Annotated in this window: 98 protein-coding genes and 6 tRNA genes (2 of these 104 only partly in view); 76 read left to right on the forward strand and 28 right to left on the reverse strand. The window is 69.6% G+C overall.

Annotation, left to right across the window (positions count from 1 at the left end; translation table 11 throughout):
• Positions 1-1,729, reverse strand: the 5' portion of a protein-coding gene (locus VZL07_RS30080; protein ID WP_426751349.1) for a diguanylate cyclase. The gene continues 206 nt to the left of window position 1, outside the view; 1,729 of the gene's 1,935 nt are visible here — the first part of the coding sequence; its start codon is at positions 1,727-1,729; the stop codon falls past the left edge of the window.
• Between the two features lie 178 nt (positions 1,730-1,907).
• Here VZL07_RS30080 and pgeF point away from each other — a divergent pair, with 178 nt between their 5' ends.
• The 8 genes from pgeF to VZL07_RS30120 all read left to right on the forward strand — a co-directional run bounded on the left by pgeF (position 1,908) and on the right by VZL07_RS30120 (position 10,713).
• On the forward strand, positions 1,908-2,669 hold the full coding sequence (gene pgeF / locus VZL07_RS30085) for a peptidoglycan editing factor PgeF (RefSeq protein ID WP_426751351.1): 762 nt from the start codon (positions 1,908-1,910) through the stop codon (positions 2,667-2,669).
• An 84-nt stretch (positions 2,670-2,753) separates the two neighbouring features.
• The gene (locus VZL07_RS30090) at positions 2,754-3,617 is read left to right on the forward strand and encodes a tetratricopeptide repeat protein (RefSeq protein WP_426751353.1); all 864 of its coding nucleotides are present in this window, start codon (positions 2,754-2,756) and stop codon (positions 3,615-3,617) included.
• A gap of 26 nt (positions 3,618-3,643) precedes the next feature.
• Positions 3,644-4,858, forward strand: a complete 1,215-nt coding sequence (locus VZL07_RS30095; protein WP_426751355.1) for a LysM peptidoglycan-binding domain-containing protein — start codon at positions 3,644-3,646, stop codon at positions 4,856-4,858.
• A gap of 138 nt (positions 4,859-4,996) precedes the next feature.
• The gene (locus VZL07_RS30100) at positions 4,997-6,118 is read left to right on the forward strand and encodes a DNA-processing protein DprA (RefSeq protein ID WP_426751357.1); all 1,122 of its coding nucleotides are present in this window, start codon (positions 4,997-4,999) and stop codon (positions 6,116-6,118) included.
• An 11-nt stretch (positions 6,119-6,129) separates the two neighbouring features.
• On the forward strand, positions 6,130-8,688 hold the full coding sequence (gene topA, locus VZL07_RS30105) for a type I DNA topoisomerase (RefSeq protein ID WP_426751359.1): 2,559 nt from the start codon (positions 6,130-6,132) through the stop codon (positions 8,686-8,688).
• A 161-nt stretch (positions 8,689-8,849) separates the two neighbouring features.
• Positions 8,850-9,587, forward strand: coding sequence for a MotA/TolQ/ExbB proton channel family protein (locus tag VZL07_RS30110; protein WP_426751361.1), 738 nt, complete (start codon positions 8,850-8,852; stop codon positions 9,585-9,587).
• A 19-nt stretch (positions 9,588-9,606) separates the two neighbouring features.
• Complete coding sequence (locus tag VZL07_RS30115; protein WP_426751363.1) at positions 9,607-10,128, forward strand: ExbD/TolR family protein; 522 nt, start codon at positions 9,607-9,609, stop codon at positions 10,126-10,128.
• 3 nt (positions 10,129-10,131) lie between these two features.
• Positions 10,132-10,713: an ExbD/TolR family protein gene (locus VZL07_RS30120; protein ID WP_426751365.1), complete on the forward strand. Its 582-nt coding sequence runs from the start codon at positions 10,132-10,134 to the stop codon at positions 10,711-10,713.
• 43 nt (positions 10,714-10,756) lie between these two features.
• On the opposite strand, the gene VZL07_RS30125 is transcribed toward VZL07_RS30120, so the two are convergent.
• Positions 10,757-11,149, reverse strand: a complete 393-nt coding sequence (locus VZL07_RS30125) for a TraR/DksA family transcriptional regulator (RefSeq protein ID WP_426751367.1) — start codon at positions 11,147-11,149, stop codon at positions 10,757-10,759.
• A 272-nt stretch (positions 11,150-11,421) separates the two neighbouring features.
• Between VZL07_RS30125 and trmFO the strand changes: the two genes are divergently transcribed.
• The 12 genes from trmFO (at position 11,422) to VZL07_RS30185 (ending at position 27,483) form a co-directional block, all read left to right on the forward strand.
• The gene (trmFO, locus tag VZL07_RS30130; RefSeq protein WP_426751369.1) at positions 11,422-12,795 is read left to right on the forward strand and encodes a methylenetetrahydrofolate--tRNA-(uracil(54)-C(5))-methyltransferase (FADH(2)-oxidizing) TrmFO; all 1,374 of its coding nucleotides are present in this window, start codon (positions 11,422-11,424) and stop codon (positions 12,793-12,795) included.
• A complete protein-coding gene (locus tag VZL07_RS30135; RefSeq protein WP_426751371.1) occupies positions 12,792-14,432 on the forward strand; it encodes a gliding motility protein in 1,641 nt (546 codons plus the stop codon). The genes trmFO and VZL07_RS30135 overlap by 4 nt, the downstream gene beginning before the upstream one ends.
• A 60-nt stretch (positions 14,433-14,492) precedes the next feature.
• A complete protein-coding gene (locus VZL07_RS30140; protein WP_426751373.1) occupies positions 14,493-16,757 on the forward strand; it encodes a kinesin in 2,265 nt (754 codons plus the stop codon).
• Between the two features lie 50 nt (positions 16,758-16,807).
• Positions 16,808-17,710 carry a tyrosine recombinase XerC gene (locus VZL07_RS30145; RefSeq protein ID WP_426751375.1) on the forward strand — a complete coding sequence of 301 codons (903 nt, stop codon included), beginning with the start codon at positions 16,808-16,810 and terminating at the stop codon, positions 17,708-17,710.
• Between the two features lie 201 nt (positions 17,711-17,911).
• A protein-coding gene (locus VZL07_RS30150) for an IS3 family transposase (RefSeq protein ID WP_426751377.1) occupies positions 17,912-19,041 on the forward strand; the annotation gives its coding sequence in 2 pieces (ribosomal slippage) (positions 17,912-18,194 and positions 18,194-19,041; 1,131 coding nt in all).
• 506 nt (positions 19,042-19,547) lie between these two features.
• A complete protein-coding gene (locus tag VZL07_RS30155; protein WP_426751379.1) occupies positions 19,548-19,817 on the forward strand; it encodes a hypothetical protein in 270 nt (89 codons plus the stop codon).
• A gap of 181 nt (positions 19,818-19,998) precedes the next feature.
• Entirely contained in the window at positions 19,999-20,526 is a 528-nt protein-coding gene (hslV, locus tag VZL07_RS30160; RefSeq protein WP_426751381.1) for an ATP-dependent protease subunit HslV, read from the forward strand.
• Between the two features lie 12 nt (positions 20,527-20,538).
• A complete protein-coding gene (hslU, locus tag VZL07_RS30165; RefSeq protein WP_426751382.1) occupies positions 20,539-21,933 on the forward strand; it encodes an ATP-dependent protease ATPase subunit HslU in 1,395 nt (464 codons plus the stop codon).
• Positions 21,934-21,970: 37 nt separating this feature from the next.
• Positions 21,971-23,215: an aspartate aminotransferase family protein gene (locus VZL07_RS30170; RefSeq protein ID WP_426751384.1), complete on the forward strand. Its 1,245-nt coding sequence runs from the start codon at positions 21,971-21,973 to the stop codon at positions 23,213-23,215.
• A gap of 110 nt (positions 23,216-23,325) precedes the next feature.
• Positions 23,326-24,738, forward strand: a complete 1,413-nt coding sequence (locus tag VZL07_RS30175; protein ID WP_426751386.1) for a DnaJ domain-containing protein — start codon at positions 23,326-23,328, stop codon at positions 24,736-24,738.
• A gap of 18 nt (positions 24,739-24,756) precedes the next feature.
• Complete coding sequence (gene dnaK / locus VZL07_RS30180) at positions 24,757-26,598, forward strand: molecular chaperone DnaK (protein WP_426751388.1); 1,842 nt, start codon at positions 24,757-24,759, stop codon at positions 26,596-26,598.
• Positions 26,599-27,483, forward strand: a complete 885-nt coding sequence (locus VZL07_RS30185) for a hypothetical protein (protein WP_426751390.1) — start codon at positions 26,599-26,601, stop codon at positions 27,481-27,483.
• Positions 27,484-27,486: 3 nt separating this feature from the next.
• On the opposite strand, the gene VZL07_RS30190 is transcribed toward VZL07_RS30185, so the two are convergent.
• From VZL07_RS30190 to VZL07_RS30210, 5 genes are read right to left on the reverse strand one after another with little or no spacing between them, the layout of a single operon-like run.
• Positions 27,487-27,966 carry an FAS1-like dehydratase domain-containing protein gene (locus tag VZL07_RS30190; RefSeq protein WP_426751392.1) on the reverse strand — a complete coding sequence of 160 codons (480 nt, stop codon included), beginning with the start codon at positions 27,964-27,966 and terminating at the stop codon, positions 27,487-27,489.
• A gap of 5 nt (positions 27,967-27,971) precedes the next feature.
• Positions 27,972-28,367, reverse strand: coding sequence for a MaoC family dehydratase (locus tag VZL07_RS30195; protein ID WP_426751394.1), 396 nt, complete (start codon positions 28,365-28,367; stop codon positions 27,972-27,974).
• Between the two features lie 38 nt (positions 28,368-28,405).
• A complete protein-coding gene (locus VZL07_RS30200; RefSeq protein WP_426751396.1) occupies positions 28,406-29,548 on the reverse strand; it encodes an SDR family oxidoreductase in 1,143 nt (380 codons plus the stop codon).
• A 23-nt stretch (positions 29,549-29,571) separates the two neighbouring features.
• Positions 29,572-30,168 carry a dephospho-CoA kinase gene (coaE, locus tag VZL07_RS30205; protein WP_426751398.1) on the reverse strand — a complete coding sequence of 199 codons (597 nt, stop codon included), beginning with the start codon at positions 30,166-30,168 and terminating at the stop codon, positions 29,572-29,574.
• A 10-nt stretch (positions 30,169-30,178) separates the two neighbouring features.
• Positions 30,179-30,646, reverse strand: coding sequence for a hypothetical protein (locus VZL07_RS30210; RefSeq protein WP_426751400.1), 468 nt, complete (start codon positions 30,644-30,646; stop codon positions 30,179-30,181).
• Between the two features lie 166 nt (positions 30,647-30,812).
• Here VZL07_RS30210 and VZL07_RS30215 point away from each other — a divergent pair, with 166 nt between their 5' ends.
• The 6 genes from VZL07_RS30215 (at position 30,813) to VZL07_RS30240 (ending at position 37,009) form a co-directional block, all read left to right on the forward strand.
• Positions 30,813-31,259: a cytochrome c3 family protein gene (locus VZL07_RS30215; RefSeq protein ID WP_426751402.1), complete on the forward strand. Its 447-nt coding sequence runs from the start codon at positions 30,813-30,815 to the stop codon at positions 31,257-31,259.
• A 4-nt stretch (positions 31,260-31,263) separates the two neighbouring features.
• Positions 31,264-31,884 carry a ribosome biogenesis GTP-binding protein YihA/YsxC gene (yihA, locus tag VZL07_RS30220; protein ID WP_426751404.1) on the forward strand — a complete coding sequence of 207 codons (621 nt, stop codon included), beginning with the start codon at positions 31,264-31,266 and terminating at the stop codon, positions 31,882-31,884.
• Between the two features lie 90 nt (positions 31,885-31,974).
• Positions 31,975-33,642 carry a DUF6178 family protein gene (locus tag VZL07_RS30225; RefSeq protein WP_426751406.1) on the forward strand — a complete coding sequence of 556 codons (1,668 nt, stop codon included), beginning with the start codon at positions 31,975-31,977 and terminating at the stop codon, positions 33,640-33,642.
• Positions 33,643-33,792: 150 nt separating this feature from the next.
• Positions 33,793-35,079 (forward strand): spore coat polysaccharide polymerase ExoJ, encoded by a 1,287-nt coding sequence (exoJ, locus tag VZL07_RS30230; protein WP_426751408.1) that lies wholly within the window; start codon positions 33,793-33,795, stop codon positions 35,077-35,079.
• Positions 35,069-36,223 carry a spore coat polysaccharide biosynthesis glycosyltransferase ExoK gene (exoK, locus tag VZL07_RS30235; RefSeq protein ID WP_426751410.1) on the forward strand — a complete coding sequence of 385 codons (1,155 nt, stop codon included), beginning with the start codon at positions 35,069-35,071 and terminating at the stop codon, positions 36,221-36,223. Before exoJ ends, exoK begins: the two co-directional genes overlap by 11 nt.
• 99 nt (positions 36,224-36,322) lie before the next feature.
• The gene (locus VZL07_RS30240) at positions 36,323-37,009 is read left to right on the forward strand and encodes a DUF4097 family beta strand repeat-containing protein (RefSeq protein ID WP_426751411.1); all 687 of its coding nucleotides are present in this window, start codon (positions 36,323-36,325) and stop codon (positions 37,007-37,009) included.
• A 99-nt stretch (positions 37,010-37,108) separates the two neighbouring features.
• Here VZL07_RS30240 and VZL07_RS30245 read toward each other — a convergent pair whose 3' ends face one another.
• Genes VZL07_RS30245 through VZL07_RS30260 form a run of 4 tightly spaced genes read right to left on the reverse strand, consistent with a single transcriptional unit; the run spans position 37,109 to position 40,837 of the window.
• Positions 37,109-38,218: a quinone-dependent dihydroorotate dehydrogenase gene (locus tag VZL07_RS30245; RefSeq protein WP_426751413.1), complete on the reverse strand. Its 1,110-nt coding sequence runs from the start codon at positions 38,216-38,218 to the stop codon at positions 37,109-37,111.
• Positions 38,219-38,226: 8 nt separating this feature from the next.
• Positions 38,227-39,222, reverse strand: a complete 996-nt coding sequence (locus tag VZL07_RS30250) for an adenosine deaminase (RefSeq protein WP_426751414.1) — start codon at positions 39,220-39,222, stop codon at positions 38,227-38,229.
• Between the two features lie 37 nt (positions 39,223-39,259).
• Complete coding sequence (locus VZL07_RS30255; protein WP_426751416.1) at positions 39,260-39,976, reverse strand: Smr/MutS family protein; 717 nt, start codon at positions 39,974-39,976, stop codon at positions 39,260-39,262.
• A 51-nt stretch (positions 39,977-40,027) separates the two neighbouring features.
• Positions 40,028-40,837 (reverse strand): TerB family tellurite resistance protein, encoded by an 810-nt coding sequence (locus VZL07_RS30260; RefSeq protein WP_426751417.1) that lies wholly within the window; start codon positions 40,835-40,837, stop codon positions 40,028-40,030.
• Positions 40,838-40,893: 56 nt separating this feature from the next.
• On the opposite strand from VZL07_RS30260, the gene folD reads away from it, so the two are divergent.
• Positions 40,894-41,742 carry a bifunctional methylenetetrahydrofolate dehydrogenase/methenyltetrahydrofolate cyclohydrolase FolD gene (gene folD / locus VZL07_RS30265; protein ID WP_426751418.1) on the forward strand — a complete coding sequence of 283 codons (849 nt, stop codon included), beginning with the start codon at positions 40,894-40,896 and terminating at the stop codon, positions 41,740-41,742.
• Positions 41,743-41,753: 11 nt separating this feature from the next.
• On the opposite strand, the gene VZL07_RS30270 is transcribed toward folD, so the two are convergent.
• Positions 41,754-42,563 (reverse strand): class I SAM-dependent methyltransferase, encoded by an 810-nt coding sequence (locus VZL07_RS30270; protein WP_426751419.1) that lies wholly within the window; start codon positions 42,561-42,563, stop codon positions 41,754-41,756.
• 189 nt (positions 42,564-42,752) lie between these two features.
• On the opposite strand from VZL07_RS30270, the gene VZL07_RS30275 reads away from it, so the two are divergent.
• A complete protein-coding gene (locus VZL07_RS30275; RefSeq protein WP_426751420.1) occupies positions 42,753-43,703 on the forward strand; it encodes an ADP-ribosylglycohydrolase family protein in 951 nt (316 codons plus the stop codon).
• A 270-nt stretch (positions 43,704-43,973) separates the two neighbouring features.
• Positions 43,974-45,497: a sensor histidine kinase gene (locus tag VZL07_RS30280; protein ID WP_426751421.1), complete on the forward strand. Its 1,524-nt coding sequence runs from the start codon at positions 43,974-43,976 to the stop codon at positions 45,495-45,497.
• On the opposite strand, the gene VZL07_RS30285 is transcribed toward VZL07_RS30280, so the two are convergent.
• From VZL07_RS30285 to metF, 3 genes are all read right to left on the reverse strand, one after another.
• A complete protein-coding gene (locus tag VZL07_RS30285) occupies positions 45,494-46,105 on the reverse strand; it encodes a DUF2378 family protein (protein ID WP_426751422.1) in 612 nt (203 codons plus the stop codon). The two genes, VZL07_RS30280 and VZL07_RS30285, sit on opposite strands and share 4 nt — an antisense overlap.
• A gap of 257 nt (positions 46,106-46,362) precedes the next feature.
• Entirely contained in the window at positions 46,363-46,785 is a 423-nt protein-coding gene (locus tag VZL07_RS30290) for a hypothetical protein (RefSeq protein ID WP_426751423.1), read from the reverse strand.
• A complete protein-coding gene (gene metF, locus VZL07_RS30295) occupies positions 46,782-47,654 on the reverse strand; it encodes a methylenetetrahydrofolate reductase [NAD(P)H] (protein ID WP_426751424.1) in 873 nt (290 codons plus the stop codon). Before metF ends, VZL07_RS30290 begins: the two co-directional genes overlap by 4 nt.
• Positions 47,655-47,749: 95 nt before the next feature.
• Here metF and gcvT point away from each other — a divergent pair, with 95 nt between their 5' ends.
• The 3 genes from gcvT to gcvP all read left to right on the forward strand — a co-directional run bounded on the left by gcvT (position 47,750) and on the right by gcvP (position 52,243).
• Positions 47,750-48,832 (forward strand): glycine cleavage system aminomethyltransferase GcvT, encoded by a 1,083-nt coding sequence (gene gcvT / locus VZL07_RS30300; protein WP_426751425.1) that lies wholly within the window; start codon positions 47,750-47,752, stop codon positions 48,830-48,832.
• A gap of 30 nt (positions 48,833-48,862) precedes the next feature.
• On the forward strand, positions 48,863-49,252 hold the full coding sequence (gene gcvH / locus VZL07_RS30305; protein ID WP_426751426.1) for a glycine cleavage system protein GcvH: 390 nt from the start codon (positions 48,863-48,865) through the stop codon (positions 49,250-49,252).
• 78 nt (positions 49,253-49,330) lie between these two features.
• Positions 49,331-52,243: an aminomethyl-transferring glycine dehydrogenase gene (gcvP, locus tag VZL07_RS30310; RefSeq protein ID WP_426751427.1), complete on the forward strand. Its 2,913-nt coding sequence runs from the start codon at positions 49,331-49,333 to the stop codon at positions 52,241-52,243.
• A gap of 65 nt (positions 52,244-52,308) precedes the next feature.
• Here gcvP and VZL07_RS30315 read toward each other — a convergent pair whose 3' ends face one another.
• The 3 genes from VZL07_RS30315 to VZL07_RS30325 form a co-directional block, all read right to left on the reverse strand.
• Entirely contained in the window at positions 52,309-53,220 is a 912-nt protein-coding gene (locus VZL07_RS30315) for a cation diffusion facilitator family transporter (RefSeq protein WP_426751428.1), read from the reverse strand.
• Between the two features lie 82 nt (positions 53,221-53,302).
• Positions 53,303-54,550 (reverse strand): TonB family protein, encoded by a 1,248-nt coding sequence (locus VZL07_RS30320; RefSeq protein ID WP_426751429.1) that lies wholly within the window; start codon positions 54,548-54,550, stop codon positions 53,303-53,305.
• A gap of 119 nt (positions 54,551-54,669) precedes the next feature.
• Complete coding sequence (locus VZL07_RS30325) at positions 54,670-56,727, reverse strand: SpoIID/LytB domain-containing protein (protein WP_426751430.1); 2,058 nt, start codon at positions 56,725-56,727, stop codon at positions 54,670-54,672.
• A gap of 97 nt (positions 56,728-56,824) precedes the next feature.
• On the opposite strand from VZL07_RS30325, the gene VZL07_RS30330 reads away from it, so the two are divergent.
• Positions 56,825-58,513: a right-handed parallel beta-helix repeat-containing protein gene (locus VZL07_RS30330; RefSeq protein ID WP_426751431.1), complete on the forward strand. Its 1,689-nt coding sequence runs from the start codon at positions 56,825-56,827 to the stop codon at positions 58,511-58,513.
• Between the two features lie 73 nt (positions 58,514-58,586).
• Here the strand turns inward: VZL07_RS30330 and VZL07_RS30335 are convergent.
• Positions 58,587-58,658, reverse strand: a tRNA-Cys gene (locus tag VZL07_RS30335).
• A 154-nt stretch (positions 58,659-58,812) separates the two neighbouring features.
• Between VZL07_RS30335 and VZL07_RS30340 the strand changes: the two genes are divergently transcribed.
• The 4 genes from VZL07_RS30340 to fdxA all read left to right on the forward strand — a co-directional run bounded on the left by VZL07_RS30340 (position 58,813) and on the right by fdxA (position 62,057).
• A complete protein-coding gene (locus tag VZL07_RS30340) occupies positions 58,813-59,964 on the forward strand; it encodes an acyl-CoA dehydrogenase family protein (protein WP_426751432.1) in 1,152 nt (383 codons plus the stop codon).
• 117 nt (positions 59,965-60,081) lie between these two features.
• Positions 60,082-60,435, forward strand: a complete 354-nt coding sequence (locus VZL07_RS30345; RefSeq protein WP_426751433.1) for a rhodanese-like domain-containing protein — start codon at positions 60,082-60,084, stop codon at positions 60,433-60,435.
• 86 nt (positions 60,436-60,521) lie between these two features.
• Entirely contained in the window at positions 60,522-61,610 is a 1,089-nt protein-coding gene (gene asd, locus VZL07_RS30350) for an aspartate-semialdehyde dehydrogenase (protein ID WP_426751434.1), read from the forward strand.
• 111 nt (positions 61,611-61,721) lie between these two features.
• Positions 61,722-62,057 (forward strand): ferredoxin FdxA, encoded by a 336-nt coding sequence (gene fdxA / locus VZL07_RS30355; protein ID WP_426751435.1) that lies wholly within the window; start codon positions 61,722-61,724, stop codon positions 62,055-62,057.
• Between the two features lie 69 nt (positions 62,058-62,126).
• On the opposite strand, the gene VZL07_RS30360 is transcribed toward fdxA, so the two are convergent.
• Together VZL07_RS30360 and VZL07_RS30365 are read right to left on the reverse strand one after the other, a co-directional pair.
• On the reverse strand, positions 62,127-62,915 hold the full coding sequence (locus VZL07_RS30360; RefSeq protein ID WP_426751436.1) for a hypothetical protein: 789 nt from the start codon (positions 62,913-62,915) through the stop codon (positions 62,127-62,129).
• A gap of 118 nt (positions 62,916-63,033) precedes the next feature.
• Entirely contained in the window at positions 63,034-64,083 is a 1,050-nt protein-coding gene (locus tag VZL07_RS30365; protein WP_426751437.1) for a hypothetical protein, read from the reverse strand.
• A gap of 115 nt (positions 64,084-64,198) precedes the next feature.
• Between VZL07_RS30365 and VZL07_RS30370 the strand changes: the two genes are divergently transcribed.
• Positions 64,199-64,675 (forward strand): GNAT family N-acetyltransferase, encoded by a 477-nt coding sequence (locus VZL07_RS30370; RefSeq protein WP_426751438.1) that lies wholly within the window; start codon positions 64,199-64,201, stop codon positions 64,673-64,675.
• Between the two features lie 6 nt (positions 64,676-64,681).
• On the opposite strand, the gene hrpB is transcribed toward VZL07_RS30370, so the two are convergent.
• From hrpB to VZL07_RS30390, 4 genes are all read right to left on the reverse strand, one after another.
• Entirely contained in the window at positions 64,682-67,246 is a 2,565-nt protein-coding gene (gene hrpB / locus VZL07_RS30375) for an ATP-dependent helicase HrpB (protein WP_426751439.1), read from the reverse strand.
• A 13-nt stretch (positions 67,247-67,259) separates the two neighbouring features.
• Positions 67,260-69,035, reverse strand: coding sequence for a hypothetical protein (locus VZL07_RS30380; protein WP_426751440.1), 1,776 nt, complete (start codon positions 69,033-69,035; stop codon positions 67,260-67,262).
• A 72-nt stretch (positions 69,036-69,107) separates the two neighbouring features.
• Positions 69,108-69,812 (reverse strand): HAD family hydrolase, encoded by a 705-nt coding sequence (locus tag VZL07_RS30385; protein ID WP_426751441.1) that lies wholly within the window; start codon positions 69,810-69,812, stop codon positions 69,108-69,110.
• Positions 69,813-69,865: 53 nt separating this feature from the next.
• Entirely contained in the window at positions 69,866-70,516 is a 651-nt protein-coding gene (locus tag VZL07_RS30390) for a HEAT repeat domain-containing protein (protein ID WP_426751442.1), read from the reverse strand.
• Between the two features lie 90 nt (positions 70,517-70,606).
• Between VZL07_RS30390 and VZL07_RS30395 the strand changes: the two genes are divergently transcribed.
• From VZL07_RS30395 to VZL07_RS30535, 29 genes are all read left to right on the forward strand, one after another.
• Positions 70,607-70,999 carry a hypothetical protein gene (locus VZL07_RS30395; RefSeq protein ID WP_426751443.1) on the forward strand — a complete coding sequence of 131 codons (393 nt, stop codon included), beginning with the start codon at positions 70,607-70,609 and terminating at the stop codon, positions 70,997-70,999.
• A 230-nt stretch (positions 71,000-71,229) separates the two neighbouring features.
• Positions 71,230-72,489: an adventurous gliding motility lipoprotein CglB gene (gene cglB / locus VZL07_RS30400; protein WP_426751444.1), complete on the forward strand. Its 1,260-nt coding sequence runs from the start codon at positions 71,230-71,232 to the stop codon at positions 72,487-72,489.
• Positions 72,490-72,570: 81 nt separating this feature from the next.
• Positions 72,571-73,572, forward strand: a complete 1,002-nt coding sequence (locus VZL07_RS30405) for an ATP-grasp domain-containing protein (RefSeq protein ID WP_426751445.1) — start codon at positions 72,571-72,573, stop codon at positions 73,570-73,572.
• 63 nt (positions 73,573-73,635) lie between these two features.
• On the forward strand, positions 73,636-74,085 hold the full coding sequence (locus VZL07_RS30410) for a hypothetical protein (protein WP_426751446.1): 450 nt from the start codon (positions 73,636-73,638) through the stop codon (positions 74,083-74,085).
• A 6-nt stretch (positions 74,086-74,091) separates the two neighbouring features.
• Complete coding sequence (rlmB, locus tag VZL07_RS30415) at positions 74,092-74,937, forward strand: 23S rRNA (guanosine(2251)-2'-O)-methyltransferase RlmB (protein ID WP_426751447.1); 846 nt, start codon at positions 74,092-74,094, stop codon at positions 74,935-74,937.
• A gap of 132 nt (positions 74,938-75,069) precedes the next feature.
• Positions 75,070-75,142, forward strand: a tRNA-Thr gene (locus VZL07_RS30420).
• Between the two features lie 56 nt (positions 75,143-75,198).
• Positions 75,199-75,282 (forward strand) — tRNA-Tyr (locus VZL07_RS30425).
• A gap of 9 nt (positions 75,283-75,291) precedes the next feature.
• Positions 75,292-75,367: transfer RNA gene (locus VZL07_RS30430), tRNA-Gly, on the forward strand.
• Positions 75,368-75,392: 25 nt separating this feature from the next.
• Positions 75,393-75,468, forward strand: a tRNA-Thr gene (locus tag VZL07_RS30435).
• 19 nt (positions 75,469-75,487) lie between these two features.
• Positions 75,488-76,678, forward strand: a complete 1,191-nt coding sequence (tuf, locus tag VZL07_RS30440) for an elongation factor Tu (protein WP_426751448.1) — start codon at positions 75,488-75,490, stop codon at positions 76,676-76,678.
• Between the two features lie 99 nt (positions 76,679-76,777).
• Entirely contained in the window at positions 76,778-76,942 is a 165-nt protein-coding gene (rpmG, locus tag VZL07_RS30445; RefSeq protein WP_426751449.1) for a 50S ribosomal protein L33, read from the forward strand.
• A gap of 23 nt (positions 76,943-76,965) precedes the next feature.
• Positions 76,966-77,041, forward strand: a tRNA-Trp gene (locus tag VZL07_RS30450).
• A gap of 100 nt (positions 77,042-77,141) precedes the next feature.
• Complete coding sequence (gene secE / locus VZL07_RS30455; RefSeq protein WP_426751450.1) at positions 77,142-77,585, forward strand: preprotein translocase subunit SecE; 444 nt, start codon at positions 77,142-77,144, stop codon at positions 77,583-77,585.
• A complete protein-coding gene (gene nusG, locus VZL07_RS30460) occupies positions 77,585-78,127 on the forward strand; it encodes a transcription termination/antitermination protein NusG (protein ID WP_426751451.1) in 543 nt (180 codons plus the stop codon). Before secE ends, nusG begins: the two co-directional genes overlap by 1 nt.
• Positions 78,128-78,270: 143 nt before the next feature.
• Positions 78,271-78,717, forward strand: coding sequence for a 50S ribosomal protein L11 (gene rplK, locus VZL07_RS30465; RefSeq protein ID WP_013939640.1), 447 nt, complete (start codon positions 78,271-78,273; stop codon positions 78,715-78,717).
• Positions 78,718-78,752: 35 nt separating this feature from the next.
• A complete protein-coding gene (rplA, locus tag VZL07_RS30470) occupies positions 78,753-79,466 on the forward strand; it encodes a 50S ribosomal protein L1 (protein ID WP_426751452.1) in 714 nt (237 codons plus the stop codon).
• Between the two features lie 393 nt (positions 79,467-79,859).
• Positions 79,860-80,381, forward strand: coding sequence for a 50S ribosomal protein L10 (gene rplJ, locus VZL07_RS30475; protein ID WP_426751453.1), 522 nt, complete (start codon positions 79,860-79,862; stop codon positions 80,379-80,381).
• Positions 80,382-80,483: 102 nt separating this feature from the next.
• Complete coding sequence (gene rplL / locus VZL07_RS30480; RefSeq protein ID WP_426751454.1) at positions 80,484-80,855, forward strand: 50S ribosomal protein L7/L12; 372 nt, start codon at positions 80,484-80,486, stop codon at positions 80,853-80,855.
• 177 nt (positions 80,856-81,032) lie between these two features.
• Positions 81,033-85,259, forward strand: coding sequence for a DNA-directed RNA polymerase subunit beta (rpoB, locus tag VZL07_RS30485; RefSeq protein ID WP_426751455.1), 4,227 nt, complete (start codon positions 81,033-81,035; stop codon positions 85,257-85,259).
• Positions 85,260-85,395: 136 nt separating this feature from the next.
• Positions 85,396-89,610 (forward strand): DNA-directed RNA polymerase subunit beta', encoded by a 4,215-nt coding sequence (rpoC, locus tag VZL07_RS30490; protein WP_426751456.1) that lies wholly within the window; start codon positions 85,396-85,398, stop codon positions 89,608-89,610.
• A gap of 210 nt (positions 89,611-89,820) precedes the next feature.
• Positions 89,821-90,351, forward strand: coding sequence for a hypothetical protein (locus tag VZL07_RS30495; protein ID WP_426751457.1), 531 nt, complete (start codon positions 89,821-89,823; stop codon positions 90,349-90,351).
• 171 nt (positions 90,352-90,522) lie between these two features.
• Complete coding sequence (locus tag VZL07_RS30500; RefSeq protein WP_426751458.1) at positions 90,523-90,873, forward strand: phasin family protein; 351 nt, start codon at positions 90,523-90,525, stop codon at positions 90,871-90,873.
• Entirely contained in the window at positions 90,870-91,610 is a 741-nt protein-coding gene (locus tag VZL07_RS30505) for a lytic transglycosylase domain-containing protein (protein ID WP_426751459.1), read from the forward strand. Before VZL07_RS30500 ends, VZL07_RS30505 begins: the two co-directional genes overlap by 4 nt.
• A 128-nt stretch (positions 91,611-91,738) precedes the next feature.
• Positions 91,739-92,437, forward strand: a complete 699-nt coding sequence (locus VZL07_RS30510; protein WP_426751460.1) for a hypothetical protein — start codon at positions 91,739-91,741, stop codon at positions 92,435-92,437.
• A gap of 32 nt (positions 92,438-92,469) precedes the next feature.
• The gene (locus VZL07_RS30515; protein WP_426751461.1) at positions 92,470-92,937 is read left to right on the forward strand and encodes a social motility and stimulation tgl protein; all 468 of its coding nucleotides are present in this window, start codon (positions 92,470-92,472) and stop codon (positions 92,935-92,937) included.
• A 42-nt stretch (positions 92,938-92,979) separates the two neighbouring features.
• A complete protein-coding gene (gene tgl, locus VZL07_RS30520) occupies positions 92,980-93,741 on the forward strand; it encodes a social motility TPR repeat lipoprotein Tgl (RefSeq protein WP_426751462.1) in 762 nt (253 codons plus the stop codon).
• Between the two features lie 22 nt (positions 93,742-93,763).
• Positions 93,764-94,150 (forward strand): helix-turn-helix domain-containing protein, encoded by a 387-nt coding sequence (locus tag VZL07_RS30525; protein ID WP_426751463.1) that lies wholly within the window; start codon positions 93,764-93,766, stop codon positions 94,148-94,150.
• 12 nt (positions 94,151-94,162) lie between these two features.
• The gene (recO, locus tag VZL07_RS30530; RefSeq protein WP_426751464.1) at positions 94,163-94,897 is read left to right on the forward strand and encodes a DNA repair protein RecO; all 735 of its coding nucleotides are present in this window, start codon (positions 94,163-94,165) and stop codon (positions 94,895-94,897) included.
• A 23-nt stretch (positions 94,898-94,920) separates the two neighbouring features.
• Positions 94,921-95,913, forward strand: coding sequence for a carbohydrate kinase family protein (locus VZL07_RS30535; RefSeq protein WP_426751465.1), 993 nt, complete (start codon positions 94,921-94,923; stop codon positions 95,911-95,913).
• An 80-nt stretch (positions 95,914-95,993) separates the two neighbouring features.
• Here the strand turns inward: VZL07_RS30535 and VZL07_RS30540 are convergent, their stop codons facing one another.
• The gene (locus VZL07_RS30540; RefSeq protein WP_426751466.1) at positions 95,994-96,482 is read right to left on the reverse strand and encodes a GyrI-like domain-containing protein; all 489 of its coding nucleotides are present in this window, start codon (positions 96,480-96,482) and stop codon (positions 95,994-95,996) included.
• 55 nt (positions 96,483-96,537) lie between these two features.
• Here VZL07_RS30540 and VZL07_RS30545 point away from each other — a divergent pair, with 55 nt between their 5' ends.
• The 5 genes from VZL07_RS30545 (at position 96,538) to VZL07_RS30565 (ending at position 106,171) form a co-directional block, all read left to right on the forward strand.
• Positions 96,538-97,341, forward strand: a complete 804-nt coding sequence (locus VZL07_RS30545) for a MerR family transcriptional regulator (RefSeq protein ID WP_426751467.1) — start codon at positions 96,538-96,540, stop codon at positions 97,339-97,341.
• Positions 97,342-97,356: 15 nt separating this feature from the next.
• Positions 97,357-99,213, forward strand: coding sequence for an OPT family oligopeptide transporter (locus tag VZL07_RS30550; protein WP_426751468.1), 1,857 nt, complete (start codon positions 97,357-97,359; stop codon positions 99,211-99,213).
• A gap of 15 nt (positions 99,214-99,228) precedes the next feature.
• Positions 99,229-103,065: a protein kinase domain-containing protein gene (locus tag VZL07_RS30555; protein WP_426751469.1), complete on the forward strand. Its 3,837-nt coding sequence runs from the start codon at positions 99,229-99,231 to the stop codon at positions 103,063-103,065.
• A 161-nt stretch (positions 103,066-103,226) separates the two neighbouring features.
• Positions 103,227-104,786, forward strand: coding sequence for a hypothetical protein (locus tag VZL07_RS30560; RefSeq protein WP_426751470.1), 1,560 nt, complete (start codon positions 103,227-103,229; stop codon positions 104,784-104,786).
• 5 nt (positions 104,787-104,791) lie between these two features.
• Positions 104,792-106,171, forward strand: a complete 1,380-nt coding sequence (locus VZL07_RS30565; RefSeq protein WP_426751471.1) for a serine/threonine-protein kinase — start codon at positions 104,792-104,794, stop codon at positions 106,169-106,171.
• 3 nt (positions 106,172-106,174) lie between these two features.
• Here the strand turns inward: VZL07_RS30565 and VZL07_RS30570 are convergent, their stop codons facing one another.
• Entirely contained in the window at positions 106,175-107,593 is a 1,419-nt protein-coding gene (locus VZL07_RS30570) for a sigma 54-interacting transcriptional regulator (RefSeq protein WP_426751472.1), read from the reverse strand.
• Positions 107,594-107,863: 270 nt separating this feature from the next.
• Between VZL07_RS30570 and VZL07_RS30575 the strand changes: the two genes are divergently transcribed.
• The gene (locus VZL07_RS30575) at positions 107,864-108,259 is read left to right on the forward strand and encodes an MmcQ/YjbR family DNA-binding protein (protein ID WP_426751473.1); all 396 of its coding nucleotides are present in this window, start codon (positions 107,864-107,866) and stop codon (positions 108,257-108,259) included.
• Positions 108,260-108,380: 121 nt separating this feature from the next.
• Positions 108,381-109,580 carry a cyclic nucleotide-binding domain-containing protein gene (locus VZL07_RS30580; protein WP_426751474.1) on the forward strand — a complete coding sequence of 400 codons (1,200 nt, stop codon included), beginning with the start codon at positions 108,381-108,383 and terminating at the stop codon, positions 109,578-109,580.
• A gap of 45 nt (positions 109,581-109,625) precedes the next feature.
• Here VZL07_RS30580 and VZL07_RS30585 read toward each other — a convergent pair whose 3' ends face one another.
• A complete protein-coding gene (locus tag VZL07_RS30585) occupies positions 109,626-110,798 on the reverse strand; it encodes a PAS domain-containing sensor histidine kinase (protein WP_426751475.1) in 1,173 nt (390 codons plus the stop codon).
• A 211-nt stretch (positions 110,799-111,009) separates the two neighbouring features.
• Between VZL07_RS30585 and VZL07_RS30590 the strand changes: the two genes are divergently transcribed.
• Together VZL07_RS30590 and glyQ are read left to right on the forward strand one after the other, a co-directional pair.
• The gene (locus VZL07_RS30590) at positions 111,010-113,349 is read left to right on the forward strand and encodes a protein kinase domain-containing protein (RefSeq protein WP_426757408.1); all 2,340 of its coding nucleotides are present in this window, start codon (positions 111,010-111,012) and stop codon (positions 113,347-113,349) included.
• A 47-nt stretch (positions 113,350-113,396) separates the two neighbouring features.
• Positions 113,397-114,104: the 5' portion of a glycine--tRNA ligase subunit alpha gene (gene glyQ, locus VZL07_RS30595; protein ID WP_426751476.1), read on the forward strand. 285 nt of this gene lie beyond the right edge of the window; 708 of the gene's 993 nt are visible here — the first part of the coding sequence; it begins with the start codon at positions 113,397-113,399; its stop codon lies off the right edge, out of view.

Raw genomic sequence — 114,104 nt, forward strand, 5'->3', positions numbered from 1 at the left:
GGAAGTGCGACACGCCGATGGACACCGTGATGTGGTTGCCGGGCAGTCCCGGCTGGGCCAGCGCCACCGACTCCGCCACCGCGCGGCGCAGCTTCTCGGCGACCTCCATCGCCTCCGCCTTGGTCGTCTGGGGCAGCAGCAGCACGAACTCCTCGCCACCGTAGCGGGCGAGCGTGTCCACCTTGCGCACGCGCAGCCGCAGCACGTCGCAGACGCGGCGCAGGGCCTCATCGCCCATGCGGTGTCCGGCCAGGTCGTTGATGCGCTTGAAGTGGTCCACGTCCACCATGAGCAGCGCCAGCGGCGTGCCGAAGCGCTGCGCCCGCGCCAGCTCCAGCTCCATGCGCTGGAAGAGGTGGCGCCGGTTGGGCACGCCGGTGAGCGGGTCCGTCATGGTGAGCTTCACCGTCTCCGCGTGCAGCCGGGCGTTCTTCACCGCCGTGGCCACCACGTCCGCCACCGCGGTGAGCAGCTCGATTTCCTCCGCGGAGAAGCTGGCCACCTCCGGGCGCTGGAAGTTCATCACGCCCAGCAGCGTCTCCATGTGCACCATGGGCGCCGCCAGCAGCGCGCCGGTGTTCAGCCCGCCCTTCACCAGGTCCGGCTTGGCGAACACGCTGGAGCGGTCCGACGTGTCCGGCAGGTACACCGACTTGCGCGTCTCCGCCGCGCGCCCGCAGGCGCCCTCGCCCAGGGCGAAGGTGAGCCCCTCGGCGCCCCGTCCCTCGGGCCACGCGTGCTTGATTTCCAGCTGGCCCTCCGGGTTCATCAACATGATGGAGAACTCGGGGATGCGCAGGCGCTCCGTCACCAGGCGGGTGACGGCGTCCAGCAGCTCGTCCAGCTCCAGGGTGGCGTTGAGGGAGCGGGCCACGTCGAAGAGCAGGGACAGCTCCTTGAGGCGGTCCTCCAGCTCGTCCTTGAGGGCCAGCTTCTCCTTCACCAGCTCCAGGTCGCGGTGGGTGTCGATCTCCTCCGCCTTCATGGAGGTGAGCCGCGCCAGCATCTGGTTGAAGGCCGCGCCAAGCTGCGCCAGCTCGTCCGAGCCCCGCGCGTCCGCGCGCACCAGCAGGTCGCCCGCCTCCGCACGGCGCATGGCCGCGCTCAGCTTGCGCAGGGGCCGGGTGAGGACGAAGTGCAGCGCCAGCCCGGTGATGAGGGCCAGCACCACCACGAACAGGCCCATGGAGCCGAGCGCGGCGCCGAACACGGTCGACAGCTGCTGGTGCAGCGCCGGCTCCGCCACGCGCAATTGGAGGATGCTCGCCCCCGGGACGTCCCCGCTGGTGTGACAGCCCGCGCACTCGGGGCCGCCGAGGGGACGAATCACCTCCGTCATCTGCGCCACCGAACGCGCGCGCTCGGGGCCGGGCGCCGTCAGCCGCGCGGCCTCCGGGTGTCGCGTGTCTTCTTCACCGGGCCGGCGGGACCAGAGGATGCGCCCGTCCGGCGTCAGCACCCGCACGTCCTCCACCGAGCGGAACAGCCGAGTGTCCGAGCGGATGACCTCCGTCACGGCGCCGTGGGCCGGGGAGCCTCGCGCCTGCGGGAGGGTGAAGGTGGACGCGACGAATTCCGCGAGCGCCAGGGACTCCACCTGCGTCGCGTCCTGGACCGCGACCCGCGCCTCACGCCAGAAGTGGCCGACACCCAGCAGCGCCAGGAGCAACCCGGGCAGGGCGATGCTCCAAAGCAGCTTGCGGCCAACGGTGTCGGGACCCAGGGGCATGCGTTTGCTCGCAGCTCTCGAGCGCGGGGGTTCGTACTTGTTTCACGGAGTTCGGCAGGTCCGTGAATTGTCAGTTGGCTAACGCGACCTGTCAAACGCTGCGCTGAAATCATTCTACGATTGCACTGCTGCTGGATCACCTCCTGGTGCGTCAGCGAGGTGGATTCCTGGAGATTCCATGTCGACCGAGTTTCTCACGTCCGCGCTGTTGCCCGTGCCACACGGCTTCACCACCCGCGCTGGTGGCTGTTCGGAAGGGCCCTACGCCTCCCTCAACCTGGGCTTCTCCGTGGGCGATGAGCGGGCGCGCGTCGAGGAGAACCATCGGCGTCTGGCGGAGGCCGCCGGCGCGGCGCTCGGGGCGCTGAGCCGCGTGTCCCAGGTGCATGGTGACCGGGTGGTGGAGGCGCGGGGAGGGGAGGGGGCCACGGGGCTGCGCCCGACAGAGGGCGAGGCGGACGGCCTGTGGACGCAGACGCCGGAGCACTGGGTGGCGGTGGGCACGGCGGACTGCGTGCCGGTGCTGCTGGTGGACCCGGGTGGCCGCCGGGTGGCCGCGGTGCACTCCGGCTGGCGGGGCACGGACGCGGACATCAGCGCGCGCGCCGTGGAGCTGCTGGTGGCGCGCGGCGCCCGGCCGGAGCGGCTGCTCGCCGCGGTGGGGCCGGCGATCCAGGCCTGTTGCTATGAGGTGTCGGACGAGCTGGGGCAGCGCTTTCGCACGCGCTTCGGGCCGGAGGTGGTGGCGGCGGCTGGAGGCAAGGTGCACCTGGACCTGCCTCGGGCGGTGCGCCAGTCGCTGGAGCGCGCGGGGCTGAAGCCGGCGCACATCGACGTGCTACAGGCTTGTACGGCGTGTGAGCCCGTGCGCTTCTTCTCCCACCGGCGCGATGCGGGGCGCACGGGGCGGCACCTCAATTACGTGGTACACCGCTTCTAGCCCGCCGGTGTGGGGGGCCGATTTCTTGACGCTCTCCGACGGGCCTTCCTATCCTCGGGGAGACCCCTCTGCTGAAAAAGGCCCGTGCCCGCGCGCTCCGTCATCCTCCGCCTGCTCGCCGCCGCGCCCCTGTGCGCGCTGAGCGCCTGTGCCACCACCGCTCCGGCGGAGGCGGAGGTGAGCGCGTTGCGGTCCGAGCTGCGCACGCTGCGCGCCTCGCAGGAACGGCTGATGGAGCGGGTGGCTCGCCTGGAGGCGCATGACACCGTGGCGCGCGCGGCGAGCGCGAGCGACGGCGCCGCCGCGAAGCCCGTCCCGGTGAAGGTGGAGCCCGCCCCCGGGAATGCGCTGAGCGCCATGCCGGAGCTGTCGGTGGTGAAGCTCAAGCCGCGCCACGAGCCCGCGCCGAAGCTGCCCACCGCCGTGGCCGTGGTGGAGCCGGACGACGAGCAGATGGAGATGTTCATCAGCCCCGTGGCCGAGGAGCCCGCCGCCTCGCCGAGCGCCGCCGGAGCCGCCACCATGGTCGCGTCCAACGACGACGCGGACGCGCAGGCGCAGCAGGACCCCGACCTGCTGGAGCTGGAGTTCGAAAAGGGCGTGTCGATGCTCCGCACCGGCAACGTGGAGGGCGGGGTGGAGCGGCTGAAGCGCTTCGCCGAGGAGAACCCGCGCCACCCGCGCGCGGACAACGCGCTGTACTTCAGCGGGCTGGGGCAGATCGGCCTCAACGAGTTCAAGCAGGCCGCCAGCACCTTCGAGCGGCTCATCGACAGCTATCCCGCCGGGGACGCCATGCTGGACGGCATGCTCCGGCTCGCCGAGTGCCGGATGCGGCTCAACCAGGCCGCGGATGCCAAGGTGCTCTACACCCGCGTCGTCACCCAGTTCCCGGGGACGGCGGCTGCTACCCAGGCGGAACAGCGGCTCGCCGCGCTCCCCCAGTGAAGCTTCTTTTGAAAGGACGTCTCGCGATGCGCTCCCGGATCCTCACCTCGCTGATGTTGAGCCTCGCCGTCGCGCCGGCCGCGCATGCCCAGGCGGAGAACGAGGAGGAGCAGGACACCCAGGACACCGGCGGCGAGATGGACAGCGCCGAGGTGATGGACGAGGCGCCCGAGGCCCCGCAGCAGACCTCCGTGGCCATTCCGCCAGGCGCGCCGCGGGGCCGCGAGAGCGCGCCGGGCGAGGTCCACTCCGTCGAGTCGGGTGACACGCTCTGGGACCTGTCCCAGCGCTACCTGGGCAGCCCCTGGTACTGGCCCAAGGTCTGGTCCTACAACCCGGAGATCGCCAACCCGCACTGGATCTACCCCGGCAACCAGGTCCGCTTCTTCCCCGCCGGCGAGGAGGTCCCCACGCAGGTGACGGAGATGGTGGTCGACGAGGGCGACGTCACGGCCCCCATGGAGATGACCTCCAATGACCGGGTCACCGTGACGGGCAAGATTGGCTTCGACGTGGCCAGCTCCGTCCCCGTGAGGACGCAGGGCTTCGTCACCCAGCGCGAGCTGGACGAGGCCGGCCGCATCGAGGGCTCTCCCTCCAACGCGGTGATGCTGTCCTTCCCGGACAACGTCTACGTGCGCTTCAAGCGGCGGGGCGACGTGAAGGTGGGTGACCGCTACGTCGTCTTCCACACGACCCAGGCGGTCAAGCACCCGGTGACGGGGCGGGCGCTGGGCTACCTCACCGACTTCGTGGGCACCCTGCGCGTGCAGCGCGTGGGCGACGGCGTCGTCACCGCGCAGATCATGGACACGTGGGACGGCATCGAGCGCGGCGACCTGGTGGGCCCCATGGGTGAGCGCCTCACCGAGCGCGTGGCGCCGAGACCGAACACGAAGCAGGTGGACGGCACCGTCATCACCGCTCTGGTGCCGTACCTGACCGTGCTGGGTGAGAACAACAGCATCGTCGTGGACAGGGGCAGCGCGGACGGCGTGGAGCTGGGCAACACCTTCGAGATCCTCCGCAAGGGCGACCCGTCCCGCCACGTGCTGGGCCACGACGTGCGCAAGCCGTCCAAGGAGGAGCAGGCCTTCCCCTGGCGGAGCATCGGCTCCTGCATGGTGACCGAGGTCAAGGAGCGCACGTCCAACTGCCTCCTGACGCGCTCCCTGGAGGAGCTGGTTCCTGGCGACCGCGCTCACATGGCGGTGTCCTCGTCGCCCACCGCCAGCCGCTGAGCGGCGGCAGGAAAAGTGCATCCGGCCCCCCACACGGAGGGGCTGAGTGCTTGACCGGTGGCGGTCCGGTGTTTATGTGTCGCGCCCCTCCCAGCGGCCCCACCTTCTATATAGGTGGGTATCGAGCGGGGGACGGGTATGGCGGACGCTGAGACGGACAGCCTCACGGCGGAGCAGCAGGCATGCCTGGCGCTCTGGGCCGTTCCCGGCCTGGGGCCGAGGACGCTGGCCGCCTTGCGCGCGTTCGCGGACGGAAGCCTCGCCCCGCTCGTCGCGGCTCCGGTGCGAGACTGGGTGTCCCAGGCGCCGGTTTCCTCACAGGTGCGGCGCCGGCTGGCCTCCGTGGAGCGCCTGGCGCCGGTGGCCTGGCGGGTCCTGGAGGCCTGCCGGAGGTCGGGCATGGGCGTGGCCTTCGCGGGCCAGCGGGCCTATCCGGAGCGGCTGGCGGAGGTGCTGGACGCGCCGCCGCTGCTGTTCTACCGGGGCGAGCCGGGCCTTCCCCGGCGGCGGCTGGCCATGGTGGGCAGCCGGCATCCGGACCAGGGCTTCCTGCCGTTCGCGCGGCGGTTCGCCCGGCAGGTGGCGGAGGCCGGGGTGGGGGTGGTGTCGGGCGCGGCGGCGGGGGTGGATCAGGCCTGCCATTGGGGCGCATTGGAAGTGAAGGGGGAGACGTGGGCCTTCCTGGGCTCGGCGCTGGATGCGCTCGACGTGGCGCAAGCCCGCCTGCTTCCTCATTTCCTGGACAGAGGGGGCATGTTCTTCAGCGAATTGCCGCCCGGTGTTCGGGCAAGCACCACGACGTTTCCGCGCCGCAACCGGCTCATCTCCGGGGCATCTGACGCGGTCCTGGTGCTGAGGGCGGGGGAGCGGTCGGGCAGCATCTACACGGCGAAGGCAGGGCGGGCGCAGGGGCGGCCGGTGTTCGCGATGCCGGGCGACCTGCGGCAGGAGGCGGCGGCCGGCTGCAATACGCTGCTGCGCAACGGGGAGGCGGCGGCGTGCCTGCGCCCGGAGGATCTGTGGCGGGTGTTGAAGGTGGATCCGCGCACGGCGGTTCCTCCCGGAGAGCGGGGCTCGTGGGAGGCGCTTTCGGCGGAAGCGAAGGGGACCTTCGCGATGTTGGACCGGGTTCCCCGCAGCTTCGATGAGGTGCTGATCGGCAGCACCCTGTCACCGGCCGCGCTCGTCAGCGCGCTGGTGGAGCTGGAGTTGACGGGGCTGGTCATCCAGCACCCGGGAAGGCTGTACGAGAGAATCTAGGTAGGAGAGTCATGGCCACGCGGACGAAGAAGAAGGTGGAAGAGACTGAGGCGGCCGAGGTGAAGGCGCCCGTCAAGAAGGCCGCCGCCAAGAAGAAGCCTGCGGCCAAGAAGAAGACCGCCGCCAAGAAGACGGCGGCCCGTCGTCGCACCAAGAAGGGCGACGAGGACGAGCTCCCCACCGTGGAAGCCGACGCGGAGGAGGAGGCCACGCCGCGCGGCAAGGGGCCGCACTACCTGGTCGTCGTGGAGTCTCCCGCCAAGGCGAAGACCATCAAGAAGTACCTGGGCTCCGGCTACACCGTGAAGGCGTCCGTGGGCCACGTGAAGGACCTGCCCAAGAGCAAGATGGGCGTCGACGTGGAGCACGACTTCCAGCCCGAGTACACGGTCATCAAGGGCAAGGAGAAGGTCCTCAACGAGCTCAAGAAGATGGCCCGGTCGGCCGACCGCGTCTTCCTGGCCACGGACCCCGACCGCGAGGGCGAGGCCATTGCGTGGCACATCAAGGAGGAGCTCGCGCACCCCGACGCGCTCCGGGTGACCTTCAACGAAATCACCAAGAAGGCCATCCAGGAGGCCATCGCGCAGCCGCGCGAGCTCAACCAGGACAACTACGACTCGCAGCAGACGCGCCGCATCCTCGACCGGCTGGTGGGGTATCAAATCTCCCCGCTGCTCTGGAAGAAGGTGCGCCGTGGCCTGTCCGCCGGCCGCGTTCAGTCCGTGGCGGTGCGGCTCATCGTGGAGCGCGAGGACGAAATCAAGGCCTTCGTCCCCGAGGAGTACTGGACGCTGGACGCGCTGCTGGAGGGGCCCTCCGGTCCGCCGCCGTTCAAGGCCAAGCTGTCCAAGGTGGACGGCAAGAAGGTGGAGCTGAAGGACCGCGCCGTCACCGAAGGCCTGGTCGCCGAGCTGCAGACGGCCAGCTTCGTGGTGGCCAAGGTGGACCGTCGCGAGCGCCGCCGCAACGCGCCCGCGCCCTTCATCACCTCCAAGCTCCAGCAGGAGGCGGCCAACCGGCTGTCCTTCACCGCGAAGAAGACGATGACGCTGGCGCAGCGCCTCTACGAAGGCGTGCCGCTGGGTGACGAGGGCCAGACGGCGCTCATCACGTACATGCGTACGGACTCCACGCGTCTGTCCGACGACGCGGTGAAGCAGGTGCGCGAGTTCATCGACGGCAAGTACGGCAAGGACTACCTGCCCGACGAGCCCATGGTGTACCGCAGCAAGAAGAGCGCCCAGGACGCGCACGAGGCCATCCGGCCCACGTCCCTGGAGTACCCGCCGGAGCGGGTGAAGCCCTTCTTCGAGGCCATGGGCGAGGAGGACATGTACCGCCTCTACGAGCTCATCTGGAACCGCTTCGTGGCGTGTCAGATGAAGCCCGCCGTCTATGACCAGACCAGCGCGGACATCTCCGCGGGCCGGGCCACCTTCCGGGCCTCCGGCAGCACGCTGAAGTTCCCCGGCTACCTGGCGGTGTACGGCGCCGGCCTGACGCCGGAGGAAGAGGCGGAGAAGGAGAAGGCCAAGGCCGCCGGTGACGAGAACGCCGAGGGCGCCGACGCGGTGGGCGAGCTGCCGGTGCTGAACGACGGCGACGCGCTCAACCTCCAGAAGCTGCTCCACGAGCAGCACTTCACCCAGCCGCCCCCGCGCTTCAGCGAGGCCACGCTGGTGAAGGAGCTGGAAGAGCGCGGCATCGGCCGCCCGTCCACCTACGCCGCCATTCTCTCCACCATCCAGGACAAGAAGTACGTGGAGAAGCTGGAGGGCCGCTTCCGGCCCACGGACCTGGGGAACATGACCAACGAGATGCTGGTCAAGCACTTCCCCCAGGAGCTGGACGTCACCTTCACGGCGACCATGGAGGAGAAGCTCGACCAGATCTCCGAGGGCGGCGCCAACTGGAAGGCGGTGCTGCACGACTTCTACGGGCCCTTCAAGGAGACGCTCGAGAAGGCCGAAGCGGAGATGCGCGACGTCAAGCGGGAGGAGATCAAGACGGACATCCCCTGCGAGAAGTGCGGCAACCTCTTCGTCATCAAGTTCGGGAAGATGGGGCACTTCCTCGCGTGCTCGAACTACCCGGACTGCAAGAACACGAAGGACTTCAAGCGCGACGCCGAGGGCAAGATCGTCATGGTGGAGGAGGAGACCACCGACGAGGTCTGCGAGAAGTGCGGCAAGCCCATGGTCATCAAGCGGGGCCGCTTCGGCCGCTTCCTGGCCTGCTCCGGCTACCCGGACTGCAAGACGTCCAAGCCCATCTCCATCGGCGTGGCCTGCCCGGAGTGCAAGGAGGGCTACCTGACGGAGCGGCGCAGCGGCCGCGGCAAGATCTTCTTCGGCTGCAACCGCTACCCGGATTGCAAGTTCGCCGCCTGGGACCGGCCGCTGGCCGAGCCGTGCCCCACCTGCGCCTCGCCCTACCTGCTCCAGAAGTTCTCCAAGCGGGACGGCCCGTACGTGGCGTGCCCCAACAAGGAGTGCGACTACCGGCGCGAAATCACCGAGCAGCCGGCGGGCCCGGGTGGGTCACCGGAAGCCTCCTCGGCTGCTTGAAAGCCCAATAGTTACGTGGGCATGGCCCGTCCGTGGCTTGACAGCCTCGGCGGGCCCGCCCTAGAAGTCCAGGCTGCTCCCTCCCCGGGGAACGTCGAGCGGGTGCCCGCGTCCGGACGGGCGCGCCCCGGGGGGCGGGCGTCGAAAGGACTCTGGGCGCAATGATTCCCTCGGTAAGCGAGCTGCTGCTGGACGTGACCTTCGCGGCCACGGAAGGCGGCAAGATGGGCGTCACGGACTCCGTCATCAAGTTCTTCAAGGATGGCGGGCCGTTCATGTTCGTGAACCTGTTCTGGCTGGCGTGCTCGCTGGCGGTGGCGCTGGAGCGGGTGGTGACGCTCGTGTTCCGCTACAACCTCAACGCGCCGCCCTTCATGGAGCAGATCGCGAAGCTGGTGCGTAGCGGCAACCTGGACCGGGCCGTGAAGGTGTGCGGCATGGCGCCCAACGCGCCGCTGGCCAAGGTGGTGCGCGCGGGCCTGGTGAACGCCAACCGGGGCGAGATCGAGGTCGCCAAGGCGGTGGAAGAGGCCATCGTCGAGCACAGCCCGCACGTGTCCAAGCGCATCCCCTGGCTGTGGTCCCTGGCGAACATCGCCACGCTGGTGGGGCTGGTGGGCACCATCTTCGGCCTCATCGGCACCTTCCAGGCGCTGGGCAACGTGCCGGCGGAGCAGAAGCAGGTGCTGCTGTCGGACGGCATCTCCAAGGCGATGAACAACACCGCCTTCGCGCTCTCCATCGCCGTCATCTGCATCATCTTCCACCTGTTCCTCACGTCGTACGCGAAGAGCATGGTGGAGGGGCTGGAGCTGAACGCGCTCAAGCTGGAGAACCTGCTGTCGCGCCGGGGGACGGTGGACCCGGGCACCACGGAGCTCGAGGCGCGCGCGTCGTAGTGCGCGGGGGCACGGGGCCATGGCGTTCTACTACTCCCGGCGCAAGCTGAAGGTCCGCGAGGAAGAGGAGTCGGGCGAGCTGAACATCGTCCCGTACCTCGACATCCTCATGAACCTCATCATCTTCATGCTGCTGTCCATCACCGGGCTGGCGACGTTCGGCATCATCAACGTCAACGCCCCCGCCTATGGCGGCCCGACGGCGGGCATGACGCAGGAGAACCCGGACGACGCGCCCAAGCTGACGCTGTCCGTGCTCATCTCCAAGAAGGGGCACTTCGTCAGCAGTGAGAACGCCATCCTCGGCGAGGCGGGCGCGCCCACCATCCCGGTGAAGGCGGATGGGACGCACGACTTCGGCGCGCTCAACGCGAAGATGGTGGAGATCAAGTCCGCGTTCCCCCAGGAGACGAAGGTCATCGTGGGCGCGGACCCGGATGTCCCCTACGAGACGCTGACGCAGACGCTGGACGCCATCCGCGAGACGCAGGGCCGCGAGCGCCGGCTGCTGTTCCCGGACGTCACCCTGGGAGCCATCTGAGCCATGGCCGAGCCGACGACATCCGCCCTGGACACGCCCGACGCGGAGGCCGTGGCGCGGCTGAGCTACCGCCGGGCCCTGGCGCGCAAGAAGCGCAAGGAGCGCGAGGCCGCGGGCGAAATCAAGGAGCTGAACATCACCGCGATGATGGACATGATGACCATCCTCCTGGTGTTCCTGCTCAAGTCCTTCGCCTCGTCGTCCGCCTCGGTGACGGCGTCCGAGGACGTGCGGCCGCCGGTGTCCTCCACGCGCGCCACGCCCCGCGACACGGTGGCCGTCACCATCACCCCCAAGAATGTCCTGGTGGGGGAGCGGGAGGTGCTCCGGCTGCAGAACGGCCAGTTCCCGGCCGATCAGCTCCAGGGCCGGCTGGTGCTGCCGCTGGATGCCCAGCTGAAGAAGGAAGTGGAGAAGTTGAAGTACATCGCCGCGCGCAACCCGGCTGCGCCCTTCAGTGGGGAGCTGTCCGTCATCGCGGACAAGAAGATTCCCTACGACATGCTCCTCACGGTGCTCTACACGGCGGGGCAGAACGAGCTGGAGAACTACCGCTTCGTGGTGCTGAAGAAGGACGGCGAGTAGCGCGCTCCCGGGGCGGCACCGGGAGCGCGTCCCCGGTGCGTCCCTAGAGGGACGGGCTGGCCATGGGGCCGCCGCGCGTCTCGTGCTCGTGGATGCTGGCGTCCTCCTCGCAGCGGATGGCGAAGGGCAGGGCCTCCAGGCGCTCGATGGGAATCTCGAAGCCGCAGTCCACGCACTCGCCGAAGACGCCCATGTCCATGCGGCGCAGCGCGGCGTCGATGAGCATGATTTCGCGCCGCTGCGACTCCAGGAGGCTGGAGAGGGTGTAGTCGGCCAGCTCGGACTGGGCGTTCTCCTCGTACTCCGGGTCCCGCTCCTGGTTCTTCAGGGCGGTGAGCTCGCGGTGGGCACCTTCGTTGGCGCTGAGGATCTCCCGGCGGCGGCGCTGCAGGAGTTCGCGGATCCGGTTCAGGTCCTGGTCTCGGCGGGTGGCCATGGCTTGGGTACTCCCAGACTTCGAGTTCATTGGCGCTCGCCCGGATGCAGGCCGCCCCCGGGCGACGAACGCGAGAAACGTAGGGGTGCAATTCAGGTAGGGAAACCGCGCCTTCCAGCCGGTGTCGCAGGTGGGCTGGTGGGCAGCCGGGCGGGCATGGCGCCGGGCCGCCTCCGTTGCGCGCGCCACGGCCGAATCGACGCTGGGACAGGGCGTGTCAGTCCTGCTAACAGAGATGGGACGGCCCCCTGGCGCGGGCCGGGAGGATGCGGATGGCGGATCAGAAGCAGCGGGTGACGGTGATTGGCGGAGGCCTGGCGGGAACCGAGTGCGCCTACCAGCTCGCCCGCCGTGGGGTGCCGGTGGTGCTGCGGGAGATGAAGCCCCAAAAGCGCTCGCCGGCGCACAAGTCGGACACGCTGGCGGAGCTGGTGTGCAGCAACTCGCTGCGCTCGGACAACCCGGAGAGCGCCATTGGCCTGCTGCACGCGGAGCTGCGCGCGCTGGGCTCGCTGGTGCTGAGCGCCGCGGACGCGAACCGCGTGCCCGCGGGTGACGCGCTGGCGGTGGAGCGGGAGCGCTTCTCCGCCGCGATCACGGAGTCCCTGCTGCGCCAGCCCGGCGTGGAGCTGGTGGCCGGCGAGGTGGAGCACCTGCCCGAGGACGGGCCGGTGGTGATTGCCACGGGGCCGCTCACCTCGGACGCGCTGACGCGGGAGCTGGAGCGGTACGTGGGCGCCAAGCTCTACTTCTACGACGCCATCGCGCCCATCGTGTCGGCGGACTCCATCGACATGGACATCGCGTTCCGCCAGAGCCGCTACGGCAAGGGCGGCGGGGACGACTACCTCAACCTGCCGCTGACGAAGGAGGAGTACTACCGCTTCATCGCCGAGGTGAAGGCGGGCCAGAAGGTGGTTCCGCACGCATTCGAGGAACCCAAGTACTTCGAAGGGTGTCTGCCCATCGAGGTGATGGCTGAACGCGGCGACGACACCCTGGCCTACGGGCCCATGAAGCCGGTGGGGCTGAGAGACCCTCGCACGGGGCAGGAGCCCTACGCGGTGGTGCAACTGCGCATGGAGGACGCGGGGGGCACGTCGTGGAACATGGTGGGCTTCCAGACGCGGCTGACCTGGGGTGAACAGAAGCGCATCTTCACCACCTGCATCCCCGGACTTCAGCAGGCGGAATTCCTCCGGATGGGGCAGATCCACCGCAACACCTTCATCGACTCGCCCCGGCTGCTGTCGAAGGACCTGTCGCTGAAGACGGAGCCCCGGCTCTACTTCGCGGGCCAGGTCTCCGGCGTGGAGGGCTACGTGGAGAGCGCGGCATGTGGATACCTGGTGGCGCTGGCGCTGCATGCGCGACTGACGGGGGCGGAGTGGGTGCCGCCGCCGGCCACCACGGCGATGGGCGCGCTGCTGCGGCACGTGACGGGTGAAGCGCACCCGCCGGACTACCCGCACCAGCCCTCCAACATCATCTTCGGCATCTTCCCGCCGCTGACCGGGCGGATGAAGAAGTCGGAGAAGCGCGCGGCGTATTCGGCGCGGGCGAAGCAGGACCTGGCGGCATGGCTGCCGCACGCGGGCGTCCCGGGAGCGGGCGCCCCCGAGCACGTGGAGCAGAGGAGCGCATGATGCGGATGCGGCAGGGGCGGCTTTGGACCGCGGGCCTGGTGGCCTCGCTGATGGTGGCGGGCGCGGGCTGCAAGCAGGGGGAGAATGGCGGCTCGGAGGCGCCAGGGGTGCGCCGCACCAAGGCCGCCGCGGCGGAGAAGCCGCCACCGCCCGGAGCCCCTGGCGCGGGGCAGGGCACGCTGCTGGCCGCGGGCCGGGTGACGGACCTGCGGGTGACGCCGGATGGCCGCTTCGCCACGTATATCCGCAACGGCGAGAAGCCCCGCCTGGACGGCATCCCGCCGCAGATGGTGCTGGGCGAGCTGTTCGTGGTGCCGGTGACGGGCGGCGAGCCGCGCAAGCTGGGGGAGGGCGTGACGAACGTGCCCGGCGGGCAGCTCACGGCGCCGGGCTCCAGGTACGTGCTGTTCCTGACGGGCTACAACCCGGCGTCCCAGTCGGGCGCACTGAACGTGGCCTCGCTGGAGGACCCCAAGGCGGAGCCGGTGGTGCTGGGCACGGCGGTCAGCTACATGCTGCCCAGCCCGGACGGGACGAAGCTGGCCTACGTGGACGGCGGCAAGCTGAAGCTGGGCGCGCTGCCGTCGGGCCCCTTCACCGACGTGGCGGCGGAGGTCAGCACGGCCCAGTTCACCCCGGACGGGAAGACGCTGCTCTTCAAGCGCCGGCTGTCCGCGGCGGGTGGGCTGGCGGCGGTGTCGGTGGAGAAGCCGGACGCCGCGCCGCTCAAGCTGGCCGACCAGGTGGGGGACTACGAAATCTCGCCGGACGGCCAGCGCGTGGCGTTCCAGGTGCGCAGCGAGGCGGTGCGCGGGCTGTATGACCTGTACCTGGCGGAGCTGCCGGAGCTGAAGGCGAAGCGGCTGGCGGTGGCGTCGGGGGTGTTCGCCTTCTCGCCCGACGGCAAGTGGCTGGCGCGCACGGAGAACGGGAAGCCGAACGTACCGGGTGACCTGCACCTGGGCCCGGCGTCGGGTGGCGCGGGGCGCAAGCTGGGCGTGCAGGTGGAGAAGGTGGCCTTCTCGCCGGACTCGCAGGCGGTGGGCTTCCTGGAGAAGTACGACTCGACGGCGAACGCGGGGCTGATGTCGGTGGCGTCGCTGCCGGATGGGACGGCGAAGCAGGTGGGCGGCCGCGTCCCCAACTTCGTCTGGGGCGCGGATGGGCGCTACGTGGCGTTCCTCTCGCGCTTCCTCAAGCCCGCGTACTCGGTGGACCTGATGCTCTACGCCCTGGGCGAGGAGAAGGCGTCCAAGGTGCAGCAGGGCGTCTTCGGCTATGGCTTCGCGCCCGGGAACGGGCAGATGGTGTTCCGCTCCAACTGCATCCGCAACGGGCGCTCGTGTGACTTCATGGCCATGGACCTGCCCCGGCAGGCGGACCCGCGGACGTGGCTGCAGGGCATCTTCAGCTACAAGTTCTCCTCGGACGGCCAGCGGGTCCTGGTGACGTATGCCCGCATGGACTCGGACACCTACGACGTGGCGGTGTACGACGTGAAGACACAGGCGCGGAAGACGCTGGACCAGGGGGTCCAGGTTCCGGTGTCCTTCGGTGGCGAAAATGACTCGCTCGCCGTGTACGCGATTACCCAGGGGCCCAAGGCGGGCGTCTACAGCGTCCCCGCAACGCCGTAGTTTTTCGAGTGTTGGGGATCGTGCGATTCGTCGGGCGGTGTGCTTACTTCCTCCGCTCGTATGGCTTCGCTCATCTATCGCCGCTATGGCGGCTCGCTCCAGGTGGACATTCCCTCCTTCGACGTGCTCGTGGAGGCGGTCCGCATCCCTGAAACGCAGTGGATTGCCACGGCGTGCCCGCTCGAGGGCCTGAACTGTGACTCTCGGCTGCTGACGCTCATGGACTCGGACGGCAATGGCCGCATCCGGGTCGCCGAGGTCCGCAGCGCGGTCGCCTGGGCCGCCCGGCAGCTCAAGGACCGGCGCGGTGCGGATGCGTCGAGTGACGTGCTGGAGCTGGATGCGCTGAGTGAGGAGGCCCGGCCCCTGCGCGCCGCGGCGGAGCGCATCCTCCAGACGCTCAAGGCCACCGACACGGGGAAGATCTCCCTGGCGCAGGTGCGCGAGAGCGAGAAGGCCCTCCGGGAGTCCGGGCAGAACGGTGATGGCATCGTCGCGCCCGTGCACCTGCCCGAGCCCCTGCGGCCCCTGGCCCAGGAGCTGATGGCCGCGTTCCCCGCGCTGACGAACCGGGCGGGGTTGGCGGGGGTGGACTCGTCGCTGGTGAAGCGCTTCCGCGAGGAGCGGGCGGCGCTGCTGGCGCACCAGGAGAAGAAGGGCGCGGCCTTCGTCTGGGGCGATGCGAGCCTGGACACGGCGAAGCGCGTGCGCGAGGTGGCGCCGCTGCTGGACGCGTACTTCGTGCAGTGTCGGCTGGTGGCCGCGCAACCAGAGGCGGCGGCGAGCCTGCGCCTGCGCGCGGAGCGGGTGGAAGGGGCGCTGGGCGATGTGGCGGCGCTGGGGAAGGCGGCGGGAGACCTGCCCATCGCGCCGCCCGATGCGTCGGGCGTGCTGGAGTGGTCGCGCCTGCTGCGCGGCCCGGCCTACGAGGCGCTGGAGGCGTTCCGGAAGGACGTCGCCACGCCGTTGACGGGGGACTCGCAGCGGCTGACGGACTCGGCGTGGCGTGAGCTGGTCGCGAAGGCGGACGGCGTGCTGGCGTGGCAGGCGCAGCATGACGCGAGCCCGGTGCGCAAGCTAATGGAGACGCTGCCGTCGGTGGCGGACGCGGACCTGGACGCCCTCGACGCCGCGAGCGCGGCGGACCTCGCGCTCAAGCCGACGCTGGACGCCATCGTCGAGCTGGAGCGGCTGGTGCTGTACCAGCGGTGGTTGCTGCAGTTCGCCAACAACTTCATCAGCATGCCCAGCCTCTACATGCCGAAGCGGACGGCGCTGGTGGAGAAGGGGACGCTCATCCTGGCCGGGCGCAAGTACACGCTGTCGGTGCTGGTGACGAACCGGGCCGCGCACTCCGCGCTCACGTCGCTGGGCACGACGTGCATCCTCTACGTCCAGGTGGCGCCGAAGGACGGCTCGCCCGGGTACGAGGTGGCGGTGCCGGTGACGAGCGGCCGGAGCACGGAGCTCTCGGTGGGCAAGCGGGGCGTCTTCTACGACGTGGACGGCGTCGAGAGCGACGCCATCGTGACGCACGTGATTCGCCAGCCGGTGTCGCTGTGGGAGGCCATGACGATGCCCTTCGCGCGCATCGGTGCCTTCATCACCTCGAAGGTGGAGGGCCTGGCGGCGACAGGCGAGAAGACCTTCGATTCGACGCTGGAGCAGGGCTACACGCACGCGACGAACGCGCCGCCGGTGGCGCCTCCTCCGAAAGCGGGGGCTGCTCCGGCCGCGGCGGCACCCGCGGGGGGCGGGGTCGCGGGCATCGTGGCGGCGGGAGGCGTCGCGGCGGCGGCGCTGGGGTCTTCCTTCGCGTTCATCATGACGCAGGTGAAGTCGCTGACGCTGGTGGACCTCATCTCCGCGGCGACAATGATCGCCATCGTGGTGATGGCGCCCGCGGGGCTCCTGGGCTGGCTGAAGCTGCGCAAGCGCAACCTGGCGCAGCTCCTGGAAGGCTCGGGCTGGGCGCTGAATGACCGGCTGATGCTGACGCCCGAGCTGTCCTCGCTGGTGACGCGCCGGCCGAAGCTGCCGGCGAATGCCCGGGTGGACCGCCTGGACATGGTGCGCTCGGCGCTGGCCCGCCAGCAGGAGCACGACGAGGAGGAAGGCACGTCGGGCTGGACGAAGCTCGCCGTGACGCTGGCGGTGATTTTCGTGCTGCTCTGGCAGGTCCGGATTCCGCTGCTGACCTGGTTCTGCCACGCGGGCTGGCTGTCCGAGGACACCTGCCTGGCGTTGCTGCCGTCCCAGGCCGAGCCGGCTCCGGCGGCCCCCGCGGCTGCGGCGCCCGCCGCGGCACCGGCCAAGGCGCCGTAGGGTCACCGCGAATCTTGCCAGGAAACCTGCGGCCCGTAGGCTCGTCCCCGATGACGAGCCTGTCGCCGCTGCTGGAGAAGTTCCGCGCCCACCTGGAGGACGAGAAGGGCTCGTCCCCCCACACGGTGCGCAACTACCTCATCGACCTGGTGGACTTCGAAAAGTACCTGGTGGAGCGGATGAAGCTGTCGCTCCTCTCGGGGACGCACGCGGCGATTCGCGGCTACCTGGGCACGCTGAGCACGGACCATGCACCGTCGAGCCGGGCTCGGCGGCTGGCGAGCATCAAGTCGTTCTACAAGTATCTCGTGCGGCAGAAGCTCTTGCCCGCCAGCCCCGCGAAGCTGGTGAAGAGCCCGAAGCTGCCGAAGTCGTTGCCCAAGGTGCTGCCGGTGGAGGAGGTCTTCGCCATCCTGGACATGCCCGACGTGAAGACGGTGCTCGGGCTGCGGGACAAGGCGATCCTGGAGCTGCTCTACGGCGGGGGCCTGCGTATCAGCGAGCTGTGCGGCCTGGACCTGCTGGACATCGACCGGAGCGGGCGCATCGTCCGGGTGATGGGCAAGGGGAGCAAGGAGCGGCTCGTTCCGGTGAACGCGCAGTCCATCCGCGCGCTGGAGGCGTATCTGGCACGGCGGGGCGAACTGCTGGCCACGATTCGACCAGGGCAGGCGCCGGAGGCGATGTTCCTCAACTTCCGGGGCGGGCGCCTGACACCGAGGAGCATCGCGCGGCACCTGGATACGTATGTGCTGAAGTGCGCGCTGACGCGGAAGGTGAGCCCGCACGCCATGCGTCACTCCTTCGCCACGCACCTGCTGGGCGGTGGGGCGGACATCCGCAGCATCCAGGAGCTGCTGGGCCATTCGAGCTTGTCCACCACGCAGCGGTATACGCAGGTGACGTGGGAGCAGCTGCAGCAGGTCTATGACTCCGCGCATCCGCGGGCGTGAGTGCAGGAATCCACGTGTTGGATTCGTTGTGAGAGGGGCGGAATGGCTCTGGCTTCTGTGTTCGATCTTCTCGAGGATGTACGCAAACGCCCCTCGCTGGTTTTCAGGTACGATGAGTCACAGAGACGGTGAAGTGGACCCCGTTTTTTGGACCACCCCCATCTTTGCGTTTTGAGCCGACTCCCACGTAGGAGAACGGCCATGAAGCAGAGGAACAAGAAGCGGTTCGACCCGGAGTTCAAGGCGCGCGTAGCGCTGGAGGCGCTGCAGGAGAAGGAGAGCCTGGCGCAGCTGGGGCGCCGGCACGGGGTGCACCCGGTGCTGGTGGGCCAGTGGAAGAAGCAGCTGCTGGAGAAGGCGGCCACGGCCTTCACCACCGAGGCCGCGGGGCGGGACGCCGAGAAGGTGCAGGACGAACTGCTGCGGAAAATCGGCGAGCTGACGGTGGAGCGCGATTTTTTAGCGCGCGGGCTGCAGCGCTCCCGCTGAGCGAGAGGCGAGCGATGGTGCAGCCCGGACTCGACACGCTCTCGGTGCGCAAGCAGTGCGACCTGCTCCAGGTCTCGCGCTCGGGGCTCTACTACCAGCCCATCGAAGTGAACGCCGAGGAGCTCCAGCTCATGCGCCGCATCGACGAGCTGTACCTGGCGCGGCCCTTCTACGGCAGCCGCCGCATGACGGTGGTGCTCCAGCACGAGGGGCACGAGGTGAACCGCAAGCGCGTGCAGCGGCTCATGCGCCTCATGGGCCTGGAGGGGATGGCACCTGGGCCGCATACCAGCCGGCCCCACCCGGAGCATCCCGTCTACCCGTACCTGCTTCGAGGGCTGGCTATCGTGAAGCCGAACCAAGCCTGGGCGGCCGACATCACGTACGTGCCGCTGGCGTACGGGTGGGCGTACCTGGTGGCCATCATGGACTGGTTCAGCCGGGCGGTGCTGGCCTGGCGCGTGTCCAACACGCTCTCGACGGACTTCTGCATCGAGGCTCTCGAAGAGGCCCTGCGCCACCATGGACCTCCCAGCATCTTCAACACCGACCAGGGGGCGCAGTTCACGGACAAGGACTGGCTCGCGGTGCTCAAGGGGCAGCAGGTGCGCATCAGCATGGACGGCAAGGGCCGGTGCGTGGACAACATCTTCGTCGAGCGGCTCTGGCGCAGCCTCAAGTACGAGGAGGTCTATCTCAACGCCTACGCCGACGTGCGCCAGGCCTGGGCGGGCGTGGGCCGCTGGCTGCGCTTCTACAACCTCGAGCGCCCGCACCAGGCGCTCGGGTACCGCACGCCCATGCATGTCTACCGCACCGGCCTCATCGAGCACGCGGCGTGACTCCACAGGCCTCCACAGCTATCCACAGGTTACGAGTCTCCCCCCGCGCCCCCCTCGACACGACCACGACGACGACGTATCAACACACTCTCACCGTCGGCTCAGGCGCAAAGATGGATTGCCCCAAAGTGGTCCAGCCGATGGGGTCCACCTCACGGCTTCAGCTTCCGAGTCTGGAAGACATGCTGTTTGGGTACGAACGTGCGCTTCATGCTCATGGAACCCGCGAGCCTGTTGAGAGGTTTAATCTTGAGTTTGCCCTATATCTCTCCAGGACGAGAGAATGGCTTGGTGAATTGGGTCCCGTTGCTGCGATTTTAGGTAAAACCCAGAGCGAACAAGAAACATGGGATGTGTATTGGGAATTGGTTGATGAGTTTCGCGAGTCGTTATCGTCCGACTCGAAGTGAGAGATGAAGGGCCGAGCGGGGCCGAATGTGCATTGCGGTAACTGACTTGAGCTTCGTGATGGGGATTGCAGAGGGGGTGTTGTGTCGGCTTCGCTCATGTCCATCGCCAACGTGCTGGCCTGGGGCTTTCTGGGGCTCGGGTTGTTGAGTGACGCGTGGACCGTCCTCCTGTTCTGGAGCACGAGACATCAGCCGCGGATGGCCTCGGGCGTGCCAGTGCTCGCCCTGATTTTCTACCTTCTGTTCTGTTCAATCCGCTCCTTTCTGTCGCTGGACTGCTTCGTCCCCCTTCTCGCGGGATTGTTCATTGTTCATGGGCTGGTGCAGTGGGCGCTGCCAGCGGTGCTGATGCGCCGTCAGCCGTGACGTGGCCCCTGGATGACGGTCAACCGCGCGCCTCGGCTCCTCCTTGTTCACGAGGCGCAGGGAAGAAACGGGCGCGGCGACCGTGACGCGCCACCCCGCCGCGCACGAAACGGTACGGGAGCAGACAGGCAGTCACTGTTCCTTGGAATCGCCGGGCCCGGCTTGTTAAACCCGGGGTCCTATGTTCCACGGCACCACCATTCTCTGCGTGCGGCGCGACGGGAAGGTCGCCATCGCCAGCGACGGCCAGGTCTCCCTCGAGAAGACCGTGATGAAGAACACGGCGAAGAAGGTCCGCCGCCTGGGTGAAGGCCAGGTGCTCGCCGGCTTCGCTGGCAGCACCGCGGACGCCTTCACGCTCTTCGAGCGCTTCGAGGCCAAGCTGAAGGAGCACCAGAAGAACATGGCCCGCGCCTGTGTGGAGCTGGGCAAGGACTGGCGCACCGACCGCTTCCTCCGTCGGCTGGAAGCGCTCCTCATCGTCGCCGACAAGGAGAAGACCTTCATCCTCTCCGGCGCGGGCGACGTCATCGAGCCCGACTACGGCATCGCCGCCGTGGGCAGCGGTGGCCCCTACGCCTTCGCCGCCGCGCGCGCCCTCCTGGCCCATACCCAGCTCTCCGCGCGAGAGGTGGTCCACCAGGCGCTCTCCATCGCGGGCGAAATCGACATCTACACCAACGCCAACATCTCCATCGAAGAGCTCTAGGAGACACACCCCGTGGCCGAATCGCGCAAGTTGTCCGCCTTCACGCCTCGCGAGGTCGTCAGCGAGCTGGACCGCTACATCGTCGGGCAGAACGCCGCCAAGCGCGCCGTCGCCATTGCCCTGCGCAACCGGTGGCGCCGCCAGCAGGTGACCGATGACCTGCGCGACGAAATCCACCCGAAGAACATCATCATGATTGGCCCCACCGGCGTGGGGAAGACGGAGATTGCCCGCCGGCTCGCGAAGCTGGCCCAGGCGCCCTTCGTCAAGGTGGAGGCCTCCAAGTTCACCGAGGTCGGTTACGTCGGCCGCGACGTCGAGTCCATGATCCGCGACCTCGTCGAGGCCGCCATCGCCCTGGTCCGCGAGGAGGAGACGGAGAAGGTCGGCCCCCGCGCCGAGGAGCTGGCCGAGGACCGGCTGATGGAGCTGATGCAGAGCGGCTCGAAGCCGCCCCCCTCGGCGCCGCCGTTCGGCTTCGCCCCTCCGCCGCCGCCCCCGGCCCAGCGCATGAGCGACAGCGCGCGGGAGAAGCTCCGCGCCCAGCTCCGCGCCGGCACCCTGGACGACGTGGAGGTGGAGGTGGAGACCGCCGACTCCGCGCCCACGTTCATGCGCGGCTTCTCCGGCCAGGGCATGGAGGAGATTGGCGTCAACCTCCAGGACCTCTTCAAGAACATGCCGGGCATGAACAAGACGCGCCGCCGCCGCGTGCGCGTGCCCGAGGCGCTCCAGCTGCTGCGCAAGGAAGAGGCCGCCAAGCTGGTGGACCCCGATCGCGTCCAGCGCGAGGCCGTGGCCCGCGCCGAGACGAGCGGCATCATCTTCATCGACGAAATCGACAAGATCGCCAGCCGTGAAGGCGGGAAGGGCGGCGGTGGCCCGGATGTCTCCCGGGAAGGCGTCCAGCGGGACATCCTCCCCATCGTCGAGGGCTCGTCCGTCAACACCAAGTACGGCGTGGTGAAGACGGACCACATGCTCTTCATCGCCGCCGGCGCGTTCCACGTCTCCAAGCCCAGCGACCTCATCCCGGAGCTCCAGGGCCGCTTCCCCATCCGCGTGGAGCTGGAGCCCCTCACGGGCGACGACCTGATGCGGATCCTCCGGGAACCGAAGAATTCACTCCTGCGACAGTACACGGCGCTGCTCGGCACCGAAGGTGTGCGGCTCTCCTTCACCGACGACGCGGTGACGGAGCTGGCGCGCATCGCCCAGCAAGCCAACGAGCGCACGGCCAACATCGGCGCCCGCCGGCTCCACACCATCCTGGAGCGACTGCTGGACGAGGTGTCCTTCTCGGCGAGTGAGATGGGGCCCCGGGATTTCCAGGTGGACGCTGCTTACGTACGCGAGCGCCTGGCCGCCATCGTCCAGGACGAGGACCTGTCGCGCTACATCCTCTAGCGCGCTATATGCGGAGGGGCACAGCACCGCACGAAGGATGGCTGCCTTGTCGCAATCCGAGTTGTCTCCCTCCGCATCGTCCGACGCTTCCACCGACGCCCTCGTCCAGAAGGCGAAGCGCCACCTGCTGCAGAACTACAAGCAGCCGCCCTTCGTGCTGGCGCGTGGACAGGGCACGCGAGTCTGGGACACGGAGGGTCGCGAGTACCTGGACCTGATTGGCGGCATCGCCACGTGCGCGCTGGGGCACTGCCACCCGGACGTGGTGGCCGCCGCGAAGGCGCAGCTCGACTCGCTGTGGCACGTCTCCAACGCCTTCTACTCGCAGCCGCAGATTGACCTGGCCGCGCAGCTGACGGAGTGGTCCGGCCTGGATCGCGCCTTCTTCTGCAACTCGGGCGCGGAGGCGAACGAGGCGCTGCTCAAGCTGACGCGCAAGGTGATGAAGGACCGGGGCACGCCCGAGCGCTTCGAGGTCATCACCTTCGACAGCAGCTTCCATGGCCGCACCCTGGCCACCGTCACCGCCACCGGCCAGGCGAAGTACCAGAAGGGCTTCGAGCCGCTGCCCGCCGGCTTCACCCACGTGCCCTACGGAGACCTGGAGGCGGTGCGCAAGGCGGTGGGGCCGTCCACCGCCGCCATCCTGGTGGAGTCCATCCAGGGCGAGGGTGGGGTGCGCGTGGCGCCTCCGGGCTTCCTCTCCGCCCTGCGCGCGCTGTGCGACGAGCACGGCCTGCTGCTGCTGGTGGACGAGGTGCAGACGGGCATGGGCCGCACCGGCAAGCCGTTTGGTTTCATGCACGAGGGCATCCTCCCGGACGGCATCAGCCTGGCCAAGGCGCTGGGCAATGGCCTGCCCATCGGCGCCATGCTCTGCAAGGAGGCGCTGGGGGCCAGCCTGACGCCGGGCACCCACGGCTCCACCTTCGGCGGCAACCCGGTGGCCGCTGCCGCCGCCAACGCCGTGGTGCGCATCCTCCGGCGGCCCGGCCTGCTGGACGAGGTCCAGGAGAAGGGCGCCTATTTCCTGGCGCGTGCGCGCGAGCTCCAGGGTCGCCTGCCCACGGGACGCATCCAGGCCGTGCGCGGCCAGGGCCTGCTCCTGGGCGTGGAGCTGGATCGCGAGGTGGCCCCCGTCATCGCGCAGCTGCGGGGCGAGGGTCTGCTGGTGAACGCCGCCGGTGACCGCACGCTCCGCTTCGCGCCGCCCTTCATCGTCACGGTGCGCGAGCTGGACGAGGGCCTGGCCATCCTCGAGCGCGTGCTCGCCGTCAACTGAGGGCCGCGGCCGCCGTCCACCGCGCGTGCCAGGGGTTCATGGACGTTTGACGCCCTGCGTCCGGAACCCCTAACCTGGAAACTCCGGAAGTCTTTCCTCGGACCGCCACTGTGAGTGCGTCAAACACGATCGTCGGGCTGGGGGCCCTGACGGATCACATCGCCACGGTGCCCCAACTGGATACGGCGCGCCTCCAGCTCTCCGCGGAGGAGGCCGCGGTGCTCCAGCTGGTGGGACGCGTGGAGCGCATCGACCAGGTGCTCGCGCGCTCCCGTCTGGGGCAGCCGCGCACCATCGCGGTGCTGCTGGCCCTGCGCGCCAAGGGCGCCATCGTCCCCGCACGGGTGGTGCCTCGCGCGGCACCCGCGCCCGTGGTGGACGCGGCCATGGCCGAGGAGGTGGACCTCGAGCCGGAGCGGAAGAAGGAAATCATCGAGCTGGATCGCGCGCTCGACGGCATGGACCACTTCGCCGTGCTTGGGTTGAAGCCCGGGGCCGCGGCGGCGGAGGTGAAGCAGGCGTACTACAACGCCTCGCGCCGCTTCCATCCGGACCGCTACTTCGGGAAGAACCTGGGCAGCTTCCGCGCCCGCATGGAGCGCATCTTCCGGCGCCTCACGGACGCGCACAACGTGCTCATCCAGCCGGACAAGCGCGAGGCCTATCTCCGCGCGAATCCCGCCCTGGCCCAGGCGGAGCGGGCCTCCGCGCCGCCTCCTCCCGTCGCGCCGCCGCCCGCCGCGCAGCCGCTGCTGACGCCCGAGCCGCCGCCGGTCCATCAGGTGGCGTCGGCAGCTTCGGTCGCCCGGCCGTCGCCAGCGCCCAGTGTGCCGCCACCGTCCAGGCCGCTGCCGTCGCCAGGATTCACCCCGCCTCCGCCAAGGCCGCCCACGTCCAGCGTGCCGCCACCGTCCAGGCCCCTGCCGCCGCCGGACGACGGGGCCTCCGAGGCCCGGCGCGCCGAGCGACAGGCCCGACTTGCTCGGCATCCCTATCTGGCCCGGACGGGGCGGCTGGCGGAGCTGTTGGCGCGGGGAAAGGCCGCCATCGCCGCTGGCGACTGGGAGCGCGCCTACCATGAGTTCAACCAGCTCCAGAACCTGGACCCGAAGAACCGGGAAGCCGCCATCCTCCTGGTGAAGGCCCGGCGCGCCCACGATGCGCAGCGGGCGGGCGTCGAGGTGGCGCGGGGGCGCGAGCTGGAGCATCACGGCGACAGCCTTGGGGCGCAGGCGGCTTATCGGCTCGCCTGCTCGTTGGACGACCAGAACGCCGAGGCTGCCTGGCGCGCCGCCCGCCTGGGGCACCTCCTGGGGCAGGATGCGGTGGAGATCCGGGGGCTGGCGCAACGGGCCGTGGAGCTGGATTCCAGCAAGGTCGAGCACCACCTGACGTTGGGAAAGGTGCTGTTGGACGCGGGATCGAAGAAACTCGCCAAGCGGGCCTTCGAGGACGCCGCGAAGCTGGCCCCGGACAACGCCGAGGCCAAGGCGGCGCTGAAGAAGCTGCGATGGACGTTCTAGGAGTGAGCACGGTTCCCCATGGCTGAGCCTGAACCTCTCATCGGCATCGATCTGGGCACGACGAACAGCCTCGTCGCCACCGTCCAGGACGGCGAACCCGTGGTCATCAAGAACCGCACGGGGCAGACGCTCACGCCCTCCGTCATCGCCATGGCGAAGAATGGCAAGCGCCTGGTGGGCAGCATCGCCAAGCGTCAGGCCATCACCAACCCCCAGGAGACGGTGTACGCCGCCAAGCGGCTCATCGGCCGGAAGTTCTCTTCCCACGAGGTGCAGGACGCGCTGCGCGCGCTGCCCTACGAGGTCGTGGCCGGCCAGCACGACGACCTGCGCATCCGCATGGGAGGCAAGGACCTGTCGGTTCCGGAGATCAGCGCCATGATCCTCCAGGAGCTGAAGGCGGACGCGGAGGCGCACTTCGGCCGCCCCGTCAGCAAGGCCGTCATCACCGTGCCGGCCTACTTCAACGACGCCCAGCGGCAGGCCACCAAGGACGCCGGCCGCATCGCCGGGCTGGACGTGCTGCGCATCATCAACGAGCCCACGGCGGCGGCGCTGGCCTACGGCTTCGGGCGCACGGTGAATGGCCGCGTGGCGGTGCTGGACCTGGGCGGCGGCACCTTCGACGTGTCCGTGCTGGAGATTTCCCAGGGCGTCTTCGACGTGGTGGGCACCGGCGGGGACACGTACCTGGGCGGCGAGGACTGGGACAACCGCATCATCGAGTGGCTCGTCTTCGGCTTCGCCAAGGAGCACGGCATCGACCTGCGCAAGGACCGCATGGCGCTGCAGCGGCTCAAGGACGCGGCGGAGAAGGCCAAGGTGGAGCTGTCCAGCGTGCGCGAGACGGGCATCAACCTGCCCTTCATCAGCACCCCGCCCGGCGGCGGCGCCGCGCTGCACCTCCAGGCCACGCTGAGCCGGGACAAGCTGGACGACCTGACGTCCGACCTGGCCGAGCGGGTGGTGGGCATCACCACCGAGGTGCTGGGCGAGGCGGGCGTGCGCGCGTCGGAGCTGAAGGAGGTCATCCTCGTCGGCGGCATGTCGCGCATGCCGAAGATAGTGGAGGCCGTGCGCGGCTACTTCCGCCGGGAGCCCTGCAAGGGCGTCCACCCGGACGAGGTGGTGGCGCTGGGCGCCGCCATCCAGGCATACGCGCTGGTGCAGCCGGAGCACGAGCTGCTGCTGCTGGACGTGACGCCGCAGAGCCTGGGCGTGGCCATCGCCGGGGGCTCCGTGCGCCGGCTCATCCCCAAGAACACCACGGTGCCCACCTCCGCCACCGAGGTCTTCGCCACGTCGAAGGACTTCCAGCGCGTGGTGAAGATCATGGTGCTGCAGGGCGAGCACGAGCTGGCGCACCAGAACGAGCTCCTGGGCGAGTTCGTCCTCACCGGCCTGCGCGAGGCGCCCCGGGGCCAGGTGGAGATTGACGTCACGTTCGACATCAACGCCGAGGGCATCGTCTCCGTCCACGCGAAGGACCGGGAGACGGGGCTGCGCCAGTCCATCACCGTCACCGCGTCCAGCGGCCTCACGGAGGAGGAGCTCCAGCGCATCATGGACGAGCAGCGCGGCTACCTGCTGGCCGCGCGCGCCTCAGAGGAGTTGAAGACGCGGCGCGTGGAGCTGGACTCGCTGGCGCGCGACGTGGTGGACGCCCTGACACGGGCGCGGCTGCTTCCGGGCGGCGGCGGGCTCGCGCCGGACGTCATGCCCCGCGCGGAGCAGATGCTGGAGCATGCGCGCGCGGTCCGCGCCGGGGAGGACGTGGCGGCGCTCGGACGCGCGTGCGAGCTGCTCGCGGGGTGCTTGGCGCAGCTCAAGGGGCCGCTGGCCAGCGGCACGGGGCGGTAGATGAGCAGCCAGCGCGCGAACCAGCTCATCGAAGCCGGACTGTGGCTGCGCCTCAGCGGCGACGCCCAGGGCGCGCAGCGGCTCTTCGAGCGGGCCCTGGAGCTGGACCCAGCCAACACGCGCGCTCGCGAATACCTGACAGCCGCCGCGGGCGCGCCGCCGCGCGGGACGGCCTCGCCGTTCGAGCGGCCCCCGGACCTGGAGCCGTTGCCCGGGCGGCTGATGCCCGCGGCCGCGGGCCTGCCCGCCGCGCCAGCGCTGGAAGGCGACTGGGGGGCGTGGGCGGAAGGGAAGGGCGGCCCCCTGGAGGGCGGCGGCAAGTCCGCGCCCGCGCCGGTGGTGCTCCCGACGGAGCCGGAGGGGACGCAGGCGGACGTGCTGGAGCTGCTGGCGCGCGACATGGTGCCCGACGCCGACGAGCCCGTCGTCATCCCCCAGGGCGATACTGACGAGTACGGCGTCCCGGAGGGGAACACGCAGGAGTTCGGCCTGCCCGCGGCGGAGAGCGAGCTGGACCTGTTGCTGCGCGGGGCGGAGGACCTGCTGGAGCTGGATGACCACTCCGGCGCGGTGGACCTGCTCTTCAAGGCCAAGGAGCTGGCGCCCGCGGACGCGCGCGTCGAGGCGCTGCGCGTGCGCAGCGAGCGCATGCTGATGACGCGCCTGGAGTCCCGGCTGGGCGACCTGGGGCGGGTGCCCGTGGTGCGCCTTCAGCCGGACGACATCATCTGGCTCAACCTGGACCACCGGGCCGGCTTCGTGCTGGCCCAGATTGACGGCCTGGTGACCTACGAGGACCTCTTCTCGCTGTCGGGGATGACGCGCTTGGATACCGCGCGCATCCTCGCCCAGCTCCTCGACGAGGGCGTCATCTCCGCGGACTGACGGCTAGCCGCGGATGATGGCCGTCCACGTGCCCTTCACGACGACGGTGCCGTGCTGGTTGCGCGACTCGCTGGTGACGACGACGAAGCCCATGCGCGCGCGCTCGTAGAGGTCCGCGATGCGGCCCGTGGTCGTCATCACATCGCCGGGGCGCATGACGTCCAGGAACTCCAGGTCCTGCTCGCCGTGCACCACCATCTGCATGTTGATGGCCAGCTCCGGGTCCGCGATGGCGGCGCTGAAGGGGCGGATGGCGAAGACGACGGCGAAGCTGGGAAAGGCGATGAGCCCGCCGTGGGGCCCGGCCTTCGCCGCCTGCTCGTCATGGAGGAGCGGGCTGACGTGGGCGGGCGGCACGCCCGGTGTCCCGGCGCCGGGCTTCGCGCCGCCGATGGCGAGCGTGAACTCGCGCATCTTCTCCTCGCCGATGGTGTAGCGGTAGGGGCCGTACTCGCGGCCGATGAAGCGCTTGTCGAGGGCCATGGGCGTTACTCGATGGAGGCTTCGACGATGGCGCCCTTGAGGACGTCCTCGCCGCGCTGGTTGGTGGCGGACACTTCCGCCGTGAGACGGCCATCCTGGACGGTGGTGACGCGGCCCTGGAAGGTGATGGTGTCCTCCGGCCGCACCGGGCGCGAGAAGCGCGCCTTCACGCGGCGGACCCGGCCCGGGTCCTCCACGAAGCCGGCGATGGCCTCCACCACCCAGCCCAGGGTGCACAGCCCCTGGAGGATGTTGCCTTGGAGCCCGGCGGCGGCGCCCGCCTCCGGGTCGATGTGGATGGGGTTGTAGTCCCCCGAAGCGCCCGCGTAGTAAATCGGCCGGTACCGGTCGCACTCGCGGACGTGCGTGAACGTGTCGCCTGGCTGGTAGGTGCGTGGCATGGAACCGTGGATCTACCACGGCTGGCCGCCGCGCGGGTTCAGGGACCCTCCGCGTCCCGGGCGATTCCCTGATCCAACGGGTCGTCCTCGTCCGAGCCCTCGCGGCGCTTGCGGTACTGCTCCCGCACGTAGCCCACGAGCTGATCCAGATAGGATGACAGGGGAGGGCACCGCACCCCGGTGCCGTCCAGCAGCTCCAGCGTGTTGTGGCAATTGTAGATGGCCAGGTGGTTGACGTAGCTGATGGCGGCGCGCTGCGGGCGGGCCAGCTTCTCCAGCACCGGCAGCCGCAGCATGACGTCCGCCGCCCGGGCGGAGAGGTTGAAGCGCGGCAGCTTCTTGTTCGACTTCTCCGCGATGAGCTCGTAGACGCGCCGCGCGCTCATGGGGTTGGGGTCCACCAGGTGGAAGGTGTTGCCCTGGGCGCGCGGGTCCTTCGACAGACGCCACACCGCCTCCACCACGAAGTCCACGGGCACCACGTTCAGCGGCGCCACGCCGTTGCCCGGCAGGGGCAGCGGCACCACCAGGGGTGACGTCACCAGCAGGATGCCCAGGTAGTAGGGCCCCTCGAAGCGGTCGATTTCGCCCGTGCGCGAGTCACCCACCACGCTGGAGGGGCGGAAGACGGTGATGGGCAGGGTGGCGCCCGCGCGCTGCACCAGCCGCTCCGCCTGGAACTTCGTCTCCTCGTAGGCGTTGCGGAAGCCCTGGCCCCGGTCCAGCTCGTCCTCGGCGATGACGCCCAGGCGGTCGCCGGACACGTAGCAGGTGGAGAAGTAGTTGAAGCGCGCGAGCTTCCCGCAGTCCCGGGCCAGCTCCAGCATGTTGCGGGTGCCGTCCACGTTCACCCGCCACGCCGTCTCCTTGGCCACCCCGAGCTGGGCCACCGCCGCCAGGTGGAAGATGTCCGTCACCCGCTCACAGAGGCGCTGGTACTCCTCGCCGGACAGGCCCAGGTGCATGTCCACCACGTCGCCGGTGAGCAGCTCCACCCTGGCGCCCTTCACCCGGGCGGCGTGCTGCTGCGCCTCCTTGAAGTTCTTGGGCTGCACCAGCGCGTAGATGTGCCCCTTCGGGTCCTCGCGGGCGATGTGCTCCACCAGCCGCTTGCCGATGAACCCCGGGTAGCCGGTGAGGAAGTACGTCCCGGCCGTGGCCTTCTTGCGCGTCTCGCTCATGCGGCGCGCAGCATACCCGGCGCTCAGCCGCGCGCGAGCATGGCGCGCCACATCGCCTCCACCTGGGCGCGGGTGGCGTCCAGGTCGCCACTGTTGTCGATGACCCAGGTGGCATGGGCGCGCTTGTCATCCAGCGGAAGCTGGGCGGCCAGCCGGGCCTCGGCGGCGGCCGCGTCCAGGCCGTCTCGCGACATCAGCCGGGCCTTCTGCACCTCCCGGGGGACCCACACCACCGCCACGCCTTCCATCCAGGCGTGCATGCCGCTCTCGATGAGCAGGGGCACGTCGTAGACGACGCGCGCCACGCCCCGCGCCTCCAGCGCCTGGAGCTTCTCCATGAAGGCCTGGCGCACCAGGGGGTGGGTGATGTCGTTGAGCGCGGCGCGCTCGGCGGGGTCGGCGAAGACACGCGCGCCGAGCTTCGCCCGGTCCAGCCGGCCGTCCGGGCCCACCACCCCGGGGAAGCGCGCCGCCACGGCGGCCAGGCCCGGCGTGCCCGGCTCCACCACCTCGCGGGCAATCACGTCCGCGTCCAGCACCTGGGCGCCCAGCTCCCGGAGGAACCGGGTGACGGTGCTCTTCCCGGAGGCGATGCCGCCCGTCAGCCCGAAGACGTGCACGGGCGCGGCCCTACTTCGCGGCCTTCTGCGTGGTGAACGTCAACGACTGAACCGTCTTGCCGTCCTCGTTGAAGAAGATGGCCAGGCCCAGGCGGGGGTAGAGGAAGTAGGTGCGGAAGTCGTCCGTCAGCTTGCGCAGGTAGCAGGGCGTGGCGGGCGCGGCCCCCGAGGGGCAGGCGGGGCCGTAGCTGTTCTCCACCGTCTCCTTGTCGATGACGGGCCCGGGGAACACGTCGATGCGCTCGACGACCTGCGTCTCCGGGTCCACCTTGAACTGGGCCTGGGTGGTGCCCTTGATGGCCTCCTTGGCCAGATAGGCGATGACCTCCTTGCCGTCCTGCTTGACGGTGCGTGAGGGCTCGCCGAACTTCTTGAGGATCTCCTCGCGCTTGGACACGCCCGGCTCGATTCCCTGCCACGGCTTGGCGGCCGCGGGGACGGCGAGTGTGAGGACGGCGAGGACGGTCAGGATGCGCATCACGGCTCCTCCCTGATGGTTCGAGCAGCCAAGGCTCTAACAAACCCGTGCTGCCCGACGGAAGTTTCTGCCGGTCATTCAACCACGAGACGCCTTGCCCCGTCCGGGGGGCTCTGCTACTCCGACAACCATGCGCGTTCCTGGCATCAGGATCCTCTCCCTTCTCGTGCTGGCCGCCGCTGGTGCGGCCGGGGGCGCCGACTTCGTAGGCCCGGACAGCTGCAAGGGGTGTCACCCCGAGGCCTACGACGCCTGGATGCAGTCGAAGCACGCCCGGGCGGAGAGCTCGCTGACCGAGCAGCAGAAGAAGGACGGGCGCTGCCTGTCCTGCCACTCGCCGGAGCAGGTCACCCAGGCCACCGTCAATGTCACCTGCGAGACGTGCCACGGCGGCGGCCAGTACTACTCGCCCGAGTACGTGATGAAGGACTCGGAGCTGGCGCGGCTGGTGGGGCTGGTGGACCCGTCGGAGAAGCAGTGCCGCTCCTGCCACGACGCCTCCTCGCCCTCCCTGCGGCCGTTCGACTTCAAGGAGTCGCTCAAGGCCATTGACCACTGGTCCGCCGAGCGCGCCCGCCGCGCCGCCGGTACGGATCCGTCGGCCAAGAAATGACGTCGTGATCAAGGTCCTCGACGCACGCTTCGTCACCACCGCCGTGGAGCCCAAGGGCTACCCGACGGACCACACGGTGGAGGTGGCCTTCGTCGGCCGCTCCAACGTGGGCAAGTCCTCCATGATCAACGCGCTCACCGGCCGCAAGAAGCTGGTGCGCGTGTCCAACACGCCCGGCCGCACCCGGACGCTGAACTTCTTCGACGTGGACCTGGAGCGCGGCACCACCCGCCACCAGATCCGCCTGGCGGACCTGCCCGGCTACGGCTTCGCCCGCGCCAGCAAGGCGGACAAGGCCCAGTGGGAGAAGATGATCACCACCTACCTGGAGAAGCGGCACCGCTTGGAAGCCGTGGTGAGCATCATCGACGCCGAGGTGGGCCCCACGCCGGACGACCTCGCCACGCTCGACTATCTCCAGGCGCACAATCGCCGGGTGCTGGTGGTGGCCACCAAGGTGGACCGGCTCACCAAGGCCCGGCGCAAGCCCCGCATGGTGGAGCTCGCCAAGGCCATGGACCTCCCGCTGGAGGTCATCCTCCCGTTCTCCTCCACGGAGAAGCTGGGTGTGGAGGAGGTCTGGGGCGCGCTGCTGGATACCTTCGGCAAGTCCACCCGCGTCTGAGCGGGGCCCGGGGCGCCGCCTCCATCCGGTAGCGGCCGCTCGTGGTGGGTTCCCCTCCCGGGCCGGTGGGCGCTGTGGTAGGCACGCGCCGTGTCCGAGAACGGCAAGGGAAATGGCAAGGACGCGCAGCTCGCTCCCCGGGAGCTGCGGCAGCGGTTGATGAGGATGTCCCCACGTCAGCGGGTGGACGCCCTCCTGGACGTCGCGGAGGCGCGGGCGCTGGTGCGCTCGATGCCCGCCGAGGACCTCTACGTCACCATCCAGGAGCTGGGGCTGGCGGACGCGACGGAGCTGGTGCAGCTGGCGTCGCCCGCGCAGTTCCGCGCCTTCGTGGACCTGGGCGGCTGGCGGCGCGACAAGCTGGACCCGCACGCCGTGCTGACGTGGCTGCGCGCCGCGCGTGGCGGGGTGGAGGACACGGCGGAGTTCCTGCGCAAGCTGCACGCGGTGGACCTGGAGGTGCTCGAGTACCTCCTGCGCGAGTTCGTCGAGGTGTACGACCTGGAGGAGAACCCGGACGTCAACCCGCCGGGCGTGACGATGGAGACGCCCGAGGGGCGCTACCTCATCGAAATCAAGGCGGAGGGCGTGGAGATGTCCGCCATCCGCATGCTCCTCAACGACCTCATCGCGGAGAACCCCTTCGAGGCCGTGCGGCTGCTCGAGGCGGTGCGCTGGGAGCTCCCCACTGAAATCGAGGAGACGGCGTACCAGTTCCGCCAGGGGCGGCTGGCGGACCTCGGCTTCCCGTCCCTGGAGGACGCCGTGGCGCTCTTCAGCCGCGTGGACGTGGGGCCGCCGCCCGCGTCCACCGCCCGTCCCGGCCTGGCGCCCACCAGCGGCCACGTGGACTACCTGGAGGCCGCCTTCCGCGGCCTGACGATGACGGAGGCGATGAACGCCGAGGACGAGCTGCGCGAGGTGGTGAGCGCCGCGCTGGTGGCGGACCTGGCGGACCCCGGCGACCTGGACGCCATCCGCCGCGCGAGCGAGACGGTGCGGGACTACCTGTCGCTGGGGCTCGAGCACCTGACGGGCGGGGACACGGAGCGCGCCACGGACGTGCTCCGCGACACGCCCATGCGGCGCATCTTCCAGACGGGCTTCTCGCTGACGCTCCAGCTCAAGTTCCGCGCGGACCGGCTGGTGAAGGCGGCCGGCGCCCTGCTGGACGGCGTGCTGCTGGTGCTTCCGGAAGAGGCCGCCGCCATCGCGGCGCTGCGGCAGAAGCGGCCGCGGCGGGCGCTGCGGGTGGAGGGCGCGGAGCCAGTGCCGTTCCGCTCCCGGCGTGAGCTGGCCGCCAGCGAGGCGCTGCTCGCCCGCGCGGAGGCCCAGGTGCAGGTGCTGCGCGGTGTGCTGGGCGGCAATGACGGCGCGGCGCGGGTGGCCGTGGCCCGCTTCGGCGTGCCCCTGGAGACGCTGGGCGTGGAGCGTCTCTTCGCCGCGGTGGTGGCCATGGCGGTGCTGGAGGAGCGGGCGGACGCGCGTCCCGTGCCCCTGGGACGCGTGGTGGAGCTGGGCCAGCGCCTCTTCGAGGGCACGCCGGATGCGCCCCGCGTGCGCGACTCCGCGGCGGAGCGGGCCCGGAAGGGGCTGGAGCCGTCGGTGCCACCCGAGGCGCATGCGGAGCTGCACCGGCTGGTGGGCCTCACCCTCTCACGGCTCCAGGAGGAGCTGGGGACGGCGTGGCTCCTGGAGGGCCGGCTGGATCCGGTGGCCTCGGCGATCCTTCCCATGGAGTCCGCGCCGGTCCCGTAGGAATTTCAGTCCGGGGCGGCCTTCCGGTGAGGCGAGGCCGTCCCGTCCGAGAAGATTCAGGGCTTTGCCCGATGGGGCCCCTGGCATGTCCTCTGCTTTCGCCCAGGCACGCGTATTGGTGCGCGACGCAACTGCCGGGAGGTGGGGTGAATGGTGCTGGGAGAGCAGGGGCAGCGCCGTGACGTGTGGGCCTTCTATGCGCTGACCGCTTTCGCGGCGGTGATGTACGCGGCGCCGGGTGAGTGGATACCGGCGCTCGAGCCGCTGCGCCTCGCGCTGGTGACGTCCGGCGTGGCGGCGGGGCTCATGGTGATTCGCCGCCTGGGAAGGGCGGAGCCGCTCTACGTGGATGGCTCGCGGGGCATGGCGCTCATCGCCTTCTCCGCGCTGGCGGTGGCGTCCATCGGCTGGTCGGTGAACCCGGAGGTGACGAGCGCCACGGGCATCGAGCTGCTGAAGCTGACGGCCATCTACCTCACCTTCGTCAACGTCATCACCACGGGCAGGCGGCTGGCGGTGGTGTGCGGCGCCATGGTGCTGGCCTCGGTGGTGACGTCCATTGGCGCCATCAACTGGTACCTCGTGGGCGAGGACCTGGTGGAGGGCTTCCGCGCGCGCTGGGTGGGCGTCTACGCGGACCCGAACCACATGGCCATGAACCTGGCGCTGGTGGTGCCGCTGGCGGTGGCTTTCGTCGCGCGCCGGGGCAGCAACTGGGTGTGGCGGCTGGCGTGCCTGACGGCGGCGGGGCTGTCGGTGGCGGCCATCGTCGTCTCGCACTCGCGCGGCGGCTTCATCGGCCTGTCGGTGGCGATGGCGCTGTGGGCCATCCGCGAGAAGCGCCGCATCCAGGCCATTGTCGTGGGCTCGGTCTTCGTGCTGGGCCTGCTCGTCTTCGCGCCGCAGAGCTTCTGGCAGCGCAACGAGACGGTGACCGAGTTCCACGAGGATGCGTCCGCGATGGGCCGCGTCTACGCGTGGCAGGTGGCCAGCCGCATGAGCCTGGACAAGCCGCTGCTGGGCGTGGGCGCGGGTGGCTTCCGCTACGCGTGGCCCATGTACGCGCCGCCCGAGGCGCGCCGGGCTTACGTGGCCCACAACATCTTCCTGGACGTCATCGGCGAGCTGGGGTGGGTGGGCCTGCTGTTCTTCATGGTGTTCGCGGGAGGGGCCGCGGGCGGCGCCTTCGAGGCGTCGCGGGACAAGGAGATTGGCTGGCTGGCGCGGGCGCTGTCGGCGTCGGTGGCGGGCTACCTCGTATGTGACTTGTTCTCCGGCTACATCCTGTCCGCGCACTGCTACGTGCTCTTCGGGTTGGCGGCGGCGGCGCACCGCATCGCGCGCGCGTCGGAGGCAGCCGCGGCCGACATGCAACGGGTTCCGGCTCCGCGCGAGCCGGTGGTGGCGACGTGGGAGGGGTCCGGACATGCGGCGTGAGGAAGCGCGGATGGGGCGAGAGCCCCTCCGCCTGGTGCAGTTCACCCGGTCGTTCCACATTGGAGGGACCGAGGTGCAGGTGCTGGAGCTGCTGCGGGGCCTGCCCCCCAGCTATCGGTTGCAGGTGTCCGTCCTGGATGACTCGGGGCCGTTGATTGGCGCGGTGTGGAAGCTGGGCCACGCGCCCGAGGCCTTCCCGCTCAAGGGCTCGGTGGTGCAGGCGAACACGGCGTATCAGGTGTACCGGATGGCGCGCTGGCTCCGGCGGAACCGCGTGGAGCTGGTGCACGTGCACGACTTCTACTCCACGATGGTGGCGGTGCCGGCGGCGAAGCTGGCGGGCACCAAGGTGATTGTCGGCCGGCTGGACTTGTCGCACTGGCAGGGCAAGGCACGGCGCGCGGTGCACGCGCGGCTGACGCGCATGGCCGACCACGTGATTGGCAACGCGGAGGCCATCCGCAACCAGCTCATCACCGAGGAGGGGCTGCCCGCCTCGCGCGTGTCCGTCATCCACAACGGCCTGGACCTGCCGCGCTTCGAGGCCCGCCAGCGCGAGGGCCTGCGGGGCCCGCTGCCCGACGCGGGCGGCGCGCCCGTGGTGGTCCACGTGGCCAACATGAACCACCCGGTGAAGCGGCAGGAGGACCTGCTGCTCGCGCTGGCCATGCTGCGCCACGAGGGCCTGACGCTGCATGCCTTCCTGGTGGGGGACGGCCCGCGTCGGCCCGACCTGGAGAAGCTGGCCGGGGAGCTGGGGGTGTCCGATACCGTGCACTTCCTTCGGCATCGCACCGACGTGCCCGCCATCTACGCCCGGGCCACCTTCGGCGTCCTCTGCTCCACCGCGGAGGGCATGTCCAACGCGGTGATGGAGGGCATGGCCGCGGGCCTCCCCATGGTGGTGACTCGCGTGGGCGGCAACCCCGACCTCATCCGCGACGGCGAGCGGGGCCTGGTGGTGGAGCCCGAGCGCCCCGCACAGCTCGCCCAGGCCTTCCGCCACTTGCTCTCGAATCCCGAGAAGGCGAGAGAGATGGGGCAGGCGGCGCGGGACTTCGTGGCGCGGGAGCTGTCGCTGGAGAAGATGGTCCGGCGCCATGACACGCTGTACCAGCGCATCGCCCGGGGGGCGGCCGCCTGAGGCATGTCAGAGCGGCGTGGATACTGCGTCTCCGTCGGGCGCAATGAGGGTGGGTCCAGGGCGTAGGGAGGGGGAGTCATCCCTCCCCCGGAGCCCCACATGGTCCTGCCCTTGCTGCTCGTTCTCGCCGCCGCGCCAGCCACCCAGACGTGGAAGTTCGACACGGACGGTACGCCTGAAGTTCACATCGCCAATGTTGATGGCGCGGTGCGCGTAGATGCGGTAGACGGGAATGGCGCGGTTTTCGAGGTTGTTAGGGAAGGCGCGGAGAAATCCCGGAACGAACTCGAGGTGGAGGTCGTCCAAGAGGGAGACGCCATCCGGGCGCGGGTGTGCTGCGGTCCGTGTGAAGAAGCGATGAGCACGTGCCGTCGGAAGGTTGGGGCCGTGCGGTTCTCGGTGAAGGTCCCTCGGGGCTCGCGTCTGGAAGTGGCGACGGTGGGCGGGCCGGTGACGGTGAATGGAGTGGTGGGGGCTCAGGAGCTGGCGACGGTCGGCGGCCGTGTGGAAGTGAACGGTTCCGAGGGGCGGTTGGACGTCAGCACGGTGGAAGGCAGCGTGACGTTGGCACCACGGAAGGTCGTGACTACTTCTGTGTCCACGGTGAGCGGGGATGTCCGGCTGAAGCTGCCGGCCAGGGCGGACGTGAGGTTGGAATTCAATTCTGTCAGTGGTCGTTTCAACGACAGCGCCGCGAGGTTGGGCAGCCGCGAGAAGACGTATGGCGCGGGCACCCACGCGGTGGAAGTCAGCACGGTCAGCGGCTCGCTCGCCGTGCAGGAATAGCTTTCGAGGCCCGTCAAGCACTGGGCCCGGGGCGCTCGCCGGTGAAACTCCAAGGCGCCGGCGAGCGCTCATTTTTTGTCCGCGAATTGACTTGGTGCGTCAGGCGGGTGCCTGGGGGCTGGCCGGTGCGGCGGGCGCCCGGTGCTCGGCGCCGATGACGTCGCGGACCTGCTTGAAGCCGTCGCGGGCGAGCAGGGTGGCCAGCGCGGGGAGGATGTGCCCCACCATGCCGGGCCCTTCGTAGATGAAGCCCGTGTAGACCTGCACCACGGACGCGCCCGCGCGCAGCTTCTCGTAGACGTCCTGGGCGGTGAAGACGCCGCCCACGCCGATGATGGGGAGCGCGCCCCCGCTTCGCAGCCAGGCCCGGCGGATGACGGCGTTGGCCGGCTCGCGCACGGGCGCGCCGGACAGGCCGCCCGCTTCCTTCGCCAGCGGGTGCTCGAAGGGGCGGGCCAGGGTGGTGTTGGTGGCGATGAGGCCCGCGAGCCTGCTGGCCCGCGCGACGTCCACCACCTCGTCCACGGCCTCGGGCGTCAGGTCCGGGGCAATCTTGAGGAACAGCGGCTTGCCCGGGGCCACGGTGGCCAGGCGGTCCTGGACCGCGCCCAGAAGCTGGCTGAGCTGCTCGGGCTCCTGCAGCTTGCGCAGGCCCGGCGTGTTGGGGGACGAGGCGTTGACCACCACGTAGTCACCCAGCGGCGCCAGCGCGTCCACGCAGGCCACGTAGTCGTCCACGGCGTGCTCCAGCGGCGTGTCCTTGTTCTTGCCGATGTTCACCCCCAGCGGGCCCGGGCGCCACGTCTGCATCCGCAGCCGCGTGGCGGCCTGGGCGGCGCCGTGGTTGTTGAAGCCCATCCGGTTGATGACGGCCCGGTGCTCCGGCAGGCGGAACAGGCGGGGGCTGGGGTTGCCCGGCTGGGGCCGCGGCGTGAGGGTGCCAATCTCCACCGCGGAGAAGCCGCAGGCGAAGAGGCCGTCCACGGCCTCGGCGTCCTTGTCCAGGCCCGCGGCCAGCGCCACGGGGTGGGCGAAGCGCAGGCCGGCCACCTCCACGGCCAGCCCGGGCGGGGCGCCCTCCAGGGCCCTCTCCCGGAGGGCCTCGCACAGGTCCCGCGAACGGCCCAGGTAGCGCAGCCCGGCCATGCCGAGCCGGTGTGCGCGCTCGGCGGAGAGCTGGAAGAGCAGCGAGCGGGTGAGTCCGTACATGGTCAGGCTCAGGCGGGGATGAACGAGGCTTCGCGGGCCCACGCGAGCGTCTGGTTCACCTGCTCGGGCGTGAGGATGCCGTTCTGTTCGATGAGGTCGATCTCCCGCCGCATGTCCGTCTCCAGCAGGTAGGGGCCGTCCGTGTTGATGGTGAACTTCACCTTGCGGTCCCAGAAGGTGCGGACGATGTGGCGCAGCTCCTCCACGCCCTCCACGGCCTTGGTGTGCAGGTTGGACGTGGGGCACAGCTCCAGGACGATGTCGCGCTCGCGCAGCACCTTCATCGCGTGCTCGTCGTAGGCGGCGCGGATGCCGTGGCCGATGCGGTGCGGCTGGAGCTTCTCCACCACCGCCATGACGCCCTCGGCGCCGGTGCCGCGCGTCTCGCCGGTGTGCACCGTGCACTTGAGCCCGGCGCGGCGCGCCCGCGAGAAGAGCTCCTCGTACTGGGTGACGACCTCAGGCCTCAGCTCCATGGCGTTCGTCTCCGTACCGGCCAGGTCGATGCCGTAGACGCCGCGCGTGCGGTACTTGATGGCCTTGTCCACGATGATGCTGTTGAGCCGGTGGTCGAACTCACGGGCCAGGCAGAAGATGAGGCCCATCTTCACGCCGTACTCCAGCACCGCGCGGTCCATGCCGCGCAGCGCGGCGTGGATGATGTGGTCCAGGTCCAGCTCCGAGTTCAGGTTGCGCTTCATCGGGTTGAAGCGCAGCTCCATCTGCGTCACGCGGCTGCCGCGGTACTCCTTGCCGATGACCTCGTAGACGGAGCGCTCGATCGCGCTGGGCGAGGATTGAATCTTCTCCGTCCAGGTGTGGAGGATCTTCAGGTAGTCGTCCAGGCTTCCCACCTTTCCCGGACGTGAGGTGATGAGCTCCACGAAGTCGAAGTAGTTCTTCACCGGGAGCTTGAAACCCTGCTGGTGGGCGATGGACCAGAGGATGTGGGGCGCCACGGCGCCACCCACGTGGATGTGCAGGTCGATCAGATCGCGTGCCATGTCGGCATGTATGCACAGTGCCGGGCGCGCGTAAAGACTACCGCCGGAGCAGCACGTACACGGCGCCGGTGCCTCCGTCCTGAGGGCGTGCGGTAGCGAACGCCAGCACCATCCGGCCGATGCGCTTCTCCGACAGCCACCCCTTGAGCCGCTCCTTCAGCACGGGAATCTGGTCCTTGGAATTCAAACCGCGGCCGTGCACGACGAGCACGCAGCGCTTCTTCGCGCGGCGGCTGTCACCGAGGAAACGCTCCAGCGCGTCGCGCGCCTCCGCCTGCGTCTTCCCGTGCAGGTCCAGCTGTCCCTGGATGGCGAAGTCGCCCCGGCGCAGCGCGCGCAGCAGGTTCCGGTCGATGCCCGGGCCCGCGCCCTCGATGAACTCGTCCGTGCCGGAGAAGTCGAAATCACCCTGGCCGGCGACCAGCTCGGAGAGCTGCGCGAGCGCCTCCGCGTTCTCATCGATGATGTCCGGCAGCCGCGGGTTGGGCGCGGGAGCCTCGCCCCGGTTCGTGAGCTGCTGCACGCCGTCCATGGCGGAGAAGAAGAGGGCGGCCTCGTCCTCCTCACGCACCTTGGGGGCCTTCGCGGCGCGGGGTGCCGGTGCCGCCGCGGCCTTGCGCTTCGCGGCCTCCGCCGCGGCCTTCTCCTGCGCCTCCTTCTTCTCCTGGTCCTTCATCACCTGGATGGCGGACTTGAAGGGGTTGTTGGTGAAAGCCGCTTCCTTCTTCTTGGGACCGTTGCGCTGCTGACTCATGGCGGGAGGTGCGTCCTCGTCGTGGGCGACTGTGGGGGATGTAATCCGGCGTTACAGGCCGCGCAGGCGCCGAATCTCTTCGTAGGCGTCGCGAACCTGCTGGAAGCGACGGGCGGCCTGCTCGGCGGCCTGCCGGCCCAGGTGTGCGGACTTGTCGGGGTGGAGCTCGGCGGCGAGCTGGCGGAAGGCGCGCTTCACCTCGATGTCGGTGGCGTCCGGCGTCAGTCCCAGGGCGGCGTAGTGCTCGTCGCCCGCGCCCAGGTGGAGGGCGATGATGGCGTGCTCGTCCGCCTCGGAGATGCCCAGGCCCTCGGCCACCCGGCGCAGCACTTCCCGCTCGGAGCGCTGCATGCCGCCATCGGCGAGCGCCAGCTCGTACAGCGTGTCGAGCAGCCGGTGCCGTTCTGCGGCGGGGAGCTGGGCCTCACAGGCGCTCACCGCGGCGTCCAGGTCGGGCGGGTGGGCCAGGAAGGCCTTCAGGTGGCGCCGGACGACCTCCAGGGCCTCGGGCCCGTACCCGAGCGTCTGCTGGAAGTACCGGCGGACCACCTTCACCTCATCGCGGCGGACGTCCCCGTCGGCATGGGCCACCTCGACGAATACGGCGCACAGGTCGCTGGCGAGCTGCTCGTAGGGTTCCTCCTCGCGCTCGGCAGGCGCCGCCTCGTCGTACGCCAGGGCATAGGTGGGCGAGAAGTCCGACAGGGCCTCCGGGTCCTGGGGCGGCATCGCATTCAGGGAGTCGTAGTAGCGCCCGGCGAAGCCGCCCACGATGAGGAGCAGGACGATGGCCCACGGGCTGCCCACGAGCAGCCCCCCCATCAGCCCCAGCATTCCTCCCAGAACTGTTCCTGCGCCCATGACCGAGGTTCCGCTCCCTTTCCGGCGGGGGAGTTTCGCATAGAGTGCCATGCCTCATGGCCCAGTTGATTGATGGCAAGGCAGTCGCGGCGCGGGTCCGGGCGGAGGTCAAGGCGGAGGTCGACCGGCTCAAGCGCGAGCACGGCCTGACGCCGGGCCTGGCGGTGGTGCGCGTGGGGGAGGACCCCGCCTCCAAGGTGTACGTCGACGGCAAGAAGAAGGCCGCCGGGGAGGTGGGCTTCCACTCCTGGGAGCACCACCCGGACGCGGACATCTCCCAGGACGGGCTGCTGGCCCTTGTCCACCGGCTCAACGAGGACCCGGCGGTGCACGGCATCCTGGTGCAGCTCCCCCTGCCGAAGCACATCGACCCGGACGTCATCATCTCCGCCGTGAAGCCGGAGAAGGACGTGGACGGCTTCCATCCGCTCAACGCGGGCAACCTGATGCTGGGGCGACCCACGACGCGCGCGTGCACGCCCTATGGCGTGATGCGGCTGCTGGAGGAGATTGGCTGCGACCCCGCGGGCAAGCGGGCCGTGGTGGTGGGGCGCAGCAACATCGTGGGCAAGCCCATGGCGCTGATGCTGCTCCAGAAGAACGCCACGGTGACCCTCTGCCACAGCAAGAGCGATGTGCGCCGGGAGGTGGAGGGCGCGGACATCCTGGTGGTCGCCGTGGGCGTGGCCGAGCTGGTGAAGGGCGAGTGGATCAAGCCCGGCGCGGTGGTGATTGACGTGGGCATGAACCGCGGGCCCGACGGCAAGCTGGTGGGGGACGTGGCGTTCGCGACGGCCGCCGAGCGCGCCGCGTACATCACCCCCGTGCCCGGGGGCGTGGGCCCCATGACGATTGCGATGTTGATGCGCAACACGCTGGAGGCGGCCGAGCGCACCCTGGCGTGACGCCAGCGCCGCTACGGCTTGACGCCCACCGTCAGGTAGGCCGTGAGCGTGACGCGCTGGGGGCCGGAGCCCAGCTCGGACTGCGCGTGCTCGTGCATGGCCCAGAGCAGCTCGTCCCACCGCGCGCCGAGCGCCTTCCGGGCCAGCACGACGGGCGCACTGGAGCGCGTGGTGGCATCCACCATGGCCGCGGTGGAGGGGTAGTCGATATGGCCCTCGACCTCGTGCACGGAGACGTCGGCGAAGCCCGCGCCCGACATCTCTCGTTGACAGCTGTCGGGGTCGGACAGGGGGACGGCGCCAGGTTGTGACGGCTTCGCGCCCATCTGCTCCCAGAGTGGGGCGTAGACCGCGCGCATCTCACGTGAGCGGTCGAAGGGCGTCCAGCTCGACACGACGGCGCGCCCGCCCGGTTTCAGCACGCGGTGGAGCTCCCGGAAGCCGCGCTCGCGGTCCGGGAAGAACATCAGGCCGAACATGGAGAAGGCCGCGTCGAAGGTGTGCGTCTCGAAGGGCAGCGCCATGCCGTCGCCCTCCAGCGCGTCGAGCTCCAGCCGGGCCTCGGCGGCGTGCGCGCGCAGGGCCGCAATCATCTCCGGCGCGAAGTCGACCGCCGTCACATGCGCGCCGTTGCGCGCGGCCAGCAGCGCGAGCGTGCCGGGGCCCGCGGCGACGTCCACGACGCGCGTGCCCCGGACGACGCCAGCCCGGATGAGCGCGTCCCGGGAGAAGGTCTCGAAGGTGGGCATCAGCTCTCGTACGTAGTCCGGGGCCACGAGGTTCCAGGCCTCGGGCTGCGCAAGGGGCGACACGGCGGACATGAGGGCTCCTTGGAAGAAGGGGGCGTGGCACGAGCCGGAAGTTGTGGGGAGCCTGCATGGCGGGGTGGAGCGGTGCAAGTTCGTTGCAATAGCGCCCTGGGCCAGACGTTCTGTGTCGGGCCTCCGCTGTACGCCCGTCGGGGGCCGCCCTAAGGTGGCGCGCCGCGCCTCATGCGGGAGGGCACCATCATGCCGAGCAAGGCGGAGCGCATCACCGGAGGCCTTCAGGGATTGCTCGTGGGAGATGCCCTGGGCGTGCCCTACGAGTTCCATGCGCCGGAGCAGATTCCATCGCCGGAGCTCATCGAGCTCCAGCCCCCGGCGGGCTTCGCGCGGGCGCATGACGGCGTGCCGCCGGGCACCTGGTCCGACGACGGCGCGCATGCGCTGTGTCTGCTGGACTCGTTGCTCTACCGCGGCCGGTTGGATCCGGAGGACCTGGGGCGGCGGCTGGTGAACTGGCTGGAGTGGGGCTACCTCGCGGTGGATGGCCAGGTGTTCGACGTGGGCATCCAGACACGCACGGCGCTGGGCGCCCTCTACGCCGGGACGCCCGCGCTCCTGGCAGGGCCCACGGGCGAGCGGGACAATGGCAATGGCTCGCTCATGCGCGTGCTGCCCCTGGCGCTCTGGCATGAGGGCAGCGACGCGAAGCTGGCGTCGGATGCGATGACCCAGTCGCGCATCACCCACGGGCACATGCGCTCGCAGGTGTGCTGCGCGCTGTACTGCCTGTGGGCGCGGCGCATCCTGGAAGGCTCCGGGGACGCGTGGACGGACGCCGTGGAGACCTTCCGGGCCTTGTACCCGGAAGGCTTCGAGGCCCGCACCGAGCTGGACACGCACGTGCTGCCACCGGGCTGGGAGACGGCGCGCGGCACGGGCTCGGGGTACGTCGTGGATTGCCTGCGCTCGGCACGCCAGTGCGTCGTAGAAGGAAACACGTATGAGCAGGTGGTGAAGGCCGCGGTACGTCTGGGACGAGACACCGACACCACGGCCGCGGTGGCCGGAGGTATCGCGGGGCTCATCCATGGTGTGCAGGGCATCCCCGCGCGGTGGCGTGAGGCATTGCGCGGCCGGGAATTGATGCAGCCCCTCCTGCAGAAGCTGCTCGGGCACGTCGCGGGCGCGACATGAAGCGGGGAGGCGCTCCACGTGGCGTCACGCCTCCGGGCTCGGCGCCGGTGCTTCATGCGGCCTGAGTGTTCAATCCTTGTTCAATCCCTGTGGATGGATGGATGGGATAAGCGCGTGTTTCACGGCGTCATCAGCGAGCCCTCAGGGCGAGTTGCATGTTTTTGTCGCGACAGTCTGCTTATTCCGACAAGTTTGGATTGCCAGGGGTGTGTAAGGGGTTAGGATGGCGACTCATCCGGGGGGGCCGGTATGGCCGGGGTGAGTCACGGAATGATTGACCAGGATGTGGGCGCGCCTGTGTTTCGGGGGCGATTCGGCCATACACGCGTGGAGGACGTGCGGACGGAGGGGACCGTGTCAGCGGAGGCTTCCGACAGCATGCTGCGCGATGGGGAAGAGGGCGCGCTGGATGCGCGGGTGGACGCGCTGCTGGGGGAACACCTGGAGGCGGTGCGCCGGCGGGTCGATTCCCGCTTCGCCGCGTTGATGGTCGGACAGTGGCTGGTGGCCATCGCCGTGGCGGCCGTGCTCTCTCCCTTTGCCTGGCAGGGGACGTCGCGCGAAGTGCACCCCCACCTACAGGTGGCGGCGTTGTTGGGTGGGCTGCTGTCCGCCTTCCCGCTGGTGCTGGTGCACGTGCGCCCGGGCGACGTCGCCACCCGTCATGTGGTGGCGGTGGCGCAGATGCTGTGGGCTGCGCTCTTCATCCACCTGACGGGCGGGCGCATCGAGACGCACTTCTATGTCTTCGGCTCGCTCGCGTTCCTGGCCTTCTACCGGGACCCGGCGGTGATGGCCACGGCCACCGTCACGGCGGTGGTGGAGCACTGCCTGCGGGGCATCTGGTGGCCAGAGTCCATCTTCGGCGTGGCCAACCCCGCATGGTGGCGCTTCCTGGAGCACTCCTTCTGGATGGTGTTCGTCAACGGGGTGCTGGTGATTGCGTGCCGCGAGACGCTGCGTGAGATGCGGCGGGTGGCGGTGCAGCAGGTGCTCCTGGAGGGCGCCTACGCGAGCGAGCGCGTGGACCACGAGCACGCCCTGGCGCGCGTGCGGCGCGAGCTGAGCTCCTACCGCGAGCAGGCGGCCCGGGTGGAGAAGCTGGCGGCGGTGGGGCGCATGACGGCGACGGTGAGCCACGAGCTGCGCAACCCGCTGGCCGCCGCGCGCACCGCCAACGCCGTGGTGGTCCGCCACCTGCGCAAGCTGGACGTGACGCTGGCGGACCAGCGCCTGCAGCGCTTCCTGGAGATCATCGAGCGCGAGCTGGAGGTGTGCTCGCGCATCTCCTCGGAGCTGCTGGACTTCGCGCGCGAGCGCCCGCTGACGCTGCGGCCCTGCTCGCTGCACGCGCTGATGGAGGAGGTGCTCGACGTGGTGCCTCGCCGCGAGGACGTGCGCATCCTCAACAACGTGCCCGCGAGCCTGGAGCCGCCCTGGGTGGACCGCGAGCTGCTGCGCCAGGTGCTCATCAACCTGGTGCAGAACGCGGTGGAGGCCATGCCGCAGGGCCGCGCGGGGCGCGTGGAGGTGAGCGCGGAGGGCGGCGAAGGCAGCCCCTTCATCATCCGCGTGTCCGACAACGGCATGGGCATTCCGGAGCCCATGCAGGAGCGCATCTTCGAGCCGCTCTTCACCACCAAGCCCGCGGGCACCGGGCTGGGCCTGTCGGTGGTGGCCAGCACGGTGCGGCAGCACGGAGGGACCCTGCGCGTGGAGAGCCGGGAAGGGGAGGGCAGCGTCTTCACCCTCTGCCTCCCCGCGGGCGGCTCCGGCGCTGAGGTGGCCGTCTAGCGCCAGGACACCACGTACTCACTGTCCAGCAGGCCCATCGCGCGCCCGTGGATGTACGTGTCGCGGGCGCCAATGGCCTCCAGCGCGGCCCGCAGCACCCCCTCGTGGTAGCTGTGCGGCATGAAGTCGCGGAACATGCTGACGCGGCCCTGGCGCTCGCCCAGCCACGCCACGTCCCGCTCGCCGTAGCTGACGGCGGTGCTGTAGCCAGAGGGCAGGTTGCTGACGAGCCGGCGCGGGCACCCGCCGGCGAGCGCCAGGAAGCTGCGCCCGACCACGGTGCTCAGGAAGTCCTGGGCGGAGCGGGCGCCCATGGTCCGCATCGCCGACTCGAAGCCGCCGAGCCTGGGCGCCAGCAGCCCCGCGGCGCTGTACGACAGCCGCAGGAAGCTGGTGATGGGGTACAGGAAGAAGGGCACGAAGGAGCGCTCGCGCGAGGCGGCCAGACATCGCGCCGCGGCGGCCTCGCCCGCTTCCTTGCGCACGACGTCCAGCGCGCCCAGGAAGAACATGCCCCGGGCCCGGTCATTGTCCTCCGCGCGGCTCAAGCGCCGAGCCAGCTCCGTCAAAGGTTCAGGCGTGTCCCGCTCGACCTCGAACGCAATCATGGCCACTCCCCTGCAGGGAGGAGGCGCCCGGTCCTCGCGCCCCTCGTGTGGCTACGAACGTGAGGGAATCCGAGGAAGGGTGAAAGCCCGCACGGCTGCTACCCCGGGGCAGCGGGAGCCCCAGTGGTGAACAGAGCAGGCGCTCCGTCAGAGGGAGCGCCGGCCCGCGGCGGCGTGTGCGGGCGCGGGCCGGCGGTGTAGCCTGACCATCAATTCCTTGCGGTTGGTACGGAGGCCAACCGCCGCGTTTTGAACGCTCAGACGGTGAAGGCCTCACGCACGCCTTCCCGGCGCAGCGTGAAGAGCATCCAGATGGCCACCGGCACGCCGATGACGCAGCCGGGGGAGAGGATGTAGAGCGCGGTGATGCCGCCCACCGTGGCCAGGCCATAGCCGCGCAGGTTGAGCGCGCTGATGGCGCCCCAGGCGGAGAGCACGCCGCAGAGGATGCCCACCACCAGCATCAGCGCCAGCGCTGGCGTCAGCTCCAGCGTGTTCGCCTCGGCGCCCGCGGGGACGAAGGGCGAGGTCACCTTCAGCGCCGCCAGGATGAAGCCCGCGATGTTGTAGATGACGTTGAGCACGCCCACGCACAGCAGGAAGAAGGCGGGCGGACGGATGATGTTGAGGACCTTGTTGCGCGGGTCGTCTTTGGGCAGCTGGATTCCAGGACCACTCATGAACGGGCTCTCAGTGCGCTCACAATCATCCGCGTCGCCGGGGACTTGTTGAGCGTGTAGAAGTGGATGCCGGGGACACCCCGGGACAGCAGCTCCATGCACTGCACCGTGGCGTGGGCCACGCCGAGCTGGGCAACCGCGTCCGGCTGGTCCTTCACCTTCTCGAGCTGCAACGCCAGGCGCATGGGCACGGTGGCGCCGCACAGGCGCGTGAACCGCTGAATCTGCTCGTAGTTGGTGATGGGCATGATGCCGGGGACGATGGGGACGTTGATGCCCGCGCGCCGCGCCCGCTCCACGAAGTCGAAGTAGAACGCGTTGTCGAAGAAGAGCTGCGTCACCACGAAGTCCAGGCCCGCGTCCACCTTCGCCTTGAGATGACGCAGGTCGTCGTCACGCGAGGGCGTCTCCACGTGGCCCTCCGGATAGCACGCTCCCCCCAGGCAGAAGTTGAAATCCTCTTCTCGGATGAATCGCACCATCTCCGACGCGTAGCGGAAGCCGCCGGGCTGGGGCTCGAAGCGCGTCTGGCCCTGGGGCGGGTCTCCGCGGAGCACCAGGATGTTGTCCACCTTCGCGGCTTCGAGCCGCTGCAGCACGGAGCGCAGCTCGTCGGGGGCGTGGCCCCCGCAGGTCAGGTGGGCCATGGCCTCGATGCCCGTCTCCTGCTTGATGCGCAGCACCAGCTCCACCGTCTTGGCGCGCGTGCTGCCGCCCGCGCCCTCGGTCACCGACACGAACCCGGGCTGCAGGGACGCCAGGTCCTCCAGGGCCTTGAGCAGGTTGGCCTCGCCTTCCTCCGTTCGGGGCGGAAAGAACTCGAAGGAGAAGCACGGGTCCGAGGGATTCAACCGATTACGAATCTTCATGTCGCCCCCAGTCTAGACGCTCCGCGTCGTCCTTGATCGGGCAAGTCTCGCGGCTATAGTCCGCGCCGTTTTCCACACCCCTCCAGGAGAAGAAGATGGCCCGGCAAACGCCCCTCAACGAGGCTCACCGCAAGCTGGGGGCCAGGATGGTCGACTTCGCTGGCTGGGACATGCCCGTCCAGTACACCTCCATCATCGGCGAGCACGAGGCCGTGCGCACGGCCGTGGGCCTGTTCGACGTCTCGCACATGGGCGAGGTGGAGTTCACCGGTCCCGGCGCCCTGGACACGGTCAACGCGCTCATCTCCAACGACCTGGCCCGCATCGCGGACGGGCAGGCCGTCTACGCGGGCCTGCTCGACGAGCGGGGCACCTTCGTGGACGACGTCGTCGCCTACCGCTTCAGCCCCGAGCGCATCCTCATCTGCGTCAACTCCAGCAACCGCGAGAAGGACTTCGCGTGGATGAAGGCGCACGCCAGGGGCGTCACGCCCGTGGACCGCAGCGACGACTACGCGCAGATCGCCGTGCAGGGCCCCAAGGCCGCGGGCCTGGTGCAGCGCCTGACGAAGACGGACGTGTCGAAGATTGGCACCTACCGCTTCGCGGAGGGCGAGGTCGCCGGCATCCCGAGCATCATCTCCCGCACCGGCTACACCGGTGAGGACGGCTTCGAGCTGTACTGCGCCGCGAAGGACGCGGTGGCGCTGTGGGACGCGCTGCTCACCGAGGGCCAGCAGGACGGCGTGAAGCCGTGCGGCCTGGGCGCGCGTGACAGCCTGCGCACGGAGATGAAGTACGCGCTGTACGGCAACGACATCGACGACCAGCACACCGCGCTCGAGGCCGGGCTGGGGTGGATCGTCAAGCTCGACAAGCCGGCCTTCATTGGCAAGGAAGCGCTGGTGGCCCAGAAGGCCTCGGGCGTGAAGCGCAAGCTGGTGGGCTTCGAGCTCACCGGCAGCGGCATCCCCCGCCACGGCTACGCCATCCTGAAGGACGGCGCCAAGGTGGGCGAGGTGACCAGCGGCACCATGGGCCCCTCGGTGAAGAAGGCCATCGGCATCGGCTACGTGCCGGCGGAGCTGTCCGCGGAGGGCTCGACCTTCGACGTGGACATCCGCGGCCGCGCCGTGCCCGCGGTGGTGGTGAAGACGCCGTTCTACAAGAAGCCCTGAAGCATCCCCGTTCCAGACAGGAGCACCGACATGGCCGACAACATTCCTGGCGACCTGAAGTACACCCGTGAGCACGAGTGGGCCCGCGCTCAGGGCAACGTGGTGGTGGTGGGCGTGACGGACCACGCCCAGACGTCCCTGGGTGACGTGGTGTACGTGGAGCTGCCCAAGGTGGGCGCCAAGGTGACGGCCGGCGCCTCGGTGGGCACCATCGAGTCCACCAAGGCGGTGTCCGAGCTGTTCTCGCCCCTGTCGGGCACGGTGGTGAAGGTGAACGACAGCCTGACGGACAACCCGTCCCAGGTGAACGACGACCCCTACGGCGCCGGCTGGCTCGTGGAGATCGAGCCCTCGGACCCCAAGCAGGTGGACGGTCTCCTGGATGCCGCCGCTTACGCCGAGCTGGTCAAGAACGCCTGAGAGTGAAGCGGCGGGGACTGGCTGTTAGGCACGGTCCTCGACTTCTCGACTCACGACTCGCCCGCGAGCCCCAACGCCATGTCCTTGAACTGGAAGTACCAGGAGCCGTTTGCCGGCCGTCACATCGGTCCGGATGACACCGAGCTGAAGCAGCTGCTGTCCGCGCTGGGCGTGGACTCGCTCGATGCCTTCATCGACCAGGCCGTCCCGCCCGCCATCCGCGCCAGGGAGCCCTTGAAGCTCGCTCCGGCGCGGGGGGAGCACGAGCTGCTGGCGGCCCTGGAGTCCATCGCCGCGAAGAACCAGGTGTTCCGGTCCTTCATCGGCATGGGCTACCACGACACGCACACGCCGAACGTCATCCTCCGCAACATCTTCCAGAACCCGGGCTGGTACACCCAGTACACGCCCTACCAGGCGGAGATTGCGCAGGGCCGGCTGGAAGCCCTGCTCAACTTCCAGACGATGGTGATGGACCTGACGGGCCTGGAGGTGGCGAACGCCTCGCTGCTCGACGAGGGCACCGCCGCCGCCGAGGCCATGGCCCTGGCGCTCCACGTCAAGGGCGACGACGCCAGCGCCGCCTTCTTCGTCTCCGAGGCCTGCCATCCGCAGACGGTGGACGTGGTTCGCACCCGCGCCCAGCCGCTGGGCGTGGAGGTGGTGGTGGGCGACCACCGCACCGTGGACCTGGGCTCGAAGAAGTTCGTGGGCGCGCTGGTGCAGTACCCGGCCACCGACGGCGCCGTGCACGACTACCGCGCCTTCGCGGAGCAGGTGCACGCGGCGGGCGGCCTGCTGGTGGTGGCCGCGGACCTGCTGAGCCTCACGCTGCTGACACCGCCGGGCGAGTTCGGCGCGGACGTGGCGGTGGGCAGCGCCCAGCGCTTCGGCGTGCCCATGGGCTACGGCGGTCCGCACGCCGGCTACTTCGCCACGAAGAACGCGTACACGCGCGTCATGCCCGGCCGTATCATCGGCGTGTCCGAGGACGCGCAGGGCCGCCGCGCGCTGCGCATGGCGCTCCAGACGCGCGAGCAGCACATCCGCCGCGAGAAGGCGACGAGCAACATCTGCACCGCGCAGGTGCTGCTGGCCGTCATCGCCAGCATGTACGCCGTCTACCACGGGCCGCGGGGCCTGAAGGCCATCGCCGAGCGCGTGCACGGCCTCACGGTGCTGCTGGCGCGCGGCCTGGCGAAGCTGGGCTTCAAGGTGAAGCACGAGCAGTTCTTCGACACGCTGCGCGTGGAGCTGTCGCCGCCGCAGGTTCGCGGCGTGCTGGGGGCCGCCGAGGCGGCGCGGATGAACTTCCGCCGCATCGACGAGAAGACGCTGGGCCTGTCCCTGGACGAGACGACGCGGCCCTCCGACGTGGAGGACATCCTGGGGGCCTTCGTCATCGGCGCCGGCAAGTCCTGCGCGCCGCCGAACCTGGCGGACCTGGCGGGCGACGGCGTGGAGAGCCCGGTGGAGCCGGCCCTGCGCCGCGCCAGCGCGTACCTCACGCACCCCGTCTTCAACAGCTACCACTCCGAAACGGAGATGCTGCGCTACATCCGGCGGCTCGAGGCGAAGGACCTGTCCCTCACGCACTCGATGATTCCGCTGGGCAGCTGCACCATGAAGCTCAACGCCACCGCGGAGATGATTCCGGTGACGTGGCCGCAGTTCGGCCGGCTGCACCCGTTCGCGCCCACCTCGCAGGCGGCCGGCTACAAGGTCATCTTCGAGCAGCTGGAGCAGATGCTGACGCAGGTGACGGGCTTCGCCGGGTGCTCGCTGCAGCCCAACGCGGGCAGCCAGGGTGAGTACGCGGGCCTGCTCGTCATCCGCGCGTACCACCAGAGCCGCGGCCAGGGGCACCGGGACGTGTGCCTGATTCCGTCCTCCGCGCACGGCACCAACCCGGCCTCGGCGGTGATGGCGGGCTACAAGGTCGTCGTCACGAAGTGCGACGAGAACGGCAACATCGACCTGGACGACCTGCGGGCCAAGGCGGATGCGCACAAGGACGCGCTCGCCGCGCTGATGGTGACGTACCCGTCCACCCACGGCGTGTTCGAGGAGGAGATTCGCGAAATCTGCGCCATCGTCCACGAGCGTGGCGGCCAGGTGTACATGGACGGCGCGAACCTCAACGCGCAGGTGGGCCTCACGGCGCCGGGCCTGATTGGCGCGGACGTGTGCCACATCAACCTGCACAAGACGTTCTGCATCCCGCACGGCGGCGGCGGCCCGGGCATGGGGCCCATCTGCGTGGCCAGCCACCTGGTGAAGTTCCTGCCGGGGCACCCCGTCATCCAGACGGGCGGCTCGGAGGCCATCGGCGCCATCTCCGCGGCGCCGTGGGGGAGCGCGAGCATCCTGCTCATCTCCTGGATGTACATCGCGATGATGGGCGGCGAGGGCCTCACGCAGGCCACCAAGCTGGCCATCCTCAACGCCAACTACATCGCCGAGCGGCTGCACCCGCACTACCCGGTGCTGTACCGGGGCAAGCGGGGCAAGGTGGCGCACGAGTGCATCGTGGACCTGCGCCCGCTGAAGAAGACGGCCGGCATCGAGGTGGAGGACGTGGCCAAGCGCCTCATGGACTACGGCTTCCACGCGCCCACGGTGTCCTTCCCGGTGGCGGGCACGCTGATGATCGAGCCCACGGAGAGCGAGTCCAAGGCGGAGCTGGACCGCTTCTGTGACGCGATGATCGCCATCCGCCAGGAGATTCGCGACATCGAGGAGGGCCGCATGCCCAAGGACAACAACGTCCTGAAGCACGCCCCGCACACCTCGCGCGTCGCCACCGCGCCGGAGTGGAACCGGCCGTACTCGCGGGAGCAGGCTGTCTTCCCGACGCCGTGGGTGCGTGAGAACAAGTTCTGGCCCTCGGTGGGGCGGCTCAACAGCGTGCTGGGCGACCGCAAGCTGGTGTGCTCGTGCCCGCCCATCGAGGACTACATGACGCCGGAGCCGAAGGCCGCCACGGCCTGACGCCCCTGGCGTTCCGGAAGTCCCAGGAGGCCGCTTCCCTTCATGGGGAGGCGGCCTTCGCCTTTCTACGCCGTCGAGGCCATGGCCCGGTCGGGCTCGACGTGCACCACCACGTCCACCACCTGGGGGTAGGCGGCCTGGAGCGTCCGCTCCACGCGGTCCGCCATCTCATGGGCCTGCGCGGTGGTGAGCTGCGGGTCGACCTCGATTTTCAGGTCCACGTAGACGCTCTCCTCCATGCCGCGGCTGCGCACGTCGCGGCAGGAGCGCACGCCGGGTATCGCCAGGGTGTGCCGCTTCACCTCGTCCGGGTCCAGCCGGGCGGTGTCGGAGAGGATGCCCACCGCCTGCCGGACGATGCCGTAGGCCACCCACGCCACGAAGACCATGACGACCAGCGCAATCAGCCCGTCCGCGCGCGGGTAGCCCAGCCACACCAGGCCCAGGGAGCCCAGCACCGCCAGGGTGACGTAGACGTCGGACATCGTGTGGCTCGCATCCGCCAGCAGCAGGGCGCTCTTGTACTTGCGCCCGTAGTGGCGCTCCACGCGCGTCACCACCAGGTTCACCACCAGGGTGAAGGCCATGACCGCCGCCATGGTACCCGTCACCTGCGGGTGCGTGTCGTTGAGCACCGAGTCGAGCGCCATGCGCCCCAGCTCGAGCATGCCCACGCCAATCATCGCGCCGATGCCCAGCGACGCGAGCGCCTCGAACTTGCCATGTCCGTAGGGGTGGTCCGCGTCCGCGGGCCGGGAGGCCACGCCCATGGCCACCAGCCCCAGCACATTGGAGCCCCCGTCAATGAAGGAGTGCAGCCCGTCCGCCGTCACCGCCGCGGACTGGCTGAGCATGCCGAAGGCCAGCTTGGCGCCGGCCACCACCCAGTTGGCGGCGAGGATGCCCAGCAGCACGTTTCGGACCTTCCGGTTCCGCTCCTGCTGCGCGAGGTTTCGGTCGGAGAGCGTCGCTTCCACGGCGCGGCACCGTAGTGGGAAGCGTGCCCGGCCGCGAGAGGGTGTGCGGCCGGACGTGGAGAAGCCCGCAGTCGCGGGGCGCTCAGTTGGGCTGGCGGAACAGCCGCATCCGGGGCCCGCCCCCCATCTCCATGAAGAAGCCGAACTGGAACTTCACCTTGGAGTCCTCCGACAGGAGGCCCGGCGGCGGGTTGGGGAAGGGCTGCGCGCGCTTGAAGGAGGACACCGCCTCGAAGTCCAGGAAGTCCAGGCCGCTGCTCTTCTCCACCTGGATGTCCGTCAGCTGGCCGCGCTCGTCGAGCGTGATTTCCAACAGCGTGTACCGGTCCCTGCCCGTGTAGATGCCGCCGGTGGGGTCCCTGCGGCGCAGCTGCTCGTTGGGGTTCCAGTGCATGCCCACGCTCTGCTTCACGCGGTTGAAGAAGCTGGCGTACTTCCACTCGCGCGTGTTGAGGAGGGTCTCGTCGCCCTCCTCGGCGTCCTGCAGGTGGTCATTGGGCGCGGCGCCGAGAATCTTGTCCATGACGGCGCGCGACGGCGCCAGCGACGCCAGCCCCGGAGCACCCGCGCGTCCGGCGGAGCCCGCCTCCTCGCCGCCAGTGCCCGGCTGGATGTTGAGGCGCTTGGAGTTGCCCACCACCTCGTCGCTCTCGCTCTGGTTGTGCACCTCCACGCCCGGCCCCGGCGACGTGGGGTCCGTCTTCATGGCCACCTCGCTCTTCCGGCGCGCGTCGGGAATCTCGAAGGCGGGCTTCTGACCGCCCTGGGCCACGGGCCGGTCGTCGTTGCCCATGCCGTTGTTGCCGGCCAGCCGGGGCGGAGTCTGGGCGTCCGTGTTCTGCCCCTCCTGGTTCTGCGGCGCCGTCCGCTGGGGCATGGCGTTCCGGTAGAAGGGCGTCTGCTCCCGGGCGCGCGTCTCCTTGTTCACCCGGTTGTTGCTCTCCGCGAGGTACTTGGCGTTCGGGTCCACCTCGTTGTTGCCAGGCGCGACGTCCACCACCTGGCCCTTGGGTGGTTCCTCGGGCTTCTTCTCCTCCGGCTTCTTCTCCTGCGCGCGGGTCCGCTCGGACGTCTGGGACTTCGTCTGGGGCGACGCCTTGCCGCGATTCTGCGCCCACTGCTCCGCGGTGAGCGGGCGCACGGCCACGGAGGTGGGCCGCGTCGCGGGCTTGCGCGCCACCGGCTCACCCTGGAGCGAGCTGGTCAGCAGCAGGGTGCCCACATAGATGGCGTGGATGAGCAGGGCGAGCGCCACCGCCGCGGCGAACCGCCCCGCCGATGACGTCTGCCGCCTCCGGCGGCGCCAGCTGGATGGAGAACCCGTGCTCACGGCGGGATGATAAACCTCCGGACGGGCGGACTAGTCCCGTCGCGTTCGCGGCTGAACAGGTGAAGTGGGACGTCGATTCGCGAGCCGCGCACCGGTTTGCAGGATAACCCCTTCCGGCCTCAATAGATGGGAGCCACCTCGGCACCGTTGAAGTAGTGACGGAGGATGTCCTGGTAGCGCTGCCCGGCCTCCGCCCGGCCAATGGCGCCCGTCTGGCACATTCCTACGCCGTGCCCCCACCCCCCGCCACGGAAAAGCCAGCCGGTGAGCCGGCCCTCGGCGTCCCGCTCGGCCTCCACCACGGCCATGCTGCTGTTGAGCATGCCGAACAGGCGGCGGATGTTCAGCTCGCCCCGGACCTGGGTGGCGCCCTTGTCGCCGGACACCGTCAGCACGCTCGCCCGGCCGGAGACGCCCCGGTCCGTCAGCGCGAGCGCCTGGACGTGGCCAACGCCCAGCCGCTTCAGGCGCGCGTCCACCTGCTCGGCCGTGAAGCGCCTCTCCCAGCGGAACTTGCTGGGCTGCGCGAAGCTGGAGAGGCGGCAGGCGGCGGGCAGGTGGCTGGCCGTCAGCCAGCGCTCCAGGCTGGCGGGCAGGCGATGGCCGCCCACCGGGCCGATGACGTCCGGGCGGCCCCGGAGGCTGGGGTCCGGGGGCCCGCCCCACACCACGTCGTTGTCCTCGGTGTGGCCGCCGCAGACGGCGCTGTAGACGGAGTCCACCAGCCGGCCTTCCTCGTTGAAGAGGCCCTCGCCGCGGGTGGCCTCCACGGCGGCCGTGGTGCTCGCCGCCTCACCCGTGCGGCCCCGGTAGACGGCGCAGTGCTGCTCGGAGCAGAGCAGGTAGGGGTCCGCCAGGTGCTTGATGCCCACCTTGGCCAGCACCTCGCCCCGGGCGGTGACGGCCTGGGCCTTCAGGGCCTCCGGGTGGGCGCGCGCGAAGATCTCCGCGGGCACGAGCCCCTTCAGCAGGTCCTCCAGCGGCACCACGTTGACCACGGCCAGCAGGCCCGCCCGGTCCACGACGAGCTGGAGCGCGCCCCGGAAGGTGCGGTCCTCGAATCCATGGAAGTCGTAGCCGACGCCGTACTCCACCTGCCGCACGTCGAAGCCCGCGCCATCCGGCGTCTCCGCGTCCAGCCGGTCCTGGGCCAGGCCCACCACGGCGCCTGACTCGTCGCGGACCTCGAGGATGGCGCTGGCCGGGGTCCGAACCTCTTCGAACAGGGTCGTCTGGGCGCCGTGGCTCCGCAGCAGCTCCGCCTGCCTGCGGCCGGCCGCCTCGGGCGTGAGCACCTCGTCCACGAGGAGCAGGGTGCGCCGGTTGTCGATGACCTTCCCGGCGATGCCGTAGACGGTGCCCAGGACCTGGGTGCGGACCGCGAGGCCCTTCTCCCGCCACGCCTCCAGGGCGGCTTGCATGCCCGCGCGGTCGGTGATGCGGAACTCGGCCAGTTGGACACGCGCGGACAGCACCGCGGGCGTCCCCTGCGTCACCCGCACCGTCCACCGCGTTCCGGCCGCCGCGTCGAGCACCTTGTCGTCAGGCCCCCCGAAGCGCAGGCGCATCCGGCCTCGCGGTGAGAAGGTGACCTCGCGCCGGCCCTCCATCAGCCGGACGGGCACACGCGGCTCACCGCCTCGGAAGTCCAGGCGCTTGAGGTCCCCGGGCGTGGGGATGCCCTGCGCGAGCGGGTCCTCCGGAGGCTGCGCGGCCTGCGCCGAAGCGGCCGTGCCAGGAGGCGCGCCGGTGGCCGACGTACCCTCCGCCGCCTTCCCAGTGCCCGAACCAGGGGACCCCGCCAGGCCCTCTGCGTTCCCGCTACCGTCAGGGGACGCCAGACCGCTGTCCGAAGGGCCCGGGCCTGGCGACTCCGCCAGGCCATCGCCAGGAGACGCCGGTCCGCTGCCCGGCTGCTGGGAGGACGGCCTCCCTGGGGCGGAGGGCTCCGTGCCATCGCGCTCGGCTGTCGGGGCGGGTCGGCTCCCTTCCTCTCCTGCCACGGAAGTGGGGTCCTCGGTCGGTAGCGAGACGCGCGGCTCGGCTCCGGGTGAGCGGGGACCGTCCGGGGCAGGCTTCGGGGCCGCGCAGGCGGAGAGCAGGACGGAGGCGATGAGGAGCAGGACGGCGTGGCGCACGGGGGGCGACACCGTACTGTCGCACCTCCAAGCTGTCACGAGCCGTTCGCCTGGCGCCTGCAGGGCCGGCCGTTCAACGCGTGCCAGGACGCGGGGGGATGAATACCGGACCCGGCCTCCGGCGTTGCCCCTGCTCATGAAAATCCGACATGGCAACTGCCTGAAGCTGAAGCCCCTGGTGACGAGCGTGCTCCTGCTGGGCGCGGCGGCCTGCGGTGGCTCCGACAGTAACGGCGGGACCTTCGTGCCCCTGCCGAGCCAGTCCCCCCGCTCCTCGGCGCCCGCGCCGGAGTCCGAAGTCGTGGAGTCTCCGGAACCCGTGGCGTCTCCCGCGCCCCCGCGCACCTTCTCGGCGCGGCCGCCCATCGGCGTGCAGGCGGTGCCGGGAACGCCCGTGGCCGCGCTGCCGGACCACTCGGACCACGCCAACATCGAGGACCCGTCCCCTCAGCCGGCCGTCAGCGCCATGACGATGTCCGAGCCCGAGGCGCCTACGTATACCCGCGAGTGGGTGGTGAGCACGTCCGGCGACGACGCGGGCGACGGCAGCGCCGCGCGGCCGCTGCGCACCATCAACCAGGCCATCCGCCTGGCGGGCCCCGGCGAGCTCATCCGCGTCCTCGCCGGCACGTACGCGGAGCGCGTCATCATCGGTGACAACGCGAAGCCGGGCACGGCGGATGCGAAAATCACGCTCCAGGGCGAGGGCAACCCGCGCATCGTCCTGGGCCCCGGTGAGCACGGCCTGGTGCAGGTGCGCCAGCCGCATTGGATCATCGACGGCTTCGAGCTCGACCTGGAGGGCCAGACGCCCTTCGCCGTCACCTTCGAGGGCGACGTGACGGGCTCGATGCTCGTCAACTCGGACCTTCACGGGGGCACGGGCGGCGGCGCGGTGACGACGTTCAACGGCGCCACCGGCCCCATCATCGAGAACAACCACATCCATGACTTCGTGAAGACGACGGGCAACGAGGACTCTCACGGCGTCGTCGTGCAGCCCACGTCGCGCGATGTCACGGTGCGCAACAACGACATCCACGACAACTCGGGCGACTCCGTGCAGTGCCTGGGCCCCGAGGGCTTCAGCAACCTGCCTCCCGCCGAGGGCCTGCTGGTGGAGAACAACCACCTCTACGGCAACCGGGAGAACGCGGTGGACATCAAGACGTGCTTCGACGTCGTCGTCCGCAACAACCGGATGCACCGGTTCCTCCCGACCTCCACGGCCAAGGGCGAGGTCGTCGTCGTCCATTACTCCGCGAGCAACGTGCTGGTGGAGGACAACGAAATCTACGACAGCGCCAAGGGCATCTCGGTGGGGGGCAGCCGCGATGGTGCCCTGCCTAGCGGCGTGATTGTCCGCCGCAACCGCCTGCACGACATCACCGATGCCGGCGGCGGCGAGGGCACGGCCATTCGCCTGGAGAACTCGGAGGGCACCCTGGTGGTCAACAACACCGTCACCCGGGCGGCCACCGCGCTCACCCTCGGCCACGGCACGGGTGGGCCCACCCAGGCCGCGGTGGTGCGGAACAACATCTTCGCGGACGCGCCCATCGCGGTGAACCTGGGCCCCATGGCCCCGGGCATGAAGATGGGCCACAACCTCTTTCCGGCGGGAGCCCAGTTCAAGCAGGAAGGCGTCGCCGTGGACCTGACCGCCTTCCAGGCCGCCACGGGTGATACCACCTCCCGCGCCGGGGCCGCGGACCTGGGCGCGGCCTTCGCGCCGGGGCCCATGGCCCAGGACTCGGGCGAGGACATCGGCATGCCATTCTGCGGCGCCGGGCCGGACATCGGCGCGGTGGAGCTGGGCTGCTGACCCGCGTCACCGACCCCTGAAAAGGCCAAGGCCCGATGCGGAGTCACTTTCCGCACCGGGCCTTGTTGCTTTGAGGCGCCACCCGGATTCGAACCGGGGAATGAAGGTTTTGCAGACCTTTGCCTTACCACTTGGCTATGGCGCCGAGAGGATGGGGTCGGCTTTATACGCAGCCCGCCACCACGCGGTCAAGGACGCAACCGCTGTCGGGTGTTCGGGCGTCCCGTTAGCATTCCGCCACGGAAAGGTTCCACCCCGGGTGCGCGTGCAGGCATCCGAACGGACGAGGTGCTCGAACGATGCTTCACGGCCATGGACTGTACCTGGAAGAGCATGACGCGTTTCGTCGCACGGTGCGTGCAGTGGTGGAGAAGGAGATCCGCCCCTTCGTCCGGGAGTGGGAGGCCCGCGAGGAGTTCCCCCGGGAGCTCTTCACCCGCTTTGGCGAGCTGGGCTTCCTCGGCTTGAAGTACCCGGTGGAGTACGGGGGCTCGGCCGCGGGGGAGCTCTACGAGGCGGTGCTCCTGGAGGAGCTGGGCCGGTGCGGCTCGGGCGGCGTGTCCGCGGGACTGGGGGCGCAGTTCACCATCTCCACGGGGCCGCTCCACCTGTTCGGCACGGAGGCGCAGAAGCGCCGCTGGCTGACGCCCGCCATCCGGGGCGAGAAGATTGGCGCGCTGGGCATCACCGAGCCCGACGCCGGCTCCGACGTGGCGGGCCTGCGCACCACCGCGCGGCGTGAGGGTGACTGCTACGTGGTGAACGGCTCCAAGACGTACATCACCAACGGCGTCCGCGCGGACTTCGTGGTGCTGGCGGTGAAGACGGACCCGGCGGCCGGCCACAAGGGCCTGTCCATGCTGGTGGTGGAGAAGGGCACCCCGGGCTTCAGCGTGGGGCGCAAGCTGGACAAGCTGGGCTGGCGCGCGTCGGACACGGCGGAGCTGTTCTTCGAGGACTGCCGCGTCCCCGCGGAGAACCTGCTCGGCGTGGAGGGGCAAGGCTTCTCGCAGATCATGGGCAACTTCCAGTGGGAGCGCCTGTCGCTGGCGCTGGGCGCGGTGGGCGCCATGGAGGAGATGCTGGAGACGGTGCTGGCGCACGTGAAGTCGCGGCGCGCCTTCGGCCGGTCGCTCCACCAGTTCCAGGTGGTGCGCCACAAGCTGGCGGAGCTCTTCACCGCCCGCGAGTCGGCGCGGCAGCTCACGTACCACGCGCTGCGCCTGCACGTGGCGGGCGAGTGGGCCGTGGCGCAGACATCCATGGCGAAGAAGGTGGCCACGGAGACGTGCTGCCGCGTGGCGGACGAGTGCCTCCAGCTCCACGGCGGCGCGGGCTACATGATGGAGTACGACATCCAGCGCCACTGGCGGGACGCGCGGCTGGGCCCCATCGGCGGCGGCACCAGTGAGGTGATGAACGAAATCATCGCCAAGCAGCTCGGCCTGTAGGGCGGGGGCGCGGTGCGGCACGGCGCCCCGCCCGCCACGCGGAGGGCAGGCGGGGAGGCGGCGCGGAACAGGCCGTTGGAGCTCCGGGTTACCCGAGAAGACCCCGCGGAGGTCGCCGTGGAGCCCACCATCCTCTGTGCCGAGCTGTACATGCGTCTGGGGGACGACGAAGTGCTCGTCCTCGACTGTCGGGACGCTGCCGATTGGGAGCGCTATGACCTGCACATCCCCGGAGCCCTGCGGATGACGTCCGCGGAGATCGCCCGCGACCACCACATGCTCCCGGACGACGAGCTCATCGTCCTCTGCGGCTGCTCTCCGGACGGAAGGGACTGCCGCCGGTTGTGCCGCCTGCTGCGGATGAAGGGGCGCGAGGCCGTCTGCCTCGAAGGGGGACTGCTGGCGTGGGTGACAGGTGGCTTCCCCACGGAGCGGCACACCCGGGCTCCGGTGGCCGTGATGCCCCGCTGAGCATCGGGGTGGATGCGGTGCGTCGGGAAAGGGTGTAATGGAGCGGGCGACTTCCTCCTTCGTTGGGAGATTGGAGACACGCCCCCATGGCCAGGCTTCGCGCGGCACTCATCGGTGCCACTGGACTCGCCGGACAGCAATTCATCGCGGCCCTCAAGGACCATCCCTCCATCGAGCTGACGGGCCTCGCGGCCTCGCCCCGCTCGTCGGGCAAGACGTACGCGGAGGCCTTGAAAACGGCGAACGGCATGACGGCGTGGTTCGTCCCGGAGCCGCTGTCGGCCGACATCGCCCGCATGAAGGTGGTGGCCGGAGACGCGCTGGAGGCCAAGGACTATGACCTGGTCTTCTCCGCCGTGGAGGCGGACGTGGCGCGCGAGCTGGAGCCGCGCCTGGCGAAGGACATCCCCGTGTTCTCCGCCGCCAGCGCCTTCCGCTACGAGGACGACGTCCCGCTGCTGATTCCCCCCGTCAACGCCTCGCACGCCCCCCTCGTGCGGGAGCAGCAGCGCCGGCGCGGCTGGAAGGGCTTCATCGTCCCCATCCCCAACTGCACCACCACCGGCCTCGCGGTGACGCTGGCCCCGCTGGTGGAGCGCTTCGGCGTCAAGGCGGTGCTGATGACCAGCCTGCAGGCCATGTCCGGCGCGGGCCGCTCGCCGGGCGTCATCGGCATGGACATCCTCGACAACGTCATCCCCTACATCCCCAAGGAGGAGCACAAGGTCGAGGTGGAGACGAAGAAGATCCTTGGCGCGCTCCGGCCGGGTGGCGAGGGCCTCACGCCGCACGACGTCCGCGTGTCCTGCACCTGCACCCGCGTGGCGGTGATGGAGGGGCACACCGAGTCCGTCTTCGTCTCGCTGGAGAAGAAGGCCACGGTGGCCGAGGTGACCCAGGCCCTCCGGGAATGGCAGGGCGCCGAGCTGGCCCGGAACCTGCCGTCCGCCGCGCCGCGGTGGATTGAGGTGCTGGACGATCCATTCCGACCCCAGCCCCGGTTGGACCGGGACACGCACGGCGGTATGGCCACCACGGTGGGCCGCATCCGCGAGGACGGCGTCCTGGAGAACGGCTTCAAGTACGTCCTGGTGTCCCACAACACCAAGATGGGGGCCGCGCGAGGCGCCATCCTCGTGGCCGAGCTGCTGCTGGCCCAGGGCTTGTTGGGCTGAACCCCGGCACTGACACACGGCGGTCACAGATTCAGGGTGCCATCGCCAGCTCGAACCACTACTCTGCGCGCCCACGGACGCGCCTGGTTTCTACCGAGAGGAGACTTTTCAATGGCCTACGTCGTCGCCGACCCTTGCATCAAGTGCAAGTACACCGACTGTGTCGAGGTGTGCCCGGTCAACTGCTTCTACGAGGGTGCCAACTTCCTGGTCATCCACCCGGATGAGTGCATTGACTGCGGCGCTTGCGAGCCCGTGTGCCCCACCAAGGCCATCTTCCCTGAGACGGAGCTTCCGGAGCAGTGGAAGGAGTACAAGGCGCTGAACGCCGACTTCTCGGCGAAGTGGCCGAACATCGCGGAGAAGAAGTCCGCGCTGCCCGAGGCCGAGGAGTTCAAGGAGAAGGAGGGCAAGCGCTCCCTTCTGGATCCTTCGCCGGGCGCATAGGCCATCCATCATCGCGTGTCCCGGAAGGCCCTTTCGTCCCGGCGAGAGGGCCTTCTTCGTTGAAGGAAGCTACTGTGCGTGCAGCGCGCGCAGCTTCAGGCCTCGCGCCTCGAGCGCATCGCGCAGCCGGTGCAGGTCCTCCTCGGCCAGGGGGCCCCGTCGCCCCTGGATGCGCAGGGATACTTCGCGTGGGCCGATTCGCTCGACTTCCACCGTGGCGTCCAGGTGGCCGCGCACGCTCATGCTGAGCGCGGGTCGCTGCGACTTCACGAAGACGTCGATGCGTTCGATGAGCGCCATCGCCGCCTCGGCGCGCGTGGCGGCGTGGACGCTCTCTGCCGCGGCGCTGCTCCCCCCTGAGGCTCGGCCCGCTGCGGCCAGGGCGCCCTCGCGGCCTGTGGACTCCGGCATGGAGCGCTGCGTGTCCACCGGGAGCGGCACGGGTGTGGCGCGGGTGTCCGGTGGCGCGGGCGCCGCGGCGCGACAGTCCCTCGACAGCTCACGGGCGATGAGCTCCTGGAGGCGGTGCTCGGTGCGCTCCTGGCCTTGCAGCTGCGCCTCGCTGCGGACGGTGCCCAGCCGCTGGACCTCGGCGTGCATCGCCTGGCGCTTGAGGCCCAGACTCTCGGGGCTGGAGATGGCGCCTCGCTGGGGGGCAATCACGGGCCCGGTGGCGCGCGCCACCAGGGCAGGCGCGGGCCGGAACTGCAGGGCCGCTGGCGGGGCCGTGGGCGCTCGCCGGGACGGCTGCGCTTCGCCACGGGGCTCCGCTTCCTCCAGTGCCTTCTTGAAGCGCTCTGCGTCGGATGACTTCGCCTGCCTGGCCCGCGTGGCGGGCTCCTGACTGTCGACCTTCATGGCATCCCTCGTGCGATGGCGCGGGGACGAAGCAGGGGACATGCCAGGAGCAGACGACGGACGGGCACCGCCGGGGTGGTACTCCCGCGTGGATGGGCGTCCAGGCGCGGGATGTGGGTCAGCGGTGGGTGCCGAAGGCGCCGGGCTGGATGGGGGCCAGGCCCGTCAGGTCGTTGACGGCCATGGGGCAGCTGGCCACGGTGGCGGGGTCCACCAGGATGGGCGTCTTCGTCCAGTCGCGCTCCGGGAAGAGCAGCGCATCCCGCAGCTCGATGGACGTCAGGCCCTTCTTGTACTCCCAGAAGCGGCCACGCACGATGACGCGGGAACCCTTGAGCAGCTTGTTGAGGTCCGTGAACTGCGTGTCCTGGAGCTTCGCCGTGATTTCCACGCGGGGGCGCTTGGTCGGCTTGCCGAACTGGAACTCGTAGCGCTCCGTCGTCGGCGCCTCGGGCTCCTCCCACATGAGGCGGGCGAGCATGTAGGGCGCTTCGGGCTCTTCGCCCTTCTTGAGACGCTTCTTCTTCGGCTTCACGAGCTTCACGTCCAGCAGCTCCAGCGCGCTGAAGGCGACCTCGTGGTCCAGGTAGTTCTCGCGGAACAGGGCCTCGGCGGTGGAGGCCCCCACGGACGTGGCGCGCTGCACCTCCTGGGCATAGCGCTCGCGCAGCGCGGGCAGGGTGACCAGGAAGCTGTCCAGCGGCTTCACCCCCGCGGCGAGGAAGCGCAGCCGGCCGGTGTCGATGGCCGGGTAGTGGGGGGCCAGCGCCTCCGCCGTCACCAGCCACTCGGGCGGCAGCTTCCGGTCGATGAGCACGCGCCGGACCATGGCCACGAAGAAGGCGTTGCCGGGAAAGCGCTGGTTGACGAGCTGGGTGCTGAGCGCGTTCACCAGCACCGGGTCCAGCATGAAGTTCTCGTCGCGCTTGTGGAAGTACACGCCCGCCTCACCCAGCAGGGTGAGCATCGCGCCGAGCACCTGGGCACACCCCGCGTCCTGGGTGCCCTGCTTCAACCCCTGGTTCAGCTTCGACCGGGTGAAGCGCTTGTCCAGGTCCTCCTCGCGGAAGACGGGCGCCTGGCCGTTGCCGAAGAAGAGCTCCGGCTGGGCGGTTGCGGGCATGGCCGACAAGGCCAGGACGAGTGCGAGCAGTCGGTTGAAGCGCATGGCGCCTGGCAGCCTAGCATGGGGGGCAGGCGGGGCGTGGGGGCGCAACCCCGGCCCGCCACGGTGCTTTTTCCGCCTGTTGACCTCGCGGGCTTTTGTGTACCTTGCCCGCGACATGGCTTCTCCCACGGATACCTCCGCGCCCGTTACCATCGCTCCGATCCAGAACGAGGCGGAGCTCATGCAGGCGCTCGCCATCCGCGAGGTGGTGTTCATCGAGGAACAAGCGGTTCCCGAGGGCATCGAGCGCGACGCCGAGGACGCGCACGCCTACCACGTCATCGCCCACCAGGGCGGGCACGCCATCGGCACGGGCCGACTGGTGATGCTGGCGCAGCCTCCGGCGAACCAGGAGGGCAAGTGGGGCCAGATTGGCCGCATGGCGGTCCTCCAGTCGCACCGCAAGGCGCGCATCGGCTCCAGGCTGCTGACGTCCCTCGAGGAGGAGGCGCGTCGGCGCGGCGTCAACGGCATCATGCTGCACGCGCAACTCTACGCGCTCGACTTCTACAAGAAGCACGGCTACCAGCCGGTTGGCGGCGTCTTCGAGGAAGCCGGCATGGAGCACCTGGAGATGCACAAGCGCTTCTGACGGACGTCACCGCCGTGGCGGCCGGGGGGCGGGTGGCTGGGCATGCCGCGGATCCTCCGGCCACGAGTGGCGGGGGTACTTGCGGCACAGCTCCTTGCGGATGGCGGGGTAGTGCCGCTCCCAGAAGCCCGACAGGTCGGTCGTCACCTGCACCGCGCGCATGTTCGGGGCCAGCAGGTGCAGCACCAGCGGGACGCGGCCCGCGCAGACGGTGGGCCCCTGCGCCATGCCGAAGAAGTCCTGCAGGCGTGACTCCACCCAGGGCGGCTTGCCCGGCTCGTAGTGGACCTTGACGCCGCGGCCACCGGGCAGCGTCACGCGCTCGGGGGCATGGGTGGCCAGCAGCCGCTGCTGCTCGGAGGTGAGCCGCGCGTAGAGCGCGTCGAGGAGCGACACGCCCTCCAGGTCCTTGAAGCTGCGCGCGTCCGAGCACAGCGACGCCAGCGCATCGCGCAGGAAGGCCTCGTCGACCGAGGGGAACTTCGCCTCGGGGAAGGCCTCCGCCAGCAGGGCCACGCGGGTGCGCCACTGCTCCAGGGCCTCCGGGTCCGCGAACTTCCCCGGGCCCGCGGCCAGCGCGGCCTCCACGAGCACGCGGGCGGTGGCCTCGGACGCGGGTGCGGGGGTCCGCGTCTCCTCCAGTACCAGGTTTCCGTAGGACAGGCGGGTGAGCCGCTCCACACGCCGGGCCTCGGCGTTCCACTGGAGGGTGTCCACCTCCTCGAGCGTCTCCGGGTACAGGTCCAGCAGCCACTCGGGCTCCACGGCGCTGGCGAGCCGCACCACGGCGCCCTTGCCGGGGCGCTCCTCGGCGTCCGCGGCCACCATGAGGTCGGCGTCCTGGACGACGCTGACCTCGGACAGGGTGGCCGTTCCGCCGCCGAACATGAGCAGCTCCGGCGCGCGGGGGCGGCGCCGGCGGGCGACGCGGTCGGGGTAGCCCGCGAGCACGCTCAGCATCAGCGCCTGTTCCACGTCCTCGGCACGGTGGGGCCGCTCGCCTTGGGAGCGCACGGCGCGCCGCAGCTGCTTCTGGACCCGGTCCACGGACTGAACGGCACCGGCCTCCAGCGAGAGCGAGTGCATGCGTCCCGAGGCGAACCCCGCACGCTCGGCCTCGCGGAAGCGCTCGAACAACTCCAGCAGGTCGGAGGGCCCGCTGACGACGGCGGCCGGGCGGCCTCCGTGGCCCAGGTTGGCGCGGGCCTCGCGGCGGATGTCGCGTTCGCCCATGAGGGCGGCGAGCACGGCGGCCTCGGCGCCCACGCCCCGGCGTTCGCCCTCGACGATGATGCGTGCCTGGCGCGGGTGGACGGGGAAGCGCAGGAGCCGCTCGCCGACGTCCGTGACGCGGCCCTGGGCATCGACCGCGCCCAGCCGGCGCAGCAGGGTCTCCGCGGCGTCGAGCGATGCGGGGGGAGGGGGCTCGAAGAAGGGGAATGCCCCCAGGTCGGTGATGCCGGAGGCGCGCAGGGAGAGCACGGTCTCCGCCAGGTCCATGCGGCGAATCTCCGGGGCGTCCTGCTCGGGGCGGCCGTCGAAGTCGTGCTGCGTGTAGAGGCGCAGGCAGTGGCCGGCGCGCGTGCGGCCAGCGCGGCCCGCCCGCTGGATGGCGGACGCGCGGCTGACCTTGGACAGCTTGAGCGTGGGCAGGCCGGACCAGGGCGAGTGGGACGCCACGCGCGCGAGGCCCGAGTCGATGACCACGGCGACGCCGTCGATGGTGACGGACGTCTCGGCGACGTTGGTGGAGAGGATGATCTTCCGCCGCGAGCTGCGGCGCACGGCGCGGTCCTGCTCGGCGGGGGAGAGGTCGCCGTGGAGGGGGAGCACGTCGGCGCCATGGCGCTCGGCGAACTCGGCGCAGGCGTCGCGCGCGCGGCGGATTTCGCCCGCGCCGGGGAGGAAGACGAGCACGTCGCCATCCACGCCCTGGGCGAAGACGCGCTTGAGGCCGGAGAGCACCTGCTGGTCCAGGTGGCGGTCATCGGGCGCGGCCAGGTACTCCACGCTGACGTCGAAGCGGCGGCCTTCCGAGCGGAGTGATGGGGCGCCGCCGAGGTACGCCCGGATGGGCTCCGCCTCCAGGGTCGCGGACATGACGACGACCTTGAGGTCCGGCCGCGTCGTCTCCTGGAGGCGGCGGAGCATCGCCAGGGAGATGTCGGCGGAGAGATGGCGCTCGTGGAACTCGTCGAGCACGACGATGCCCACGTCGCGCAGCTTCGGGTCGGAGAGCAGTCGGCGGCCCAGGACGCCTTCGGTGACGAAGGACAGGCGGGTCTTCGCGCTGCGAACGTCTTCGAAGCGGACCTGGTAGCCCACCGACTCGCCGACGCGCTCGCCCACTTCTTCGGCCACGCGCTGTGCGGCGAGCCGGGTCGGGAGCCGGCGAGGCTGGAGGACGATGAGCTCCTTGCCCTGGCCCAGCCCGGCCTCCAGGAGCGCGCGGGGCACACGGGTGGTCTTGCCCGCGCCCGGGGGCGCCTCCAGCACGAGCGAGCGCGCGCCACGCAGGGTGGAGACAATGTCCGGAAGCAGGGGATCGATAGGAAGCGCGACATCCGCCATGGCCCGGTGTCCTCTAGGGCGTCTCCGCGCCAGGCGTCGAGGGCGCGGACTGCGTGGGTGGCTTCTTCTTGCGGACGCGGGGGGCCTGCGCCTCGCTCGCGGGGGCACCCTCGCCGGAGTCGGGCGAGACCGGCGCCGCAGCGTCCGGCTTCTTGCGGCCACGAGGTGCCTCGCTCGTGGCGGTGGGCTCAGCGGGCACGGTGTTCGCTGCGTCCGCCTTCTTGCGGGGACGGGACGCCTGCGTCTCGCCCGCTGGCGCGTCCTCGGCATCGGGCGAACCTGGCCGCGCGGCATCCGCCTTTCTGCGGGCACGGGACGCTTGGGCTTCGCTCTCCGACAAGCTGCCGGCCTTGGGCAAGGCGGGCTCTCCTGCAACCGCCTGCTCCCGAGCAGGGGACGCCTGCGTGTCGCCGGCTGCCTCGACGGAAGCGGGCTCCGCTGCGTCGACCTTCTTTCGGCCCCCGCGCGTAGTGCGCGGCGCCTGACCGGGCGCACCTTCTCGAGGGGCGCGTGTCTCCCCCGGACCGTTCTCGATTGCAGCCGATGCTGCGGCCCCGACGTCCTCTCCACCGTCCGTCTTCGCGGAGTCCCCTTTGCGGCCCTGGTCCGTCACGGCGGGCTCGCTGCCAGGTGCCGCCTCGGCACTGTTGCCCCGCACGGTGTCGTCACCACCCACTGAACCCGTGTCGGCTGTGCTGTCGCTCCCGGCCCGGCGTGGACTGGCGTCGAGGTTCTTGCCGGCGCTCTCCGCCGCACCGGCGCTGGGAGCACGGCTCTCGCTGGCGCTCTCCGCTGTACCGGTGCTGGCGCCACGGCTCTCGCTGGCGCTCTCCGCCGCACCGGCGCTGGCGCCACGGTGCGCATCGGTGCTGTCCACCGAGCGGTCGTTGTCCGCCGACGCTTCAACGCCGCCTGCGCCGGTGTCAGCCGCCGCCGCGACGTTCGAGGGCGCCGACGGCGCAGCTGCATCGTGGGGCGCGATATCACCACCGGCATCCAGGGCGGCGACCTCGGCGAGCTCAGCTTCCGTGGGCTCCATGGAGTCCACGGGCTCCTCAAGCCCAGCCAGCGTGTCGTCAGCGAGCGACAGTCCCCGCCCGGCGCGGCGCTTGGGTTTGAGGTGCAGCCCGGCTGCTTCGTAGACGGTGGGCACGGGCACGAGCGCGGCCTCGGCCAGCAGACGCGCCTGGCGGAGGGACTGGTCGAGCTTGCGGCCCAACGTCACCAACTCCTCGCGCAGGAGGTTCTCCTGTTCCTGCGTCAGCGGCGCGGGCTCATGGCTGGTGCGCCATGCGGTATGGGCGGCCAGCACCTGCTCCATGACGGGCCGGACGAGCGCGAAGTCCTCGCGAGCGAAGATGCGCGTCACGTAGGCACTCTTGGTTCGCCGCTCGTAGGACGTCGCGTACTCGAGGACGGCCTCACGCGGGGCGCGCCGCAACTGCGGGAACTTCAGATGGGGGAAGAGGGCCTCGATGACGGGCGCACGGCTGCTGGCGGTGAAGGTGATGCCAGCGTGCAGCTTCTCCAGGGCATCCACCCACAGCCCCTGCTGATGGAACGCGTATTCCTCGCGGGCCTCTTCGAGCTCGGGCAGGTCCTTCACGCGGTCCAGCACGCCCGCGGTGGGGGCGCGCGCGGTACGGACCAGCTCCAGCGCGGTGGCGAGCCAGCCCTTCTCGGCGTCGAGGCCAGGCCGGCCGGTGAGCATTTCCCCCGCCGCGGCGAGGCGGGCCTCGAAGGCTTCGGCAAAGCGGATGAGCTCGTACGATTCGAGCGTGGACGACATGCAGCGGCTCCTCGGAAGGGCGGCGGGAGATAGCACACCCGGCGCGGTGCACCGAGCGGCCGGGCAGGGGCCTCAGCGCCCGCCGAGCAGCGTCTCCATGGCCTCGGGGTGCGAGAAGTCAGGGAAGGCGACGGTGGCTCCCGCGTCCAGGAGCGCCTGGGCCGTGAAGGTGCCGGTTCCCACGCCGATGCACTCGGCGCCGATGCCCTGGGCCGCATGAACGTCCTTGGGCGTATCGCCAATGACGACGACCCGGCATTCCTCCATGGGCACGCCGAGCAGCGCCGCGCCGGCCTTGGCGCCGCAGCGGATGAGCTCGGTCCGGTCCTCGTTGTCGCAGCCGAAGCCGCCGAAGTCGAACTGGTCGTAGATGCTCACGCGCTCCAGCTTCACGCGGGCGCCTGCCCGGACGTTGCCGGTGCCCAGTCCCACCGCGAACCCGGGGCGGCTGCGGGCCTCCTTCACGGCCTCGCGCATGCCGGGGAACACGCGGTAGCGCTGGTCATCGACCTTGTGCACCTCGTCGGTGAGGTGGGCGACGTAGGCGTCGATGACCGCATCGATGGCCTCGGTCGTGTCCTCCACGCCGATGATGCGCATGGCCTTGCGGACGATGGCCCGGTCGGTCATGCCGGACATGGCGAACGAGTCGCACGCGTCCCGGCGCCCATGCAGTTTTTCGAAGGCGGCTTCCATGGCGCGGCGCCCCGCGCCTCCCGTGGTGACCAGGGTTCCATCGATATCGAAGAGAAGGACGGTGGGACGCATGGTCCCCATCTAATGGAAGCCCCGTGCCGACGCGAGCCCGGAGTCAGGCGTCCCGCGCTCCCTCAGGGCTCGACGAGCGTGAGGCCACGCTGGAGCGCCTCCCGGACCAGGGCGCGCTCCTCCAAGGGCAGCCGGTCCTCCAGCGCTTGCCGGGCCTCCTTCCCGCCCAGGCGTCCAAGCGCCACGGCCACGGCTTCCCGAACCTGGGTTTCCGGGTCCTGGAGGCGGGAGATGAGGGGAGGGATGGCGTCGAGCCCCAGGCACCGTCCCAGCGCTCCTGCCGCGCTCGCCCGCACCTCGGCTGGCGCCTTTGCATCCTCGAGCACCTTGCGAATGGGGGCCGCGCCTCCTGCGGGGTCCACCAGGGCCAGCGAGGTCACGGCCAGCTTCCTTCGCTCGGCGGGCACGGATGGATCCACGACGAGCGCGGACAGGACCGGAGCGGCTGCGGGGCCCAGTCGCCGCCACGCCTCTTCGGGTTGGGCGCCGGTACGCGTGGCATCGAGGAGCGCCATGACCTGGGCTTGGACGTCACCGCCCGGCGTGGGCGCGCTGGAGGCGTGAGAGGGCTCAGGTGTAGCGGGCACGATGAACCGGGCCATGCTCCCGGAGGCCACGAGCAGCACGCCGCCGAGCACCATGGGTTGCCAGGCCTGGCAGCGGGAGGACCGCGAGGGGACGGTTCCAGGGCGTGAGGGCAGGGAGGTCGTCATGGGGGCTTCCCGGTCAGGGGAGGGGGACGCCCCGGTTTATACGTCATTGGTGCCGCAACAGGACGGGAAGCCCGTTATGGTCGGCGCGTCATGGCCGGACGAGTCTTCTTCTTCCTGCAGCACGCGACGTTCGAGCCGGCCTTCCAGGCCGCCACCATGGGAATCACCGCCGCGGCCATGGGCGACGAGGTCTACTTCGTCTTCGCCTTCGATGCGCTTCGCCAGCTCGTGAGCGGCGCTTATGGCCATCCGTCGACCGAGCGTGAGCACGAGGAGGCCGCGCGCGCGAAGTCACTCGGAGTGCTGGCGCCAGCGCGGATGCTGGCGGAGGCGCGTACGCTGGGCGCGAGGCTGATCGCCTGCGACACTACGGTACGCCTCTGTGGCTACGAGCCGGACGCGCTGGAGGGCACCCTCGATGAGGTGATGGGGATGGCCTCGCTGTGGCGAATGACCGAAGGGGCACGGATTCTCACCCTGTAGTAGGTGGTCCGGGGGCCTACGTCCGCCGCGCGTGGGCACCTGTACCGTCTGGCGTGTCGGTTCTCGCTGTAACGTCGCAGTGGCATCCAAACGGTCTGGAATCAGTCTGCAGACGCTGTAGCGCCCGACGGGAATGACGCGATAACCTGTCGCTACGCCGTACCCCCATTGGAGAACCCCGGCCGCGCGGGAAGCTCCGCGTCCCCAGTAGCAGAAGGAACCCATTGCCTATGCGCTCCAAGCTGCCCCTTCTGAGTGCACTCTCTGCCGGCGCGCTCGTCCTGGCCTGCCAGACATACGACTTCGAGCCGGTGGAGCCGCTGGCCATCGCGCAGACGACGGTCGAGCAGGTCATCAACGCCCGTCAGAGCAAGCCCAACATCATGCTGTTGGTGGATACCTCTGCATCGATGACGGACCCAGTGGACCCTTCGAATCCGGCCTGCATCGTGGACTACCAAGGTTCCCCGACTCTTTGTGGCCGCGATGTGCCGTGTAATGTCGACGTCTGTCCCACTCGCTGGACGGAGTTGCAGGCGGCAGTTCCCGCGTTCCTTGAGAACAGTGGGCCATTCGTTCGCTTCGCGCTGACGACCTACCCTGAGACTCGTGGTGGGCTCACTGTCGCCGACTCGTGCCGGGAGGCAACCTCGAACGCACTGTTGAAGGGGCTGCCGGAACAGGAGGACGATGCCTCCCTTCTCGCCCATGCGAGTGAGATCAACGACATTCTTCAGGGCATCCCCAATGCGGGTGAGGGACGGCCCCTGGGTGGCACTCCGACGAGTGGAAGCCTGAACTTCGTGGGCTCACTGGAGGGGCTCCAGGATCCGAACCGGGAGAACTTCGTCATCCTGCTGACGGACGGTCTGCCGAACTGCAACAATGGGAACGTCAACGACGGCACGAACCCCGAGTTGTGCAAGTGCACCATCGAGGGCACCAACGGTTGCCAGACCTCCTCGTATCTGCGCCGTGGGTGCCTGGACATGGATGCCTCCGTGGCCGCAGTGCAGGCGCTGGAGCAGAAAGGGATTTCGACCATCGTGATCGGCTTCGGCGCGGAGACTGCCAGTGGCGAGGGCCCGGCGGTGCTGGACGCCATGGCTCGGGCGGGTGGTTTCGCTCGGGAGTGCGACGACCAGGGGTCCTGCGGCGCCGACGACACGTGCAATCCGACGACAGGCCTGTGCAACCGCTCCTTCTACCAGGCTGGGAACCAGGCTGAGCTTGCTCACGCTCTGGAGGAAATCAGTCTGGCGGTCAGGCTCCCGGAGCCCTGCCTAATCAAGCTGGAAGGTCCCGAGCGCCCGTCGGATCCCAAGCTGCTCGTGGTCTACGTGGAAGGTGAGCGCACCGCGCCGAGCGACAGCACGTGGTCGCTGACCGAGAAGGGCGTGCTCTTCACGGGAGAGACCTGTGATCGCATCCTGGCCTCCACGCCGGAGTCGCCCGTGCGGATTGAAGTGCGGGCCATCCGTCAGCGGTAGCTACGCAGTTCGCGGGGCGGCTTTACCCGGCGTGGGGCGGGGATTATAGGTCCCTCGCTCCCCGGAATGGCCGCCCCGCTCATGAAAGCCACCATCCTCTCGCGCTCCGCTTCCATTCCGTCCACCCGGCGACTCGTCGAGGTGGCGCGCGCCAGAGGGCACCGGGTGCGGGTGCTCAACCCGCTCCGCGTGCAGATGCACCTGGATGGGCGCAGCGCCACGCTCTATTACGGCCGCAAGAAGCTGGCGCCCACGGACGTCGTCCTCCCTCGCATCGCCCAGTCCATCAACAACTACGGGCTTGCCGTGGTGAACCAGTTCGGGCTCGCAGGTGTGCCGCTGGTCAACCATGCGCAGGCCATCGCGCAGTCGCGCAACAAGATGCGCTCACTGCAACTGCTGTCCGCGCACGGCATCGACATTCCGGGCACGGTCATGGCCCGAGACGCGGCGCACCTCAAGGAGATGGTGGGTCTGCTGGGAGGCGTGCCAGTCCTGGTCAAGCTGCTGCAGGGGCAGGAGAAGCACGGCGTCATGGTGTGCGAGAGCCTCCAATCCCTGGAGGCCGCGCTCGAGGCCGTGTTGGGGCTCGGCCACAACCTCGTCATGCAGGAGTACGTGAAGAGCACGGGGCTCGATGTCCGCGTGCTCGTCGTGGGCGGCGAGGCAGTGGCGGCGGTACGCCGTCGGCCACGCCCGGGGCGGTTGGCGCACACCCTCATCAAGGGGGCTCGCCTGGAGGCACACGAGCTCTCTCCCGGGCAGCGCGCCACCGCGGAAAAGGCCACGCGGCTCATCGGCCTCGAGGTGGCCGCGGTCGACTTGCTGGACGTGCAGGGACAGCCCAAGGTTTTCGAGGTGAACAGCTCGCCCGCGCTGCCCGAGATGGAGGCCGCGACCGGCGTGGACCTGGCCTCGGTCATCATTGCCCGCGCGGAAGCGCTCGTGGAGGGGGCTTCCCCCATCTCGGTGCCAGACCTGTCGCCGCCTGTCGCGCTGCCGGTTCCGGCGGCGCTGGCCATGCCCGCCACCCAGCGGAAGGGCCCCGGGCGCCGGGGGCGGACCGGGGAAGGCAGCGCGTGAAGAGAAAGACGGCCTGGGCCGTCTCAAGCGTGATACGCACCCCTCGTTTCCAGGAGACGCCCCATGCTTCACCGTCGACGCCTTTCCTCCCTGGCCGCCCTGCTGGCGGCAGTGACCTGCTCCGCGCCAGTACTGGCCGCGGATGTGGACCCCGCCTCCTTGTATGAGGTCTCCACTGACGGCACCTCGACGCAGGTCAAGGCAGGGGAGAAGGGGACCTTCGTGCTGGCCATCAAGTCGAAGGCGGGCGCTCACGTCTCAGACGAGGCACCGCTGAAGCTCGAGGTGAAGGGCACCCAGCTGACGCCAGCGAAGGAGAAGCTGTCCCTCGCGGACTCGGTGGCCAAGAAGGCGGAAGGTCAGGAGTTCGCGGACCCTCGCTTCGAGGTCCCCTTTACGGCCGCAGCGGCGGGGAAGGGCTCCGTGGACGCCAAGCTCACCTTCTTCATCTGCACGGAGAAGATCTGCGCACGCCAGCAGAAGACCTTCTCCCTTCCCGTCGAGGTCCTCTGAATCCCCATGCGTGAGCGTTCTTCCAAGGGCGGCCGCGGCGAGCGCGGGAACGACGTGCCCCCCCAGCGCACCAGCCGCGGGGAGCGTGGAGGCGGGGAAGCCTCCCGTTTCGTCTACGGTGTGAACCCCGTCCTGGAGGCGCTCCGGGCCCGTCCGGACGAGGTGGAGCGCCTGTACCTCGTGGAGGGGCAGCTCGGAGCCCGGGCCGCCGGGGAACTGCTCAGCCGGGCACGTGAGTCTGGCATCCGCGTGGAGAAGGTGACCCGCGAGCGCCTGGCCACCCTCGCCGATGGCGGTGTGCACCAAGGGGTGGTCGTCGAGCTGCGCGGGTTCAAGTACGTAGAGCTGGAGGACATCCTTGAGGCCGCGAAGTCTCGCGGTCAGGCCCCACTGGTGGTGGTGCTGGATGGAATCCAGGACCCGCACAACCTGGGCGCCATCATCCGGTCCGCGGATGCATTGGGGGCGCACGGCGTGGTGATCGCCAGGGACCGGGCGGTGCAGGTGACGGGGACGGTGGCCAAGGCCTCCGCGGGGGCGGTGGAGCACAGCCGCATCGCCCGCGTGGTGAACATCTCCAGGGCGCTGGAGGAGCTGAAGGAGGCCGGGCTATGGGTCGCCGCGGCGGATGTCGACGCCCAGGAGCCCATGTGGAGCGCCCGGCTGGATGGTCCCCTGGCGCTCGTGGTGGGCGCCGAAGGGGCCGGCGTCCGGGAAGGCGTGCTCAAGCACTGTGACTTCCGCCTCCGGATTCCGATGGCGGGGCAGGTGGGTTCACTGAATGCGTCCGTTTCTGCCGGTATTCTGTTATACGAGGTCGCCCGGCAGCGGGGCGCCGCTTCCGGCCGGTAGTCGAAGTTCGGGATCAATCTCCTTGACTTGGGCGAATGGGAATTCTAGAAGGGCGCCCCTCTCAGGGCGGTGACGGGTGGTTGACGGAGCCGCGGGTGTGGGGTAGGGCGGCAGTCGCAGTACCGGATGAGTGCCGGTGTAGCTCAGCTGGTAGAGCAACTGATTTGTAATCAGTAGGTCGCGGGTTCAAATCCCGCCGCCGGCCAGGTAGGACGGGGCCGCGGATGAGGGCCCGGGATGTGGTAGGACAAGTGAATATTCGGAGGGATACCCAAGCGGCCAAAGGGAGCAGACTGTAAATCTGCCGGCTCTACGCCTTCGATGGTTCGAATCCATCTCCCTCCACTCGGCAATGCGGGAATAGCTCAGTTGGTAGAGCGTCAGCCTTCCAAGCTGAATGTCGTGGGTTCGAGTCCCATTTCCCGCTCCAAATGTTGTAGTCACAGCATCGCCAAGCCCTGATAGCTCAGTTGGCAGAGCGCATCCTTGGTAAGGATGAGGTCACCAGTTCAATCCTGGTTCAGGGCTCCATTTATTTTTGAGGAGTGTCATGGCCAAGGAGAAGTTCGAGCGTAACAAGCCCCACGTGAACATCGGCACGATCGGACACGTGGACCACGGCAAGACGTCGCTGACCGCCGCCATCACGAAGGTGCTGGCGAAGACGGGCGGCGCCACGTTCCTGGCGTACGACATGATTGACAAGGCGCCGGAGGAGCGTGAGCGCGGAATCACCATTTCGACGGCGCACGTGGAGTACCAGACGACGAACCGGCACTATGCCCACGTCGACTGCCCGGGCCACGCCGACTACGTGAAGAACATGATTACGGGCGCGGCGCAGATGGACGGCGCCATCCTGGTGGTGTCGGCGGCGGACGGCCCGATGCCGCAGACGCGTGAGCACATCCTGCTGGCGCGCCAGGTCGGCGTTCCCTACATCGTGGTCTTCCTGAACAAGGTGGACATGCTGGACGACCCCGAGCTGCGCGAGCTCGTGGAGATGGAAGTCCGCGACCTGCTGAAGAAGTACGAGTTCCCTGGCGACACCATCCCCATTATCCCGGGCTCCGCGCTCAAGGCGCTGGAGGGTGACACCAGCGACATCGGCGAGCCGGCCATCCTGAAGCTGATGGAGGCGGTGGACAGCTACATTCCGACGCCGCAGCGCGCGACGGACAAGCCCTTCCTGATGCCGGTGGAGGACGTGTTCTCCATCTCGGGCCGCGGTACGGTGGCCACCGGCCGCGTGGAGCGCGGTGTCATCAAGGTGGGCGAGGAAGTGGAAGTCGTCGGCCTGCGTCCGACGCAGAAGACGGTCGTCACGGGCGTGGAGATGTTCCGCAAGCTGCTGGACCAGGGCATGGCAGGCGACAACATCGGCGCGCTGGTGCGTGGCCTGAAGCGCGAGGACATGGAGCGCGGCCAGGTGCTGGCCAAGCCGGGCAGCATCACCCCGCACACCAAGTTCAAGGCGCAGATTTACGTGCTGTCGAAGGAGGAGGGCGGCCGTCACACCCCGTTCTTCAAGGGGTACCGTCCGCAGTTCTACTTCCGCACCACGGACGTGACGGGCACGGTGAAGCTGCCGGACAACGTCGAAATGGTGATGCCGGGCGACAACATCGCCATCGAGGTGGAGCTGATTACCCCGGTGGCCATGGAGAAGGAGCTGCGCTTCGCCGTTCGCGAAGGCGGCCGCACGGTGGGCGCCGGCGTCGTGTCGGACATCATCGCGTAGTGTCGGGCCGGCCGTAGGGCCGCCGGGCACACTGTCCCGATTTCGAGGGGAGGGCTGCATGTGGTAGCCTTCCCCTCTCCGTATCTGATGAGGTAGGTCATGGCGAAGGGCAATCGCTCCATCATTTCGCTCGAGTGCACGGTGTGCAAGGAGCGGAACTACACGACCACGAAGAACAAGAAGAAGAGCCAGGACAAGCTCGAACTGAGCAAGTTCTGTCCTCGTTGCCGCAAGCACCAGGGCCACAAGGAAGGCAAGGTCTAGGTCGGTAGTTCAGGGAAGGTTTTAGGCCAGTAGCTCCAACGGTAGAGCAGCGGTCTCCAAATCCGCGTGTTGGGGGTTCGAATCCCTCCTGGCCTGCCAACTCTCAGTAGTCGCGGGGCCCCCGGTACCTGGAGGTGCCGGGGGTTCCTGTGTTTTCGCAGTTCCGCGAATTCGCATCCGCAGTACCTCGTGAGGCACCATGGCGACGGCATCTGAGGCCAGCCAGCAGGCTAACCGCTCGGCGATGGATCCGAAGCGGCTCGTGGTCATCTTCTACCTTCTCGCCGGCATCGTCCTGGCCCTCTTCCTGGAGCATGTCTTCGGGTTGCTCTGGGCGCGGTTCGGTTGGAGCGACCCGGTCCTCATCGAGGGCCTGGACTGGAAGGTGTCCACGCTGGTGGGCTACGTGCTGGCCGTGGGGCTGGCGGCGGGCGCGTACTTCCACCCGCGCACCCACGTGCTGTCCATCGACGTGGCTTCGGAGTTGATGAAGGTCACCTGGCCGACCTGGACGGAGACCAAGGCGTCGACCATGGCCGTGGTCGTGGCCTCGCTGGTTGCCGCCGTCGTCCTCTTCTGCATCGACACCGCCGCCTACAACCTGATGGTGGAGTGGCTGCCGACCATGTGGGGGAAGCTGTAATGGCGATGAAATGGTACGTGGTCCACACCTACTCGAACTTCGAGAACCAGGCGAAGAAGAGCCTGGAAGAGAAGGTCCGTCTGGAGGGCCTTCAGGACCAATTCGGTGAGATCCTGATCCCCATGGAGCAGGTCGTCGAAATGGTGAAGGGCGAGAAGAAGACGTCTCGCCGCAAGTTCTTCCCCGGCTACATCTTCGTGCAGATGGAGCTGAACGACCGGACGCTCCACGTGGTGAAGAACACGCCGAAGATCACGGGGTTCCCCGGGACGGCGCAGAACCAGAACCCGCTTCCCATCTCCGACCAGGAGGTGGCGCGGCTCACCTCCCAGATTTCCGAAGGCACGCTCAAGCCGAAGCCCAAGGTGCAGTTCGACGAGGGCGACACGGTGCGCGTCATCGACGGTCCGTTCGCGAACTTCAATGGCACCGTGGAAGAGGTCAACGCGGAGAAGGGCAGGGTGAAGGTGCTGGTGAGCATCTTCGGCCGCGCCACTCCCGTGGAGCTGGACTTCATGCAGGTGGAGAAGACCACCGGCTAGTTGATGCGCCGCCGTGCACCCCTGTATGGAGTGCGCGGCATCCGCGTTTCCGGCCCCCTTGTTGGGGCCGGTTCCATGGGTGGGAGGGCCTCCCCGTCTGGTGGCCCGCTCGCACCACCCACTCGAAAGGCAGTTGTCGGTCGATGAAGAAGATCACAGGTCAGGTCAAGCTGCAGATTCCCGCCGGTAAGGCGAACCCCGCTCCGCCGATCGGCCCCGCGCTCGGTCAGCAGGGCGTGAACATCATGGAGTTCTGCAAGCAGTTCAACGCGAAGACCCAGGCGGAGGCCAAGGAAGGGCTCATCATCCCGGTGGTCATCACCGTGTATGCGGACCGCTCCTTCACCTTCATCCTGAAGACCCCGCCCGCCGCCGTCCTCATCAAGAAGGCCGCCGGTCTGCACACCGAGAAGAAGAAGGGCTCGGGCGCGAAGAAGCCGGGCAAGGAGAAGGTCGGGCAGATCACCCGCGCTCAGCTCGAGGAAATCGCGAAGAAGAAGATCCAGGACACCACCGCTGCGTCGATCGAAGCCTGCATGAACACCATTGCCGGCACCGCGCGCTCCATGGGCATCGACGTCGTCGGCTAAGCCGCCGCGCCCCACTCACGACAAGGATTTCTGTCATGGCTAAGACTGGGAAGAAGTTTCGTGCGGCCGCTGCTCTGGTGGACCGCGACAAGCGCTACAGCGTCGCCGAGGGCTTCCAGCTCCTGAAGAAGACGGTGGAGGCTCGCGCCACCAAGTACGACCAGACGGTCGATGTCTCCCTCAACCTGGGCGTGGACCCGAAGCACGCGGACCAGATGGTCCGTGGCGCCGTGGTGCTCCCGCACGGCACGGGCGCCACCGTGCGTGTGGCCGTGTTCGCCAAGGGTGAGAAGGCCACCGACGCGGCCAACGCGGGCGCGGACGTGGTCGGCGCCGAGGACCTGCAGAAGCGCATCGAGGAGGGGTTCCTCGATTTCGACACCGTCATCGCCACCCCGGACATGATGGGTGTCGTCGGTCGCCTCGGTAAGGTGCTCGGTCCCCGCGGCCTGATGCCGAACCCGAAGGTCGGTACGGTGACCATGGACGTCGCGAAGGCCATCCGTGATGCCAAGGGTGGTAAGGTCGAGTTCCGCGCTGAGCGGGCCGGCATCGTCCACGCCAAGCTGGGCAAGTCCTCCTTCGAGGTGGAGAAGCTCGAGGCCAACTTCAACGCACTGGTGGACCTGGTGATGAAGCTGAAGCCGGCCGCGGCGAAGGGTGTCTACCTCCAGGGCATCGCCATTTCCTCCTCCATGGGCCCGGGCATCAAGCTCGACACCACGGAGATCAAGGCGCGCCACGGCTAGTCGTCCTGCCAACCAGACGGGTGGGTGGCCCCTGGCTTCCTGGTCAGGGCTGTCACCTGTCTGACGTCTCAGGTTCGAAAGTTCTGGATCTTTGCTGAAGCCGGGGGTATAGGCCCCCGGCTTTTGCAATTGGGGCGCCACGTCGTGAGGCGTGGTGTCCCGACACCTGGTTCATGACAGCAGGGACCTGGGTGAAGAGGGTGCATGTTCCGTTGGCAACCGGGCAACCGGGCGGACCGCGCCTTCGAACCCTGGTTCAAACGACCGGAAGGTCAGCCCTGCCGAGACTGGAGGTGCGGTGTGGTGCCTCTCGAAGGCTCCTCTCGCTCTGCCACTTTGGCCCAGGCATCACGCCCGTCCTGAAAGGCGGGCCCAGTAAGGAGGTGAGTCAAAGTGCTGAAGAGCGAGAAGGAAGAGATGATCAAGGAGCTCCACGAGAAGTTCTCGCGGACGACCTCCGCCATCGTCGCCGAGTTCACCAAGGTGGACGTGGAGACGGTGACGAAGCTCCGCAAGAAGTTCCGCGAGGGCAACGTCGAGTACAAGGTCATCAAGAACACGCTGGCGCGCCGTGCCGCGCAGGGCACGTCCGTGTCGGTCATCGCTGATGACTTCACGGGCCCCGTGGCCCTGTGCATCAGCTACGGCGACGTGGTGGCTCCCGCGAAGATCCTGGTCGAGTTCTCGAAGGACATCGAGGACAAGATCAAGATCCGCACTGCCGTCGTCGAGGGCCGCAAGGTCGACGTCGCCGGTGTGAAGGCCCTGGCGAAGCTGCCGGGTCTGCCCGAGCTCCGTGCTCAGCTGCTGGGCGTCATCAGCCAGCCCGCGAGCAAGCTGGTTCGGACCATCGCGGCTCCGGGTTCGCAGCTCGCCCGGGTCGTCCAGGCCAACGCGGACAAGGCGCAGGGGTAGTTTTCCCTCATCTGTCCGAGAAGTTTTTCTACCGCAACCTCTCCGGCCGGAACTCTCCAAAGGGGAGTTGGCCGTTAGTCGAAACCAGAAGGACACATTTCAATGGCTGACCTGAACGCGATCGTTGACCAGCTTTCCTCCCTGACCGTCCTCGAGGCGGCCGAGCTCGTGAAGCAGCTCGAGAGCAAGTGGGGCGTCTCCGCCGCCGCCGTGGCCGTGGCCGCTCCTGCGGGCGGCGCCACCGCTGCTCCCGTCGAGGAGAAGACGGAGTTCACGGTGGTGCTGGCCAACGCCGGCGCCAACAAGATCAACGTCATCAAGGAGATCCGCGCGATCACCGGCCTGGGCCTGAAGGAGGCCAAGGACTTGGTCGAGGGCGCTCCGAAGAACGTCAAGGAAGGCGTCAACAAGGACGACGCCAAGAAGATCAAGGACCAGCTCACCGCGGCTGGTGCGACCGTCGAGATCAAGTAGTTGCCACAGGGGCTGTCCGGTTTTCCGGGAAATTTCGGGCAGTCTCCTGACCGGATGTGCAGGCCGGCGCTCCCTGAGTGGGGGCGCCGGCTTTGCCCATTTGTCCGTAGCAAATTTCCCGGCGCCGCCGCGCGTTACTGAAGTTTGCCCGCCCGAGCAGTCGTCCCCGGAGCCAGAATGCCGACGCAGATCCAGAACAATTTCCGCGTGCGGAAGACCTTCGCGAAGATCGCGAAGATCATCGACATTCCCAACCTTATCAACATCCAGAAGCAGTCCTACGAGAAGTTCCTCCAGGCGGACATCGCCCCCGACAAGCGCGAGGACCTGGGACTTCAGGGCGTCTTCAAGTCGGTGTTCCCTATCCGCGACTTCAACGAGACCTCCTCGCTGGAGTTCGTCAGCTACCACCTGGAGCGCCCCAAGTACGACGTGGATGAGTGCCACCAGCGTGGCATGACCTACTCGGCGCCCATCAAGGTCGTCGTCCGCCTGGTCGTGTGGGACAAGGACGAGGAGACCGGCGCCCAGTCCATCCGTGACGTGAAGGAGCAGGAGGTCTACTTCGGCGAAATCCCGCTGATGACCCAGAACGGCACCTTCATCATCAACGGGACCGAGCGCGTCGTCGTCAGCCAGCTGCACCGCAGCCCGGGTGCCTTCTTCGACCACGACAAGGGCAAGAGCCACTCGTCTGGCAAGCTGCTCTACAACGCCCGCATCATTCCCTACCGCGGTTCGTGGATCGACTTCGAGTTCGACCACAAGGACCTGCTGTACGTGCGCATCGACCGCCGCCGCAAGCTGCCGGCCACGGTGCTCATCCGCGCGCTCGGCGCCGTCCCGGACACCGCGAAGAAGAACCCGCTGGAGTTCAAGGGCACGCCCGAGGAGATCCTCAACTACTACTACGCGACGGAGACCATCTACCTCCAGAGCGCCGAGGAGTTCGAGAAGAGCGTCGAGCTCGAGCTGCTGCCCGGTCAGCGCGCCACCCGCGACATCAAGACGAAGTCGGGCGACCTGATCGTCAAGAAGAACCGCAAGTTCACGCGCGCCGCCATCAAGAAGCTCGAGGCGGCGAAGATGAAGACGCTCCCCATCGACGCGGACGAGCTCTTCACCAAGGTGTCGGCCTACGACGTCGTCGACGAGAACTCCGGCGTGGTGCTCCTCGAGTGCAACGAGGAGGTCTCCCAGGAGAAGGTCGACGAGCTCCTGAAGCACGGCATCAAGGAGTTCAAGGTTCTCTTCATCGACAACCTCAACGTGGGGCCGTACCTGCGTGAGACGATGATGCTGGACAAGCTCGAGACCCCCGAGCAGTCCATCATGGAGATCTACCGCCGCCTGCGTCCTGGCGATCCGCCGACGCCGGAGACGGCCATCAACCTGTTCACCAACCTGTTCTTCAACCCGGAGCGCTACGACCTCTCCAAGGTCGGTCGCCTCAAGCTGAACTTCAAGTTCGGCCTGGAGGAGCCGCTCGACGGGCAGATCCTCACCAAGCGGGACATCCTCGAGGTGATCCGCTACCTGATCGATCTGAAGAACGGCAAGGGCACCATCGACGACATCGACCACCTGGGCAACCGCCGCGTCCGCGCGGTGGGCGAGCTGCTGGAGAACCAGTACCGCATCGGCCTGGTGCGCATGGAGCGGGCGATCAAGGAGCGCATGAGCCTCCAGGAGATCGAGACGCTCATGCCGCACGACCTCATCAACGCCAAGCCCGTCACGGCGGTCATCAAGGAGTTCTTCGGGTCCAGCCAGCTGTCGCAGTTCATGGACCAGAACAACCCTCTGTCCGAGGTCACGCACAAGCGCCGCCTGTCGGCGCTCGGGCCTGGCGGTCTCACCCGCGAGCGCGCGGGCTTCGAGGTGCGCGACGTGCACCCGACGCACTACGGCCGCATCTGCCCCATCGAGACGCCGGAAGGTCCGAACATCGGCCTCATCGCGTCGCTGTCCACCTACGCGCGCGTCAACGAGTTCGGCTTCGTGGAGACCCCGTACCGCAAGGTCGAGGCCGGCGTGGTGACGAACGACGTGGCCTTCTACTCCGCGCTCGAGGAGGAGAAGCACACCATCGCCCAGGCCAACGCCGAGACGGACAAGAAGGGCAAGTTCATCAACGCGCTGGTGTCCAGCCGTCGCGGCGGTGAGTTCGTCCAGGCTCGTGCCGAGGACGTGGACCTGATGGACGTGTCCCCGAACCAGCTGGTGTCGGTGGCCGCGTCGCTCATCCCGTTCCTCGAGAACGACGACGCCAACCGCGCGCTCATGGGCTCCAACATGCAGCGCCAGGCGGTTCCGCTGCTGCGCACCGCGGCGCCGCTGGTGGGCACGGGCATCGAGGCCATCGTGGCGCGCGACTCCGGCGTCACCTGCGTGGCCCGGCGCGACGGCATCGTGGAGAGCGTGGACGCCGGCCGCATCGTGGTGAAGGCGGACGTGCCGGACTCGCTCAGCGACGTCACGAGCGAGGTCGACATCTACAACCTGCTCAAGTACCAGCGCTCCAACCAGAACACCTGCCTCAACCAGAAGCCCATCATCAGCAAGGGCGACCGGGTGAAGAAGGGTGACGTCATCGCGGACGGCCCGGCCACCGAGACGGGTGAGCTGGCGCTGGGGCAGAACGTGGTCGTCGCGTTCATGCCGTGGCAGGGCTACAACTTCGAGGACTCCATCCTCATCAGCGAGCGCATCCTCAAGGACGACGTCTTCACGTCGATCCACATCGAGGAGTTCGAGTGCATCGCGCGCGACACCAAGCTGGGCAAGGAGGAGATCACCCGCGACATCCCGAACGTGGGTGAGGAGGCCCTCAAGGACCTGGACGAGAGCGGCATCATCCGCATCGGCGCCGAGGTGAAGCCCGGCGACGTGCTGGTGGGCAAGATCACCCCGAAGGGCGAGACGCAGCTCTCCCCCGAAGAGAAGCTGCTGCGCGCCATCTTCGGCGAGAAGGCCGGCGACGTGCGTGACAGCTCGCTGCGCGTGCCGCCGGGCGTGGTGGGCACCGTCATCAACGCCAAGGTGTTCAGCCGCAAGGGCGTGGAGAAGGACGAGCGCGCCAAGCAGATCGAGTCCATGGAGGAGGCCAAGTTCCTCAAGGACCAGAACGACGAGATCAAGGTCCTCCAGGACAGCGCGTTCGGCCGCATCCGCAGCCTGGTGCGTGGCAAGGAGGTCCAGGGCAAGCTCGTGGACGACAAGGGGAAGATCCTCCTGAAGAAGGGGGACATCCTCGACGACGAGCTGCTCTCCACGGTGCCCTACAAGTACTGGGGTGAGATCTCCGTCGGCGACCCGCTGGACTCCCGTCTGCGCGACATCCTCCGCAACCTGGAGGAGACGAAGGAGGCCGTGAAGCTGGCCTTCGGCGAGAAGATCGCCCGCATCAAGAAGGGCGACGAGCTGCCCCCGGGCGTCATCAAGATGGTGAAGGTGTACGTCGCCATCAAGCGCAAGCTGGCCGTGGGCGACAAGATGGCCGGCCGCCACGGCAACAAGGGCGTCGTGTCCCGCATCCTCCCCGAGGAGGACATGCCGTACCTGGAGGACGGGCGTCCGGTGGACATCGTCCTCAACCCGCTGGGCGTGCCCTCGCGCATGAACATCGGGCAGATCCTCGAGACGCACCTGGGCTGGGCGGCCAAGGGCACCGGCGAGGCGCTGCAGCGCTACGTCGAGGCCAACTGGAGCGCCGAGGCCATCAAGGAGCGCCTCAAGGTCATCTACAGCGACCCGGCGTTCGGCGAGTTCCTCGACAAGCTGAGCGAGGACGAGGTCAAGCAGCTCTGCCTGCGCTTCAAGAAGGGCATCCACGTGGCCACGCCCGTCTTCGACGGCGCGCAGGAGACGGAGATCCACGCCCTGCTGGACGAGGGCCAGCTGCCCCGCACGGGCCAGATGGTGCTCTTCGACGGGCGCACCGGTGAGCCGTTCGACCAGAACGTCACCGTGGGCGTCATGTACATGCTGAAGCTGCACCACCTGGTGGACGAGAAGATCCACGCCCGCTCCATCGGGCCCTACTCGCTCGTCACGCAGCAGCCCCTGGGCGGCAAGGCGCAGTTCGGCGGTCAGCGTCTGGGCGAGATGGAAGTCTGGGCGATGGAGGCCTACGGCGCGGCGTACACGCTGCAGGAGTTCCTCACCGTCAAGTCGGACGACGTGGTGGGCCGCACGCGCATGTACGAGGCCATCGTCAAGGGCGACAACGTCCTGGAGAGCGGCCTGCCCGAGTCGTTCAACGTGCTCCTCAAGGAGCTCCAGTCGCTCGCGCTCGACGTGGAGCTGCTGGAGAGCGCCCCGCCGGAGCGGCAGCGCAGCTTCGGAGGCGACTTCCTCGGCGGTGGTGACGGCGAGGAGCGCAAGACGGGAACCGAGGCCTGATTGCACGGAGCGCCCGCCTGACCGGCCGCCCGCCGTCCCTTGAGAGGGGCGGGCGCGGCCGGGCCGGGGCGGGGGCCCGAATCAGCTGGCGGCCCTCCTGGAAGGGGAGGGCGCCCAACGAGATTTCGGAGGCAACGTGAAGGACATTTTCAACTTCTTCGAGAAGCCGAAGGACCCGCTGTCGTTCAACGCCATCCGCATTGCGCTGGCGTCGCCCGACAAGATCCGCCAGTGGTCCCATGGCGAAGTGAAGAAGCCGGAGACGATTAACTACCGCACGTTCAAGCCGGAGCGGGACGGGCTCTTCTGCGCGCGCATCTTCGGGCCGGTGAAGGACTACGAGTGCAACTGCGGCAAGTACAAGCGCATGAAGCACCGCGGCGTGGTGTGCGAGAAGTGCGGCGTCGAGGTCATCCAGTCCAAGGTGCGCCGTGAGCGCCTGGGCCACATCACCCTGGCCACGCCGGTGGCCCACATCTGGTTCCTCAAGTCGCTGCCGAGCCGCATCGGCAACCTGCTCGACATCACGCTGAAGGAGCTGGAGAAGGTCCTCTACTGCGAGAGCTACATCGTCCTCGACCCGAAGGCGACGCCGCTGCAGAAGGGCGAGCTCATCAGCGAGGACAAGATGCACCGGCTCTTCGAGGAGCACGGTGAGGACTCGTTCACCGCCGGCATGGGCGGCGAGGCCGTCCGGGAGATGCTCAAGTCCCTGGACGTGGAGAAGCTGTCCGAAGAGCTGCGCAAGGACATGCGCGAGACCACCAGCGAGGCGAAGCGGAAGAAGTACGCCAAGCGCCTGAAGGTGGCCGAGGCGTTCCGCGCCTCCGGCAACAAGCCGGAGTGGATGATGCTGGACGTGATTCCGGTGATTCCGCCGGACCTGCGCCCGCTCGTTCCCCTCGACGGTGGCCGCTTCGCGACCTCCGACCTGAACGACCTGTACCGCCGCGTCATCAACCGCAACAACCGTCTGAAGCGCCTCCAGGAGCTCAACGCTCCGGACATCATCATCCGCAACGAGAAGCGGATGCTGCAGGAGGCCGTGGACGCGCTCTTCGACAACGGCCGCCGCGGGAAGACGATCACCGGCCCCAACAAGCGCCCGCTGAAGTCGCTGTCCGACATGCTCAAGGGCAAGCAGGGCCGGTTCCGCCAGAACCTGCTCGGCAAGCGCGTGGACTACTCGGGCCGCTCCGTCATCGTCGTGGGGCCCGAGCTGCGCCTGCACCAGTGCGGCCTGCCCAAGATCATGGCGCTCGAGCTGTTCAAGCCGTTCATCTACAACAAGCTCGAAGAGAAGGGGTACGTCACCACCATCAAGTCCGCGAAGAAGATGGTGGAGAAGGAGCGTCCCGAGGTCTGGGACATCCTCGAGGACGTCATCCGCGAGCACCCGGTGCTCCTCAACCGCGCGCCCACGCTGCACCGTCTGGGCATGCAGGCCTTCGAGCCCGTGCTGATTGAAGGCAAGGCCATCCAGCTGCACCCGCTGGTGTGCGCCGCCTTCAACGCCGACTTCGACGGCGACCAGATGGCCGTGCACGTGCCGCTCTCCATCGAGGCTCAGATGGAGGCCCGCGTGCTGATGATGTCGACGAACAACATCCTCAGCCCCGCGAACGGCAAGCCCATCATCGTCCCGACGCAGGACATGGTGCTCGGCATCTACTACATGACCCGCGCCCGCGAGTTCGCCAACGGCGAGGGCCGCGTGTTCTCCTCGCCCGACGAGGTGCGTGCCGCGTACGACCACGGCGAGGTGCACCTGCAGGCGAAGATCGTCTGCCGCATCGACGGCAAGCGCAAGGAGACCACCGTCGGCCGCGTCCTCCTGTGGGAGGTCGTCCCGCGCGCGGTGGGCTTCGACGCCATCAACAAGGTGCTCGACAAGAAGTCGCTCGGCGGCCTCATCGACCTCTGCTACCGCCTCACGGGTGAGAAGGAGACGGTGCTGCTCGCGGATCGCGTGCGCAGCCTCGGCTACTACAACGCCACCCGCGCCGGTATCTCCATCGCGCTCAAGGACATGATCATCCCTGCGAAGAAGCAGGAGTTCCTGGACTTCGCGCGCAAGGAGGTGTCGGAGATCGAGAACCAGTACCTCGAGGGTCTCATCACCGACGGCGAGCGCTACAACAAGGTCATCGATATCTGGGCGGAGATCACCGAGAAGGTCGCCCAGGAGATGATGCAGCAGATCTCCCAGGAGGAGACGACGGGCGAGCGCGACGGCAAGCGCGAGACGCGCAAGCAGCCGTCCTTCAACCCCATCTACATCATGGCCGACTCGGGCGCGCGTGGTAGCGCCCAGCAGATCCGCCAGCTGGCGGGTATGCGCGGCCTGATGGCGAAGCCGTCCGGCGAGATCATCGAGACGCCCATCACGGCCAACTTCCGTGAAGGCCTCTCCGTGCTGCAGTACTTCATCTCCACGCACGGCGCCCGCAAGGGCCTGGCGGACACGGCGCTCAAGACGGCCAACTCCGGTTACCTCACCCGCCGTCTCGTGGACGTGGCGCAGGACGCCATCATCAACGAGTACGACTGCGGCACCATGGACGGCCTGTACATCGGCGCCCTGGTGGAGGGCGGTGAGATCATCGAGCCGCTCGGCGAGCGCATCCTGGGCCGCGTGGCCCTGGACGACATCCTCGATCCCGTCACGGGCGAGGTGCTGGTGCGCGCCAACGAGGAGATCGACGAGGACCGCGTCCGCCGCATCGAGAACAGCGGCATGGACAAGGTGAAGATCCGCTCGGTGCTCACCTGCCAGGCCAAGCGCGGCATCTGCGTGGAGTGCTACGGCCGTGACCTGGCCCGCGGCCGCAAGGTGTCCGTGGGTGAGGCGGTCGGCGTCATCGCGGCGCAGTCCATCGGTGAGCCGGGTACGCAGCTCACGATGCGCACCTTCCACATCGGTGGTGCGGCGACGCGGCGCGCGGAGCAGTCCAGCCTGGAGAACCGGTACGCGGGTAGCGTGAAGTTCGCCGGCCTCATCACCGTGCAGAAGACGGACGGCACGCTGGTGGCCATGAACCGCAACGGCGAGATCGTCGTCGTGGACGACTCGGGCCGCGAGCGCGAGCGCTACCAGGTCATCTATGGCGCCCGCATCCTTGTGAAGGAAGGCCAGCGCATCGAGCCGGGCCTCCTCATGGCGGAGTGGGACCCGTTCGCCATCCCGCTGCTGACCGAGGTTGGCGGTGTCGTGCGCTACGAGGACATCATCGAAGGCGTGACGATGTCCGAGACGCTGGACGAGGTGACCGGTCTGTCGCGCAAGACGGTCATCGAGTCCAAGGACCCGGAGGCGCGTCCGCGCGTCACCATCCGCGACGCCAACGGCAACGTGAAGGACCTGCCGAGCTCCCGCAACCCGGCGAGCTACTTCCTGCCCCAGGGCTCCATCATCACCGTCAACGACGGCGATGAGATCCACCCGGGCGAGGTCATCGCCAAGGTGCCGCGCGAGACGACGAAGACCAAGGACATCACGGGCGGTCTGCCCCGCGTGGCCGAGCTCTTCGAGGCGCGCAAGCCGAAGGACGCGGCGGCGATCGCGGAGATCGACGGCGTGGTGTCGTTCGGCAAGGACACCAAGGGCAAGCGCAAGCTCATCATCACCCCCGAGGTGAATGGCGAGCAGCGCACGGACCTGGCCAAGGAGTACCTGATCTCCAAGGGCAAGAACATCAGCGTCCACTCCGGCGACCGCGTGAAGGCCGGCGAGGCGATGATGGACGGCTCGGCCAACCCGCACGACATCCTCAAGGTACTGGGCGAGAAGGAACTCGCGCGCTACCTGGTGGACGAGGTGCAGGAGGTCTACCGGCTCCAGGGCGTGAAGATTAACGACAAGCACATCGAGACCATCGTGCGGCAGATGCTGCGCCGCGTGCGCGTCACCGATGTGGGCGACACCAACTTCCTGGTCGACGAGCAGGTCGAGAAGTGGGTGTTCGAGGAGGAGAACGAGAAGGTCATGTCGGAAGGCAAGCGTCCCGCCGTCGGCGAGCCGCTGCTGCTCGGCATCACCAAGGCCTCGCTCTCCACCGAGTCGTTCATCTCGGCGTCGTCCTTCCAGGAGACCACCAAGGTGCTCACCGAGGCCGCCATCAACGGCAAGGTGGACTACCTGCGCGGCCTCAAGGAGAACGTCATCATGGGCCGGCTCATCCCCGCCGGCACGGGCCTGCCGAACTACAAGCACCTGGACATCGCGGTGGAGAGCCCCACCGACGAGGTCAACGAGATGGAGGCCGCCCTGGCCGCCACGCATGGCGACACCGGCCCCCTGAGCGCGCCGCCTGCGCGCCCCGAGGGGACCCAGACGACCGGCGCGGCCTAGTCCGCGTTCCGGCAGCGTCCAAAGCGTTCGCTTGAAGACAGCCGCCGCCTCCGGTGCTTCCACCGGGGCGGCGGTTTTCATTTGGTTATGGCTAATCGCGTTATGCGTCTGTGCTTGGCTTGACGCTCATGGCGCGCTGCGTTAGCTGTTGAACGCTGCATTGACGCACCTGGTTACCGCCCGGTGAAAGCCGGGATAGGGGAGGACGGTATGGCCACGACGAAGACCGAGACCGAGGCGACGCAGAACGAAGTTCAGAGCACCGAGGCCGCCGCGAAGAGCGGGTTGGCGCAGAACGTGGAGAGCTTCCTGAAGGCCCAGCTGGCCCAGGCGCAGAAGCGCATCGAGGAGCTGGAAGGGGAAGCGGGCAAGGTCGTGAAGACGCTTGAATCCCGCGGCCAGGAAGCTGCCAAGGAAGCCCAGGCCCTGTGGGCGAAGCTGCAGGCTGGCGAGCTGCTGTCCGACCCGCGCGTGCAGGAGCTGAGCAAGCGCGCCAACGCGGCCAGCACCGAGCTGAGCCGGCGGGTGGATGCGGCGGGCACCGAGCTGCGCAAGCGCTTTGATGGCATCCAGACGCGCGTTGTCGAGGCGGTGGGCGTGGCCAGCCAGGCCCAGCTCAAGGACCTCAACAAGGAGCTGGCGAAGCTGTCGCGCAAGGTGGACTCCCTGCTGAAGCCGGTGCGCCGGGTCAACGGCGCGAAGCCCGCGGCCAGCAGCCCCGCGTCCTCGCCTCGCGCCTGAAGTCCTGCTGAATCCCGACAGCGTGTGTTGCCTCTCTCCTTCCCGGAGTGAAGGGGGAAGGGGAGAGGTGCAACACCGTCGTTTCTTTCACAGCGGGGGTGTGCTTATTTCCGCCGTTCCTGACCGGTTCGGGCCTGGACGCTAAGCCCGCACACCTCCCGGAGAGACCCCATGGACAACAAGCCCGAGGCCCCCCGAGAGAAGAACCCCGTCGCGGAGACGTTCGAGCGTCTCTGGAGCCAGGCCCTGCTGGCGGTGAACACGGCCGAGGAGGAAGCCTCCCGGGCCGTTCAGCGCGTGGCGGCGGTGGCGGGTTGGAGCCAGGACGAGGTGCGGCGCCAGGCCCGTGAGTTCGGCGAGCGGCTGGCTGGCCACCGCAAGGACCTGGAGCACAACGTGGAGGAGCGTGTGCGCCTGGCCCTGTCGAAGATGAAGCTGCCGCGCCGTGAGGAGTTGTCGGCCTTCGATGCCCGGCTGTCCAAGCTGGCCGAGCGCATCCAGGAACTGGAGCAGCGGAAGTGAAGGTTCCCGCCCCCACGGGCGGGAGGTCCTTCGGTACGCGGCTCTTCGAACGTCTCCACGCCTTCAGCTCGGGTTGTTCCCGGCTCCCGCTCCTCGCGGGGGCCGCGCTCGTCGTGTCCGCGCGGCTCGTGCCGCTGCTGGAAGAGCGACCGGTGCAGCCCGTCGTTCCTGGCGTCGTGGCGGCGGAGGTCGTGTCTCCCGAGGCGTCGCTCATCGACGCCGTGCTGGCGCGGCGCGCCCCGGACCTGGGGCTCACGCTGCGCCGGCAGCTCATCCAGGCCATCGCGGAAGAGGCCGGACGGCTGGCGTATGACCCGCTGCTGATCCTGGCCATCATCGACGTGGAGTCTGATTTCACGGAAGACGCCGTGTCCGTGAAGGGCGCGCGGGGGCTGATGCAAATCAAGCCCAGCACGCTCCACTTCCTGGCGGAGAAGGAAGGCCTGCGCCTGTCCCGCGAGGAAGTGACGGCCGACCCCGCGCTCTGCGTGCGCCTGGGCATCCGGTACCTGCGCTCGCTGCAGGAGCGCTTCGGCGGGGACCTGGACCTGGCCTTGATGGCCTACAACGCCGGCCCCACCCGCATCCGCAACGCCATCAAGCAGGGCGACCTGGAGCGCTTCCGGCGCTACCCCCGCGCCGTGCGCAGGGACTTCCGGCGCTTCCGCGAAGGCCACGGCCTGGGCGGAGACTGGGCCCTGGCGCAGCGCGAGGTCCCTCCCGAGCCCATGCCCTGAGCGGGCAGGTGAATCTTGGAGCAGCTGAGCCGCTCCAACGGGGTGCACGCGCGCCTTGTTCCGTCCCGCAGGGTGCGCTAAGCGTTCCAAGTGCCCGGGACTGTTGAAGATTCCCAGGAGTGACCCGCATGAATAAGCCTTTGCTCTCCGGCGCCGTGGCCGCCGTCCTGGCCTTGTCGCCTTTCGGCGCGCACGCTGGCTCGGTGTTCCTCAACGGCGTCAAGATTGATGGCGTCACCAACCAGAAGTTCGAGAAGGCCACGGTCCGCATCGACGAGGCGGGCAACGTGCACATCGACGCACCGGGGTACGCGGCGCGGGTGACGACGGTGACGCCCCCGGGCCCATCCGCGCAGGCGCCCGCGGCCCAGGCTCCCGCGCCCGGCACGCCCGCTCCGGCCGCGCAGGCCCCCGCCGCCAAGGCGCCCGCCGCGCCGCCAAAGGCTGCCGCGGCCGCCACGCCCGGGCGCATCACCCAGCGTTACTGGCTGGTGACCGAGCAGACGGTGCCGGGGATGACGGGGTACGACATCGACGTGTTCATCAACTCCAAGTGGCTGCGAAAGCTGCGCGGCAACGAGGACCAGGTGGTGACGGACATCACCCGGAGCCTGCAGCCGGGGGCGAACACGGTGACGTTCATCGCCCGGAAGGGCGCCGCGGGCGAAGCGCGCAGCAGTTCGCCAGGCCACGTGTTTCGGGTCATCATTGGCGAGGGGAACGAGGGCGGCGGGAACGTGATGATCGACAATCCCCTCATCCGCTTCCAGAAGACGGCGGCGGACACGCAGGACGCCACGCAGGAGTTCACCCTCACCACGCGCTGACGGGTGCGGGACCTCGGGTAACGGAGACGACCGTGTTCAACCTCGACGAGCGCTACCGGGGGCTGCCCGCGACGCGGGAGCAGGTCCTGGCGCTGCATACCTCCCTCAACACGCCGCACGTGGCCATTCCGGGCAAGCAGGCCGGACCGGCGCAGGCCTTCGTCGTGGGCATCCGGGGAGGGCAGGGCGCCGCCGCCGTCTTCGTCTACCTCTACCTGTCGGAAGCCGCGGACTGCGCGGTGTACCTGTCGGGCCGGCGCAACATGTCGGCCGACGAGTACCGCGACGACGAGGGTGACGCGCTGGCCTTCGTGGAGTCGCTGGGCTTCATGATGGATGACGCCAACTGGCGCGCGCTGGACGCGGGGCAGCAGGACGAGCTGCTCAAGACGCTGCCGGTGTTCTTCAAGGACCCGAAGCTCGTTCCCGCCGTGGTCGCGCGCGCCGAGGAAAAGAAGAACGTGACCACCACCCTGGGCCGTTTCCTGGCCGCATTCTGACCGAGTCTGTCCCTCACCCCCCCCGCTCAAGAGCTGCTCGCCATGTCCCGCCTTTCCACCGCGTCCTGTTCGCTCGCGCTGCTGCTGGTGTCCGCTGGTTGCTCCCATACCCCCTCGGAGAAGGAGCGGCGGAGCGCGGAGATTCACTATGAGCTGGCCCTCCAGGCGCAGCAGGCCGGCGAGCTCCAGGACGCGCTGCGCGAGCTGCAGACGTCGCTGAAGAACGACCCGGACTACCCCGACGCCAACAACGCCATCGGCATCCTGCTCCACCTGGCGTTCCGCCGGCCGGACGAGGCCATCAAGCACTACGAGCGGGCGCTGAAGATTCGCCCCGACTTCTCCGAGGCCCGCACCAACCTGGCCAACGTGCACCTGGACCAGGGCCGCTACGACGAGGCCATCAAGCTCTACGAGGCGGTCCTCAATGACATGCTCTACCCCACGCCCTTCATCGCCCAGGGAAACCTGGGCTGGGCGCTCTACAAGAAGGGGGAGACGGAGCGCGGGGTGGAGAGCATCAAGGCCGCGGTGACGACCAACCCCAACTTCTGTTTGGGCTACAAGAACCTGGGCGTCATCTACGACGAGACGGGGCGCACCGCTGACGCGTGCCGCCAGTTCACGCTCTACCGCGAGAACTGCCCGGACGTGGCGGACGCGTACATGCGCGAGGGCGTCTGCCAGGCCAAGCAGGGACAGGTCGATGCGGCCAAGGCCGCGTTCGCCGCCTGCGAGAGCAAGGCGAAAGCTGGTGAACAGGTGCTGAAAGACGATTGCCGGAGGCTGCTGGAAAAGCTCTAGCGCGTTGGGTATCTGGGGACCCGTGGACCACGTCGAATTCGGCAAATACCTGAGCCAGCAGCGAGAGCTGCGGGGACTGTCGCGCGATGACGTTGCTCGGGAGACGAAGATTCCTCCCACGCTCATCGCCGCGCTCGAGGCCGGTCAGGTAGAGCGGCTTCCCTCGCGCATCTTCGTGGTGAACTACATCCGCGCGTACGCGCAGGTCATTGGCATGTCTCCGGACGATGCGGTGCTGCGCTACGAAGAGGTGGACAAGTCGGTGCCGGCGCCGTCGCCCGCGCAACTCGAGAAGGAGCGGCGCAAGCGGGCGTACGCCGGGCTGTCGGTGCTGGTGGCGGCGCTCCTCCTGGGCGTGTACCTGTTCCTCGTGCTGAGCGGAAAGATTCCCAGCCCGCGCCTGCGTTGAAACAACACCTCCATGGAGCGATACGACGACGACGCGCTCGTGCTGTCCTCGGTGGACTATGGCGAGTCCGACCGGCTCGTCACGCTGCTGACGCGTGAGCACGGCAAGCTGACCGCCTTCGCCGCGGGCGCCCGCAAGAGCAAGCGGCGCTTCGCCGGCGCGCTGGAGCCCTTCATGCGGCTCCGGGTGCACATCGTGGAGACGCGCGGCAGCACCGTGCGGCTGGACGGCGCGGACATCGTCGCGGGCTTCTACGCCGCGCGAGAAGACCTGTCGCTCATTGCCCGGGCGCTGTACGCGGTGGAGTTGTGCCGCGAGCTGACCCGGGACCATGAGCCGCAGCCGGAGCTGTTCGTCCTGCTCGAGTCGTACCTGACGCGGCTGGACGCGAAGGAGGCAGGGCCCACGTCGCTGCTGGCCTTCGAGCTGTCCGCGCTGGCGCACGCGGGCCTGATGCCGCGCTTCGATTCGTGCTCGCTGTGTGGGGGGCTGCCGGGCGAGCGCCCGCGCTTCGACCAGGCACACGGCGGCGCGGTGTGCGAGCCGTGTGGCGCCCGCGCGCGCGAATCCGTGGCGGTGCCGGCGAACCTGCTGGCGGGCCTGCGCGCGCTCCAGGAGGGCGCGCGGACGCCGCTGCCTCCGGATTTGCGTGCCCGGGCGCGCGGGCTGCTCAACGTCTTCATCGCGCACCACCTGGGCCGCCGGCTCAAGAGCGTGGACTTCATGGCCCAGGTGGGCCTGGACTGACGAAGGTCGGGAGCGAGGGGCTCATGCCGCCGCTGGACGTCGTGTGCTTTGGGGAGACGTTGGTGGACTTCCTTCCGGCGGCTCCGGGACAGCGGGTCCGCGAGGTGAGCGCATGGCATCCGTGCTCGGGCGGCTCGCCGGCGAACGTCGCCGTGGGGCTGGCGCGACTGGGGCTGCGGCCCGCGATGCTGGGCGTGGTGGGCGCCGACGAGTTCGGCCACTTCCTGCGGGAGCGGCTGGCGGCGGAGGGCGTGGACGTGAGCCACCTGCGCCAGACGCCGGAGGCCCGCACCGGGCTGGTGTTCATCTCGCTCGATGCCAGGGGCGAGCGCTCCTTCACCTTCTTTCGCACGCGCTCGGCGGAGTTCCTGCTGGGCCACGCGGACGTGGACGAGGCCTTCGTGCAGGACGCGAAAGCGGTGCACTGCGGCTCCAACTCGCTCCAGTGGCCCGAGGCGCGTGACGCAGCGGTGCGGATTCTGGGCCTCGCGCGAGACGCTGGGCGCATCGTGTGCTGCGACCCCAACCTGCGTCTGCACGCCTGGGAAGACACGTCCGAGTTGAAAGGGCTGCTCGCGCGGATGCTGCCGCTGTGCACGGTGGTGAAGCTCTCCGAGGAGGAGATTGGCTTTGTCACCGGCACGGAGGTCCCCGAAGAGGCGCTGGCGCGGCTGGCCGGCATGGGCGTGGCGCTTCCCGTGGTGACGCTGGGCGACCGCGGCGCCGTGTTGTTGTGGAAGGGCGAGCGGCTCCACGTGCCCGCGCCACCGGTGCAAGCGGTGGACACCACGGGCGCGGGGGATGGTTTCGTCGCGGGGCTGCTGCATGGCCTGGTGCGCTGGTACGGCAGCGCCGACGCGCTCCGTGGCGCCTCGGGTGACGAGCTGACGGTGCTGGCGCAGTTCGCCTGCGAGGTTGGCGCACGGGTGGTGGAGCGGCTCGGCGCGGTGGAGGGGCTGCCGCGAGCGGAGGCGCTCGTCCAGGTGATGCCCGTCCGTTCGCCTGCTTCTCGCTAGGTGCCTGACCGGCGCGCCGCGCCTACTCGCACCGGCACGGCGGGTGGCCGCATTCCGGGCGCACCGCGTTCCTTCGCTGCTCAGGGGGCCAGCGGCGTGAGCAGGTCGTAGTCGAAGCGCTCGTAGGGCGGCGTCACGCGCTGCCTGCGCTGGTCATACCGTTCCAGGACGAAGGCCTCCGGGTCGGAACGACGGCCCTGACTGGAGAGCCACTGTGACAACGCGATGTAGGCGGCATCGATGGCCTCTGCCGTTCCCTGCACGGGCGTCAGCGCATAGTCCCGTGGGGGAAGGGACAGGGACTGCAAGCCCTCCGGGACGGACCGGACGTCAGCGACCTCGGTGGTGACCCAGTACTGGTAGACGGGGTCGGCGTTCTCCTGGGCGTGGTCGCTTCCCGGCACGCAGCCGTAGAACACGTCGCGGTCCACGACGTGGGTCATGTCATCCAGGCGTTGCACCAGCTCGAGCCAGGCCAGGGGGACCCGGTGGCTCAGCTCGCTTCGCCGGCCCACGACCTTGAGACCCACCAGTTGGATTGCACCTCGGGAGACGATGGAGACGTTCATGGTGTCCGAACCCTCCACCTTGAAGCAGGTTCAACCTCAAGGTGAAAGTGGTCGCATGCTGACGATTTCGCAGTTCGCGGACCGGTGTGGTCTGTCCCCCAGCGCGTTGCGCTTCTACGAGCGCCGCGGGCTCCTCGTGCCGTCCGCGCGGCGGGAGAACGGCTACCGCGCCTACGCACCGGGACAGGTGGCGGAGGCCCGGTTCATCAGCAGCCTGCGGGCCGCGGGCATCTCCCTCTCCGCCATCCGCGAGTTCCTCCGCCAGGATTCGCGTGCGCGCGAGCAGTTGCTCACGGTCTGGCGGCAGGACCTGTCCGCGCGCCTGCTCTCCCTCCAGCTCGCGGACCAGTACCTGCGGGGCCTGGAGGCGTCCTCGGGGCCCCGGGTGCACCTGGAGCACTGGAACGAACCGTCCGTGCTCGTGTGGTCCCCCGTGTCCGCGCCGCCGGTGCCCCTGGCATTTCGCGCGGCGGTTCCCATGCGGAAGAAGGAACTGGAGCGGCGGGGCATCCCCGTCCTCACCAGCGGCTATGTCCGCACGCTCGACATCCAGGACGGGCAGCTGCGCGGGGAGGTGGGCTTCCGCATCAAGCCACGACGCCGGCTGCCTCCCGGCACCCGGCGTCAGGACGTACCCCCAACACTCTTCGCGACGTTGGAGTGCGCGGTACGTGATGAACCGGCCGCACACCGCGTCTTCCGCTTCCTGGCCGAACTGGGCTTTCGCCCCGATGGCTTGCACCTGGAGCGATACCTGCCCGGCGTCTCGGACCGGTACCTGCTCATGCTCAGCGTCCAGCGATTGCGGCCCGAGGCGACAAGCGAGGCAGGGGGCTCGTCCCCCGGGGCCCTGGGGTGAAAGGATGGGCCGGCCATGTCCCAGCCCGTTCCCCACGTCGAGTCCCAGGAAGTGGCGCCATCCCCGGCACCGCTGACGGTGCTGCGGATTCCGGGAGACACGCCCGAGGCCCTGGACAGCTTCTGGCTGCGCGAGGTCTTCCAGGGAGACCGGGTGCCGCAGCTCACCCTGCGGGCCGTGCTGCTCGGCAGCGGCATTGGCATCGTCACCTGCGCGACCAACCTCTACGCGGGCCTGAAGATGGCGGTGGCCTTTCCCGTGGCCATCACCGCCGCGCTGCTCGCGCACACCGCACATGGGGCGCTGCGGCGCGTGGCCCCCGGCATGGCGGGCACGCCGTTGTCCCCGCTGGAGGCGTGCTCCGCGCAGGCCGTGGCTTCGTCCGCGGGCTACGCGACGGGGGGCGCGCTGGTGTCGGTGCAGGGCGCCTGGCTGCTCACGACGGGCAGCCATCCTCCGGCGTGGGCATTGCTGGCGTGGACCTTCCTCCTGTCCGCCCTGGGCGTGCTCTTCGCCGTGCCCCTCAAGCGCAAGCTCGTGGACCACGAGCAGCTCCCCTTCGCCACGGGCACCGCCGCCGCGGCCACGATTCGCGCCCTGCACACCCCCGGCGAGGCATCCCGTCCCCGGCTGTCGATGCTGGGCGTGGGCGGCGCCTTCGCGGCGCTCGTCACGCTGGTGCGGGACGGCCTCGGCCGCGTGCCCTACGTGTTCCCGTTTCCCGGCGCGCTGGGGGGCGTGCCGCTGGAACGCCTGGGCTTCGGCTTCGAGACCAGCCTGCTTCCCCTGGGCGCCGGCGCGCTGCTGGGGCTTCGTCTCACGGCGTCCTGGTTCCTGGGGGCGCTGCTCATCCACGGCGTCGTGGCGCCTCGCGTTTTCGGCTCGGGGCTGTTGCCTCCGGATGGGGACTTCCTGGCGTGGAGCCTCTGGCCGGGCACCGCGGCCCTCACCACCGCGTCGCTCTTGCACTTCGCCCTGGAGGGCCGCGTGCTGGGCCGCGCCGTGAAAGGGCTGTTCCACCGGCGCATGACGCCCGTGCATGCGGTGGACGCGCTCCAGGTTCCCGGGCGCTGGTTGTTCGCGGGGCTCGTCGTGCTGACGCCAGCCACGCTCGCCGTGGCGAAGGTGGGCTTCGGCGTGCCGCTTCCGCACGGCGCGCTCGCGGTGGCGCTGGCGTTCGTGCTGTGCCTCATCGCCTGTCGCGTCACGGGAGAGACGGACGTGACGCCCGTGGGCCCGCTGGGGCAGGTGACGCAGATGACCTACGGCGTGCTGCTGCCGCGCAACGTGGAGGCGAACCTCGCCACCGCCGGCATCACCGTCAACGCGGCCTCCTCGGCCGCGGACCTCCTCAGCGACGCGAAGACGGGCCATCTGCTGGGGGCCCATCCCCGGCGCATCTTCCTGGCGCAGTTGCTGGGGTGTGTCGTGGGCGCCGCCGCCGTGGTGCCCCTGTTCTTCCTGTTGGTCCCCGACCGCGCCGCGCTGGGCGGCGAGCGCTTCCCCGCGCCGGCGGCGACCGTGACGGCCAGCGTCGCGCAGGTGCTGTCGTCCGGCCTTGCCGGGCTGGAGTCCGGTACCCGCGCGGCGCTCGGATGGGCCGCGCTCATCGCCGCTGGGCTCACACTGGCCGAGCGGTTGCTGCCGGCCCGGATGCGACCCTGGGTGCCATCGCCGCTGGGCATGGGGCTGGCGTGCCTGCTGCCCGCGTCCACCGCGCTGGGGTTCTTCCTGGGGGGACTTGCCGCGGCGGTGGCGCGCAAGGTGCGTCCCGCCTCGCAGGATGGAGGAATGGTGACGCTGGCCGCCGGCCTCATCGCGGGTGAAGGGTTGATGGGAGTTGTCATCGTCCTGGGCCAGGCGCTCTGGTAACGTCCGCTTCGCCCCATGCGCTGTCCGGTCTGCCACCGCCGTCTCGCCACCGGCGCGGGGTGTCCCGTGCATGGCCAGTGCGCTTCGCCGCCTGGCCCTGACACCGAGCCCCTTCCGCTTCCCGACGTAGAGGGCCTGAGCCCCGGAGCGCTGCTCGGCACGGGGGGCTTCTCCCACGTCTTCAGCGCTTACCGTGAAGAGGACGGCCGCGAGGTCGCGCTCAAGCTCGGGCGCGCGGCGCACCAGGAGCGCTTTGCCCGCGAGGCGGCCGCGCTCCGTCGCATCGGCGCGCCGACGACGCCCGAGTTGTTCCAGTCCGGTGTCGTCGGAGGCCGTCCTTTCCTCGTCATGGAGCGGCTGCATGGTCAGACGCTCGCCGCGTGGATGGCCGCGTTGCCTGGCGCGGGCGCCGCATCCGTGCCGCGCGTGCGCGAGCTGCTCCGCGGGCTCTGCTCCGCGCTGGAGCGCGTCCATGCCGCGGGCGTGGCCCACCGTGACGTCAAGCCAGAGAACGTCTTCCTGCGCGAGGGGGGCGCGCTCAGCCTGCTGGACCTGGGACTGGCGCGCTTCGTGGGCACGCCCGAGGAAGGTGAGGGTGGGGAGGCTGTACCGGAGGGGCTGACGCTCGTGGGGCAGCGCTTGGGTACGCCCTATTACATGGCCCCCGAGCAGTGCCTGGATGCGCGCGAGGCCGGCGTGCCCGCCGACATCTACGCGCTGGGCATCCTCCTCTTCGAGCTGCTCACGGGGGCGCCGCCCTTCACCGGTGGCGCGGAGGAGATTCGCCACGGCCACGTCAGCCTCCGGCCGCCCGGCGTGTCGGAGCGCGCCTCCGTGCCCACCGCGCTCGACGAGGTGCTGCGGCGGTGTCTGGCCAAGGCGCCCGCCGAGCGCTTCTCGCGCGCCGCGGACGTGCTCGCCGCGTTCGATGCCGCGTGCAGCCAAGCGCTGACCGGCGCCTCCGCGCCGACTGAAGGTGAGGGCACCACTGCTCCCATGCCCTCCGCGCCCGGGGGCGGGGCGCGCTGGGTGGCGTTGCTCGGCGTCCGCGCGGAGGTGTCCGTGGATGCGCTCCGCGCGGTCATCGAGCCGCACGGTGGCGCGCTCGCGCGCGTGCGGGCCCGGGGCTATGTCGTGGCCTTCCCGGAGTCTCTCTCCGCCGAGGCCAATCTGCGCGCGGGCGCGCTCGTCGCTCGGAAGTTGGTGGAGGAAGGGACGGCAGCCACCGTGCTGCACCTCGCGCAGCTCCACGTGCGCCCCGGTGCCACCACCACGCGCGTCGCGGGGCCCGCCCTGGAGGACGTCGGCGACTGGTGGCCGGAGGACCTGGCGCCAAGCGAGGCCCGCGTTACCGCCAGCGCGGCGGCCCGGCTGGGGCCGGGGGCGACCGAGTCCACGTCCGACGGCGCCCGGCTGCGCCTGCACGACGGCGGTGCGTCCACGTCGTCCGCGGACGCGCCACCCCTTTCGGGGCGGGAATCCCTCCTGGCGGAGCTGGAGGCGGAGGCCTCGCGCTGCATCGTGGATGGCGTGCCGGGCCTCTGTGTCCTCACCGGCGAGGTGGGCCATGGGGCGTCTCGCGTCCTGGAGGCGCTGGCCACGCGCCTGGAGGCCTCGGGCTCGTGCCGGGTGGTGCGATTGCGAGCTCCGTCTCCCGACGCGGCGTCCGCGGTGTCGCTGCTGGAGTCCCTGCGGGTCGCGGCCGAGTCGTCCCCCGTCGCTCGCACCTCGGGCCTCCCGGTCGCGGACGAGCGCCACGTCGTCGCGCGCGGGCTCGCCGAGGGGTTGTGGCGGCGGGCCCACGAGGCGCCTCGCGTGCTGTTGGTGGATGATGGCCACCTGGCGGACCCCACCAGCCTGGACGCGCTGGAGGTCGCCACCCTGGCCGGGGCCCGCGCACCCCTCTGGGTCTGCGTCGCGGCGCGGCCCGCGCTGCTGGGCCTGCGTCCTCACCTGGGCGAGCGCAGCGCGCGCGTGACGAGGCTCACGCTGCCTCCGCTGTCGCCCGAGGCCAGCCGCTCGCTGCTGCTGCACCTGCTGCGCCCCGCCGAGCACGTGCCCGAGCCCGTGCTGGCGCGGCTGGAGCAGCTCGCGCAGGGCGTTCCGCTGTCGCTGGTGGAGCTGGCCGGCGCGCTGCGGGCCGCGGGTGCCCTGCGGGCCTCGCCCGGCGGTGGCTGGTACATCGCTCCGGACGCGCTGCTGGACGTCTCCGTGACGCCCCTCTTCGAGCGCCTCGCGGCCCGGGCGCTGGCGGGACTGCCCGCGGCGCATCGCGTGCTCGCGCGACTGTGCGCGGTGCTGGGCTCGGAGGTGGAGGTGGCCGGTGTCGACGCCGCCCTCCGCCACCTGGAGCCGAGCGAGGACACGGCCCGGGTGACGTCGCTCGACGCGGGGACGGGGCTTCAGCGGCTGGCGCGCTCGGGGCTGCTGCGGCCCATGTCGCCGGGGCGATTCGCCTTCCGACATCCGCTGCTGCGCGAGGCGCTGGAGGCGCTCCTTCCCGCCTCGGCGCGCCGGGCCCTTCACGCCGCCGCGCTGCGCGCTACGCCTCGCGACGGCAAGGTCGAACGCCGCCGCTGGGCCCACCACGCCGCGGCCTGTGGCGCCCACGCGGAAGCCACCGCCGCGTTTCTCGCGCTCGCGGAGGCGGCCCGGCGCGCGCACCTCTCCGTCGAAGCGGAGCAGCACTACACGCGCGCGCTCGCGCTGTTGCCGGAGGGCGACGTGGAGCGCCGGGCCCTGGCGTTGTCGGGGCGCGGACGGGTCCGGCACCGGCTCCAGCGCTTTCGTGAGGGCCTGGCGGACCTGGGCGCGGCGCGGGCCCTGGCCGAGGCGCGGGGCGATGAAGCGCTCCAGGTGGAGCTCCTGCTGGAGGAAGCCACCGCCCGCGATTGGATGGAGGACATCGAAGGTTCCTCCTCGTGCGCGCGTGAGGCGCTGGAGCGCATCGAGCGGCTGGATGACCCGCGGCTGTCGCTGCGCTGCTCGCTGGCCCGAGGCCGGTTGCACGTCCGTCTGGGCGAGTGGAGCGCCGCCGTGCGGATCCTCTCGGGAGTCGTGGAGGGCGCGGAGCGGGCGCATGACCACGAGACGCTCGTGGTGGCCCTGGCGCTGCTCGGCTCCGCGCTGACATTCCTGGACCGCACGGGCGAGGCCGCCAGCCGCTTCGACGAGGCGCTGCTGCGCTGCGAACAGGCCGGGGACGCCCTGCATCAGGCCGCCACCCTCATCAATCGCGTGCTGCTGTGGCTGCGCCTGGGCGACGTGTCCCGGATGGAAGAGGACCTGCGCCGCGCCATGGCGCTGGGGCGCGAGCTGGGCCACGCCCAGGTGGAGCGCTGGTCCACGTTCAACCTCGCCGAGGTCCTCTACATGCAAGGCCGCCTGGAGGAGGCCCTGCCGCTGGCCCGGCGTGCCCACGAACTGGGCGTGCGCTTCTTCCGGGAGCACCCCGTGCCGGTGGACGCGCTGCTCCTGGCGCGCATCGGCGCGGCGAAGGGGGATCTGGGCGAGGCCACCCGGCAACTGCGGTGGATCGATGCCCACTGTCCCCCGGAGTCGCTGCCACCCACCGCCGTCATGCGCCGGCTGGTGGAGCTCCAGGTCCGGGACGCGGCGCCGGGCGCGTCGCCGACGGACGCCTGGCGGGCGCTGGCGGACGACGCGGACACGCTGGCCTCGGCGGATGAGAAGGCGGAAATCCTCCTCCAGGCGGCCCGGGGCGCGCTCCAGGCCGGCCGTGCCGACGAAGCCCGCACCTGGCTGGCACGCGCCGAGCGCGCGATCGAGGACGGGGCGCCCCTGTGGCGGACCCGGCTGGATTCGCTGCGCGAGGCCCTGGCAGGCCTGTAGCGTGGAATGTCACGGTCTCGCGGAGATGTGACGTGAAGCGCTACACGAACGCAGGCGGGAACTCTGCTCTGATAAAGAGGCCTCCCACCTCCCAGGCTGGCTCGGCACATGCTTGCTGGGACGTCGTCCCCCTTACTTCCGTCGTCGCTGGAGGAAGTCTCATGGTCCTTCGTTCGCCTCGCTTGCTGGCGGTTCCCACGCTCCTGCTGTTCGCCTTGTCGGGCTGTGGAACCGGGCCTCTGGAAGAGGAGGGGGCCACGACGGGGACGCAGACGTCGGAGATTCGCATCGCCAACGCGCTCACCACGCAGGCGCTGGTCCTCAACGCCATCTCCACCAACAGCCAGTCGAACGCGCTCCTGGGCACGACGGCACTCGAGCAGTTGTTCCACCCGACGCTGGGCGATGCCAACACGCGCCGGCGCCTGCATGATCCGAACGCGCAGAAGTTCATGGAGTACCTGGTGGGTTGTGCGCTGTCGGCCGGCCAGTCCGTGGCCTACTACGATCCGCGGATGCCCAGCCCCGGCGTGAGACACTGGGAGGGGCAGGCGGGCCTCTGTCCGGCGTGGGCCACGTCCGCGCCGACCGACGACTGCCTGGAGCGCGTGTCCGCCTGCATCCTGGCCCGCAACAACGCGCAGGGGCGGCGCGTGGAGCTCTCCATTCGCGGCGAGCACCGCTTCAGCTCGTCGGGCCCCAACATCTACGCGCTGGAGTCGAGGACACTGCCCGCCGAGCACCGGCCCATCACCGGGGAGCGGCTCGCCAGCTTCGACGCCTGTGGCCTGGGCGAGTCGGGGCCGGAGCGTGACTGCGGGTGGACGGCGGATGGCATCGGGAGCTGCACGCCGTTGTCGACCGTCTCCGTGGGAGCGGGCGGGCCGATGTCCTGCGGGGGCCCGTCGTTGCCGCTGGGCTCCAGCGTGAATGGCCCCGCGGTGCTCCGCGTGTGCGAGGGCATCGCGGGTTGCGACCACCTCGACGTGCGCAACCTGGGCGAGGCCACGGGAAGCTGCGCGGGGACGTCGCCCACGCCGGTGGTCACCTTCACCTGCCCGGCGGGCGGCTACTACAGCGTGATGACCGCGCCGGCCTCCAGCACGACCTCGAACATGGTGGCGACCGTGGACGCGCGGCCCGACAGCGTCACGACCTACGGGCTGTCCGAGCAGCAGGTGTATCGGGTTCGCGAGGGCGCGTTCTACGGCAACATCTTCCTGCCGGACCAGCTGGCCACGGAGGTCGAGGTCAAGGAGGTCTTCGACGGGAAGGAGACCCGCTTCGTGGTGGTGGGGACCGACGTCGTCATTCGCGGCTCCATCTATCGAAAGATGTTCTCCTGCCATGACCCGGCCTGGTCGAGCGGCGCCGCCTATGCGTCGAATCGCGTCTGCGCGATTCCCTCGTTGAGCGCCAACTGCGCCGCGAGGGCGACGGGCGCCTGCTTCACCTCGCTGAGTCCTCCGGTGGCCGGCAAGTGCGCCATCCAGGACGGTGGCCTCACGCCGGGGGATGGTGACTACGAGCTGTGCCGTGACCACGAGAACCGGCTGTGGCCACAGTCGGTGACCACCTACCTGCATGCGCCTTGCGACACGGTGACGCAGGGGCTGCGCGCCCAGGCTTGTGGCCGGGTCGAGCAGTCATTCGAGCCGGTGCCGCCGAAGGAGCTGCCCTGGTTCCCGCCCGGGAAGAAGGATGCCCTCCAGCTTCCTTAGCGCGCATGGCCTCGGGTGACGAAGAAGCCCTCTATGGCGAGGAGCTGGGCGTTGGCGCCCTGGTGGCGGACTGGCTGGTGGAGCACGTCCAGTATCGGGGGCCTGTCTCCACGCTCTACCGTGCGCGGCATGCCCGCACGGGCGCTCCGGCGGCGTTGAAGGTGCTGCTGCCGCAGCCTTCGGACGTCGCGCTGCGCCGCTTCCGCCGGGAGGCGGCGACGCTCCAGCGGTTGAGCCATCCGAACATCGTCGTCGTCCTCGGCTATGGCACGCTGCCGGATGGACGGCCCTTCATCGCCATGGAGTGGCTGGAGGGGCGCGACCTGGCCGCGGAGCTGGAGGTGCGCGGTCCCCTGTCACCAGCCGAGGCGCTGGAGGTGCTGGAACAGGTGGGCGGCGCGCTGCGCGCCGCGCATGCGGCCGGGGTCGTGCACCGCGACTTGAAGGCCCAGAACGTGGTGCGCCTGTCCCACGAAGGCGAGGCGCCGCGGGTGAAGCTGGTGGACTTCGGCGTGGCCAAGGGGCTCACGCCGGATGCGCCCGGTGCCTCCACCCTCACGTTGACGGGTGTCTCGCTGGGCACGCCGCTGTCCATGGCGCCCGAGCAGATTCGCGGCGAGCCGCCCGACGCGCGCACCGACCTGTACGCGATGGGGGTGCTGCTGTTCCACCTGGTCACCGGCCAGCCGCCATTCCGGGGCGCCACGCGGCACGAGGTGGAGGACCTGCACCTGAACGCGCCGCCGCCGAGGCCCAGCGAGCACGCCCCCGTTCCGGCGGCGCTGGACTCGGTGGTCCTGCGCAGCATGGGCAAGCGCCGCGAGGACCGCTACCCGGATGTGGACGCGCTGCTCGAGGCGCTGCGGCGAGCGGTGACAGGCGGCGCGACGTCGGAGCGGTCCGTGCTCGCCATGGCGCTCTACGCGGAGGCCCGCCTCCATGGTGCGCTGGAGGCTTCCTCCCTGGAGCGGCTCGATGCGCTGCTAGAGCACGTGGGCGGCACCGCGCGCGCAGCGGGGCTGGACGTGCGACTGGAGGGGAGCGGGTGCCTGCTAGCGGTCGCGCCGTTGCCGCACGACGCGGAAGCGCAGCGCGCCACGCGCGCCCGCATCCTGCACGCGGCGCTGGAGCTGGTGGAGCACGTCGAGTCGGGCGAGGCGATGCGGCCGGTGGACCTGGCCATCACCGTGCACGTCGCGCCGCTCCCGGCCGAAGAGGGCGGCGGCGCGGATGGCCTGTTGCATCTGCCAGGCTGGGTCGCGGAGCCGCCGGGGACGGGGCTGGTGGCGACGGCGGCCGCGCTCGAGGGACTGGAGACGGCCATCGATGCGGCGCCCGTGTCCGGCGCGCGGCTGGGCTGCTGGCGGGTCCGCCGCGCCCGCTGAGGCTCACGGTTTGATGCCGTGGCGGCGCAGCAGGCGGTAGAGGTGGACGCGGTCCATGCCGGCCGTGACGGCGGCCTGCGCCACCTTGCCCTGGTGCTTCTCCAGCAGCGCGCGCAGGTAGCGACGCTCGAAGTCATCCACGACGTGGCGCCGCTGATCCGCGTAGGGCTGCGTGGGGTCCACCTCGGGCGGGCCCACGCGACGCGCCTCTTCCTCGGAGAGCTCCACGGCCTCCTCGAAGACGAGGCAGCGTTCCAGGTAGTTCCGCAGCTCGCGCACGTTGCCAGGCCAGGCTGCGTGCCGCAGCCGCGCGAGGAAGTCCGGTGTCCGCAGCGCGGCCGTCCGCTCCGGGTCCGCGCCGAGCGAGTCGAGGATGCCCTCCACCAGCATGGGCAGGTCCTCCGGGCGCTGCCGCAGCGGGGGAAGCAGCAGGCGCAGCACCGCGAGCCGGAAGAAGAGGTCCGAGCGGAAGCGCCCCGCGTTGACCTCCGCGCGGAGGTCGCGGTGGGTGGCGGCCATGAGGCGCACATCCACCGGCTGATACGTGTTGCTGCCCACCCGGCGAATCTCGCGGTTCTCCAGCACGCGCAGCAGCTTGGGCTGCAGCTCCGCGGGCAGCTCGCCAATCTCGTCCAGGAAGACGGTGCCGCCGTCGGCCTCCTCGAAGACGCCCGCGCGCCGCTGCACGGCGCCGGTGAACGCGCCCTTCTCGTGCCCGAACAGCTCGCTCTCCAGCAGGTGGGCGGGGATGGCGCCGCAGTCCACGATGAGGAAGGGCGCGTCGCGGCGGGGGCTGGCCTGGTGGATGGCCAGCGCGGCCTGGCTCTTCCCGGTGCCCGTCTCGCCTTCGAGCAGCACCGTCACGTCGCGCCCTGCGGCGCGCTCCATCATCGCGAAGCAGCCGCGCATGGCGACCGAGGCGCCCACCAGCGTGCCGAAGCGCGAGTTCTCCGACAGCGGCAGGCGGTTGTTCTCCGCGCTGAAGTCGAAGCGCAGCACCACGCGGCCCAGCCGGAGCAGGCTGCCGCTGCGCAGCACGCCCTCCACCACCTGGACGCCGTCGACGATGACGCCGTTGAGGCTGTCCAGGTCCTTGACCTGGGGGCCCCGGGGGCCGATGCGCACCTCGCAGTGGAACCGGGACACCGTGGAGTCCTCCACGGTGAAGTCGTTCAGCGGGTGTGACCCCACCGAGCACGTGTCGCCCGTGGACTCCCAGGTGGTGCCCATGCCAGGGCCCTCTGCCACCGTGAGGCGGAACCGTCGCACCGTGGAGGCGTCGTAGGCCCTGCGGCCGTGCTCGTAGGGCAAGGTGACGTGCAGCGGTGCGTCACCGTCACCTGCGACTTCCGTCGTCCACTGCGACTCGCCTTTGGTGTCCGGCGACGAAGGTGTGGCCCGAGCCCGATCCGGTGCAGACATGGAAGTCAAGATATCATGGGGGCAGACACACGAATCGTTCTCTCCCGATGGCGATGTACGAAGTCCCGTCAGCGGGGGCTGCCCGTTCTGGAAGCGAGCCCGCTTCGGGTGGAAGTCACAGGGAGTGCGGGAATTCCCCTAGTCGAAGTGGCGTGGAGCGTCAGGCCCGAGACGGCATCTCGCCTGTTATCACCGGCCCAGGCGCCGTCCGGATTGTTCCACCGGCGGCGGCTGGACGTGATTGCCTGGAGTCCGGGAGAGGAGCCCACCATGGCGACACGAGGCAAGGTTCGCGCGGGGCGCGGCGGCACGGGAGCGGCCCTGACATTCGACGCGGTGCGGGAGCTGGCGCTGTCCCTCCCGGGGATGGAGGAGGGGACGTCGTTCGGGACGCCTGCCTTCCGGGTGCGCAAGAAGCTCATCGCGCGCTTTCATGAGGACGGGGAGTCGCTCGTCGTGAAGTTGGAGCCGGGCATGCGCGAGGTCCTCATGCAGGCCGAGCCGGAGAGCTGCTTCATCACCGACCACTACGCGGGCTACCCCGAGTACATGCTCGTGCGGGTCGCCCGGGCGCGCCCGCCGTTGGTCCGCCAACTCCTGGAGGACGCGTGGCGGCGGAGCGCCTCCAAGCGCCAGCTCGCCGAGCGGGAGCAGGGCGGGGGCTGAGCGCCGCGGCCGTCTGCCGCGTGCTTGCGTTTGGCAGGTTCGGCGTTCAATGCGAGTCTCCCGCAAGGAGGGGCAGGCCAGGAAGGAGCTGACCGGTCCCACCGGAACGGGGGAGCCAACAATGTCAGAGTCGGCAGGTGGCCAGGGCGACGCAGGCGGGCGGTTTCGCATGCCTGGCGAAGGGGCCTTGCGCGCGGTCCAGTCGCTGGTGGCGCTGGAGGACACGGACCGGGCGGCACAGCTCTATGAGGAGCTGGGGGACGCGCAGCGCGAGCGCATCCGCCGGGAAGCCGCGCGGGTGCCGGCGAAGGAGCGCCGGGGCCTCGTCGAGGTGTTGCGGCGGGCGCGTGACTTCCTGGGCGCCGCGCGGCTGATGGACGGCCACGGTGAGGACGCCACCGCCGCCGACCTCTACTTCCAGAGTGGGAAGTACATGGCGGCCGCGGAGAGCTACCTCCGCGCCGGTGAGGCCGAGCGCGCCGCCGCCGCCTTCGAGCGAGGGGGAGCGCTGGAGCGCGCCCTGTCGCTCTATCGCGAGCTGGGCGCTCGCGAGGCCATGGCGCAGTGCCTGGTCCGGTTGGACCGGCCTTTCGAGGCGGCGGCGCTCTACCAGGAGATGGGACAGGTCCACGCGGAGGTGGAGGCGCTCGGCGGCGTCCGGCCGGACGACCCGCGCTACGTGGAAGCGGTGCTGCGCTGCTGTGAGCTGCTGGATGCCGAGGGCTTCACCCACCGGGCGCTCGCGGTGCTGGCGGACGCGGTGAGCAGCTCGGACGTGGCGCGTGGGCATCCCGACCTGGTGACGGAGAAGGCGCGGCTGCTGCGCCGCATGGGCATGGAGGCGGAAGCGGAGGCCATGCTCATCCGCCGCTCGGCAGCGGCCTCGGCGCCGTCCGCCAACGGCTACCGCTTCCTCAAGGCCATCCCCATCTTCGGGGAGCTCTCCCTGGAGGACATGAAGGACCTCTACCGGCTGGCGCGTCAGGTCATCATCGCGCCGGGCGCGGTGCTGCTGGAGAAGGGCGCTCCCGGCGCGGGGCTCTTCGTCCTGATGGACGGCTCGGTGGACGTCTTCAGCGGGCCGGAGGATGACGCCCGGCATCTCAACACGCTGGGCCCAGGGGCGTACCTGGGGGAAATCTCCCTGGTCCAGGACGGGCCCGTCTCCGCCCACGTGCGCGCGCGGACCTCCGTGCGCGCGCTGCGCATCAGCCGCGCGGACTTCGAACGATACGTGGACACGCACGAGGCGGCGGCGCTGCGAATCTACCGCCTCTTCACCCAGAACCTCGCCGGCCGCGTCCGCGCCCTGAGCGCCTGAGCCCCGCGGCCCGTCCATGCCGCCGGCCCAGGCTCCATGCCTGGGCTACGCGGGGGCGAGCGGGAGGCGGACGCTGAAGGTGCTCCCCTGGCCCGGCGCGCTGTCCACGCGGATATCCCCGCCGTGGGCCGTGACGACCTGGTGGGTGATGTAGAGGCCCAGCCCCAGCCCGCCGTAGTTGCGCCCGGAGACCGCGCGCATGAAGCGGTCGAAGATGTGGGGCAGGGCCTCTGTCGCGATGCCGATGCCCTGGTCGCGGACGGTCAGCAGCGCCATGCCGTCCTCCGCGCGGAGGCTGACGTGAATGGGCTTTCCCGCGCCGTACTTGAGCGCATTGGAGAGCAGGTTGGTCATCACCTGCTCCATGCGGCGCGCGTCCCATTCCCCCCGGACGGACGTCGCGGCCTCCAGCGTCACGTTGCTGCCGACCTGGGTGGCTTGCGGCAGGTAGCGCGCGATGACCTCCCGGAGCAAGGGTGCGAGGTCAGCGGGCGTTCGCTCCAGTTGCATCTGCCCCACGCTGATGCGCGACACATCGAGCAGGTCATCGACGAGCTCCACCAGCTTGCGCACCTGCCGGACCGCGACGTCGAGGTCGCGGCCCACGCGCTCGCTCGACAAGGTGCCGTTCGGCGCGTTGTCGACGGCGCGGCGTATGGCCGTCAGCTTCAGCTGCAGCGGGGTCAGGGGCGTGCGCAGCTCATGGGAGGCCACGGACAGGAAGTCGTCCCGGATGCGCAGGGCCTCGCGCAGGCGTTCCATCTCCCTTCGTTCCTGGGCCTGGTACCGGGCGGTGAAATCGCGGGTGACCTTGCCGAAGCCACGAAGCTGCCCCGTCTCGTCGAAGAGGGCGGTGATGACGACGTTGGCCCAGAAGTGGCTGCCGTCCTTGCGCACCCGCCAGCCGTCCTCCTCGAAGCGTCCCTCCCGCATGGCCACGTCGAGCCCGCGCTGGGGCTTGTTCGCCGCGACCGCTTCCGGTGGATAGAAGCGGCTGAAGTGCTGGCCGAGGATTTCGTCCGCGCGGTAGCCCTTGATGCGCTCGGCGCCCGGGTTCCAGCTGGCAACGTGGCCGCTCACGTCGAGCGTCAGGATGGCATGGTCGGTGACGCTCTCGATCAACAGCCTGAGCTGATCCGCGGTGTCCTGCTTGGAATCGCCTTGCTCGGCGTATGCGATGCTCCTGGCACTCCCAGGGCAACCGTTGGTGTCTGGCATGGAGCTCCTGCTTCGACGTGCTCGATATGAAAACACGGGCCCGGATGCCATGGGGAAACACGTGGGGGACCCTTCGGACATCGGACACTCCGGCCGGTGGACGGGCCGGCTGTCAGCCGGAGGCGCCGCTGTGGCCTGGGCGGACCCGGGACACCACGGCTCGAGTCGAAGGTCGACGTGGACCCAGGCGGGCGATAACATGCCGCGCTGCATGACCATGCAGGGTGGCGCTGGAGATGATCCCGATCGGGGGCGGCGCATCGGAAAGTACGAAATCCTCACACGCCTCTCCATGGGAGGCATGGCGGAGCTGTTCCTGGCGTACACGTCGGGGCCTGGAGGGTTTCGCAAGTTCGTCGCGGTGAAGCAGATTCTCCCGGACATCAAGAAGGACGAGCAGTTCGTCCAGATGTTCCTGGATGAGGCGCGCATCACCGCGGCCTTCTCGCACGCGAACATCGGGCAGGTGTTCGACCTGGGCGAGGAGGGCGGGGAGCTGTACCTCGCCATGGAGTTCCTGCCCGGGCAGAACCTGGAGCAGGTGGTGAAGGCCGCCGCGCGCCAGGGCTACCCGCTGCCGATGGGCTTCGTCGGGCGGGTGATCCGGGATACCTGCCTGGGCCTGCACTATGCGCACCACTTCACGGACCCGTCGGGCCGGCCCGCGGTGGTGGTGCACCGCGACGTGTCGCCGAAGAACGTGATGCTGACGTACGACGGCGTCGTCAAGGTGATCGACTTCGGCATCGCCAAGGCGCGCGGGCGGCTGGGCCGCACGCAGGTGGGCACGGTGAAGGGAACCAGCGGCTACATGTCCCCCGAGCAGGTGCGGGGCGTGGCCACCCTGGACGGCCGCAGCGACCTGTTCTCCGTGGGCGTCATGCTGCACGAGCTGCTGTGCGGGCAGCGCCTGTTCACCGGGCCGCACGAGGCGGCGGTGATGCTCCAGATCGTGGAGGCCGACATTCCGGCTCCGCGCAGCATCAACCCGGATGTGCCAGAGGCGCTCGAAGCGGTGGTGATGCGGGCGCTGGCCCGGGACGTGTCACAGCGGTTCACCAACTGCCGGGAGATGGCGCGTGCCATCGAGGCGGCGCTGGGCTCGGAGCTGTTCGACGAGGACGGCGTCACCGCCGTCATGGGCGACCTCTTCGCGGACAAGCGCCAGAAGACGCGCACGTTGCTGGAGCTGGCCAGCCGGGCCGAGGATGCCCGCGTCAGCGAGGCCGCTGGCGCCCTTCAACAGGACGATGGCTCCGATACCGCACCGACGTCCCAGATGCCTGCGCCTCGCGCCCGCCCCGCGTCGCCGGGAGCTGGCCGCTCCGGAGGTGCGAGCGCAAGCGCGCCGAGGGCCGCCCCCACCCGACGACCCGGGGACGCCCCGTCGCCGCGGGGGCAGGGCAGCGCGGGGGGAGGCAGCGCGCCCAAGCCCGCGCCCCAACGCCGCACGGCCGATGCCGCCGCCCCGGCGCCGCGCTCCCCGCGCGGTGGGCACGAGGGGGCCGCTGCGTCACGGACCCCACGGCCGCGGACAGGGCCCCGGCACGAGTCTCGCGCGGAGCCCGAGCTGTTCGACGAGCCCAGCGACCTGCGGACCCAGCGGCTCCCGTCGCGACCGCCACGACCCGGCGCGGAAGGGGCTCGCACCACGGTTCGACCGGCCCGCGCCGGGGCGCCGCTCCCCACGGATACGCCGGTGGAAACGCCCGCCGTCCGCCCGCCGTCACGGTGGGCCGGGCGCCTGTTCCTGCTGGCCGTGCTGGGGGGCCTGGGGTGGGCGGCGACGCTGCCCGCCGTGCGTGCGCAACTGCAGCCCGGGTACGAAGCCGCCAAGACCTGGGTGAAGGCGGAGCTGGACCCTCCGCCCGAGGCAGACCCCGCGAACGCGCCGTGGCCGCCGCAACAGGCAGGGCCTCCGCCGGGGTTCCCGCGCCCTGCGGCGCAGCCGGAGCCGAAGCCCTCGGATCCGGTCGCGGAAGCTCCGGCCGAGGCGCCCAACGCCGAGGCTGCCAAGGAGCCCGCGGGCGACAAGGCCAGGCCGTCCTCGAAGCCCGCCCCCACGCGCAAGGGCAAGGACGCCACTTCACCCGCCCGGTTGGCGTCCGCCTCCAAGGCCGTGCCTGAAGCCGTCAGCGCCAAGGCGTCTTCCACAGGGGCTGGCGGTGAGTCGGGCAAGGCGTCAGGCCCGGCGTCGACGCCCCCTGTCGCGGCCACCCGTCCCGAGGACGAGCCCGTCACCACCGTGACCCAGGACCCGGAGGGAATGGCGGAGGTGCTGGACACGAGCACGCCGAAGGGGGCCGCGAAGGCGGGCCTGGGGTGGGTGACGCTCTATACGGTGCCGCGGGCGGCCGTGTTCGATGGGGCCACCCAGCTGGGCACCACGCCCCTGAAGAAGTTCCCGCTGCCCGTGGGGGTCTACCGGTTCCGCGTCGTGGACCCGACGAACGCGGAGCCGGAGAGCCGCCTGCTGTCGGCGCCCATCAAGCCGGGCGAGGAGACGAAAATCCAGATTCGGCTGGCGGATCTCCCACTTTACAAGGACTGAGCGCCGTCCTTGACGCTCCGGACCCCCGTCACTAGGGTCCGCGCGCTATGTATTTTCAGGACCTTATCTTCACGCTCCAGAAGCACTGGGCCGATCAGGGCTGCATCAACACGCAGCCCTACGATGTCGAGGTCGGCGCGGGCACGATGGCCCCGTACACCTTCCTGCGTGCCCTGGGCCCGGAGCCCTGGAACGTGGCGTACGTGCAGCCCTCGCGGCGCCCCGCGGACGGCCGGTTCGGAGAGAATCCCAACCGCCTGTTCCAGCACCACCAGTTCCAGGTCATCCTCAAGCCGGCGCCGAAGAACGTCCAGGAGCTGTACCTGGAGTCGCTGCGCAAGATTGGCATCGACCCGCTCGAGCACGACATCCGCTTCGTCGAGGACGACTGGGAGTCGCCCACGCTCGGCGCCTGGGGCCTGGGCTGGGAGGTCTGGTGCGACGGGATGGAGGTGACGCAGTTCACCTACTTCCAGCAGTGCGGCGGCTTCGACTGCAAGCCCGTCTCCGCGGAGCTCACCTACGGGCTCGAGCGCATCTGCATGTACCTGCAGAACGTGGAGAACGTCTTCGACATCGAGTGGGTCAAGGGCGTGAAGTACCGCGAGGTGTTCCACCCGAACGAGGTGGAGATGAGCAAGTACGCGCTCCAGGAGTCGGACGCGCAGATGCTCTTCGCGCTCTTCGACGCGTACGAGAAGGAGTGCAAGCGGCTCATCGAGCGTCAGCTGCCGCTGCCCGCGTATGACTTCGCG

It is taken from the genome of Pseudomyxococcus flavus (assembly GCF_050038885.1).
Taxonomy (GTDB): Bacteria; Myxococcota; Myxococcia; order Myxococcales; family Myxococcaceae; genus Myxococcus; species Myxococcus flavus.

Bases quoted from the DNA above. Each gene is read 5' to 3' on its own strand.
- VZL07_RS30100 (WP_426751357.1), top strand. From the start codon at position 4,997: ATGGCGGACGCTGAGACGGACAGCCTCACGGCGGAGCAGCAGGCATGC.
- VZL07_RS30575 (WP_426751473.1), top strand. From the start codon at position 107,864: ATGGCGACACGAGGCAAGGTTCGCGCGGGGCGCGGCGGCACGGGAGCG.
- VZL07_RS30200 (WP_426751396.1), bottom strand. From the start codon at position 29,548: ATGAGCGAGACGCGCAAGAAGGCCACGGCCGGGACGTACTTCCTCACC.
- VZL07_RS30405 (WP_426751445.1), top strand. From the start codon at position 72,571: ATGAAAGCCACCATCCTCTCGCGCTCCGCTTCCATTCCGTCCACCCGG.
- VZL07_RS30270 (WP_426751419.1), bottom strand. From the start codon at position 42,563: ATGTCCGCCGTGTCGCCCCTTGCGCAGCCCGAGGCCTGGAACCTCGTG.
- VZL07_RS30280 (WP_426751421.1), top strand. From the start codon at position 43,974: ATGATTGACCAGGATGTGGGCGCGCCTGTGTTTCGGGGGCGATTCGGC.
- VZL07_RS30095 (WP_426751355.1), top strand. From the start codon at position 3,644: ATGCGCTCCCGGATCCTCACCTCGCTGATGTTGAGCCTCGCCGTCGCG.
- VZL07_RS30125 (WP_426751367.1), bottom strand. From the start codon at position 11,149: ATGGCCACCCGCCGAGACCAGGACCTGAACCGGATCCGCGAACTCCTG.
- VZL07_RS30390 (WP_426751442.1), bottom strand. From the start codon at position 70,516: ATGACGACCTCCCTGCCCTCACGCCCTGGAACCGTCCCCTCGCGGTCC.
- VZL07_RS30110 (WP_426751361.1), top strand. From the start codon at position 8,850: ATGATTCCCTCGGTAAGCGAGCTGCTGCTGGACGTGACCTTCGCGGCC.
- VZL07_RS30365 (WP_426751437.1), bottom strand. From the start codon at position 64,083: ATGCGCTTCAACCGACTGCTCGCACTCGTCCTGGCCTTGTCGGCCATG.
- pgeF (WP_426751351.1), top strand. From the start codon at position 1,908: ATGTCGACCGAGTTTCTCACGTCCGCGCTGTTGCCCGTGCCACACGGC.
- trmFO (WP_426751369.1), top strand. From the start codon at position 11,422: ATGGCGGATCAGAAGCAGCGGGTGACGGTGATTGGCGGAGGCCTGGCG.
- VZL07_RS30255 (WP_426751416.1), bottom strand. From the start codon at position 39,976: ATGAGTCAGCAGCGCAACGGTCCCAAGAAGAAGGAAGCGGCTTTCACC.
- nusG (WP_426751451.1), top strand. From the start codon at position 77,585: ATGGCGATGAAATGGTACGTGGTCCACACCTACTCGAACTTCGAGAAC.
- VZL07_RS30510 (WP_426751460.1), top strand. From the start codon at position 91,739: ATGAATAAGCCTTTGCTCTCCGGCGCCGTGGCCGCCGTCCTGGCCTTG.
- VZL07_RS30565 (WP_426751471.1), top strand. From the start codon at position 104,792: ATGGCCTCGGGTGACGAAGAAGCCCTCTATGGCGAGGAGCTGGGCGTT.
- VZL07_RS30245 (WP_426751413.1), bottom strand. From the start codon at position 38,218: ATGTACGGACTCACCCGCTCGCTGCTCTTCCAGCTCTCCGCCGAGCGC.
- VZL07_RS30340 (WP_426751432.1), top strand. From the start codon at position 58,813: ATGCTTCACGGCCATGGACTGTACCTGGAAGAGCATGACGCGTTTCGT.
- exoK (WP_426751410.1), top strand. From the start codon at position 35,069: ATGCGGCGTGAGGAAGCGCGGATGGGGCGAGAGCCCCTCCGCCTGGTG.
- rplA (WP_426751452.1), top strand. From the start codon at position 78,753: ATGGCTAAGACTGGGAAGAAGTTTCGTGCGGCCGCTGCTCTGGTGGAC.
- topA (WP_426751359.1), top strand. From the start codon at position 6,130: ATGGCCACGCGGACGAAGAAGAAGGTGGAAGAGACTGAGGCGGCCGAG.
- VZL07_RS30360 (WP_426751436.1), bottom strand. From the start codon at position 62,915: ATGAAGGTCGACAGTCAGGAGCCCGCCACGCGGGCCAGGCAGGCGAAG.
- VZL07_RS30185 (WP_426751390.1), top strand. From the start codon at position 26,599: ATGAGCAGCCAGCGCGCGAACCAGCTCATCGAAGCCGGACTGTGGCTG.
- VZL07_RS30395 (WP_426751443.1), top strand. From the start codon at position 70,607: ATGGCCGGACGAGTCTTCTTCTTCCTGCAGCACGCGACGTTCGAGCCG.
- VZL07_RS30135 (WP_426751371.1), top strand. From the start codon at position 12,792: ATGATGCGGATGCGGCAGGGGCGGCTTTGGACCGCGGGCCTGGTGGCC.
- VZL07_RS30170 (WP_426751384.1), top strand. From the start codon at position 21,971: ATGGCTGCCTTGTCGCAATCCGAGTTGTCTCCCTCCGCATCGTCCGAC.
- VZL07_RS30495 (WP_426751457.1), top strand. From the start codon at position 89,821: ATGGCCACGACGAAGACCGAGACCGAGGCGACGCAGAACGAAGTTCAG.
- rpmG (WP_426751449.1), top strand. From the start codon at position 76,778: ATGGCGAAGGGCAATCGCTCCATCATTTCGCTCGAGTGCACGGTGTGC.
- VZL07_RS30540 (WP_426751466.1), bottom strand. From the start codon at position 96,482: ATGAACGTCTCCATCGTCTCCCGAGGTGCAATCCAACTGGTGGGTCTC.
- VZL07_RS30330 (WP_426751431.1), top strand. From the start codon at position 56,825: ATGAAAATCCGACATGGCAACTGCCTGAAGCTGAAGCCCCTGGTGACG.
- rplK (WP_013939640.1), top strand. From the start codon at position 78,271: ATGAAGAAGATCACAGGTCAGGTCAAGCTGCAGATTCCCGCCGGTAAG.
- VZL07_RS30195 (WP_426751394.1), bottom strand. From the start codon at position 28,367: ATGCCACGCACCTACCAGCCAGGCGACACGTTCACGCACGTCCGCGAG.
- VZL07_RS30145 (WP_426751375.1), top strand. From the start codon at position 16,808: ATGACGAGCCTGTCGCCGCTGCTGGAGAAGTTCCGCGCCCACCTGGAG.
- VZL07_RS30545 (WP_426751467.1), top strand. From the start codon at position 96,538: ATGCTGACGATTTCGCAGTTCGCGGACCGGTGTGGTCTGTCCCCCAGC.
- fdxA (WP_426751435.1), top strand. From the start codon at position 61,722: ATGGCCTACGTCGTCGCCGACCCTTGCATCAAGTGCAAGTACACCGAC.
- metF (WP_426751424.1), bottom strand. From the start codon at position 47,654: ATGAAGATTCGTAATCGGTTGAATCCCTCGGACCCGTGCTTCTCCTTC.
- VZL07_RS30585 (WP_426751475.1), bottom strand. From the start codon at position 110,798: ATGCCAGACACCAACGGTTGCCCTGGGAGTGCCAGGAGCATCGCATAC.
- VZL07_RS30240 (WP_426751411.1), top strand. From the start codon at position 36,323: ATGGTCCTGCCCTTGCTGCTCGTTCTCGCCGCCGCGCCAGCCACCCAG.
- tuf (WP_426751448.1), top strand. From the start codon at position 75,488: ATGGCCAAGGAGAAGTTCGAGCGTAACAAGCCCCACGTGAACATCGGC.
- VZL07_RS30550 (WP_426751468.1), top strand. From the start codon at position 97,357: ATGTCCCAGCCCGTTCCCCACGTCGAGTCCCAGGAAGTGGCGCCATCC.
- gcvH (WP_426751426.1), top strand. From the start codon at position 48,863: ATGGCCGACAACATTCCTGGCGACCTGAAGTACACCCGTGAGCACGAG.
- VZL07_RS30190 (WP_426751392.1), bottom strand. From the start codon at position 27,966: ATGGCCCTCGACAAGCGCTTCATCGGCCGCGAGTACGGCCCCTACCGC.
- exoJ (WP_426751408.1), top strand. From the start codon at position 33,793: ATGGTGCTGGGAGAGCAGGGGCAGCGCCGTGACGTGTGGGCCTTCTAT.
- cglB (WP_426751444.1), top strand. From the start codon at position 71,230: ATGCGCTCCAAGCTGCCCCTTCTGAGTGCACTCTCTGCCGGCGCGCTC.
- recO (WP_426751464.1), top strand. From the start codon at position 94,163: ATGGAGCGATACGACGACGACGCGCTCGTGCTGTCCTCGGTGGACTAT.
- asd (WP_426751434.1), top strand. From the start codon at position 60,522: ATGGCCAGGCTTCGCGCGGCACTCATCGGTGCCACTGGACTCGCCGGA.
- folD (WP_426751418.1), top strand. From the start codon at position 40,894: ATGGCCCAGTTGATTGATGGCAAGGCAGTCGCGGCGCGGGTCCGGGCG.
- VZL07_RS30570 (WP_426751472.1), bottom strand. From the start codon at position 107,593: ATGTCTGCACCGGATCGGGCTCGGGCCACACCTTCGTCGCCGGACACC.
- VZL07_RS30555 (WP_426751469.1), top strand. From the start codon at position 99,229: ATGCGCTGTCCGGTCTGCCACCGCCGTCTCGCCACCGGCGCGGGGTGT.
- VZL07_RS30140 (WP_426751373.1), top strand. From the start codon at position 14,493: ATGGCTTCGCTCATCTATCGCCGCTATGGCGGCTCGCTCCAGGTGGAC.
- VZL07_RS30590 (WP_426757408.1), top strand. From the start codon at position 111,010: ATGACCATGCAGGGTGGCGCTGGAGATGATCCCGATCGGGGGCGGCGC.
- VZL07_RS30115 (WP_426751363.1), top strand. From the start codon at position 9,607: ATGGCGTTCTACTACTCCCGGCGCAAGCTGAAGGTCCGCGAGGAAGAG.
- VZL07_RS30380 (WP_426751440.1), bottom strand. From the start codon at position 69,035: ATGTCGTCCACGCTCGAATCGTACGAGCTCATCCGCTTTGCCGAAGCC.
- VZL07_RS30535 (WP_426751465.1), top strand. From the start codon at position 94,921: ATGCCGCCGCTGGACGTCGTGTGCTTTGGGGAGACGTTGGTGGACTTC.
- VZL07_RS30155 (WP_426751379.1), top strand. From the start codon at position 19,548: ATGTCCATCGCCAACGTGCTGGCCTGGGGCTTTCTGGGGCTCGGGTTG.
- VZL07_RS30210 (WP_426751400.1), bottom strand. From the start codon at position 30,646: ATGCGCATCCTGACCGTCCTCGCCGTCCTCACACTCGCCGTCCCCGCG.
- VZL07_RS30560 (WP_426751470.1), top strand. From the start codon at position 103,227: ATGGTCCTTCGTTCGCCTCGCTTGCTGGCGGTTCCCACGCTCCTGCTG.
- hslV (WP_426751381.1), top strand. From the start codon at position 19,999: ATGTTCCACGGCACCACCATTCTCTGCGTGCGGCGCGACGGGAAGGTC.
- VZL07_RS30290 (WP_426751423.1), bottom strand. From the start codon at position 46,785: ATGAGTGGTCCTGGAATCCAGCTGCCCAAAGACGACCCGCGCAACAAG.
- VZL07_RS30500 (WP_426751458.1), top strand. From the start codon at position 90,523: ATGGACAACAAGCCCGAGGCCCCCCGAGAGAAGAACCCCGTCGCGGAG.
- gcvP (WP_426751427.1), top strand. From the start codon at position 49,331: ATGTCCTTGAACTGGAAGTACCAGGAGCCGTTTGCCGGCCGTCACATC.
- VZL07_RS30120 (WP_426751365.1), top strand. From the start codon at position 10,132: ATGGCCGAGCCGACGACATCCGCCCTGGACACGCCCGACGCGGAGGCC.
- VZL07_RS30260 (WP_426751417.1), bottom strand. From the start codon at position 40,837: ATGGGCGCAGGAACAGTTCTGGGAGGAATGCTGGGGCTGATGGGGGGG.
- VZL07_RS30410 (WP_426751446.1), top strand. From the start codon at position 73,636: ATGCTTCACCGTCGACGCCTTTCCTCCCTGGCCGCCCTGCTGGCGGCA.
- secE (WP_426751450.1), top strand. From the start codon at position 77,142: ATGGCGACGGCATCTGAGGCCAGCCAGCAGGCTAACCGCTCGGCGATG.
- hrpB (WP_426751439.1), bottom strand. From the start codon at position 67,246: ATGGCGGATGTCGCGCTTCCTATCGATCCCCTGCTTCCGGACATTGTC.
- dnaK (WP_426751388.1), top strand. From the start codon at position 24,757: ATGGCTGAGCCTGAACCTCTCATCGGCATCGATCTGGGCACGACGAAC.
- rplL (WP_426751454.1), top strand. From the start codon at position 80,484: ATGGCTGACCTGAACGCGATCGTTGACCAGCTTTCCTCCCTGACCGTC.
- VZL07_RS30250 (WP_426751414.1), bottom strand. From the start codon at position 39,222: ATGGCACGCGATCTGATCGACCTGCACATCCACGTGGGTGGCGCCGTG.
- tgl (WP_426751462.1), top strand. From the start codon at position 92,980: ATGTCCCGCCTTTCCACCGCGTCCTGTTCGCTCGCGCTGCTGCTGGTG.
- VZL07_RS30580 (WP_426751474.1), top strand. From the start codon at position 108,381: ATGTCAGAGTCGGCAGGTGGCCAGGGCGACGCAGGCGGGCGGTTTCGC.
- VZL07_RS30285 (WP_426751422.1), bottom strand. From the start codon at position 46,105: ATGATTGCGTTCGAGGTCGAGCGGGACACGCCTGAACCTTTGACGGAG.
- rpoB (WP_426751455.1), top strand. From the start codon at position 81,033: ATGCCGACGCAGATCCAGAACAATTTCCGCGTGCGGAAGACCTTCGCG.
- rlmB (WP_426751447.1), top strand. From the start codon at position 74,092: ATGCGTGAGCGTTCTTCCAAGGGCGGCCGCGGCGAGCGCGGGAACGAC.
- VZL07_RS30385 (WP_426751441.1), bottom strand. From the start codon at position 69,812: ATGGGGACCATGCGTCCCACCGTCCTTCTCTTCGATATCGATGGAACC.
- VZL07_RS30370 (WP_426751438.1), top strand. From the start codon at position 64,199: ATGGCTTCTCCCACGGATACCTCCGCGCCCGTTACCATCGCTCCGATC.
- gcvT (WP_426751425.1), top strand. From the start codon at position 47,750: ATGGCCCGGCAAACGCCCCTCAACGAGGCTCACCGCAAGCTGGGGGCC.
- VZL07_RS30275 (WP_426751420.1), top strand. From the start codon at position 42,753: ATGCCGAGCAAGGCGGAGCGCATCACCGGAGGCCTTCAGGGATTGCTC.